At 47.6% G+C, this 115343-nt stretch carries 122 protein-coding genes, 1 tRNA gene and 1 other annotated feature (2 of these 124 only partly in view); of the genes, 15 read left to right on the top strand and 108 right to left on the bottom strand.

The genetic code is table 11. The annotated features are described in order from the left end of the window. A protein-coding gene (locus HP567_RS16385) for a thioredoxin family protein (RefSeq protein ID WP_173609452.1) crosses the window boundary here: on the bottom strand, nucleotides 1-345 show its 5' portion. Its footprint begins 3 nt before the window's first position; the window shows 345 of its 348 coding nt (coding positions 1-345); it begins with the start codon at nucleotides 343-345; its stop codon lies beyond the left edge, outside the window. Nucleotides 346-493: 148 nt separating this feature from the next. On the opposite strand from HP567_RS16385, the gene HP567_RS16380 reads away from it, so the two are divergent. Then, complete coding sequence (locus HP567_RS16380; protein WP_173609453.1) at nucleotides 494-712, top strand: hypothetical protein; 219 nt, start codon at nucleotides 494-496, stop codon at nucleotides 710-712. Nucleotides 713-743: 31 nt separating this feature from the next. Further along, nucleotides 744-1433 carry a class F sortase gene (locus HP567_RS16375; RefSeq protein WP_173609827.1) on the top strand — a complete coding sequence of 230 codons (690 nt, stop codon included), beginning with the start codon at nucleotides 744-746 and terminating at the stop codon, nucleotides 1431-1433. 28 nt (nucleotides 1434-1461) lie between these two features. Here HP567_RS16375 and HP567_RS16370 read toward each other — a convergent pair whose 3' ends face one another. Further along, nucleotides 1462-2349 carry a LysR family transcriptional regulator gene (locus HP567_RS16370; RefSeq protein ID WP_173609454.1) on the bottom strand — a complete coding sequence of 296 codons (888 nt, stop codon included), beginning with the start codon at nucleotides 2347-2349 and terminating at the stop codon, nucleotides 1462-1464. A gap of 114 nt (nucleotides 2350-2463) precedes the next feature. On the opposite strand from HP567_RS16370, the gene leuC reads away from it, so the two are divergent. Next, on the top strand, nucleotides 2464-3894 hold the full coding sequence (gene leuC, locus HP567_RS16365; protein WP_173609828.1) for a 3-isopropylmalate dehydratase large subunit: 1431 nt from the start codon (nucleotides 2464-2466) through the stop codon (nucleotides 3892-3894). Next, a complete protein-coding gene (gene leuD, locus HP567_RS16360) occupies nucleotides 3891-4475 on the top strand; it encodes a 3-isopropylmalate dehydratase small subunit (RefSeq protein ID WP_173609455.1) in 585 nt (194 codons plus the stop codon). The genes leuC and leuD overlap by 4 nt, the downstream gene beginning before the upstream one ends. A 73-nt stretch (nucleotides 4476-4548) precedes the next feature. On the opposite strand, the gene HP567_RS16355 is transcribed toward leuD, so the two are convergent. The 22 genes from HP567_RS16355 to HP567_RS16250 all read right to left on the bottom strand — a co-directional run bounded on the left by HP567_RS16355 (nucleotide 4549) and on the right by HP567_RS16250 (nucleotide 31190). Beyond that, nucleotides 4549-5055 carry a GNAT family N-acetyltransferase gene (locus HP567_RS16355; protein WP_173609456.1) on the bottom strand — a complete coding sequence of 169 codons (507 nt, stop codon included), beginning with the start codon at nucleotides 5053-5055 and terminating at the stop codon, nucleotides 4549-4551. A gap of 115 nt (nucleotides 5056-5170) precedes the next feature. Then, nucleotides 5171-6829, bottom strand: a complete 1659-nt coding sequence (locus HP567_RS16350; protein WP_173609457.1) for an AMP-binding protein — start codon at nucleotides 6827-6829, stop codon at nucleotides 5171-5173. Between the two features lie 140 nt (nucleotides 6830-6969). Further along, nucleotides 6970-7446 carry a hypothetical protein gene (locus HP567_RS16345; RefSeq protein WP_173609458.1) on the bottom strand — a complete coding sequence of 159 codons (477 nt, stop codon included), beginning with the start codon at nucleotides 7444-7446 and terminating at the stop codon, nucleotides 6970-6972. A gap of 126 nt (nucleotides 7447-7572) precedes the next feature. Beyond that, the gene (locus HP567_RS16340; RefSeq protein WP_106653076.1) at nucleotides 7573-8064 is read right to left on the bottom strand and encodes a YajQ family cyclic di-GMP-binding protein; all 492 of its coding nucleotides are present in this window, start codon (nucleotides 8062-8064) and stop codon (nucleotides 7573-7575) included. A 20-nt stretch (nucleotides 8065-8084) separates the two neighbouring features. After that, on the bottom strand, nucleotides 8085-8873 hold the full coding sequence (locus tag HP567_RS16335) for an SDR family oxidoreductase (protein WP_173609459.1): 789 nt from the start codon (nucleotides 8871-8873) through the stop codon (nucleotides 8085-8087). Between the two features lie 124 nt (nucleotides 8874-8997). After that, nucleotides 8998-12093: an efflux RND transporter permease subunit gene (locus HP567_RS16330; RefSeq protein WP_173609460.1), complete on the bottom strand. Its 3096-nt coding sequence runs from the start codon at nucleotides 12091-12093 to the stop codon at nucleotides 8998-9000. Between the two features lie 4 nt (nucleotides 12094-12097). Further along, nucleotides 12098-13321, bottom strand: a complete 1224-nt coding sequence (locus HP567_RS16325; RefSeq protein WP_173609461.1) for an efflux RND transporter periplasmic adaptor subunit — start codon at nucleotides 13319-13321, stop codon at nucleotides 12098-12100. Nucleotides 13322-13569: 248 nt separating this feature from the next. After that, nucleotides 13570-15429 carry an oligoendopeptidase F gene (gene pepF / locus HP567_RS16320; RefSeq protein WP_173609462.1) on the bottom strand — a complete coding sequence of 620 codons (1860 nt, stop codon included), beginning with the start codon at nucleotides 15427-15429 and terminating at the stop codon, nucleotides 13570-13572. Between the two features lie 97 nt (nucleotides 15430-15526). Beyond that, on the bottom strand, nucleotides 15527-16813 hold the full coding sequence (locus tag HP567_RS16315; RefSeq protein ID WP_173609463.1) for a UDP-glucose dehydrogenase family protein: 1287 nt from the start codon (nucleotides 16811-16813) through the stop codon (nucleotides 15527-15529). 12 nt (nucleotides 16814-16825) lie between these two features. Further along, nucleotides 16826-17899, bottom strand: a complete 1074-nt coding sequence (locus HP567_RS16310; RefSeq protein ID WP_173609464.1) for a glycosyltransferase — start codon at nucleotides 17897-17899, stop codon at nucleotides 16826-16828. Between the two features lie 26 nt (nucleotides 17900-17925). Then, a complete protein-coding gene (locus HP567_RS16305; protein WP_173609465.1) occupies nucleotides 17926-18876 on the bottom strand; it encodes an NAD-dependent epimerase/dehydratase family protein in 951 nt (316 codons plus the stop codon). Beyond that, complete coding sequence (locus tag HP567_RS16300; RefSeq protein ID WP_173609466.1) at nucleotides 18873-19676, bottom strand: glycosyltransferase family 2 protein; 804 nt, start codon at nucleotides 19674-19676, stop codon at nucleotides 18873-18875. The genes HP567_RS16305 and HP567_RS16300 overlap by 4 nt, the downstream gene beginning before the upstream one ends. Then, nucleotides 19673-20719 carry a glucose-1-phosphate thymidylyltransferase gene (locus HP567_RS16295; protein ID WP_173609467.1) on the bottom strand — a complete coding sequence of 349 codons (1047 nt, stop codon included), beginning with the start codon at nucleotides 20717-20719 and terminating at the stop codon, nucleotides 19673-19675. The genes HP567_RS16300 and HP567_RS16295 overlap by 4 nt, the downstream gene beginning before the upstream one ends. A gap of 122 nt (nucleotides 20720-20841) precedes the next feature. Then, on the bottom strand, nucleotides 20842-22014 hold the full coding sequence (locus tag HP567_RS16290) for a glycosyltransferase family 4 protein (RefSeq protein WP_173609468.1): 1173 nt from the start codon (nucleotides 22012-22014) through the stop codon (nucleotides 20842-20844). Beyond that, nucleotides 21995-22417 (bottom strand): hypothetical protein, encoded by a 423-nt coding sequence (locus HP567_RS16285; protein WP_173609469.1) that lies wholly within the window; start codon nucleotides 22415-22417, stop codon nucleotides 21995-21997. The genes HP567_RS16290 and HP567_RS16285 overlap by 20 nt, the downstream gene beginning before the upstream one ends. A 105-nt stretch (nucleotides 22418-22522) precedes the next feature. Continuing rightward, nucleotides 22523-23206, bottom strand: a complete 684-nt coding sequence (locus HP567_RS16280; protein ID WP_173609470.1) for a DnaD domain-containing protein — start codon at nucleotides 23204-23206, stop codon at nucleotides 22523-22525. Between the two features lie 120 nt (nucleotides 23207-23326). Further along, nucleotides 23327-24616, bottom strand: coding sequence for an asparagine--tRNA ligase (asnS, locus tag HP567_RS16275; RefSeq protein ID WP_173609471.1), 1290 nt, complete (start codon nucleotides 24614-24616; stop codon nucleotides 23327-23329). Between the two features lie 216 nt (nucleotides 24617-24832). Further along, nucleotides 24833-27619, bottom strand: coding sequence for a WIAG-tail domain (locus HP567_RS16270; protein WP_173609472.1), 2787 nt, complete (start codon nucleotides 27617-27619; stop codon nucleotides 24833-24835). Nucleotides 27620-27796: 177 nt separating this feature from the next. Continuing rightward, nucleotides 27797-29308 carry an AAA family ATPase gene (locus tag HP567_RS16265; RefSeq protein WP_173609473.1) on the bottom strand — a complete coding sequence of 504 codons (1512 nt, stop codon included), beginning with the start codon at nucleotides 29306-29308 and terminating at the stop codon, nucleotides 27797-27799. Beyond that, on the bottom strand, nucleotides 29301-29828 hold the full coding sequence (locus HP567_RS16260) for a hypothetical protein (RefSeq protein WP_173609474.1): 528 nt from the start codon (nucleotides 29826-29828) through the stop codon (nucleotides 29301-29303). The genes HP567_RS16265 and HP567_RS16260 overlap by 8 nt, the downstream gene beginning before the upstream one ends. A 151-nt stretch (nucleotides 29829-29979) precedes the next feature. Continuing rightward, on the bottom strand, nucleotides 29980-30459 hold the full coding sequence (locus HP567_RS16255) for a cell wall elongation regulator TseB-like domain-containing protein (RefSeq protein WP_173609475.1): 480 nt from the start codon (nucleotides 30457-30459) through the stop codon (nucleotides 29980-29982). A 29-nt stretch (nucleotides 30460-30488) separates the two neighbouring features. Further along, the gene (locus HP567_RS16250; RefSeq protein WP_173609476.1) at nucleotides 30489-31190 is read right to left on the bottom strand and encodes a hypothetical protein; all 702 of its coding nucleotides are present in this window, start codon (nucleotides 31188-31190) and stop codon (nucleotides 30489-30491) included. 133 nt (nucleotides 31191-31323) lie between these two features. Here HP567_RS16250 and HP567_RS16245 point away from each other — a divergent pair, with 133 nt between their 5' ends. Then, complete coding sequence (locus HP567_RS16245) at nucleotides 31324-31503, top strand: hypothetical protein (protein WP_133257456.1); 180 nt, start codon at nucleotides 31324-31326, stop codon at nucleotides 31501-31503. Between the two features lie 63 nt (nucleotides 31504-31566). On the opposite strand, the gene HP567_RS16240 is transcribed toward HP567_RS16245, so the two are convergent. From HP567_RS16240 to HP567_RS16170, 15 genes are all read right to left on the bottom strand, one after another. Continuing rightward, the gene (locus HP567_RS16240) at nucleotides 31567-32871 is read right to left on the bottom strand and encodes an amidohydrolase (protein WP_173603902.1); all 1305 of its coding nucleotides are present in this window, start codon (nucleotides 32869-32871) and stop codon (nucleotides 31567-31569) included. Between the two features lie 16 nt (nucleotides 32872-32887). Then, nucleotides 32888-33511: a redox-sensing transcriptional repressor Rex gene (locus HP567_RS16235; protein WP_173609477.1), complete on the bottom strand. Its 624-nt coding sequence runs from the start codon at nucleotides 33509-33511 to the stop codon at nucleotides 32888-32890. A gap of 15 nt (nucleotides 33512-33526) precedes the next feature. Then, a complete protein-coding gene (locus HP567_RS16230; protein WP_173609478.1) occupies nucleotides 33527-34432 on the bottom strand; it encodes a ComEC/Rec2 family competence protein in 906 nt (301 codons plus the stop codon). Nucleotides 34433-34473: 41 nt separating this feature from the next. After that, nucleotides 34474-37377: an ATP-dependent DNA helicase DinG gene (dinG, locus tag HP567_RS16225; protein ID WP_173609479.1), complete on the bottom strand. Its 2904-nt coding sequence runs from the start codon at nucleotides 37375-37377 to the stop codon at nucleotides 34474-34476. 91 nt (nucleotides 37378-37468) lie between these two features. Next, complete coding sequence (locus tag HP567_RS16220; RefSeq protein ID WP_173609480.1) at nucleotides 37469-38923, bottom strand: tetratricopeptide repeat protein; 1455 nt, start codon at nucleotides 38921-38923, stop codon at nucleotides 37469-37471. 82 nt (nucleotides 38924-39005) lie between these two features. Beyond that, nucleotides 39006-39389 (bottom strand): aspartate 1-decarboxylase, encoded by a 384-nt coding sequence (gene panD / locus HP567_RS16215; RefSeq protein WP_007723146.1) that lies wholly within the window; start codon nucleotides 39387-39389, stop codon nucleotides 39006-39008. A 20-nt stretch (nucleotides 39390-39409) separates the two neighbouring features. Beyond that, entirely contained in the window at nucleotides 39410-40276 is an 867-nt protein-coding gene (gene panC / locus HP567_RS16210) for a pantoate--beta-alanine ligase (RefSeq protein WP_217367020.1), read from the bottom strand. Continuing rightward, on the bottom strand, nucleotides 40273-41136 hold the full coding sequence (panB, locus tag HP567_RS16205) for a 3-methyl-2-oxobutanoate hydroxymethyltransferase (RefSeq protein ID WP_173609481.1): 864 nt from the start codon (nucleotides 41134-41136) through the stop codon (nucleotides 40273-40275). Before panB ends, panC begins: the two co-directional genes overlap by 4 nt. 259 nt (nucleotides 41137-41395) lie before the next feature. After that, complete coding sequence (locus HP567_RS16200; protein WP_173609482.1) at nucleotides 41396-42379, bottom strand: biotin--[acetyl-CoA-carboxylase] ligase; 984 nt, start codon at nucleotides 42377-42379, stop codon at nucleotides 41396-41398. Then, on the bottom strand, nucleotides 42369-43592 hold the full coding sequence (locus HP567_RS16195; protein ID WP_173609483.1) for a CCA tRNA nucleotidyltransferase: 1224 nt from the start codon (nucleotides 43590-43592) through the stop codon (nucleotides 42369-42371). The genes HP567_RS16200 and HP567_RS16195 overlap by 11 nt, the downstream gene beginning before the upstream one ends. Nucleotides 43593-43719: 127 nt before the next feature. Further along, nucleotides 43720-44862 (bottom strand): N-acetyl-alpha-D-glucosaminyl L-malate synthase BshA, encoded by a 1143-nt coding sequence (gene bshA / locus HP567_RS16190; RefSeq protein WP_173609484.1) that lies wholly within the window; start codon nucleotides 44860-44862, stop codon nucleotides 43720-43722. Nucleotides 44863-44878: 16 nt separating this feature from the next. After that, nucleotides 44879-45574, bottom strand: a complete 696-nt coding sequence (bshB1, locus tag HP567_RS16185; RefSeq protein ID WP_173609485.1) for a bacillithiol biosynthesis deacetylase BshB1 — start codon at nucleotides 45572-45574, stop codon at nucleotides 44879-44881. After that, nucleotides 45571-45981 (bottom strand): methylglyoxal synthase, encoded by a 411-nt coding sequence (locus HP567_RS16180; RefSeq protein WP_173609486.1) that lies wholly within the window; start codon nucleotides 45979-45981, stop codon nucleotides 45571-45573. Before HP567_RS16180 ends, bshB1 begins: the two co-directional genes overlap by 4 nt. Nucleotides 45982-46031: 50 nt before the next feature. Continuing rightward, nucleotides 46032-46784 carry a 4-hydroxy-tetrahydrodipicolinate reductase gene (dapB, locus tag HP567_RS16175; RefSeq protein WP_173609487.1) on the bottom strand — a complete coding sequence of 251 codons (753 nt, stop codon included), beginning with the start codon at nucleotides 46782-46784 and terminating at the stop codon, nucleotides 46032-46034. Next, nucleotides 46777-47124 carry a nucleotide pyrophosphohydrolase gene (locus HP567_RS16170; RefSeq protein WP_016740047.1) on the bottom strand — a complete coding sequence of 116 codons (348 nt, stop codon included), beginning with the start codon at nucleotides 47122-47124 and terminating at the stop codon, nucleotides 46777-46779. Before HP567_RS16170 ends, dapB begins: the two co-directional genes overlap by 8 nt. A gap of 215 nt (nucleotides 47125-47339) precedes the next feature. On the opposite strand from HP567_RS16170, the gene HP567_RS16165 reads away from it, so the two are divergent. After that, nucleotides 47340-48197 carry a YitT family protein gene (locus HP567_RS16165; protein ID WP_173609488.1) on the top strand — a complete coding sequence of 286 codons (858 nt, stop codon included), beginning with the start codon at nucleotides 47340-47342 and terminating at the stop codon, nucleotides 48195-48197. Between the two features lie 68 nt (nucleotides 48198-48265). Here the strand turns inward: HP567_RS16165 and HP567_RS16160 are convergent, their stop codons facing one another. The 44 genes from HP567_RS16160 to HP567_RS15945 all read right to left on the bottom strand — a co-directional run bounded on the left by HP567_RS16160 (nucleotide 48266) and on the right by HP567_RS15945 (nucleotide 83993). Next, nucleotides 48266-49081 carry a sporulation protein YpjB gene (locus tag HP567_RS16160; protein WP_173609489.1) on the bottom strand — a complete coding sequence of 272 codons (816 nt, stop codon included), beginning with the start codon at nucleotides 49079-49081 and terminating at the stop codon, nucleotides 48266-48268. A gap of 48 nt (nucleotides 49082-49129) precedes the next feature. Next, a complete protein-coding gene (locus HP567_RS16155) occupies nucleotides 49130-49729 on the bottom strand; it encodes a DUF1405 domain-containing protein (protein ID WP_017248137.1) in 600 nt (199 codons plus the stop codon). Between the two features lie 76 nt (nucleotides 49730-49805). Next, nucleotides 49806-50597, bottom strand: coding sequence for a menaquinol-cytochrome c reductase cytochrome b/c subunit (locus HP567_RS16150; protein ID WP_173609490.1), 792 nt, complete (start codon nucleotides 50595-50597; stop codon nucleotides 49806-49808). A gap of 28 nt (nucleotides 50598-50625) precedes the next feature. Next, nucleotides 50626-51297 (bottom strand): menaquinol-cytochrome c reductase cytochrome b subunit, encoded by a 672-nt coding sequence (gene qcrB / locus HP567_RS16145; RefSeq protein WP_007716591.1) that lies wholly within the window; start codon nucleotides 51295-51297, stop codon nucleotides 50626-50628. Between the two features lies 1 nt (nucleotide 51298). Then, the gene (locus tag HP567_RS16140; RefSeq protein ID WP_173609491.1) at nucleotides 51299-51817 is read right to left on the bottom strand and encodes a ubiquinol-cytochrome c reductase iron-sulfur subunit; all 519 of its coding nucleotides are present in this window, start codon (nucleotides 51815-51817) and stop codon (nucleotides 51299-51301) included. A 251-nt stretch (nucleotides 51818-52068) separates the two neighbouring features. Then, nucleotides 52069-52491, bottom strand: coding sequence for a DUF2487 family protein (locus HP567_RS16135; protein WP_173609492.1), 423 nt, complete (start codon nucleotides 52489-52491; stop codon nucleotides 52069-52071). Nucleotides 52492-52579: 88 nt separating this feature from the next. Further along, complete coding sequence (locus tag HP567_RS16130; protein ID WP_173609493.1) at nucleotides 52580-52795, bottom strand: IDEAL domain-containing protein; 216 nt, start codon at nucleotides 52793-52795, stop codon at nucleotides 52580-52582. Nucleotides 52796-52804: 9 nt separating this feature from the next. Beyond that, the gene (locus HP567_RS16125) at nucleotides 52805-53923 is read right to left on the bottom strand and encodes a hypothetical protein (RefSeq protein ID WP_173609494.1); all 1119 of its coding nucleotides are present in this window, start codon (nucleotides 53921-53923) and stop codon (nucleotides 52805-52807) included. Nucleotides 53924-54026: 103 nt separating this feature from the next. After that, a complete protein-coding gene (locus tag HP567_RS16120; protein WP_173609495.1) occupies nucleotides 54027-54974 on the bottom strand; it encodes a tetratricopeptide repeat protein in 948 nt (315 codons plus the stop codon). A 128-nt stretch (nucleotides 54975-55102) separates the two neighbouring features. Beyond that, complete coding sequence (locus HP567_RS16115; protein WP_173609496.1) at nucleotides 55103-55753, bottom strand: zf-HC2 domain-containing protein; 651 nt, start codon at nucleotides 55751-55753, stop codon at nucleotides 55103-55105. Beyond that, the gene (locus HP567_RS16110; protein ID WP_007716581.1) at nucleotides 55750-56340 is read right to left on the bottom strand and encodes an RNA polymerase sigma factor; all 591 of its coding nucleotides are present in this window, start codon (nucleotides 56338-56340) and stop codon (nucleotides 55750-55752) included. The genes HP567_RS16115 and HP567_RS16110 overlap by 4 nt, the downstream gene beginning before the upstream one ends. A gap of 148 nt (nucleotides 56341-56488) precedes the next feature. After that, complete coding sequence (locus HP567_RS16105) at nucleotides 56489-57610, bottom strand: amidohydrolase family protein (protein ID WP_173609497.1); 1122 nt, start codon at nucleotides 57608-57610, stop codon at nucleotides 56489-56491. 323 nt (nucleotides 57611-57933) lie between these two features. Further along, entirely contained in the window at nucleotides 57934-59214 is a 1281-nt protein-coding gene (gene aroA, locus HP567_RS16100; protein WP_173609498.1) for a 3-phosphoshikimate 1-carboxyvinyltransferase, read from the bottom strand. 91 nt (nucleotides 59215-59305) lie between these two features. Further along, entirely contained in the window at nucleotides 59306-60409 is a 1104-nt protein-coding gene (locus HP567_RS16095) for a prephenate dehydrogenase (RefSeq protein ID WP_173609830.1), read from the bottom strand. A 69-nt stretch (nucleotides 60410-60478) separates the two neighbouring features. After that, a complete protein-coding gene (gene hisC, locus HP567_RS16090; protein WP_173609499.1) occupies nucleotides 60479-61573 on the bottom strand; it encodes a histidinol-phosphate transaminase in 1095 nt (364 codons plus the stop codon). Nucleotides 61574-61602: 29 nt separating this feature from the next. After that, entirely contained in the window at nucleotides 61603-62421 is an 819-nt protein-coding gene (gene trpA / locus HP567_RS16085; RefSeq protein WP_173609500.1) for a tryptophan synthase subunit alpha, read from the bottom strand. A 2-nt stretch (nucleotides 62422-62423) separates the two neighbouring features. Next, a complete protein-coding gene (gene trpB / locus HP567_RS16080) occupies nucleotides 62424-63644 on the bottom strand; it encodes a tryptophan synthase subunit beta (protein ID WP_173609501.1) in 1221 nt (406 codons plus the stop codon). Next, entirely contained in the window at nucleotides 63607-64275 is a 669-nt protein-coding gene (locus HP567_RS16075) for a phosphoribosylanthranilate isomerase (RefSeq protein WP_173609502.1), read from the bottom strand. The genes trpB and HP567_RS16075 overlap by 38 nt, the downstream gene beginning before the upstream one ends. Next, a complete protein-coding gene (trpC, locus tag HP567_RS16070) occupies nucleotides 64272-65072 on the bottom strand; it encodes an indole-3-glycerol phosphate synthase TrpC (RefSeq protein ID WP_173609503.1) in 801 nt (266 codons plus the stop codon). Before trpC ends, HP567_RS16075 begins: the two co-directional genes overlap by 4 nt. Continuing rightward, nucleotides 65062-66087 (bottom strand): anthranilate phosphoribosyltransferase, encoded by a 1026-nt coding sequence (gene trpD / locus HP567_RS16065; RefSeq protein ID WP_173609504.1) that lies wholly within the window; start codon nucleotides 66085-66087, stop codon nucleotides 65062-65064. Before trpD ends, trpC begins: the two co-directional genes overlap by 11 nt. Next, nucleotides 66081-67595: an anthranilate synthase component I gene (trpE, locus tag HP567_RS16060; protein WP_173609505.1), complete on the bottom strand. Its 1515-nt coding sequence runs from the start codon at nucleotides 67593-67595 to the stop codon at nucleotides 66081-66083. The genes trpD and trpE overlap by 7 nt, the downstream gene beginning before the upstream one ends. Nucleotides 67596-67883: 288 nt before the next feature. Further along, complete coding sequence (aroH, locus tag HP567_RS16055; RefSeq protein WP_048032642.1) at nucleotides 67884-68261, bottom strand: chorismate mutase; 378 nt, start codon at nucleotides 68259-68261, stop codon at nucleotides 67884-67886. 2 nt (nucleotides 68262-68263) lie between these two features. Then, a complete protein-coding gene (aroB, locus tag HP567_RS16050) occupies nucleotides 68264-69364 on the bottom strand; it encodes a 3-dehydroquinate synthase (protein WP_173609506.1) in 1101 nt (366 codons plus the stop codon). After that, nucleotides 69364-70527 (bottom strand): chorismate synthase, encoded by a 1164-nt coding sequence (aroC, locus tag HP567_RS16045; RefSeq protein ID WP_173609507.1) that lies wholly within the window; start codon nucleotides 70525-70527, stop codon nucleotides 69364-69366. The genes aroB and aroC overlap by 1 nt, the downstream gene beginning before the upstream one ends. A gap of 337 nt (nucleotides 70528-70864) precedes the next feature. Beyond that, the gene (locus tag HP567_RS16040; protein ID WP_173609508.1) at nucleotides 70865-71023 is read right to left on the bottom strand and encodes a hypothetical protein; all 159 of its coding nucleotides are present in this window, start codon (nucleotides 71021-71023) and stop codon (nucleotides 70865-70867) included. Nucleotides 71024-71099: 76 nt separating this feature from the next. Then, on the bottom strand, nucleotides 71100-71873 hold the full coding sequence (locus HP567_RS16035) for a CheR family methyltransferase (protein WP_173609509.1): 774 nt from the start codon (nucleotides 71871-71873) through the stop codon (nucleotides 71100-71102). 128 nt (nucleotides 71874-72001) lie between these two features. Beyond that, the gene (gene ndk, locus HP567_RS16030) at nucleotides 72002-72445 is read right to left on the bottom strand and encodes a nucleoside-diphosphate kinase (protein WP_007716560.1); all 444 of its coding nucleotides are present in this window, start codon (nucleotides 72443-72445) and stop codon (nucleotides 72002-72004) included. Nucleotides 72446-72549: 104 nt separating this feature from the next. Continuing rightward, nucleotides 72550-73515 (bottom strand): polyprenyl synthetase family protein, encoded by a 966-nt coding sequence (locus HP567_RS16025; protein ID WP_173609510.1) that lies wholly within the window; start codon nucleotides 73513-73515, stop codon nucleotides 72550-72552. Between the two features lie 9 nt (nucleotides 73516-73524). After that, nucleotides 73525-74388: a menaquinone biosynthesis protein gene (locus HP567_RS16020; protein WP_173609511.1), complete on the bottom strand. Its 864-nt coding sequence runs from the start codon at nucleotides 74386-74388 to the stop codon at nucleotides 73525-73527. Between the two features lie 4 nt (nucleotides 74389-74392). Next, the gene (locus tag HP567_RS16015) at nucleotides 74393-74989 is read right to left on the bottom strand and encodes a UbiX family flavin prenyltransferase (protein WP_007716550.1); all 597 of its coding nucleotides are present in this window, start codon (nucleotides 74987-74989) and stop codon (nucleotides 74393-74395) included. Then, nucleotides 74986-75855, bottom strand: a complete 870-nt coding sequence (locus HP567_RS16010) for a UbiA-like polyprenyltransferase (RefSeq protein WP_173609512.1) — start codon at nucleotides 75853-75855, stop codon at nucleotides 74986-74988. Before HP567_RS16010 ends, HP567_RS16015 begins: the two co-directional genes overlap by 4 nt. Before the next feature lie 48 nt (nucleotides 75856-75903). Continuing rightward, nucleotides 75904-76623, bottom strand: a complete 720-nt coding sequence (locus tag HP567_RS16005; protein ID WP_304502561.1) for a demethylmenaquinone methyltransferase — start codon at nucleotides 76621-76623, stop codon at nucleotides 75904-75906. A 4-nt stretch (nucleotides 76624-76627) separates the two neighbouring features. Beyond that, the gene (locus tag HP567_RS16000; protein WP_173609513.1) at nucleotides 76628-77464 is read right to left on the bottom strand and encodes a heptaprenyl diphosphate synthase component 1; all 837 of its coding nucleotides are present in this window, start codon (nucleotides 77462-77464) and stop codon (nucleotides 76628-76630) included. A 125-nt stretch (nucleotides 77465-77589) separates the two neighbouring features. Beyond that, entirely contained in the window at nucleotides 77590-78105 is a 516-nt protein-coding gene (locus HP567_RS15995) for a hypothetical protein (RefSeq protein ID WP_088907225.1), read from the bottom strand. 76 nt (nucleotides 78106-78181) lie between these two features. Beyond that, nucleotides 78182-78412: a trp RNA-binding attenuation protein MtrB gene (gene mtrB / locus HP567_RS15990; RefSeq protein ID WP_047068979.1), complete on the bottom strand. Its 231-nt coding sequence runs from the start codon at nucleotides 78410-78412 to the stop codon at nucleotides 78182-78184. A 37-nt stretch (nucleotides 78413-78449) separates the two neighbouring features. Next, the gene (locus tag HP567_RS15985; RefSeq protein WP_173609514.1) at nucleotides 78450-79160 is read right to left on the bottom strand and encodes a lytic transglycosylase domain-containing protein; all 711 of its coding nucleotides are present in this window, start codon (nucleotides 79158-79160) and stop codon (nucleotides 78450-78452) included. A gap of 111 nt (nucleotides 79161-79271) precedes the next feature. Beyond that, nucleotides 79272-79348 (bottom strand) — tRNA-Pro (locus HP567_RS15980). Nucleotides 79349-79417: 69 nt separating this feature from the next. Beyond that, on the bottom strand, nucleotides 79418-79981 hold the full coding sequence (folE, locus tag HP567_RS15975; RefSeq protein WP_173609515.1) for a GTP cyclohydrolase I FolE: 564 nt from the start codon (nucleotides 79979-79981) through the stop codon (nucleotides 79418-79420). Between the two features lie 236 nt (nucleotides 79982-80217). Further along, nucleotides 80218-80490, bottom strand: a complete 273-nt coding sequence (locus HP567_RS15970; RefSeq protein WP_005831316.1) for an HU family DNA-binding protein — start codon at nucleotides 80488-80490, stop codon at nucleotides 80218-80220. Between the two features lie 237 nt (nucleotides 80491-80727). Continuing rightward, on the bottom strand, nucleotides 80728-82206 hold the full coding sequence (gene spoIVA, locus HP567_RS15965; RefSeq protein WP_047069484.1) for a stage IV sporulation protein A: 1479 nt from the start codon (nucleotides 82204-82206) through the stop codon (nucleotides 80728-80730). Nucleotides 82207-82386: 180 nt separating this feature from the next. Beyond that, nucleotides 82387-83115 carry a hypothetical protein gene (locus HP567_RS15960; RefSeq protein ID WP_173609516.1) on the bottom strand — a complete coding sequence of 243 codons (729 nt, stop codon included), beginning with the start codon at nucleotides 83113-83115 and terminating at the stop codon, nucleotides 82387-82389. Nucleotides 83116-83131: 16 nt separating this feature from the next. After that, the gene (locus HP567_RS15955) at nucleotides 83132-83479 is read right to left on the bottom strand and encodes a 2Fe-2S iron-sulfur cluster-binding protein (RefSeq protein WP_173609517.1); all 348 of its coding nucleotides are present in this window, start codon (nucleotides 83477-83479) and stop codon (nucleotides 83132-83134) included. Between the two features lie 16 nt (nucleotides 83480-83495). Then, a complete protein-coding gene (locus HP567_RS15950) occupies nucleotides 83496-83792 on the bottom strand; it encodes a 2Fe-2S iron-sulfur cluster-binding protein (protein WP_173609518.1) in 297 nt (98 codons plus the stop codon). 12 nt (nucleotides 83793-83804) lie between these two features. After that, on the bottom strand, nucleotides 83805-83993 hold the full coding sequence (locus HP567_RS15945; RefSeq protein WP_173609519.1) for a DUF2768 family protein: 189 nt from the start codon (nucleotides 83991-83993) through the stop codon (nucleotides 83805-83807). Nucleotides 83994-84126: 133 nt separating this feature from the next. Between HP567_RS15945 and HP567_RS15940 the strand changes: the two genes are divergently transcribed. Then, complete coding sequence (locus HP567_RS15940) at nucleotides 84127-84612, top strand: hypothetical protein (RefSeq protein ID WP_173609520.1); 486 nt, start codon at nucleotides 84127-84129, stop codon at nucleotides 84610-84612. A gap of 120 nt (nucleotides 84613-84732) precedes the next feature. Here HP567_RS15940 and HP567_RS15935 read toward each other — a convergent pair whose 3' ends face one another. The 17 genes from HP567_RS15935 to prsW form a co-directional block, all read right to left on the bottom strand. Continuing rightward, nucleotides 84733-84999 carry a stage VI sporulation protein F gene (locus HP567_RS15935; protein ID WP_173609521.1) on the bottom strand — a complete coding sequence of 89 codons (267 nt, stop codon included), beginning with the start codon at nucleotides 84997-84999 and terminating at the stop codon, nucleotides 84733-84735. A gap of 72 nt (nucleotides 85000-85071) precedes the next feature. Continuing rightward, nucleotides 85072-86124 carry an NAD(P)H-dependent glycerol-3-phosphate dehydrogenase gene (locus HP567_RS15930; protein WP_217367021.1) on the bottom strand — a complete coding sequence of 351 codons (1053 nt, stop codon included), beginning with the start codon at nucleotides 86122-86124 and terminating at the stop codon, nucleotides 85072-85074. A 13-nt stretch (nucleotides 86125-86137) separates the two neighbouring features. Then, the gene (gene plsY / locus HP567_RS15925) at nucleotides 86138-86740 is read right to left on the bottom strand and encodes a glycerol-3-phosphate 1-O-acyltransferase PlsY (RefSeq protein WP_173609522.1); all 603 of its coding nucleotides are present in this window, start codon (nucleotides 86738-86740) and stop codon (nucleotides 86138-86140) included. Nucleotides 86741-86755: 15 nt separating this feature from the next. Then, nucleotides 86756-88069, bottom strand: coding sequence for a ribosome biogenesis GTPase Der (gene der, locus HP567_RS15920; protein WP_173609833.1), 1314 nt, complete (start codon nucleotides 88067-88069; stop codon nucleotides 86756-86758). 54 nt (nucleotides 88070-88123) lie between these two features. Beyond that, nucleotides 88124-88306: a capping complex subunit for YIEGIA gene (locus HP567_RS15915; RefSeq protein WP_173609523.1), complete on the bottom strand. Its 183-nt coding sequence runs from the start codon at nucleotides 88304-88306 to the stop codon at nucleotides 88124-88126. 3 nt (nucleotides 88307-88309) lie between these two features. Beyond that, nucleotides 88310-89215: a YIEGIA family protein gene (locus tag HP567_RS15910; protein ID WP_173609524.1), complete on the bottom strand. Its 906-nt coding sequence runs from the start codon at nucleotides 89213-89215 to the stop codon at nucleotides 88310-88312. Nucleotides 89216-89222: 7 nt separating this feature from the next. After that, nucleotides 89223-89858, bottom strand: coding sequence for a YphA family membrane protein (locus HP567_RS15905; protein WP_173609525.1), 636 nt, complete (start codon nucleotides 89856-89858; stop codon nucleotides 89223-89225). An 83-nt stretch (nucleotides 89859-89941) separates the two neighbouring features. Continuing rightward, nucleotides 89942-90994: a type 2 isopentenyl-diphosphate Delta-isomerase gene (gene fni, locus HP567_RS15900; RefSeq protein WP_173609526.1), complete on the bottom strand. Its 1053-nt coding sequence runs from the start codon at nucleotides 90992-90994 to the stop codon at nucleotides 89942-89944. Between the two features lie 74 nt (nucleotides 90995-91068). Beyond that, entirely contained in the window at nucleotides 91069-92241 is a 1173-nt protein-coding gene (gene rpsA / locus HP567_RS15895) for a 30S ribosomal protein S1 (protein WP_173609527.1), read from the bottom strand. A gap of 185 nt (nucleotides 92242-92426) precedes the next feature. Further along, nucleotides 92427-93020, bottom strand: coding sequence for a lysophospholipid acyltransferase family protein (locus HP567_RS15890; RefSeq protein WP_173609528.1), 594 nt, complete (start codon nucleotides 93018-93020; stop codon nucleotides 92427-92429). Further along, on the bottom strand, nucleotides 93017-93688 hold the full coding sequence (gene cmk / locus HP567_RS15885; protein WP_173609529.1) for a (d)CMP kinase: 672 nt from the start codon (nucleotides 93686-93688) through the stop codon (nucleotides 93017-93019). Before cmk ends, HP567_RS15890 begins: the two co-directional genes overlap by 4 nt. Before the next feature lie 210 nt (nucleotides 93689-93898). Continuing rightward, nucleotides 93899-94090 carry a hypothetical protein gene (locus HP567_RS15880; protein WP_229088044.1) on the bottom strand — a complete coding sequence of 64 codons (192 nt, stop codon included), beginning with the start codon at nucleotides 94088-94090 and terminating at the stop codon, nucleotides 93899-93901. 16 nt (nucleotides 94091-94106) lie between these two features. Continuing rightward, complete coding sequence (locus HP567_RS15875) at nucleotides 94107-94790, bottom strand: flagellar brake protein (RefSeq protein ID WP_173609530.1); 684 nt, start codon at nucleotides 94788-94790, stop codon at nucleotides 94107-94109. Between the two features lie 113 nt (nucleotides 94791-94903). Next, nucleotides 94904-96271: a germination protein YpeB gene (gene ypeB / locus HP567_RS15870; protein WP_173609531.1), complete on the bottom strand. Its 1368-nt coding sequence runs from the start codon at nucleotides 96269-96271 to the stop codon at nucleotides 94904-94906. 32 nt (nucleotides 96272-96303) lie between these two features. Beyond that, nucleotides 96304-96963, bottom strand: coding sequence for a cell wall hydrolase (locus HP567_RS15865; RefSeq protein ID WP_173609532.1), 660 nt, complete (start codon nucleotides 96961-96963; stop codon nucleotides 96304-96306). Nucleotides 96964-96989: 26 nt separating this feature from the next. After that, nucleotides 96990-97148, bottom strand: coding sequence for a hypothetical protein (locus HP567_RS15860; protein WP_173609533.1), 159 nt, complete (start codon nucleotides 97146-97148; stop codon nucleotides 96990-96992). 20 nt (nucleotides 97149-97168) lie between these two features. Further along, the gene (gene prsW / locus HP567_RS15855) at nucleotides 97169-97843 is read right to left on the bottom strand and encodes a glutamic-type intramembrane protease PrsW (RefSeq protein WP_017248088.1); all 675 of its coding nucleotides are present in this window, start codon (nucleotides 97841-97843) and stop codon (nucleotides 97169-97171) included. An 82-nt stretch (nucleotides 97844-97925) separates the two neighbouring features. On the opposite strand from prsW, the gene HP567_RS15850 reads away from it, so the two are divergent. Further along, nucleotides 97926-98897, top strand: a complete 972-nt coding sequence (locus HP567_RS15850; RefSeq protein ID WP_173609534.1) for an asparaginase — start codon at nucleotides 97926-97928, stop codon at nucleotides 98895-98897. Nucleotides 98898-99536: 639 nt separating this feature from the next. On the opposite strand, the gene HP567_RS15845 is transcribed toward HP567_RS15850, so the two are convergent. Then, on the bottom strand, nucleotides 99537-100826 hold the full coding sequence (locus tag HP567_RS15845) for a Glu/Leu/Phe/Val family dehydrogenase (protein WP_007723992.1): 1290 nt from the start codon (nucleotides 100824-100826) through the stop codon (nucleotides 99537-99539). A gap of 310 nt (nucleotides 100827-101136) precedes the next feature. Here HP567_RS15845 and HP567_RS15840 point away from each other — a divergent pair, with 310 nt between their 5' ends. Further along, a complete protein-coding gene (locus HP567_RS15840) occupies nucleotides 101137-101880 on the top strand; it encodes a PIG-L deacetylase family protein (RefSeq protein ID WP_173609535.1) in 744 nt (247 codons plus the stop codon). A gap of 73 nt (nucleotides 101881-101953) precedes the next feature. Here the strand turns inward: HP567_RS15840 and HP567_RS15835 are convergent, their stop codons facing one another. The 6 genes from HP567_RS15835 to HP567_RS15810 all read right to left on the bottom strand — a co-directional run bounded on the left by HP567_RS15835 (nucleotide 101954) and on the right by HP567_RS15810 (nucleotide 107786). Next, entirely contained in the window at nucleotides 101954-102553 is a 600-nt protein-coding gene (locus tag HP567_RS15835; RefSeq protein WP_007723994.1) for a genetic competence negative regulator, read from the bottom strand. A gap of 375 nt (nucleotides 102554-102928) precedes the next feature. Beyond that, entirely contained in the window at nucleotides 102929-103843 is a 915-nt protein-coding gene (locus HP567_RS15830; protein WP_173609536.1) for an NAD(P)/FAD-dependent oxidoreductase, read from the bottom strand. A gap of 50 nt (nucleotides 103844-103893) precedes the next feature. Further along, on the bottom strand, nucleotides 103894-104571 hold the full coding sequence (locus HP567_RS15825; RefSeq protein WP_173609537.1) for a LysM peptidoglycan-binding domain-containing protein: 678 nt from the start codon (nucleotides 104569-104571) through the stop codon (nucleotides 103894-103896). Then, a complete protein-coding gene (locus HP567_RS15820; RefSeq protein WP_173609538.1) occupies nucleotides 104568-105146 on the bottom strand; it encodes a CPBP family intramembrane glutamic endopeptidase in 579 nt (192 codons plus the stop codon). Before HP567_RS15820 ends, HP567_RS15825 begins: the two co-directional genes overlap by 4 nt. A gap of 16 nt (nucleotides 105147-105162) precedes the next feature. After that, on the bottom strand, nucleotides 105163-106674 hold the full coding sequence (locus HP567_RS15815; RefSeq protein WP_173609539.1) for a RecQ family ATP-dependent DNA helicase: 1512 nt from the start codon (nucleotides 106672-106674) through the stop codon (nucleotides 105163-105165). Continuing rightward, entirely contained in the window at nucleotides 106671-107786 is a 1116-nt protein-coding gene (locus HP567_RS15810) for a helix-turn-helix domain-containing protein (RefSeq protein WP_173609540.1), read from the bottom strand. Before HP567_RS15810 ends, HP567_RS15815 begins: the two co-directional genes overlap by 4 nt. An 80-nt stretch (nucleotides 107787-107866) precedes the next feature. Between HP567_RS15810 and HP567_RS15805 the strand changes: the two genes are divergently transcribed. The 6 genes from HP567_RS15805 (at nucleotide 107867) to HP567_RS15780 (ending at nucleotide 114199) form a co-directional block, all read left to right on the top strand. Beyond that, a complete protein-coding gene (locus tag HP567_RS15805; RefSeq protein ID WP_173609541.1) occupies nucleotides 107867-108778 on the top strand; it encodes a hypothetical protein in 912 nt (303 codons plus the stop codon). Nucleotides 108779-108881: 103 nt separating this feature from the next. Further along, nucleotides 108882-109088, top strand: coding sequence for a ferredoxin (locus tag HP567_RS15800; RefSeq protein WP_047068940.1), 207 nt, complete (start codon nucleotides 108882-108884; stop codon nucleotides 109086-109088). Between the two features lie 369 nt (nucleotides 109089-109457). Next, nucleotides 109458-109706, top strand: a binding site (T-box leader). 70 nt (nucleotides 109707-109776) lie between these two features. Beyond that, nucleotides 109777-110931, top strand: coding sequence for a pyridoxal-phosphate-dependent aminotransferase family protein (locus HP567_RS15795; protein ID WP_173609542.1), 1155 nt, complete (start codon nucleotides 109777-109779; stop codon nucleotides 110929-110931). Next, the gene (serA, locus tag HP567_RS15790) at nucleotides 110924-112507 is read left to right on the top strand and encodes a phosphoglycerate dehydrogenase (RefSeq protein WP_173609543.1); all 1584 of its coding nucleotides are present in this window, start codon (nucleotides 110924-110926) and stop codon (nucleotides 112505-112507) included. The genes HP567_RS15795 and serA overlap by 8 nt, the downstream gene beginning before the upstream one ends. A 119-nt stretch (nucleotides 112508-112626) precedes the next feature. Then, entirely contained in the window at nucleotides 112627-113910 is a 1284-nt protein-coding gene (locus tag HP567_RS15785) for an SLC13 family permease (protein ID WP_173609544.1), read from the top strand. A gap of 13 nt (nucleotides 113911-113923) precedes the next feature. Beyond that, complete coding sequence (locus tag HP567_RS15780) at nucleotides 113924-114199, top strand: hypothetical protein (protein ID WP_229088043.1); 276 nt, start codon at nucleotides 113924-113926, stop codon at nucleotides 114197-114199. A gap of 41 nt (nucleotides 114200-114240) precedes the next feature. Here the strand turns inward: HP567_RS15780 and HP567_RS15775 are convergent, their stop codons facing one another. Beyond that, nucleotides 114241-115343, bottom strand: the 3' portion of a protein-coding gene (locus HP567_RS15775) for an HAD family hydrolase (protein ID WP_173609546.1). It continues 28 nt past the right edge of the window; 1103 of the gene's 1131 nt are visible here — the last part of the coding sequence; its start codon lies beyond the right edge, outside the window; its stop codon occupies nucleotides 114241-114243.

Here is a 115343-nt window from a genome sequence, read left to right as displayed (position 1 = left end):
TGCTTGCTCGAGACCTTTACTGACTTGAATAGCACGGTCCAGGAAATGCTCGATCTCCTCACGACTCTTTCCGAGCTTGCTTACGAAGCGAACCAGTTCTTTTCCATTATGGAACGCAATAAAGCTTGGAATCCCGAAGACATCGTACTTTTCGGACAGGTCCGGGAGAGTATCCCGGTTGACTTCGATCATATCCAGCTGTTCTTTGTATTTTTCCTCCACGGCAGGCATGAATGGATCAATCCGATGACAATCTGGGCACCAATCCGTGAAGAATTTGACGATGACTGGCTTGGTTGCTGCGATTACTTGCTCGAACTCAGCTTCTGTCTTAATTTCTCTCATGTTATCTTCCTCCCAGAATGATTTGGAAATAGTGTACCACAGGTGTGGGCTGTTTGGGACGTTTAGGAGAAACAATTGCCATCACTAACAAACGAGCAAACGGAAATCCTACTGGTTGTAAGCCAATAATTTTTAAGGAAGGTGACTCATGAAGAAATTCGCTGCTTTGTTGATGGTTGCATGCTTGGTAACTACTGCAATTCCTGTATCTGCTGAGACTCATGACGGTCACAAGAAACACCACAAGGTACAAACAAAAGCGCATCATATGAAGACCAAAGCTCACCATATGAAAACCAAGGCACATAAAGGCAAAGTGCATATCAAGGCTATGCCGAAAACCGGTATGGGTGGAGCAAGCAATTAAAGGGGGAGCTTCCCCCTTTTCTTTGCAGCCTATGAAAAAACTGCTCGGGTCCCTACTATTCATTAGTTTGGTTACAATTGGTTGCGGCCATACAACTAAAGAACCTGTCGAAGCTCCAAAAATTGCAAGTACCATACAAAAACCAGCAGGGCCCATTCATATCAAACAAACGGTTACCGTTTATGGTCCCTCGCTGCCCCCTCAACCGACGTTCCTTCCTGCCCCTCCTCTTCCAGACGGAATCATGCCAACCCTTCTACATATTCCAAAACTGAACCTTCAAACTCGTGTAGAACCGGTTGGCGTTTTACCGAATGGGCAAATGGACGTCCCAAAGGCTTTTGATCGCGTCGGTATTTTGGCGCCATGGACAAAGCCCGGGATGAAGGGGAATGCAGTGATCGCCGGCCATTTTGATCATTATACGGGTCCAGCTGTTTTTTACCATCTGAAAAAACTAAAGCCCGGCGACAAAATCAGAGTGCGTGAAGCAAAAGGAAGGACGCTAACCTTCCAGGTTCGCAAAGTAGAAAGCTTCCAGACAGCCGAGGCCCCCATCGATCAGATTTTTGGGAAGGCTGAGAGCTCCCATCTGAATTTGATTACCTGCTCCGGCAAATTTAACAAGAAAACACAGGAACACGCTCAAAGGCTCGTCGTCTTTTCCGAACTTGTTCAAGATACAAAACCGCAAGATGAAAAACCCAGTGTTCGCAAATGACTGCGGCGACTGGGTTTCTTGTTTGCCTTTATATTTTTCCACCCTGCTCAATGAGACATCGTACAAACGCTTCAGCCGGGCGTGACAGCGGTTTGTCCTTACGATACGCCACGACGAGTGTGCGTGAAGGTTTTGTTTTTATCCGAACATAAGTTGGCGGTTCGATCGTTCCGGGTGCGAGTGTAATCATTTTCGGTGCAAACGACAACCCCATGCCTGCTGCAACAAGTGACTGAGCCGTCTGGATGTTTGAGCTCTCAAACACGATTCGCGGTCGGAATCCCGCCTGCTCACAGAGCCGAAGCGAGATCGTGCGGAAGCCTTGCCCCTCTTTTAACAGGATAAAAGGCTGATCGGCTACCTCCGCGAGATCGACTTCTTTTCGTTTCGCGAGCGGATGATTGGCTGGTACCGCCAAAAAGATTTCTTCGTTGATTGCGGGGATGATTTCCAGAGACGGATCACTAATGGGCATGGTTAATAGACTGACGTCAATTTTCCCCCGCACAAGTAGCTGCTCCAAATGACTCGACGTTTCCTCCATCAATTGCAGCTCGACACCTGGAAATTGCTGTGTAAACGTAGGCAACACCCTTGGAAGCACGTACGCCCCTGTGATCGGTAAACTTCCGACTAACAATTTGCCACTTTCACCTACGGCATAAGCGCGCATTTCCCTCTCCAGCCCCTCTGACATGTCGACGAGCGTTTGCGCCACCTGTATGAAGCGTTGGCCCGCATCAGTCAGTTCTACGTGCTGCGGCAAGCGATGGAACAAGCTGACACCGAGTATTTTCTCCAGCTTCGCAATTTGTTGACTCAACGACGGTTGGGCCAAATGTAATCGATTGGCTGCACGGGAGAAACTGCGTTCTTCCGCAACAGCAAGTACATAACGAATTTGTCGTAACTCCATATAGACCTCCCGATAGGCAAAAACTATCCTTCTTATAATTATTATATCTTTGAACTATTCTCTTTGCCATGTTACAACCTTGTTAAGAGTTTTTGAACGAAGGAGGAAAACATGATGACAGCCCGTACGATGTTTGAAAAGATTTGGGACAATCACGTTATTCACGAAGAGGCAGGCAAGCCGAGCCTTTTGTATATCGACCTGCACCTGGTTCACGAGGTGACTTCGCCGCAAGCCTTTGAAGGACTCCGCTTGGCTGGCCGCAAAGTACGCCGTCCAGAGCTTACCTTCGCAACCATGGACCACAACGTACCGACTGCTGACCGTTTTAATGTCAAGGATCCAATTTCTCGTCAACAAATGGAAACCTTGACGGCGAACTGTGCGGAGTTCGGGATTACACTCGCGGATCTGAACAGCCCGGATCAAGGGATCGTCCACGTCATTGGTCCTGAGCTCGGACTCACACATCCAGGCAAAACAATTGTCTGCGGTGATAGCCACACCTCCACTCACGGAGCATTTGGTGCCCTCGCCTTCGGTATTGGTACCAGTGAGGTGGAGCATGTACTCGCAACACAATGCTTGCAGCAATCCAAACCAAAAACGATGGAAGTACGCGTAAACGGCGACCTGCCATTCGGTGTCAGTGCAAAAGATTTAATTTTGGCGATTATCGCAAAATACGGAACTGACTTTGCAACTGGCTACGTCGTAGAATACACAGGTGCTGCGATCCGCAACCTGACCATGGAAGAACGCATGACGGTATGCAACATGACGATTGAAGGTGGCGCTCGTGCTGGCTTAATCGCTCCTGACCAGACTACGTTTGATTACCTGAAAGGCAAGCGTTATGTTCCGCAAGGGGAAGATTTCCTTGCAGCTGTTGAGGCTTGGAAAGAGCTGTGCACGGACGAAGGCGCTGTGTTTGATGCCTGTGTAGAAATCGAGGCAGCTGAGATCGCACCGCAAGTGACATGGGGAACGAGCCCTGGTATGGGGACGAACATTACGAGCACTGTTCCAAGTCCTGAGTCATTCGAGACAGCCGCACAGCGCAAAGCGGCCCAGGATGCTCTGGCGTACATGGACCTTGCCCCTGGCACTCCTATGAGCGAAATCAAAATCGATCGCGTCTTTATCGGCTCCTGTACAAACGGTCGGATCGAAGACTTGCGCAAGGCAGCCGAAGTGGCAAAAGGACGCAAGGTCTCCCCTTCCGTACACGCGATGGTCGTTCCTGGCTCTCAGGCAGTTAAGCAGCTCGCTGAGCAAGAAGGCTTGCACCTCATTTTTCAAGAAGCTGGCTTTGACTGGCGCGAATCTGGTTGCTCCATGTGTCTGGCAATGAACCCGGATATCCTGTCCGAGGGTGAGCGTTGTGCTTCTACCTCAAACCGGAACTTCGAAGGACGTCAAGGACGCGGCGGACGGACACATCTGGTCAGCCCGGAAATGGCGGCAGCAGCAGCTATCGCAGGTCACTTCGTAGATGTTCGTGAATGGAAAAACGAGAACGCTAGCAAGGAGGTCTTCCAATGAATCCATTTGTCATCCACACCGGAGTGGTAGCCCCACTCGATCGTGTAAACGTAGATACGGATGCAATTATCCCTAAGCAGTTCTTGAAGCGCATTGAACGCAGCGGTTTTGGTCAATTCCTGTTCTATGAATGGCGCTTTACTGTCGATGGTGCGCCCATCGATTCGTTCATTCTGAATACGCCTGCATACAAGGAGTCTACTGTCCTTCTTGCCCGCAACAATTTTGGCTGTGGCTCCTCTCGTGAGCATGCGCCATGGGCACTCCTTGATTATGGCTTCCGCTGTGTGATAGCTCCATCCTTTGCGGACATTTTTTACAACAACTGCTTCAAAAACGGCATCCTGCCGATCAAGTTGAGTGAAGAGCAAGTCGATGAGCTGTTCAACCGTGCCGAAAACAAGCCAAACTACCAGCTGACCATCGATCTGCAAGAACAAGTTGTTCGTGACAGTGAAGGTCTCTCCTACCCGTTCGAGGTAGACGCCTATCGTCGTTACTGCCTGCTGAATGGTCTCGACGATATTGGAATTACGTTGCAGTATGAAGATAAGATCGCTGCATACGAGGCAAGCCGATAAGCTTCCATCCATAGCGTAGCGCATAGAAAAAGCGAAGGCATCCGCTAATGTGAGCCTTCGCTTTTTTCATGTTCTATAAAAGAATATACATGTGGCTCTCATCAAAGTATTGATCGCCATTTTTCAGTGCACGCTTTTCTAACCCATATGGAATAAAGCCCATTTTCTCATAAAGACGAATGGCAGCCGGATTGGTCGTAACGACAGCGAGTTGTACCGTATCAATATCTCCCCGCTCCTTTAAGTAGGCAAGTTCTGCCTGCATGAGCGCTTGTGCGACACCTGTCCCGCGATAGACTTCACGAACGTACATCGAGATGATAGAAGCTTTGTGTCTCGCTTTTAGCCCTCGGTGGCGGAAAAAACCGATGATGCCAGCCAGATGTCCTTCCACAAATGCACCAAAATAGCCGCTATCGCCTGAATCCCCTTGAGAAAGTCTTTGCCGCCACTCTTCCATCGATACCTGCATAGCCTCTTCATAGGTAGAGCCGAATGCGTCTGGATCTGTTTGCAGCCCTTCCAGTCTAATCTTTACCAACTCTTCTGCATCTTCTGGTCCCAAAAATCTGATTTCCATGCTTGGCTGCACCTCTCCTATTTTGATTTCCACTTATCTTAGTCAAGAGTTGCTCGAAAGTAAAGAACTATCTAAAAAAGCGCCAGGAGCATCTCCCTAGCGCTTGAACCTCATCCTATGCAGTTCCCGTATGATTTGAATTGCTTTGTCCAAACAGCTGTAACGCTTGCTCCCGCAGCTTGAACTTTTGTATTTTACCGGAAGCGGTCATCGGATATTCGTCTACAAACTGTATGTAACGGGGTATTTTGTAATGAGCAATTTTCCCTTCGCAATAATCCCGCACCTCATCCTCGGACAACGTCTCGTTGGGCTTTACCCGAATGCACGCCAATACCTGCTCTCCGTATTTGGCATCCGGTATACCTACTATCTGGACGTCCAGCACTTTTGGATGTGTATAGAGGAACTCTTCTACTTCACGAGGATAAATATTTTCCCCTCCGCGTATGATCATGTCTTTAAGCCTGCCTGTAATCTGATAGTAGCCTTCTTCATCGACGGTTGCCAAGTCTCCGGTATGTAGCCAGCCTTCGTGATCGATGGCCTTGACTGTCTCCTCTGGCATATTGTAATAGCCCTTCATAACCAAATATCCTCGCGTACACAGTTCGCCTTGTACACCTGGCGGCAAAATATCACCTGTCGCTGGATCGATGATTTTTGCTTCTACTTCTGCATGCAAACGACCGACAGTGGATACTTTTCGCTCGAGGGAATCTTCTGGTACAGTCTGTGTGATGACAGGAGAAGCTTCCGTTTGACCGTACGCTATCGTAATGTCACGGATTCCCATTTGATCGACGACCTTCTTCATGACCTCAATCGGGCATAAAGAACCAGCCATGATGCCTGTACGCAGCGAGCTGAGATCTCGCTCGGCAAACGTCGGATGGTTCAGCTCGGCAATAAACATCGTAGGCACACCGTACAGTGCTGTGCAGCGTTCGGCCTCCACAACCGCAAGTACAACGCCGGGATCAAAGGCGATGACTGGAACCATCGTTGCACCTGTCGCCACACATGCCAAGGTCCCCATCACACAGCCAAAGCAGTGGAAAAACGGAACCGGAATGCACACCTTATCCTCTAACCCGAGCCGCTGACATTCCGCTACTTTGATGGCATTGTTGACGATATTGACGTGCGACAGCATGACTCCCTTTGGAAAACCAGTCGTGCCGGATGTATACTGCATATTGATAACATCATCAGGTGAAAGCGTCGCCTGGCGTGCCATCTGCTCTTCTTCGGTGACCCGTGAAGCACGCTCGAGCAAATCACTCCACGAAAACATTCCAGGTTGTCGCTCATTCCCTAGATAGATGACATTTTTTAAATGCGGAAGCCTTTTGGATTGTAACGCTCCAGGTTCACATGTCTGTAACTCCGGGCAAATCTCCTGAATCATGGCAAGATAATTCGCATCGCGATAGGAATCCATTAAGAGAAGCGTCGTCGACTCTGATTGACGCAGCAAATATTCCAGTTCATGCACCCGGTAACTCGTATTAACCGTTACCAGCACTCCACCCATTTTCGCTGTGGCAAATTGCGAAATCACCCATTCAGGCACATTGGTCGCCCAAATCGCGATATTATCCCCTTTTTGAATGCCAAGAGACATAAATCCCCGCGCTGCCTGATTGCATATCGCTTGAAATTCTCCAAACGTATAGCGAAGCCCTCGTTCGTGATAAACCAGAGCCTCCTTTTCCTGATACTTACTAGCTGTGTCGTCTAACATGTTGCCGATTGTGGTCATATGAATCATACAAGCACCCCCAAACATTCAGACTATTCTGTAGGATTCTTCCTTTCCGCCACAATCCCTTCTTTTTCTCGTGTTCCTTGATAAAATGCGATTTCTCCTCCCAAAAAGAAAAGCGTCCCTTTTGTGGAACGCGATCTGTTTTACTTCACAACGATTTTTTTCGTAGTCTCTATCTTGTATGGCAGATGGTTGCTGTAGTTGAGCTCTACGCGAATTTCATGCTCTCCCTTGGGCAACTTTTTCAGTAAGAACTCTGGTTGATAAATCATCCCTTTTGGTTCGCCATTCAGGTATAAATGTGCGTGTCCCTCTCCAAAAACTGGGGCTTCGGCCAATTCGCCATTATCCTGGACAAACGTGAAGTTCTCCGTTAGCAAGGATACTTCTGCCGTCGTCCCATCCACCTTGACAGCCATATTCAGTGCCGGCTTTTCTGACCCTGCTGGCTGGTTCACGGGAGCCGTCGCTGTAACAGAAGCAGTTGGATCTGACGGTCGATAAGAGTCCGAGACGCTCAGGGGATCTTTGACCAAAAGTACGATTCCCGCCACCAGTGCTACAAGAAAAACAATTCCGCCTAAAATGAGATTGCGCATACTGATAATAAAGACCTTCATGTCTCTACTCTCCCTTTCGCAAGTGCTTGTCACTTATTTGTACATGCATATGCGAGAGTGAAGAGAGTTAGAAGCAAAAACTTTTCTAGTAGTCACTGCTCAAAAAGTTGGCTTTTCAGCAAGTAGTTAGCGATAGTTAATAAATTGTACTTCCAACGGCAGATCAGCCTTGCGAATTGCGTTGATGATTTGCTGCAATTCGTCTTTGCTTTTTCCTGTCACACGAATTTGATCGTCTTGAATCTGTGTTTTCACTTTGAGTCCTGTATCTTTGATGATGCTGTTGATCTTTTTCGCATTGTCTTTGTCGATCCCTTGCACCAGCTTGACACGCTGACGGACAGTGCCGCCCGCTGCCGGTTCCATTTTCCCGTAGTCGAGGTTTTTGATCGGGACATCCCGTTTGACGAGCTTGCCAAGCAAAATATCTTTTACCTGACTGAGCTTGAAGTCATCATCGGAGACGAGGACGAGCTCTTCCTTTTCCAAGGAGATACTGCTCTTGCTTCCTTTGAAGTCAAAGCGATTTTCTATTTCCTTTAATGCGGTCTGAATCGCATTGTTCACTTCGGACAACTCTACTTTGGACACGATATCAAATGAGCTCTCTTTACTCAAATGAATTCTCCTCTCTTTTATTAGATCGCGCGGATCAAACCACCATCGACGAGGAAGGATTGACCTGTCACGTAGCTGTTTGCTGGCGAAGCCAAAAACGTCACCATGCGAGCAAACTCGTCAGGCTGACCGTATCTGCCCAATGGGATTTGCTTCTCCCAATTTTCCCTTGCTTCATCAGCACTGATGCCCTTCGCCTCTGCGGTAAACCCATCCAGTTGTGCCACCCGATCCGTCGCAATTCTGCCAGGTCCAATGGTGTTAATCAGAATCCCATCTGGTCCGAGTTCTGAAGAAAGCGTCTTGGAAAGGCCCAATACCCCTGTACGAAACGTATTGGAAAGAAGTAAATTCTCAATCGGCTGTTTAAAGGACGAGGAAGCGAAGTTGATGATTCTGCCAAATTGGTTCGCTCGCATATGGGGCAAAACAGCACGAATAGCACGTACATAGCTGAGCAAATTTAGCTGGAAGGCTTGCATCCACTGTTCGTCTGTGAGCTGATCGAATCTGCCTGTTGCAGGCCCACCTGAATTGTTAATTAATATATCGACGCTGCCAAAATGCTTGACCGTTTCTTCCACAACTCGCTTGATATCTTCCTCCTTTGTCACATCCACTGTTACGGCAAGAGGTGATTTTCCAGTAGCCTGTTCGATCTCAGCTCGAACGATTTCCAGAGCAGCTTCATCTCTACCGCATATCGTGACATTCGCTCCTTCTTCGGCGAGGCACTGGGCTGTTGCCTTGCCCAAGCCTTTTGACGAGGCGAGTACCAGAGCCGTTTTTCCTTGCAAAAATAGATCCATATGCTTGCTCCTTTCATGGTTCACTCAGGTATGTATCTTGATCTCTTTATTCTACAGAACTTTCAGACGAAGGAAAAGCAAAAGAGAAGGGGTACAGCATATACTCCCCTTCTCTTGCAAATCACTATACCTCTGTCGGAGGTACGTTCTTGTCTTTGTTTTGTTTTGCCTCTCGTTTTGCTTCTCGCTTCGCTTGACGAGCCGCTTTGCGCGCCAGTCTTTTTTCCTTCGCCCCCTCAAACAGGGAGTACAGGACAGGAACGAGCACCAGCGTAACAATGGTATGGAAGATCAAGCCAGCGATTACAGCAGTTGCGAGCGGTGCCTCCAAATCAGAGCCTTCCGCCATCGCAAGTCCCATCGGCAGCATCCCGAGAATCGCCGTCAGCTTCGTCATGATAACAGGACGAATTCGTTCTTTGGTTCCTTGGATAATGGCTTCGGCTGTATCCATTCCACGCTTGCGGAGCAAGTTGATCCGGTCGATCAGAAGAATCGCATTGGAAACGACGATACCAACCAGCATGATAATCCCAATCATCGCCATTTCACCGAAAGTCCGCTGTGTAAGGACGAATCCTAACACGACACCGACCAGTGCCATTGGAATGGTCAGCATGATGATAAACGGCTGGGAAAGACGTCCGAACTGAGCAACCATGACGACATAGATCAAGGCAAGTACACCAACGAATACAAAGATCGCTTGTGTCATATTCGTGCTTTGTTCTTTCAATTTTCCGGCGATCTCTACTTTGTAGCCTGCTGGAATGACTACACCTGGGAGCTTCTCTCCGATCTCACGACCAACTCCGGCCAAATCGCCACCTTGAAGCTCAGCGGAAACGGTGATGATCCGCTCGCCTTTTTTGTGCTGAATCGTAACGGGAGATTTGCTATAGGTCATCTCTACCAAATCAACCAAAGGCACTGCTGCACCATTTTTCGCACTCACCATGACGTTTTTAAGTTGATCCGGGTGCTTCAGCCAGTTATCAGGCATTTTAGCCACTACGTTCACTTCGATTCCGTCCTGCGTGATAGAAGTAATTTGTTGGCTGCCAATCAGCACGCTCAATTGTTGTAACAGCGAACGATGATCTACATTCAGCCTTGCGAGAGCTTCTTCTTTTGGCAATAACGTGACCTTTTCCTTGCCTTCTTTAAAGTCGTTGCGAATGTTGCCGACACCGGAGATGGTAGAAAGCATTCCTTCCAGATCGGTAGCGATCTTGCTCATCTGCTCCATGTCGTCCCCGAAGATTTCCAATTGGATCGGCGCACTGCCACCCTGTTGTCCGTAAGACATAGAGACCGTTTCAATTCCTGGCAAGCCATTCAAAATATTGTTGATATCTTCATTCAAAGCTTCCTTATCCCTTGTTCTTTCTGTTTTCGGAATCAAGGAAATGAATAACTCTGCACTTTCCTTGGAAGCAAAGAAGAATACATCGTTAATTTCGGGGATTTTACGCAGCGCATCTTCCCCGGCTACAGCTGCTTTTTGTGTTTTTTCCAGTGTAGACCCAATCGGCATGTCAATATTGGCAAAAATGATATTTTCATTTGGATTGATCCCTTGGCCAGTTTTCATCATTGGCGTAAGGAATGCTGATCCGACTAGCATCAAAATCGCCAGTAAAATCGTTTTGACGCGATGTCTAATCGCAATTTGCAAAAGTCCGCTGAACGTACGGATGATAAAGTGTTCTTTCCCTTCACCTTCTAGCGAAACGTGCTTATCCTTTTGCAAGAAGCGATTGGAGAATACGGGAACAAAAAAGAATGCGGCGATTGTTGAAGCGATAATGGCGGCAGACACGGTAAACGCGATTGTTCCCAAAATCGGTTTGAGCCAGTCTTCAAAATCTGCAAGGACGAGCGGCAAGAAAACGATAATAATCGTAAGCTGCGAAGTAAACACAGGCGTCAGTACTTCTCTCGTTCCTTTTACAATCGCCTGTTTGAGCTCCTCGCCTTTCTCTCGATAGTGATAAATACTCTCCAGCACCACAATCGCGGCGTCAACAATCAATCCGACGGATAAGCTCAAGGACAACAAGCTGATCATGTCAATGTTGTACCCGCCGATTTTCATCGCGATAAATGTCATCAAAGCAGAGAGTGGCAGCGTCGTTGCAATAACGAGAGTAACCCTCCAGTTACGAAGGAAAACGAACAGGATGATAATCGCAAGCGCTCCACCGATCATCACATCACGACTGAGGTTGGAAACCGCATGCTTAATGAAGGAAGCTCCTTCAAACATGACTTTGATGGTATATTTGCCATTCGCTTCTGCATTTAATTCGCGAACAACCTCTTCTACCTTCGCTTGCGTGGTAATCAAATCATAACCATCCGATCGTGTAACGCTCAAATGAACAAAAACGGAGCTGTTTGTAAGCGCTACTTGATCCTTCACTTTTCCACGCAGGTCTTCAATGTCTGCGAGCTGATCTAGGGAAACCGCCCCCTTCGGCGTATCGATCGACAGAGCTCTCATTTCCTCCGCGTTTTGGTACGAATTGTCGATCATGACTACTGTGTCAAAACCTTTGTTCTCCAGCGTCCCAATCCCTTGTTTCCAGTTCGTATCCTGCAGTTGCGAGATGACTGCTGCAGGATTGGTTTGATATGCATTCAATCGCTCAGGCAACAGAGAAATGGCAATTTTATTTTCGAAGCTTCGGTCAGAAACCGATACTTCCTTGACTCCCTCGATTTCCTCAATGCGGTCCTTGATCGATGTTTTGGCCAGACTCAGCATCGTCTTCGGATCAGCACCTACGAGAGCATAGTCAATCATCTGTTCGCCACCAAAGCTGCTCTGGTTGACTTCTACGGAATCAATGGCTTTCGGGAACCCATTGCGAAGGCGGTTAACGGCATTTTGCACATCTTGCTTGACTTGCTCGCCTTTTCCTTCGTTCGCAGAAATATTGATACTTACGTGCCCAGCACTCGTTGAAGAAGAATATTTTTTAATATCATTAATCGATTTTAGCTCTTGTTCTACTTTTTTCGTTATTTTCTCTTCCATCTCTTCAGGAGGAAGTGACCCACCCGATATCCGAACAAAAATGTCCGGGAAGTTCGTTTTCGGTACCAATTCAATATTAAAGCTGAACAAGGAACCCAGTCCGGCAATGACGAGCAAAAAAGTAAACAAATAGACAATCAGTTGTCTCTTAAGCAAAAAGAGAATCATCTTGTTCATGCAACTATTCTCCCTTCGCCTCTACTTTTTGCCCTTCGACGTAGAATGTAATTCCACTGCTAAGGAGCTGGTCGCCTTCTTTCACTCCAGATACGATTTCGATAGAGTCTCCGACCATTTGACCGGTTTTCACTGGTTTTCTTACAGTCAGGCCATTCTCTACTGCCATCACGTAATGGTCGGTTTGACTCACGCCGACACTTTCCAGTGGCACGAGGAAGCCATTCACTTGGCGCGGTACCTCAATTGTCGCGGCCATTCCTCCACGCCAGTAACCATCTGCATTCGGAATCGTGATCTCGACGCGGTACTTCCCTGTATCCTTGTTCACAACTGGAGATATAAATGCAATGGTTCCTTCACTTTTCTTACCATCGTCCGACAAAGCCTGCACCTTCGTTTTCTCACGGAATTGACCGATCAATTCATTGGAGACATCCAAGGTTACTTTTACGTCAGACAAATCGACAATACGAATAATTTCTTGACCTGGAGAAGCCTGCTCTCCGATTTGCAGCCTTACATCCACAACTGTTCCCGCAAATGGCGCCTGAATTTTCGCATCATCCAAGCTCTTCTTCGCACGGTCTACACCGCCGGCTGCAGCTTTAATCGATGCGTTGGCGACCATGACATCTTCTGGCTCTGCTCCTTTTTGTAGCTCATTTAGAGATAGCTGAGCGTCACGCAGTGTAATCTCTGCTTGCGTAACAGCCCGTTTACTTGCATTTATTTCGTTTTGCGAAATGGCTCCACCGGCAAACAGCTTCTCACTTGTTGCGAGATCCTGCTTTGCTTTATCCAGGCTGTCTTGCGCACTTTTTACTTGCAAACGCTTCTGTTCAAGTGCTTCTGTTGTCGCACCTTTTAACGTCTTGATTTTACGCGCTGCTGCTTCCTCTACCTGCCCCTGTGCCGCTGCAATTTCTTTTTGGTGGTAACGCGTATCCAATGTGGCCAATAACTGACCCTGCGCGATTTTTGCTCCTTTGGTCGCGGAGATCGCTGAGATTGTTCCGCCTGTACCAAACGACAGTACCGCGTCACGCTTGGCTTCCACCATCCCTGTGACTGCGAGCATCACTGGCTTTGTTGCCTTTTGTACCTTTACAACTTCTACTACCTTCGCCTTTGCCTCTGTCTGCTGCGGTGCCTCTGGTGCTGGTGCTGAACAACCAGCAGCGACCAACATGACCGAAGCCAGAATAATGGATGCCCGTTTTTTCACAAGAATTCCTCCAAATTTTCACAATCATTCCTCATGGCGTAATTGTGCCAGTTTTTACCTCTGCTGCAAAACAGTCAGCGGGTGGAAATTCATCTCCGCCCCGAGACGGATAACAGTTCCGAACAGCGCATAAATAGATACGTAAGATAACTGGGAAAGTTACCTTTTATTGGACGATCTCGAAGAAAAATTTACAAAAAAAAGCAGTCAAGTCATAGACCTGAACTGCCTTTAGGATTTGATCCATTTTATTGTTCGACCAGCTGTTCCAGTTCTTCGAGCAATTCCTTGAAGACACTCAATGCTTCTGCAATTGGTGTTGGCGACGTCATATCTACGCCGGCGCCCTTGAGCAGATTGAGCGGATAATCCGAGCTGCCGCCCTTGAGGAACTGTAAATAACGATCCACGGCTGGCTGACCTTCCTCCAAAATCTGCTTCGAAAGAGACGTTGCGGCCGAGAAGCCAGTCGCGTACTTATACACATAGAATCCGCGATAGAAATGAGGTATCCGTGCCCATTCCAAATCAACTTCGCTGTCTACGACCATATCTGGACCGTGATAGGCAACATTGAGCTCACGGTAAATCGTACTGAGAGATTCGGCTGTCAGCGGCTCTCCCTGCTCTTCTTTTGCGTGCACAATTTTCTCAAACTCAGCAAACATGGTTTGACGGAATACGGTGCCACGGAACTGCTCCAGATAGTGATTGATCAGGTACATACGTTGTTTCTTGTCTGTCGTCGTCTCGAGCAAATGATTCATCAGAAGTGCTTCATTCAATGTGGAGGCTACTTCTGCTACGAAAATCTTGTAATCAGCATACGTGTAAGGCTGTGCGTGATTGGAATAGTAGCTATGCAAAGCATGCCCCATCTCATGGGCGAGCGTAAACATGTTGTTGACGTTGTCCTGATAGTTCATGAGGACAAACGGATGCGACGTATAAGCGCCCCATGAGTAAGCTCCGCTTGTCTTCCCTTCGTTTTCATGCACATCGATCCAACCGTTGGAAAAGCCCTCTTCCAAAATGCGACCGTACTCCTCACCCAGTGGATGAAGTGCTTCTTTGATCGTTGAGACAGCTTGGTCATACGGGATTTTCATGTCCGTCTCAGGTACAATCGGCACGTACAAATCGTACATGTGCAATTCATCTACACCCAATAATTTTTTGCGCAAGGCAATGTAACGGTGCATAAGCGGAAGATGCTCGTGGATCGTTGCAATCAGGTTATCGTACACAGGGAGCTCCACATTGTCGGCAAACAAGGCTGCGTACAGGGCAGACGGATATTTTCTCGTCCGCGCGTAGAAAACATCCCCTTTGATGGCAGATGTCAGCGAGGCTGCGATCGTATTGCGGAACTTGCCATACGTACTGTACAACGCTTCGAATGCTTCTTTGCGCACGCGTCGGTCTTTGCTTTCCATGAACTGCGTATAGCGTCCCTTGGTCAGCTCGACTTCCTCGCCGTTTTCATCGGTGATCATCGGAAATTTCATGTCAGCGTTGTTGAGCATCCCAAAAATTTTAGAAGGCGAGGACGCAAGCTCACTCATGTTTGCCAGCAATGCTTCTTCCTCGGCGGACAACGTATGTGGCTTGAAGCGAGTAATCTCTTCCAACAAAATGCGGTAGTGCTCAAGACCCTCTACTTCTTTGATCCACGTTTGCAAGTCTTCCGTCGGAATCGCCAAAATCTCCGGCTGTATGTACGAAATGGAACCGTATACTTGCGTGCTCAGGCTGGTCGCTCTGTCGGTTAGCCCTTGATACTTGCTATTCGCATTGTCTTCGTCACGGCGCATACGTGCATAGACGTACACTTGGTCAAGCGTCTTCAACAATTCATCTTGCAGAGTCAACACGGCCAGCAACTGTTTACCGGAAGTAGCCAGAGAGCCTTTCATTGCTGCGATTTTTTCTGTGAGCTGTTTTACTTTTTGAACGTCCGCTTCCCAATCATTATCCGTGGGATACATGTCCTCAAGACGCCATTTGTATTCAGCGGGGACGTCACTGCGTTTCGGCAGTGTTTTGCTTTTATTCACCGTGATCACTCCCTCGTTATTCATGTAAGATGAAATGGTCAAATCATCCATATGTGTATCCTATCGTATTATGCCTACAGGTTCAAATCAATCAGACGCTTTCATGTTTTCCACAGAAAAAAAGCTGAGCTTTCCCGAAATGGAAAAGTCAGCTTCTTCCTACTCCGATATAATGAAAGCCTGCTTCCTTTACCTCCTGGTTCGGCCAGGCATTTCGACCGTCTACCAAGATCGGCAGCGCCATGCTTTGGTGAACCTGTTTCCAATCCAGCTGGACACACTGTTCCCATTCTGTGACCAATAATGCGGCGTGTGCTCCTTCGCATGCTTCTGTCGCGGATTGCGAATACGTGATCTGTGGAAACTGCTTACTGACACCAGATGCTCCAATCGGATCGAACGCCTTCACGGAAGCACCTTTTTGCAGAAGTGCTTCTATCAATTTGAGCGATGGCGCTTCGCGGATGTCATCCGTATCCGGTTTAAACGTCAACCCCAGAACGGCAATTTGTTTCCCTTTCAGATCAGGGAGTTGCAAGCACAACTGTTCCAAAAACCAGGCAGGCTGCGTATTATTCACCTCTCGCACTTTATCCAAAATGCTTAATTGAATATTGTGCTCAGCTGCTAGCTGCAATAGCGCAATCGTATCCTTCGGAAAACAGGAGCCGCCATAGCCTACTCCGGCCCGTAAAAATTGCGGACCGATTCGGCTGTCCAGTCCCATTCCTCTCGCGATCGTCACGATATCCGTTCCCAGCGCAGTACTTAATCGTGCTAGCTCATTCATGAAGGAGATTCGCGTGGCCAAAAATGCATTTGAAGCGTATTTGATCAGCTCCGCGTTTGCTCTGGTCGTGACTACTCGCGGTGCCTTCACACCGTTGTACAGTTCCTCCATGCGATCCGCTGCCTGTGAATTATCTACGCCAATGACAATTCTCGAAGGCTCCAATGCGTCCAACAATGCACTCCCTTCCCGTAAAAACTCCGGGTTGGATGCAACAGATATCCCTTGGCAGCCAGCCAGCATCCCCGCTACTTTTTCCCCTGTTCCGACTGGTACGGTACTCTTGATTACCACGATGCGTTCTTGCGGTGCGAGCGAATGTACCTTTTCAATGTCAGAAACTGCCCCGAGTAAATAGGTTAAATCGGCTGTGCCGTCTGCTGCTTCAGGTGTCCCTACACAAATGAAAAAAATTTCTGCATCCTTCGCCTCTGTCAGATCCGTATAAAAAGTGAGCGCGCCATCATCCAATACTTTTTTCAATGCCTCATCTAAGCCCGGCTCGTAAATCGGCGAAATCCCTTGGCGCAATTTTTCTACTTTGGATGCAACGAGGTCAATACCAGTCACCTGATGACCGTTCATGGCAAGGGAAACAGCAGTTGTCAAACCTACGTAGCCGGTCCCAATAACGGCAACTTTCATTCCTTCACCTCATCATTTTTTTGACACACGCAAATAGAGCTCTTCTAGCTTCATACGTTGCTTATGGATATCATGGTTTTTTTCTACTTTCAGTCGAGCCTCCGCCGTGATCTGTGCCCACTCGTGACTTTCTGATAGTACTCGGTTTATCATTTTCCCAAGCGCAGTCGGTGATTTCTCCGGCACTAGATACCCCGTCACTTTGTTTTCGACCAGCTCCGGAATCCCCGCGTGATAGGTGGAAATGACAGGGCGTCCGCTAGCCATCGCTTCCATGATGACATTGGGAATCCCCTCTTGATTGCCATTTCTCGCGGTCTTGCATGCGATGATGAACAAATGGCACTTGGCCAGTTCACGCTGGACTTCACGATGTGGCAGAGCTCCTTTGAGCACGACTTGTGTGCCTAACCTGTTTTTCTTGATCAGTCGTTTGAGCTTCTTTTTTTCTTCTCCATCACCGACGATGATCAGCTTTGCCTTGGGATGTTTTTTATGCACGTGAGTAAACGCCTTGATAAGCGTATCCATCCCCTTTTTTTCAGTTAGTCTTCCTACGCTAAGTAAACGGTACTCCCCATTTTCCACGGGCTGAGGCGGCAGCATGGGAAATTTGCGCAAATCAATTCCTGAGCGGATAAGGGTAATTTTGGACGGGGGACAGCCCAGATGAATCAAGCGCTTTCTCATGTGATTGCTGACGACTGTAAACGCCTGGCCCTTTCGAAAGAGACGCATAAGGGACCTTCTGTACACTGGATTTTCTTTTACGCGCTTAGTCGCATCAAAGCCGTGAAAGGAAGTGATCAGGGGGAGCTTGCTTTTTTGTGCATAAGGAAGCAATTCTAATCCAGCAGGACCAAAACGGGCGTGCAGGCATTTAATTTTCTTTTTTCGCAGCCAAGTGGAGAGGCCGGCCATATGCTTGCGCACATAGACCGGCGAATAAGGAAATTGTTTTCGGTTAAAGGCTCGCTGTCGGGTCAACACCACGGGTTTGACCACTTGATGTCCAAGCAATTGCTCGTAAATAAATGTTTCACTCTTGGGAAGAAACTTTCTGCGATAAACGAGGACCCGATGCATGCAACTGGCCTCCTTTATGACGGGTGTTACCCCTTTGATTGCGAACGAATCTCTGCTAATTGATGGCGAAGGCCCTCTTCTAGCGTCACTTTTGGTTTGTATCCCAAGCGTTGTTGGGCAAATTGGATATCCGCACAGGTTCGTAAGGAGTCACCTGCCGGCCCATTTTGATACGTAATGCGAGGAGTCAGATTCATTAACGTGCCCATGATGGACAGCACATCGATGAGCTTGATTTCCCGATCTCCACCCACATTAAAAATGTCACCAGGAACTGCATGCTGTGCAGCGAGCAGGTTCGCCTCTACCGCGTCTGTTACATACGTAAAGTCTCGAGATTGCTGTCCATCACCATAGACGATGACCTGCTCGCCTTTCAGCATTTGACGAAAGAAACGATGAAAAGCCATATCTGGACGCTGTCTGGGACCATATACCGTAAAGTAGCGAAGCATGCTAACCGGGAGTCCATAAGCTTTTACATAAACCGAGCAAATTTGCTCCATCGCTTCCTTGGTCACCCCATAGGGGGAAACTGGGCGAAGAGGTGCATTTTCATTGGTTACTGTCCCTTGCATCGTTCCGTATACCGAAGAGGAGGACGAGACCACGATGACAGGTGGCTTCGGTCTTTGCAAACACGCCTCCAGCAATTCTTGTGTGGCCAAAATATTATGGCTAACATAATCAGCAAAGGATTTTCCCCAGCTGTTTCTCACACCTGGCAAGGCAGCGAGATGGAAAACAGCATCGACGTTCTCGAGCCAAATGTCCCAACGCCCGGTCTGAAGCGTTGTGGAGTGGAAGGTGAAGGCGGGGTGCTTTCCTATTTCGGCCAGATTACGCAGTTTCGCAGCTACATCGTAGTTATCGATGAATCCGTCGATCCCGATGACTGTCACGCCATCGTTCAACAATCGCTGCGTCAAATGAGACCCAATAAAACCTGCACAGCCGGTGACAAGAGCTTTCTTCATCGCCTCCGACGCCTCACTTTCTTGAGCCTTCTAATGACTAAATAACCGTTCTTGTAACCATAAATGGCCTTGTACTTCTTGCCCCACCTTTTCAGATAAAATTTGAATGTTTTTTTTCGCAAATAATTACGGCGAAACTTCATCTTGCTATCCGTGAGCTGACCTTTATGCTTCGTCCGGTTGTAAAGGGTTTGGTTGATGTACCTCACCCGATACTTTTCAATTAATCGCAAAATGATTCGCCGATCCTCCATAATCCTTCCCTCGTATCGATCCGAGGTATCCCAACCACCCACTTGATGTAGGGCTTCAACACGATAGCAACGTGGAGAAACCATCCAGCGATTGTATTTCAGAAACTGGTATTTGTTATGAAATGTCTTGTGCTTCACCTTAATCGACTTGGTATATTTTCCACGCCTAACTTTCCAGATGTTCATGTTTCCGTAGAAGAGAGCTGTGCTTTTCTTGCTTTTGTGAATGTACTTTTTGAGTACGGCCAGCGTTCGTTTCGGTAACCAGTCATCGGAGTCGAGTTGTACGAGATATGGGGTATCCACCATTGACAATGCCTGATTCATGACTTTGCCGATTCCAGAATTTTGTTCCATTCGATGATACATAATGTTTGGGTGGTACATATATTTTTCAATTTTACTTCTGGTGCGATCGGTGGACGCATCGTCAATGATCAGCAGCTTCCAATCTTTTGAGGTCTGATTCAAGACGCTTTTGATGGCTTTGCGAATAAACTTGGCGCGATTGTATGTCGGAATGACTACAGTAAAGGTCGGATTCATACGTCCTCCCTCTTTACAGCCGGAATGCAAATGGACGATTTGTCGCTTACAATGAAGACTCCCGTACTGTTAGAAGATTGACCCGTCATCATCGATGAGCGGCCGAAAACGCTGTTAGTTATTTTCCAGGCAATGTCATGCAACGAGCAGTTTTCCAGCAAGATACTATTTTCGAGATACGAGCAATTTTTCAAGCTTACGCCATTTTGGATCGAGACGTAGGGTCCGATTTGACAATTTTCGATCACACAATCTTCACCGATTAGTACGGGACCCGTAATCTTCGAATTTTTTACAATCGTTCCTTTGCCAATTTGATGTTGATTGCCTAGCTCCCTCGTAAGCATCCACTGGTTGGCCTCAAGCCAACGATCAATAGTTCCCACATCCGAATATTTTCCGTTGGTGACGGAGTGAGCCAATTTGAATCCGCGATTAATCATCGATTGAATCGCATCCGTTATTTCTAGTTCGCCTCGGGGAGATGGCTGTAGGGTAGCAATTGACTCAAAAATAGGTGGCGTAAACAGGTATGCGCCAATCACAGCGAGGTTGCTCTTTGGCTGACGTGGCTTCTCCTCTACAGAGATTAGTCGTCCTTTTTGTACTTCTGCGATCCCATAATCCTGTGGTCTCTCCACTTGACTTAGCATCACGACACCGTCAGATTTCCCCTTCGCAAACGCTTTGGTAAGCCCGTGAAGCGAATCCATCAATAAATTATCACCTAGTAGCAAGATAAACGGTTCGTCTTGCAAAAACGGTTGCGCTAGCTGGACTGCATGGGCAATTCCCAGTCGTACCTCCTGCCTGATAAACGTAATGGTAGCCCCGAATTGACTACCATCACCCACCATGGGAGGAATCTGTGATTGAGAAGGATGTATCACGATGCCAATGTCCTGAATGCCCACTTCACGCAGTTTGCGAATGCAATAGTGTAAGACCGGGTGATTGGCCACAGGGAGGAGGGTTTTCGGTTGCGAATAGGAAAAGGGGTGCAGTCGCGACCCACGTCCAGCACACAAGATTAACCCTTTCACAAGTATCACTCCCCAGTTGTGCTCTGCGATACTTATAAGGTATGCGTTTCTGGATTGCTGGACAGGGCAGACGTCCACAATGACACAAGAAAAGGCAACCACCTATATCATTTCCACTCGAACTATCCTGTTTTTAAAAGCTGTTGTTTCTCTTCACTTCGTGTTGGAACGACTGATTCAAATATGTTCAGATAGCCCTGCGCAGTTGCATACCAAGAGAAAAACTTGGCTCGCTGGAGGGCCTGTTTGCCCATTTCATTCCGGACAGCAGGTGAACTCCACAACAGTTCCCAGACAGCGGGCAATCCTTTTTCCCAATCTTTTGGAGGGATGATAAAGCCACTTTTCTCGTGGGCAACAACTTCACGAATGCCGCCGCGTGGAGTGGAAATGACGGGCTTTCCGGAAGCCATTGCTTCTAAATTGACACGGCAAAACGCTTCTTTCCAAACAGACGGTGTCGCCACGACATCCCCAATTTGGTAGTAAAGCGGCATCTTTGCGGATGGAACGAAATTGACGAAACGCACCTTTTCCCCCAACGGCTTCGCAAGGCGCTTGAGCTCACGAACATACGGATTCAAGCGATTACTGCCGTATCCCGTACCGCCGACAATGACGAGTTTGGCTTTCGGGTCTTGTTTGCTCACCCGGCGAAATGCTTTGATCAGCACATGTACCCCTTTGCCGCGCATGAGTCTTCCGGCATAAAACAAGACGCGATCATCTGGCTTCAACCCGAGTTCTTGACGCATTTTTTTGACTGCTATCTTTGCAACCTGATAAGGCGTGACATCAACCCCGAGGTGAACCGCATGAATTTTATTTGCAGGAATCTTGCACGTCCGAATAAAATGTTGACGTAAAAATTCACTGTTCGTAATAAAGCCTGTTGCCAGTCGAACGGAGCGCCGCATATTTTCCTTGCTGATGGTCGGCTGTGATCCATACACGTGAGAGTGCATATTTACAAAGATTGGGATATTGGGAAAATGGCGTTTTAATGTGAGAACATAGATTGGTCTGTTTTCCACGAGGATGACATCTGGCTTGTTCTTCTTGATATGGTTAATAATCCGGCGCAAATAAGGCTTTGGCCCTTGATACGGGACGCGAATGAACTGCCGGTTTTCTTCCACAGATGAGGTCGGATAGGTTGCACATTGACGAGTGTAGATGGTTACGTTATGCATAGGCTCAATCATCTTTGTGACCTCGTCAATATCGTGCTCGACCGAGCTTCCTTTGACTGGTGGCACTGAAAAGGGGCCCGGACTAATAATTGCGATGTTCATTTCGCTCGATCTCCCACTCCTTTTTCAGTGAAAGAACTACTTGATACAAGTACTGCAATTGTTTGGTATGGTTTTCTTCAAGCTTCTCCCATCTTTCTTCCCACGACGCAAGTGCCTCTTTCAGTTCCATCACTTCTTGCTCAAGCTTGTGAACCTGTTCCACGACAGCCTCGTCTGTCTCTCTCATAATAATTTCAAAGGTAGGCTCCAAGACCAGTTCCTTTGGCTGCTCTGCTGTTGTATTTACGACCAACTCCTGGACGTTTTCCGTTACTTCCTCTTCTTGCTTTTCATTGGCTTTTACAATTGAAATACGTTGAACTGCCTCATCTACGACATAACTCCCTGAAAACACACCTGGTGTCACCCAATGAGACAGATCCCATTTTTTCCGTTTTTCCACAAGTTATCGCCTCCTGAAGCTTGCATCTACGTAATATGTTATGACAGCCAAGGAAAATGGGTACGTGTACGGTGACATAGAAAAAACCGCTTGATTTGGATGAAATCAAAGCGGTTGCCCGTGGTCTCTCATATTTGCTTGTCTACGGAAGTTCAAGCTGTAAAGACGCGCTTGTTCTACGGTTGTTATCTGTTGCTTTTGCCATTCGAGCAAGATCCTGTCGATATAGCGGATGTGGAGCTTACCGACGGTTGCAGCCTCACGCAAAGCGGTCAAAATCAATTCTTCCTGATAGCCGTCCTGTTCGGTCCACATATGGATATTCTCCAATTCAAACGGCGCTAGCGGGCGACCAAATGCCTGCTCGAAACGAGCGTAAATGGCAACAGGTTCGGCATCCAGAGAAACAGCCACTTCCATAAAAGGGTCCATGCTTCTCGGGTCTACTTGCTGCTCCCGCCAGGTGTGGTACAGCTTTTTGTACAACGGGGTCAAATTGTATTGCTCATGACGCATGCCCGTTTGTGGATCGATAAACTCATCTATCGTAATCCAATCTTCTTTTAATAGCTTTTGAAGAGATTGAATCAATCTCCTGCTCGTCATGGACATGCGTTCCTCCAGCTCTGTTAAGGTCGGGAATCGATTCCCTTCCTGCTGAAAGGACAGCAGATGAATCAGTAGCATCATCTCGTCATCAGTCAATGACATACGCTTATACATTTTTAAAAGAAGGTTGGAGACGGATGTTGCTCCTTCTTGCAACAGTTGCAATATATGGGAGTCCATAACGCATATTCACCTCTGGGTTGGAATAACAAGGGAGTGCGTAAAACGCGCTTTCAAACAATAGGAACACCCTGCTGCCCTCGCGCAACAGGGTGTAGATCGTTCATCGATAAAGGAACTCTATGGGTAGAGACGATTCAGCATGCGTGGGAATGGAATGGTTTCACGCACATGATCCAGACCGCAAATCCATGCAACGGTGCGCTCCAGACCCAAACCGAAGCCGGAGTGAGGAACTGTACCATATTTGCGCAGATCCATATACCAGCGATAAGCCTCTTCCGAAAGCTCATGCTCAGCAAAACGTTTCTCCAAGAGTTCTGGATCATCAATCCGCTGGCTACCCCCGATGATTTCACCGTAGCCTTCCGGTGCGATCATATCCGCGCACAGAACCACCTCTGGACGTTCAGGGTGAGGCTTCATGTAGAAAGCCTTGATTTCGGTAGGATAATGGGTGATGAAAACAGGCTTGTCGAAGTGGTCCGCAATCATCGTCTCATCCGGTGCTCCGAAGTCGTCCCCCCATTTGATCTCGCTACCTTTTTCCTGCAAGAGTTTGATCGCATCATCATAAGAGATACGTGGGAACGATCCCGTTACATTTTGCAGTTTTGTTGTATCGCGCTCCAACGTTTTCAGTTCGCGCTCACAGTTTTTCAATACGGATTGTACCACATGAGAAACAAACGCTTCTTGAATACGCAGATTTTCTTCGTGATCCACGAAAGCCATCTCCGGCTCGATCATCCAGAACTCGATCAAGTGACGACGTGTCTTGGATTTTTCGGCGCGGAAAGTTGGACCGAAAGAGTAAACGCGACCTAACGCCATAGCGGCTGCTTCCATATAAAGCTGGCCGGACTGTGAGAGATACGCATCCTCATCAAAATATTTGGTATGGAACAGATTGGTGGTGCCTTCCGCAGAGGTCGGTGTCAAAATTGGTGGATCTACTTTTACGAAACCGTTCTCGTGGAAGAACTCATACATGGCGCGAATCACCTCGGAACGCACAGCCATGACTGCACGCTGACGTGGAGAACGCAGCCACAGGTGGCGATGGTCCATGAGGAAGTCAACACCGTGTTCCTTCAAGGAAATCGGATATTCCTGGGCGATCTGAATAATTTCCACACCTGTTACTGTCAGTTCGTAACCGCTTGGTGCACGGTCATCCGCACGAACTACACCGGTTATGTAAAGTGAGCTTTCTTGTGTGAGCTGCGATGCATTCTCCCACACTTCTTCCCCTACTTCTGCTTTTACTACTACCCCTTGGATGAAGCCAGATCCGTCGCGGAGCTGCAAAAATTGAATCTTGCCGCTGCTGCGTTTATTGTATAACCAGCATCCTAGGCGTACTTCTTGTCCAACATGCTGCCCGATTCGGGCAATCGTCGTCAACATTGAATGATTCCCTCCATTTACCATGCCACGCAAATACAGACTAAGTATACCAAACAATTATACTATTGGGGGCCTGCAAATTCAATGAAAGTATCCCTACATAATGTTAACCATAATTTAATTATGTAAACAAATGTGCATTTGGGAGACCTGATCTCAGCATCGGCCTCCCTGCTCCTGAATCATCCACTCGCCCCATTGTTGTTTCCTGCCGAATTATTTATCGTTCTCGATATCGCTATCGTATTCTTCAGTACTTTCATAATCTTGTTCGAGATCACTTTCATCTGTGCCTTCCTCATCTTCATCCGTGTCGTGATCCTCCATGTCATCCTCGTCCCTGTACTCATCTTCCATGTCTTCCTCATCCGTATCTTCGTCTTCCATATCCTCATCTTCCTCGTCTTCATCGTCTGTATCTTCGTCTTCCATGTCCTCATATTCCACGTCTTCATCATCCGTATCTTGGTCTTCCATGTCTTCATCATCCGTATCTTCATCATTCATGTCTTCCTCTTCAAAGTCGTGATCTTCTTCGACTTCTTCTGCCCCCAGTTGTCCCCTCTCTGTTGACCATTCCAACATTTCGTGTGGAACATCTACTCCCTTTACTCCAATCCCGATCCAGTGAATCACACCTGTCGCTTCCTGCCCCTCTTGATTGCGAAATACGGTGATGATCGCGGAAGTCCTTTTCGTATATTTGAGCGACGTATAAATGCCCGGTTGGTTTGTCATCGCCACCATACAATAATGGGTATCCGCATAAGGCTGTGGCAATCGAACGGTCACATCTGTAGACTTGCTTGCGGCAGAAAGTCTGAAGGGGACAAAACCGTATTGTTGCAAGGTTACTCCTATATGATTATGCGTCTCAATTACCGGAAAGGATAATTTCTCAGCATCAATAGACTGATCCGCAATGTGATGGGTAGTGACAGCTTTGGACGCAATTTTAGAACCGGTCACGGAGTCCTCTGCCAGTTTTTCCTGCGTAATGATCCGGTTTTGCAGATGCTGTTCTGTTATGCTCCTGCTAACAAGATGACTTCCTTTGAGCGTCCCTTCCTTAATATGAGTTCCATCCAAGCTGCCTTTTATGACATGAGCACCATGAACGGAATGGCTATCCAGCTTGCTCGCATCAATGCTCTGATCGGCTATTTTCTCTCGAGTGACACTTCCGTCCTGTATTTTTTCCTTAGAAATGGAGTTACCCTGGAGATGGTCCGCTTGAATGATGTGAGTGTTGAGATGTGTAGATGAAATTGCTTTTTCCGCAATCTTTTCCCCCGTGACGGCTGATCTGCCGAGGTGGCGTGTCTTGATCGCATCTTTCGCTATTTTGGGCGCTGTGATGACGGCATCTCCAAGTTTGCTTGTCGTAATGCTTAGATCTGAAATTTTGTCTGTGGAAACAGATTCTGGTGCCAATTTTGAGGTGGTTACCAAGTGGTCATGCAGATGCTGGGTCTGGATGATGTACTCGCGTAGATGATTGCCCCCAATGATTCTGTCAGTTAAATGCTGTTCTTCTATAGATCTTCTTGCCAGCTTTTCTGAGCGAATGGTCCCGTCAATAAGATGTCGTGAACTCACGCTCTCATCAAGCAAGTGTTGCTCTCCTACACTCCTGTTCGCCAATTTGTCGGTAGTAATAGCCTTATCAGCTATCTTAGCTGTGGTAATCTGCTGATCCCCAATTTTTTTAGCCGTCAGCATCCCATCTTGCAAGTGACTCGATAGGACACTGCCAGCTTGTAAATGTGTGCTGCCGATTGATTCTTTGGCGAGCTTTTCTGCCGTGACACTGTTGTTGTCCAAATGCTCGGTTAATATCGCGTATGGCCCTACCTTATCACTGGTCACCGCTTCTGGATGTAAATGCTGACTATAAATGGCCTGAAATGCAATGTGATGATCCGTGATGCTTCCAGCACTAATATTACTGCCATCTATCAGCTCTTCCGTGAGATGATGATGGTAAATGGAGCCTTCACGAATATGTTGAGACTCAATTGCATCTTCATCTATCTTCGTGGATGTTACTGAACCATCGCGTAATTTATCGCCCGTGACAGCTCCATCCTCAATCTTCACGGTGTTGATCACATAATTGGCGAGATTACTTGTTTGAATGGTCCCCATCTTTATTTTTTCCGAGGTAATCGATTGATCCTGGATCAACTCATTCGTGATCGCTTGCTCCTGAATATGCTTGCTTTGGATCGAGTGGTCGGCAAATTTCATCGAGTCGATGGTTTTATCGGCTAACTTCTCGGACGTAATGCTATGGTTGATCAATTTTTGTGCGGAAATCGAATAATCCTGCAAATGCTCGCCGCTTACGATTCCCTGCCCCAAATGATCCCTCTGTACTGAATGCGGTGCGAGTTTGGTGGAAGTTACGCTCTTGTCCGCGAGTTTGCTGCTATCCACGGCATAATCCTTTAGAATCGAATTATCCACGGCGCCTTGCTTAATCTTGGATGCGTCAATGGCACGGTTCGCAATTTTTTCTGTTGTCACCGATTGATCTGTCAAGTCGTCTGTATAAACAAAAGATTGGACACGATCATCATTTCGGTCTTTGATGACCTTCGAAAAATAGTTCGGATTGACAGTTGAGCTTTGTTTGGAGGATACGCTTTGTTTAGAAGATACGTTTTGTTTGGAAGGTGAATCCTGTCTGGAAGACGAGTCCTGTTTGGAAGTCGAATCCTGCCTGGGAGTTAAATCCTGTTTGGAAAGCGAGTCCTGTTTGGAGGATAGGTCCTGCTTGGGTACTTTGGGAATCGGTTGTTGTTGCTCTTTCGGTGTGGCAGCAGAAATGGGAGGTATTCTGTGACTGCTCTCCAAATTACTTTCAAGCAGATTTAATTCGAGGTCTTCCATCCACTCCCGATCGGGTGATGATGTATATGAGAGCGGTAACTCGTGCATGGTCTGCCTAAAGGTTTTGCTCAGACTTTTGTTTGCTTTTCGCCGGTTCACATTGGCCATAGGGTCTCCTTGCCTCCTGATTTCATTCCCGTATCACTTTTGTAGGATATTCAACCATTTCCCTATTTGGCACCGTGTCTACAAAATTGTTTCATCCTGATTTGCTCAAGTTGCCAGCTAACACAAAAAAACCTGCTTCGCCAACTCTTCCATTGGCTAACAGGTTCTTCATCTTACTTATACAGCAACTTCTTCCTTCGTTTGTGATAATAGCGCCCTGAACTCATCGCCTTGCAGAACTTCCGCTTCCAACAATGTATACAAGCCTGTTTGGAATACGGAGTCATACTGTCTCAAAAGATTGCGGGTTTCTGCGAGCAATCCTTCCAGCAGACGCTCAACCTCGTCATGAATCCGGTTCTTATCCACATATTGCAAATGTACAATCCCCAGATCGGACATACCGCTTTGTACAATTTCCTGTGCCATTCCCAGCGCTTGCTCGAAGTCATTCTTCGATCCAGTGCTGCGCCCACCGTAGTAGATTTCCTCCGCTACGGCTCCTCCAAGGCTAACCATGATTTGCTTCTCCATCGCTTCCTTGGTATACAGATAGCGGTCTTCCATTGGATTTTGTCGGACGTATCCTAATGCTTTGCCTCGTGGACTCAGCGTGACCTGCGAGACAGAGCCTGGTCGCACGCTCTCACTGACAATGGCATGTCCCAATTCATGGAGAGCAACACGCTTCTTCTCTTCCTCTGATGCTTGACGGTCTACCTTCTCCCCGAGCATAACCTTGTCTACGGCATAGGCAAAATGCTTCGCAGTGATTTTTTCCTGACGGTCACGCATGGCATAAATAGCTGCTTCATTGGCTACGCTTTCCAGCTGCGCGCCAGAAAATCCGAATGTCTCCTGTGCCACTTTTTCCAGTGTGACATCCTCGCCTAGCGGTTTATTGGCCGTGTGAATGGTCAAAATCTGCTCGCGTGCTGGCTTGTCTGGAAGATCAACGCTAATATGACGGTCAAAACGACCAGGTCGCAACAGCGCTGCGTCGAGCATGTCCTTCCGGTTCGTAGCAGCCATGACCAAAACCCGCGGCTTGTCGGTCGTAGCCACACCATCCATCTCCGTCAAGAGTTGATTCAAGGTTTGATCGTATTCCCGCTGCTGTTGACCGTCCCTTTTTCCACCGACGACATCGATCTCATCGATAAAAATAATCGCGCTGTCTTGCCCATTTTTCTCTGCTAATGCCTTCGCTTCCTGAAACAATTCACGGACGCGTTGTGCACCGACACCGACATACATCTCTACAAACTGCGAACCTGATGCCGCTACAAAAGCAGAATTTGTATAGTTCGCTGCTGCTTTCGCCATCAGTGTCTTACCCGTACCAGGAGGACCTGTCAAAAGAACACCTTTGATCGGACGAATCCCGTACTGCTCAATTTTGTCCTTATACACGAGAAAATCAAGCGATTCCTTCAGCTCTTTTTTGGCGCGTTCCTGTCCACCGATATCGGCAAACTGCACGTCCGATTTCGGCAGCTCATGCTTGTTTATTTTTCTTTTCCCACCGAGGGCGACATTTCCGCCTTGTCCATTTTGCTGACGGATGACCAGAAAGTAAAGCGCACCCAGTACGACTCCGAACACCAAAAATGGGGTAATGTTTACACCTAGAAAAACAAGAAAAATCAACAGTGCAGGTACGACGCCGATCAGTACTTCCTTACGCACGTGCCTTCACCTCTTTTTCAATGGAACGAGGTATGATGGTGTAAAAATCCTCCGTTCCTTTTTTCAAATAAACATAAATGTTTTCGTCATCCATCGATGCAGATGCTTCGTCGAGTTGATTCCCTTTTTTCCATTGTGCCACGAGGGCTGGAATGCGGCTATACTCATGCAACTCCACTGCTTCGGTAAACACAAATTGACCGCTTTGCCAAATATCGTCCATCGCTGTCGACTGATTGTCGATGTCAATGACCACTTCTTTTTCACCTGCGATCTTTTGTGTTTCCGTTAGCAGATTTCGATATTCTGCTGGAAATGTGTCTGGTTTTGTAACAGTTACATCTATTTGAATTTTATCTTTGCTGATCTCCAAATTGCCCAATGTTGCGGACTGCATTTGGCCAATTTCTGCACGGATTGGCTCCTCAATCTCCATCTTTTGGTACAAGAACCATCCTCCGAACAGGAGTGCCAATGTTGCCACCAAAGATAATCCTATTGCGCTCTTTTTCAACTGCACGGCTACTCCCCCCATAAATATCGTTCTCGTTTTCTCTCTAAGCAACATCCAAAGTATATCATATGAGTATATCAATTTCTTATACAGATGTTGGATGGAATGCCAAACAGGCCTTCTCCCATAAGGAAAAGGCCTGTCGTATGCAAGCGTCTCAGGTTGGAGCGAGCACGTATGAGGTTAACAGAGCGCCCGTGAATAGATCATAGTGAATGTAGTGATAACGACCGTCTTTGTCTTTTACAGTGACTTCCCAAAATTTCTTATCGTTTTCGAGACCAGGAACCAAATGAGTGATCTCCGATTGTGGGAAGGACTTATAAACTGCCTCTTCTACATTCTTTTTTGGAACAGCAAGATCCATTCGATCAAAGCTAACTTTCTGATCGGTCATCCAAGCTACAACTTGTGTCCCCGCCTTATTTTTCCCAATGACGACAGCGTAGCTCTCCTTGCCTCGATATTCATCAATGGATTCAATCTCCGTGATCGTTGTGCGATCCTGGACCCACTGACGAACGGTTTCCTCAAATTGATTGCGTTCCCCTGCTACAGAAGCCGTCAGGTGATAGGCGAACCCAGCTCCCGTAAGTAAAATGACGGCAACGATTGATAGGATAATTCGTACTAACACAGCAAAGTAACTCCTTTACGTGGCTGACATTACAATCGGAATCGAAGCTGGTCTCTCTTCACTCCAACTGCCGTTTGTATTTGCAAATCCAGCTCCAGTTGACGAAGCTGCCCCGTAGTTGACTCGTACCATAGTTGGTAATTGACTTTCATTCCGTTCGTTACATTCGAAGTCAAATCATGAATAGGGAAGGATGGACCTAGCCACATCGATAATAACGAAGAGACTTTCTCAGGTGGAACCGCAATCCGATATCCACTCCATCCTTGCCCCGCAGTATCTTCAAGGCGTTCAGGACGAACGGATTGCATAACTCCCTTGAGCAATACTGCGTGCTCATACGGGGTGAACAGCGCATACGGCAGTGCAGCATGGTCCTGTATCTGGCCATCAATTCGAACCGAAACTGGCTGCCCATCTTTTCTGGCTATTTCAAGCTGGTGGCCACCGATTTCTCCTGCGAGCTGAAATTGCTCATTTTGAAATCGCCCATGTAAGGTCTGATCCTTCATGTAAACCAGAAATGAGCGTTCCTCGTCCTGCGTGATCTGCTCCAAAAGCTCCGCTACCGTCGTCGTCTGCCCCGTTCCTGTTGTTTGTCTGACCGCAGACGCAGGATCCGTGCTGCCTGTATTGGCTGATCGACTTACTGTCCCCAATACAATCCCCAGGAGAAATAGACCGAGTAGGATAGGAATGAGCCACCACAGCAATTTGGGCCGGATGTACATGTCGTCCCCCCTGTCCCATTTTTGTCTTTAGCCTATGCTATACGGGAAGGTTTTAGAACGACACGGAAAAGTTGCTAATCATAGCTTAAGGTCGGGCGGTCATACTACACATACACCCCGAGGAGGTGAGCGCGTGACATCTTCGCAACAAACTACATCTCCTGACATACTTGGGTTTCTGTTACAGGAATACCGCGTCTCCTGGGCAGGATTGTCGTCTCCCTTGCGTCAATGGTCGCACACACCCACTCTTCATTTTCGCCATCATCTCCTGACAAAAGCTGTGGCAAAAATGAACAACGGAACGTCGTAGTATCCAATTCCCCTACCTACACCTGCACTGCCTTACTCCTGTCCCCCACCTGACAGGAGCCTTTTACCGTTTTAACGTTTGGAATACGCGGTTCGCTTCGTAAATCGCGCGCTCCTCATCGATGGTCAACAGCTTATGGTTACGCATCAAGAATTTACCCGCTACAATCGTATCTTTCACATCTCGTCCATTTGCCGCGTACACCACGTGTGAAATCGGTTGGTGCGCCGGGTGGAAATGGGCTTGATGGCTATCCATCACGATCAAGTCAGCTTGCTTGCCTACTTCAATGCTTCCAAGCGTTTCTTCTTGGAATACCCCTTCTGCGCCATAACGGGTAGCCATGCGAAGCGCTTCCTCTGCTGGAACTGCTACTGGATCGTTGTTCACACCTTTGTGCAGAATCGCAGCGAGCTTCAATTCTTCGAACAGATTCAAATTGTTGTTACTTGCAGAGCTGTCTGTACCGAGCGATACGCTTACGCCTTTTGCCAACATTTTCGGAACAGGCGCAACACCGCTTGCCAGCTTCAAGTTGCTGACTACATTATGAGAAACTCTCACGTTGTATTTTGCCAAAATGTCGATTTCTTCATCCGTTAGGTGAACAGCGTGCGCGACGAGTGTTGGGCGATTGAACATACCCAGCTTTTCCAAGTGAGCGACTGGACGCAGTCCGTAGTCCTTCTCGTTTTGACCGACTTCCCAAGCGGTTTCTGACATATGGATATGAAGCGGCAAGGACAACTCATCAGCTTTTTCGATAATTTGGGTAATAAATTCTGGCGAGCAGGTATACGGCGCATGCGGTGCCATCATGACGGTAATACGTCCGTCTGCCTGATTATGCCATTCTTTTGCAAAAAGTGTCGCGTCCTTCAGCTTTGTTTGACGTTCTTCTTCGGAGCACAGACCGATCATTCCTCGGCAAAGGCGGGCACGCATTCCAGCTGCATCGACTTCCTTCGCCACAACATCCATATGGTCATACATATCCACAAACGTGGTAGTTCCGGTACGAATCATCTCAATAAGCGACAGTTGGGTACCCCATTTTACTGTGTCACCCGTGAATTGCGCCTCCAATGGCCACATTTTGTCTTCCAGCCATTGTTGTAGCGGCAAATCATCTGCATAACCACGTAGGAGGGACATACCAGCATGTCCATGCGTGTTGATTAACCCAGGCAGTATGTAGTCTCCTTTTTGATCGATAACTTCATCGTATCCCGCTTCCGACAGGTCCTCAGGAGTTGGGCCCACATACGTAATCTTGTTGCCTTCGAATGCTACGGCACCATCGTAAATGACTTCATTCGTATCGTTAACGGTAATGACTGTTGCGTGAATGAGGATCGTCTTTTTCATAGTATACACTCCATTCTTATGTCAAGTAGTAGGCCAAGCTTTGCAGGTTGGACGTCACGTCCGCATAGTGAATGCGAACATCCTTTCCTGCGCGAATCGTCGTAGGGGCAAAATTCAAGATCCCCCTGATACCCGCTTGAGTCAACTGATCACATACGGATTGCGCTGCAGGGGCCGGTACCGTAATAATCGCCAGCTTGATTTGCTTTTTAACGATTGTCTCTTCCAGCTCTGATAAAGGCTGAATCGGTATACCTGCGACTTTTTTGCCCTGCTTCTCTGGATTATTGTCAAAGATGGCCGCAATCCGCATGTTATCTTTCAAATAAGCGTTGTAGTTACTGATGGCATGGCCCAAATGCCCAGCTCCGACCAAAGCGACACGGATTTCATCCGTTAGCTTCAGGATTTCACGTATTTTTTCCACCAGATAATCGACATCATAGCCGATTCCCTTTTTTCCAAAATCACCAAAAGCTGCAAGATCTTTTCTGATTTGGGCAGGATTCACATCAAGATTCTTGCCCATCTGTTGGGAGGAAACGGTGGTCACCTCAACTTGCTGCAAATAACTGAGGTAACGCAGATAAATCGGCAAACGACGGACGACCGCTTCTGAAATCTTTTCGTGTTTTGCCACGTTCGGTCTTCCCCCCTAATTCTTTTGCTTCAAAATCCGATATTCTTTTCCATTCGATAAAATGGTAATGGAACCGTCGTGGCTGGTAACGTATGTCTCGGCCCATGACTCACCCAAACGCTCTATGACCTCCGTCTGACCGTCTTTCATTTGATCCCGTGATCGGCCTGTCTGAATAATGGCGACCTGAGGATCGACCTGCGTCAGAAACGGTTGTGAAGATCCCTGATTGCTTCCCTGACCGGCTACCTTTAGCACTTCCGCCTTCAGTTTGTCATTTTGCCGTTCCAACAGTCGCTCCTCTGCTTTTTCATTCACGGCACTCATAAACAAAAACCGCAGTTGACCGTGCGTCAATCGAAAAACAAGAGAATTGTTCTGAGGCGATAAAAATAACGGTTCATCCGGAAGCAATACTTCCATGGAGATTTCTTGGTCAAGAGTGAGTACTTGTCCTTGCTCTGCTTCCATCTGCTTTTGGTTGGAGCGAAGCAGCACGACATGCCGAATGGATGGTGCGATCAGCTTTGGCAAAATGACAGCATCGATGAGCACTTGTTGGCTCAATGAAGCGTAGCCTCCCATATGTTCCGGCTGGTCGTTCGTCAACACCACAAAATCGAGCCGTGTAATCTTGAGCTCTGCCAAGCGCGCTGAAAGAACGGGCCAATCTTCTGACGTACCCGTATCAATCAGCATCGTTTTGCCGCCTGGCATTCTCAAAAGCGTACTCTCACCTTGTGGAAGTGCGAAGTAGGTGATTATGAGACCCGAAAATTCCTGTTCTGTCTCGGTTTCAAACGGGTCATCTATCTTCACTGCTGCTTCTTGCAAATACAAATGGCTATCAATCGAGCATGCGCAAAGGAAAAACACACTCAGAACTACTATCCACCAACGCCACTCTTTTTTCCATAACATTTATTTTATCACCTTAATCCCTATGAGACTATTGCTTCATTTTATGAATCTGACAGGGATTGCATACTAAGGAATGGCTCTATGCGCTCTCGCAGAGTTGGCCATGGACCGCTTTCGATTTGAAATGGCGGCAAAGATTGAAGGAATGAGCGTCCATATCTCGACTCAACCACACGCGTGTCGAAAACGATCACGACCCCTCTATCCAAGTGATGGCGAATTAATCGCCCCACCCCTTGCTTAAATTGTAGAACGGCTTGTGGAAGAGACAACGACATAAAGGCGTTTTTTCCTTCTGCCTTCAAAAGCTCTGCCCTTCCTTGATAGACAGGATGATTCGGCGGAGCAAACGGAAGGCGAACAATAACTAAACTGCTCAGCCATTCCCCCTGGATATCGACACCTTCCCAGAAGCTGCTAGTTCCAAGCAGCACACTTCTCTCCATGCTTCGGAACAGTCGCACCAGCTTGCTCCGATTGTTGCTATCAATCCCGTGACCGAATAACGTATACGGTTCTGGAGCATCTGCCAGTCGTTCTTTCATCGCTTGGTAAACAAGTCGAAGCATCGAATGGGAGGTAAACAGGATCAGCGTCCTTCCTTTCGAAGCCAGTACGACGTCCACGCACCCTTGAATGACCGCCTCCAAGTACGTGTGGTCACTCTCTTTGCCTGGTGCGGGGAAATCAGATGGAATCAACAGCAGCCCCTGCTCTTCATAATGAAACGGCGATGGCAGTGACAAGGTACGCACTCGTTCCTCGGGAAGCTGGTCGAGACCAAACTGGCTTTTGATGTAGGAGAAGCTGTTCTTGACCGTCAGAGTGGCTGATGTCAAAATCAGACTCCGCTTTTGTGCGAAAAGCGGTTCTGCCAGTGAGTCGGCAACCTTCAAGAGTGCCGCTGACAAATGAACCTGCTTGCGAGCTGTACGGGACTCTACTTCCATCCAATACACATACTCGGCATCCTGCTCAAGTAAAAAGAAGTGAAGCAGCTCCACGGCGTTCTGCCAGTCTTTGATGAGACCGAATAAATCTGTCAGTAGACTGCGTACGGCAAAAGGAGGCTTTTCCTCTTGCGGAGTCGTTCGCAAAAGCTGTTCGATGCCCGCTGCATATGCAGTCATCCCTTCAATCAGCTTTTTGGTTACTTTGCGTATCTTCTCGTGTTTGCCTACAAACGATTCAATTCGATAACGTACCGTCTCACGCCCAGCGTCCGTCGTCTCCTCCGCACGATCCGATGCCCATGCATACAAGAGCTGTGTCCATTGCTGCGCTTTCTCTCGCAAGGCAGCGGACTGTTTTCTTAGCTCCAAAAGCTTGGCAGCGACATCTTCTTGTACCGCAGGCATCCAGCTTTGCAGCTCTTCTGCGAAGCGGGCTATAGCCCCACCCTCCTCAACCGATGCACGATCTAACAAGAAAAGAAGCTGCGTGGTTGAAAACTGCTTGCCTAAATGCTGTGTCGCTGCATCCTCCAAATGATGGGCCTCATCGACGATAGCAACTTCATACGAAGGGAGGATTCTGTTTTCCGCTTGCAAGTCGCTGATGAATAGGGCGTGATTGACGATGAGGACATCGACATCGCGTGCCCGTTCCTTCGCCTGGAAATAGTAACAGCGACTAAACCACGGACAAGCCCGATTCAAACAGGAACTCGTATCACTTTTTACCTGTTGCCACAGCAGTTGACCACTTGGAGGCATGCTCAGTTCTTCCACGTCACCGGTAACGGTTTGTGTGAGCCACGTCAGCATCTGTCCTTTGACCAAGCGCATTTCTTGGCTGCTTCCTTCTACAGGTTCGTCTACGGCTTGTTCAAATTTACGCAAGCATAAGTAGTTTCCTCTGCCTTTTAGTGTCGAAGCCGTAAACGAAAACGGCAACGACTCCTGCAAGGTAGCGATTTCCTTATGGAATAGCTGTTCCTGCAATTGAATGGTATTGGTACTGACCACCAGCTGTTGCTGATTGTAATGAGCCCAAATGATCCCCGGCAAGAGATAGGCTAATGATTTTCCCGTACCTGTCCCTGCCTCTACCAATAAATGGGCGCCATTCTCCATTGCCTCATAAACGGCATGCATCATTGCTTCCTGAGCATCCCGACGTTGATATCCCGACATTTTTGCCTGCATGTACCCGTTTTCGCCCAAAACCTCCTCGAGCTGGTCGGCAAACGCTTTCGTCACTGTCGCATCGACATGAGGACGCTTTAGAGACGCTGTTAATTTTTCTTCGCGCTTCCGTAGAGCCAACTGGCGATAAATATCCCACATGTCTGAGGAATCCGTTTCGGTTGGGGTTCCATCCAGCTCTGGCAGTTCTATGAGCTTTTCCATCTCGATCTGACGTAAAAGAACCTCGATATCCGAGCGAAACGAAGAAACGAGCATCTGCAGGCGCTGGATCGTCACGAGTGGCAGTCTCTTTAAAATATCCAGCAAGTGGAGAAACAGCTGCGCCGTTGCGAGTGCATCACTATCTGCTTGATGGGGATTATCGTGCTCGATTTCCAGCTCAGACGCCAGTTCTCCGAGTCTGTAGCTATTTTGCATTGGCAAAAGAACACGGGATAGCTCCACTGTATCGAGCACGTAGCCGTCAAACGCATAATAGCCCTGGCTCAGCAGGGCTTCTTGTAAAAATTGGAGATCAAAGCTTGCATTATGTGCTACAAATGCTCGTCCGTCCAATAAACGTAAGAAATCTGGAAACACTTCTTCCAAGGAAGGAGCATCTGCAACCATTTCATTGGTAATCCCTGTTAATTGAGTAATAAACGGTGGAATATCCTGGCCCGGATGAATCAGGGTGGAAAAACTCTCGGTAATCTGCCCGTCATCGATTGCGACAGCACCAATCTGAATGATGCTATCCCCTTGGCGTGGATGGCTTCCCGTCGTCTCAAAATCTACAACTAGTAATCGATTCAAACGTTGTCACCTCGTAACCTGGGCGGAAACATTCAATCCGCACCCATTCACATTCGGCAACGATGGGAAATATTCCTGCTCTCCTGTACATTTAAGGCTGTACGAGCTCGGTTTGCATTTCTGTTTGACCGAGCTTGCTTGCACACAATTGCAGATAGATGGGGATTTCCCATAACTGTTCTGCGAATGGCAATGCCCGTTGAAAATATTGTTCAGCTAGGCGCCAATTTTCTTCCACAACCGCGATTCTCCCCAGATGAAAATACCCTAACGAACGTACATATGGCTCAGCGTCTTCCAGGAAATACTTTGCCAACCGTTTTGCTTCTTGTGTATCCCCCAGCTTTTCGTATGCGGAAATCATCCCGGATTGTCCGAGGCGATTGTCTCGGTTTTTCTCTAGTATGATCCGAAACGCTTTGATCGCTTCGTCTACCCTTCCGTCAAACAACAACATCCAACCATAACTAAAAAGAAAGTCATCATTTTCGGGTGCGAGACTAATCGCTTTTTTAACGAGCGTCAATGCCCTTTTCGTACCCGCAATGAGCCATGTATTCCAGGCCAAGCCATGCCACGTCCAGCCTTCTTTTGGGGAACGCTCCGTCAAAAAGTGATAGCAAATCTGTGCCCGGTGGTAATTGCCCACTGTTTCGTATAAAGAGGCCATTTCCTGAAGAGTATCGCTGTCCAAATCACGTGTCGGCAGTTGCAAGCCTTTCGGTGGGCTCCATTCCACCGTCTGGTCCATCGTATGCAATAACTTGGCAGCACGCAGCCATAGCATCTGCGCTTCCCAATCGTGCTCGTTTTTTTCTAAATACGGTTCCAATTCGTCCAAAGCTTCCTGTGCATCGCCATCTCTTAAATAGCAGAGCGCGAGGTTGTACTTGGCTTCTTCCTGTTCCGGCTTGATCTCGAGAGACGTCTTGAAAGCTTGCGCCGCCTCCAGCCATTGCTCCTCTTCCGCAAGTATGCATCCGATGGCATTAAAACTGATGGCCACAACGGTAGGTGAGCCTGCCGTCCTGCCGAGAAGACGGAATTCCCGAAAGGCTAATTCTGTTTCCTCACACAAAAGGAGACTGTAAGCGTAGTACAAGCGCCCACTTTCCCAGTCTGGCGATTTTTGAACTAGTTCTGCAAAGCACTTTTTTGCGTCTTGAAACATGCGCAGATGATAAAAGCCTTCCCCACGTCGAAAAATCGGCTCGTATGGACCCGCTTCCGGGGAATACTCTTTCTTTTTTCCCTCTGCTGTTTTTTCTGTTTCTACTGCCTTTGGTGATTCTGCATTACCCTTCAACTGATCCGGCTTTTTCTCTTCTGCCGGAAGCTGTCCTTCCATTTCCTTGATGTTACGGATCGCATTCGATAATTTTTCTTCGAATTGCAGCCACAGGTCTACGACTGTATCACTTACTTGGCGCAATTGAAACAATTGTTCCGCGAGCTGAAGACGTTCTTGTTCAGAAGCCCCCTGCCACTTCTCTTCGATCGTCTGCGCTTTGTTCCGAAGCGTATGAAACCAGTCTTCGATTTTCACAAGAAAAGCCACCCCCTATGAGGCATGAGTACTTTCATTGTCTCACAAGGCAGGTGGCTCTATGCAGGAGTCGACAGATCGCTTACAGAATCGTCGCGTGTACTTCTTCTGCAATCAATTCTTTGATCTGATTTTTTTCATCCATGATGGCGACACGTGGCTTGTAGGTTCTCGCCTCTTCATCCGTCATCATCGCATAGGCAATAATAATAACGATATCGCCCTCTTGTACAAGACGTGCAGCTGCTCCGTTCAAGCAAATGACGCCACTGCCTGGAGCACCTTCGATGACGTATGTTTCCAGACGCGCTCCGTTGTTGTTATTGACGATTTGTACTTTTTCATTTGGCAAAATATCCAGCGCATCCAACAAATTTTTGTCGATGGTAATACTGCCGACATAGTTCAAGTTTGCTTCAGTTACTGTTGCGCGATGGATTTTTGCTTTCATCATGGTGCGGAACACTAACAATTCCTCCCTTATCTCTACTTGATTGATGTAATCGTATTGTCGATCAGACGTGTTTTGCCAAAACGAACAGCCAGCGCGATGATGATGGTCTGACCTGCCGTTTCCTGCTCCAATGGAGTAAGCGCTGGATAGCTCAAAATTTCCACATAATCAATATCAGCCAACGGCTTCTCGGAAATCATTTGCGTGATACGATCCTTGATTGTAGAAAGAGCCACACCCTCACTTAGCCATTCTTCTGCTTGCCTCAGGCTCTGTGATAGCACGAGTGCTTGTGCTCGCTCATCTGCTGACAAGTACACGTTCCGAGAGCTCATGGCAAGCCCATCCGCTTCCCGTACTATCGGGCATGGAACGATTTGTACTGGCATCGATAAATCGTGGACCATTTGCGTTACAACGGCTACCTGCTGGGCATCCTTTTGTCCAAAAAAGGCGAGATCGGGCTGGACAATTTGAAACAATTTATTGACGACGGTCGATACGCCATCAAAATGACCTGGACGAGAAGCTCCACACAATGGTGTCGTCACATTTGCTACTGAAATATTGGTCAACATCGGCGTCGGATACATCTCGCTGACTTCCGGGGTAAAAAGAAAGTCCACTCCCGCTTCTTCCGCCATTTTGCTATCCCTTTCGATATCGCGTGGATAACGTTCAAAGTCTTCATTCGGTCCGAATTGCAACGGGTTTACGAAAATGCTCATCACAACCAAGTCACATACTTCACGGGCAGCTTTCACCAAGCTGAGATGTCCTTCATGCAAAAAGCCCATGGTTGGTACCATTCCAATCGTTTTTCCTTGCCTACGCGCTTCTTTTATATGAACACGCATCTCTGCAATCGTGGAGACTTGCTGCATCATGGTTTGCATCATGACTGCTTCACTCCTTCCCCGTACAGTTCCTTGATGGTTTCTTCGGAGGCATGGAAGACATGCTCTTGCGCTGGGAAGCTTCTTGCTTCCACTTCTTTGTTATAAGTCTCCACAGCTTCACGGATTGTTTCGCCAATGTTTGCATAGCGCTTCACGAATTTCGGTGTGATATCCGATGCGTAGCCGACCATATCATGGAACACCAGCACTTGCCCATCACAAGTCGCACCCGCTCCGATTCCAATCACAGCGATGTCCAGCTTGTCTGCAATCATGCCAGCGACCTCTTCCGGAACACATTCCAGCACAATGGCGAATGCACCTGCTTCTTGAATCGCAAGGGCTTCGTCCAGCAATTTTTTGGCTGCCTCCAGATCTCTTCCTTGTACTTTGTAACCGCCTAATTGATGTACCGATTGCGGAGTAAGTCCAATATGTCCAACGACAGGGATGCCCGCTTGTACACAGCGTGTAATGATTGGGGCGAGTTCGCGGCCCCCTTCCATTTTGACGGCCTTGGCCAGCCCTTCTTGCATTAGTCTGCCCGCGTTTTTCACCGCTTCCTCAACTGTTCCGTGATAGCTGAGGAAAGGCAAATCTGCCACGACAAATGCACGCTTGGCCCCTCTCGTTACTGCTTTCGTATGGTGTAGCATGTCCTCCATCGTAACAGGGATGGTGGAGTCATAACCGAGTACGACCATTCCCAACGAATCACCAACCAGAATCATATCAACGCCAGCTTCATCCACTAATTTCGCTGACGGATAGTCATAAGCGGTCACCATGGTAATCGGGGTTCGCATTTCTTTTTTCTTGCGGATACTCGAAGTCGTAATAGGTCTGTCGTTTTGTGCCATTTTTCATTGCTCCTCTTCGCATCAAGCCCGTGGATCGTGTGAGGAATAAAAAAACCTTCTCGCGTCAATCGGGAGAAGGTTGTCCATGTCAAAAAGACATTTTGCGTTAGCGGATTCCTTCTGTCTCGGTCCACACAGGCTCTGAGCAGATTTTTGTCCTTACACGTATTGATTTAAGATTACACGATAGATACAAAAATACTCCGGGAGTACCGTTCACCAAGTGATACAGCCTCCAAATTGGAGTATAGCAAATGATTTAATCATTTGCACGATAATTGACATCAGCCGAATAAACTTTGTGAATCTGTCCAGTCTGATCCTCGACTTTGAGTACGCCTTCTTCATCCAAGCCAACGGCACGACCTTCCAACTGTTGTGAAATCGTCTGGAGGGTCACCCATTTGCCAATGGTGTACGAATGATTCTCCCACTCTTGTTTTACACGCTCGAAGCCAGCCTGCAAATAGTGGTCATACTCTTCTTCAAAAATTCGACAGAGCCGCTGAATAAAAGAAACGCGCTTGAGTGGCTCGCCAGATTCAATTCGAAGTGAAGTGGCAATCTGTGCCAAGTCAGATGGAAAATCCGCCTCGATACTGTTGGCATTGAGCCCGATTCCGATCACTAAATAATTGACCCGATCAGATTCGGCATTGAGTTCCGTCAAAATCCCGCATACTTTTTTGTCACCAATAAAAATATCATTCGGCCATTTGATTTTGACAGGGAGCCCAGTCTCTTCCCGGATCGTTCTCGCTACAGCAACCGCCGTTAGCAACGTCATCTGAGGTGTCTTTGGTAGCGGAATCGCAGGTCGGATGATCAAACTCATCCAGATCCCCGTTCCTTTCGGAGAATGCCAGGGGCGACCGAGTCTTCCTTTCCCACCTGTTTGCAGTTCTGCCAGTACAATCGTACCTTCTACTGCCCCTTTTGCCGCAGCCTCGTGTGCCAGTGGCTGTGTAGATACCACCTCATCGTAAGCGATGACATTTTGACCAATCCGGTTCGTTTCCAATCCAGCCATGATTTCTGCTGCTGACAAGCGATCAGGGGCAACCAACAGGCGATACCCCGATTTTCGCACCGCCTCTACCTCGTAACCATCCCGGCGCAGCTCTTCGATATGTTTCCAAACCGCCGTCCTGGAGCAACCGCATGTTTGGCTCAATTCTTCACCAGAGATGAAACTGCCTGGCTGATCACGGAATGCTTGAAGGATGACTTGCTTAATGTTCATCTTGTGCAACCTCTTTCTTTGCAACTTCGACGAGTGCTTCTGGTGTATTTGGTAAACCATGCAGTGCCGTTTGTCTAAGCAACGATTCCAAGACGCGGACAATCCACTCGCCGGGCTTTTTCTGAACGGCTACTTGCAGGTCAAGCCCCGTAATTGCCAAATCCTTGATGGTTTTGACAGGCATGTTTTCGTATTGATCGAGGAGTGCTTGCTTCGAAAACGAATGCCTCTCCTTCCACCAACACGCTTGCAGTAAAAGGAAAAACTCGTTGCAAGTGTCCCACCCGACTTCAAGCAGCAATGGCCCCCACTCCATCGCTTGGGGGACATCCCATTGCGGCTGCAATCGCGTCAAAAGCTCAACCAAGCAACAAATTGCTTCTGTTTCGCGTTTGGACATTTTGAGGAATTGGCATACTTCACGCGATTGCACAGGCGAATATTTCGCTGCAAACAGTAGCAACGACCATTTTTGCGTCACGGTTTGCAAATGACGGAGCCGCCAAGCATGCTCATTCGAGAAGATGAACAGTTTTTCTACCTCAGGGGCATAAGCCATGAGCCTCGTTTCATTCAACAACTGACAACCAACCTCTGGGGCTTTGCTGTCGAGCGTTTTATTCAGCTCTTCCCGTATGCGTTCCACAGCAATATGAGCTAACAATGGCGCAGTCTGTTTCATGGCGAGCATGGTCTGGTCTTCAATAGCAAAACCTAACTGGGAAGCAAATCGCACACCCCGTAATAGCCGAAGGGCATCCTCCTGAAATCTCTCTAGCGGAATGCCTACAGCCCGAACCAGCCGATGCTCCATATCCTCTTGTCCACGGAAAGGGTCGTGCAATACTTGATGACGATCCATCGCCATTGCGTTCATCGTAAAATCCCGTCGCTCCAGATCGAGCCGAAGTTCCGAAACGAATTGAACCTCAGCGGGTCGACGGTAAACTTCATATTTTCCTTCCGTCCGAAACGTCGTGACTTCGAACAGCTCCCCCTCGACTTTTACAGATACAGTACCGTGTTTCAGACCAGTCGGGACATGATCGGGAAACAATCGGATGACGTCGCCGGGATGGGCATTCGTACATATATCTATATCATGAACAGGTCGTTGTAATAGCCAATCGCGGACGCAACCACCCACGTAGTAAGCTTCAAAACCGTGTTCCTCCAATCTGTCGAGAACACGCTTTGCCAATTCTATCGCCAATCCAATCCCCCCTTTCTGGTTTGCTCCGCCTGATCTACTCAAGGAGGCGTTTATCATGAGAGTTTTGTATGGATTGTTTATTTTTATATCCAAAGTGCATCAGCTAGCTAAAAGCTCCATCTTACGTTCAAAAACTTAGGTTTTCTTCAGTTTTGCTTGCCAGTAAGTTGGCGTACAGTGCTTCATACTGCGAAGCAATCGTTTCGTGACAAAACGTTTTGCAGGATCGCTCAATGCTATTCGCGGAGAATTCGCGGTAGAGCTCTTCGTTTTGCAAGAGACGTATCGTTTCTTTCGCCATGCCTTCCACGTCGCCAATTGGACGCAAGAAGCCGTTCACACCATCCAGTACGACTTCAGGCAAACCACCTGCCACTGTTGCGACGACTGGCACACCGCAAGCCATTGCTTCTAGTGCGACGAGACCGAAGCTTTCCTTTTCTGATGGAAGCAGCATAATGTCTGCCATCGACAATACCTCGGCGACGTCTTCCTGCTTGCCGAGGAAGCAAACATCGTCATTCAGACCGAGCTCGGCAATCATCTTGCGGACCAGCCCCATTTCGGGACCTTCACCAATAAGGATCAGCCTGGAAGGCACTTCTTCACGTACACGCGAAAATATTTCAATCACATCCGGCACTCGTTTGACCGGACGGAAATTAGAAATGTGCATAAGAATTTTTTCACCATTCGGTGCAAATACCTTTTTCAGCTTCGTAACCTCTTTCGGGTAATAACGCCGCTTGTCTACAAAGTTATACACAGGAACAATTTCTTTTTCAGTATGCAGCAGCTCTTTTGTCTGCCTGATCAAATCATTGGACACCGCTGTTACCAAATCGCTTCGCTCAATGCCGAAGCGGATCATATCACTCAAATTCGAGTCATAACCCAGAACAGTAATATCCGTCCCGTGCAGTGTGGTCACAATTTTCAAATGATCCCCTACCATTTGCTTGGCGAGGAACGCACACAATGCATGTGGAACAGCATAATGCACATGTAATAAGTCCAGGCTTTCATTTTTTGCCACTTGCGCCATTCGGTTCGCCAAGGTCAAGTCATAGGGTGGATATTTAAAAACATCATAGTTGTTCACTTCTACTTCATGATAGAAAATGTTCGGGTGAAACGCGCCTAAACGAAATGGCATTCCACCTGTAATGAAATGGACTTGATGTCCTCGCTCAGCCAATAGCTTGCCCAGCTCTGTGGCTACTACGCCCGATCCGCCCAATGACGGATAGCAAGTAATCCCGATCTTCATACAGTGTCACCCCTTCTCACAAGCTCTTTAATACATACGGAGCTGCACTGACAAATCCTTCTGCGTAGGCTACACCAGCCTGCTGACCAAACAGTCGCTCTCGATACTCAACAGACTCCAGATACCCGTTGGTAAGTGGTGTTTGGACACTGCCTTCTTCAAGCTCAAACTGACTGCGGTAGCAACGCAGCGCTTCCATTTTTTGCTCATAAACAGCAGTGATATCCACGACAACCTGTGGCGTGACAGTGGAATTAATAAAATAGTAAAGGAATTGCAATGGGCGATAGGCAGGCAAAGAAGGCTCCGGCAAATACTTGCGGATACCCGCATTAAACACCGCTTCTCGAACGATCCGACTTACGCTTTCGTGATCTGGATGACGATCCGCGTAATAAGGCGCAAGCACAATGGCTGGGCGTGTTTCACGAATGAGCTTTACGACACGTTCAATCGCACTTTCCCTGACTGCTTCCAAGCCGCGATCAGGCAGTCCAAAATTAAAGCGTGCAGCCACTCCCATCACTTGGTCAGCCGCAGCCGCTTCTTGTTGCCTTCTCTCCACCGTTCCATTCGAAGACAATTCTGCGTAGGTCAAGTCGAGAATCCCCACGCGTTTTCCCTCTTTAGCTGCCAATATCAGACTGCCTGCCGCTCCGATCTCGACATCGTCAGGATGAGCGCCGATTGCCAAAATATCGAGTGAACTCATGCTTCATTCTCCTCACGCACCACTTCGCGCCAATCCAGTTGTCCCATTTCCAAGGCCTTCAGCATGATTTCTGCCGAACCGAGATTGGTGGCAAACGGTATCTTGTGCACATCACACAGTCGAAGCAGTGCGATAATATCAGGTTCATGCGGTTGAGAGGTAAGCGGATCACGCAAAAAGATAATCAAATCCATCTCATTGCGGGCGATCATCGCACCGATTTGTTGATCGCCTCCTAATGGCCCTGAAAGAAATCGGGTTAGGGAAAGCGACGTAGCTTCCATGATTCGCGACCCAGTTGTTCCTGTGGCATACAGGTCATGCTTTGCCAAAATGGATTCATAGGCCATCGCTAGTTGCACAATCTGTTCTTTCATTCGATCATGGGCAATCAATGCAATTTTCAAGAAAACCTCTCCCTTTATGGCTGGGTATCGTGTGTATGTTAATCAAACGTTTAATCAATCAGATGTTCCAATCCGTAAATCAATCCGTTCATATTCATTACCGCTTTAATAGCCATATTTACCCCTGGCATGAAAGATTCCCGGTTAATCGAATCATGGCGTATGGACAGTGTTTGGCCTGTTGCCCCAAACAAAACCTCTTGATGGGCGACCATGCCTGGCAGGCGGACACTGTGAATTCGGAATCCTTCGTAATCTGCTCCGCGAGCGCCTGGAATTGTTTCTACCTCTTCAGGATGCCCTTGCTTGAGCTCTTCACGAACGGCTGCAATCATCTCGGCGGTCTTCAATGCCGTTCCGCTTGGCGCATCCAGCTTTCGGTCATGATGCAGCTCGATAATTTCCACATGCGGCATATATTTTGCTGCCATTGCGGAAAACTTCATACATAGAATCGCTCCGATTGCAAAATTCGGAGCAATGATGGCGCCCAGTCCCGCTTCTCTATAGCGCTCCGTCATCTCTTGGAGCTGCTCTGTTGTCAGCCCTGTTGTACCAACCACCGGTCGCACACCACGAGCCAGACAGAGCTCCATATGACGATACACCGTATGCGGTGTCGTAAAGTCTACCAAAACATCCGGCTTCATTTCGTCCAATTGTTGATTGATTCCCTCTTCGCTCACACGCGTATCCAAATTGCCTGTAAAAACGAGCGCGGTATCCTGCGCTAGCATTTTCACTACTTCTTGCCCCATTCGACCATTTGCGCCAGCAACTGCTACACGAATTTGTTTAGTCATGCTGCTCGTTCTCCTCTATTCTTGTCCAGCGATCTTTATCGCGTGTATTAAACTTGTGCATAATACGATCAAACGCTTCCTGCAAATCGATTCCGAGTGAGTTTGCGAAACAAATTACAATGAAGAGTACGTCACCCAGCTCTTCCTCTACTGTTTTTTCGCCTTCGTCCTTTTTCTTCGGTTTTTCTCCATAAAAATGGTTAATCTCTCTGGCTAATTCGCCTACTTCTTCTGTCATTCTAGCCAGCATGGACAGCGGAGAAAAATATCCTTCTTTAAATTGCGATATGTATTGATCAACTTCTTGCTGCATCTCTTGCATAGTCTTTTGCCGTTCCATCCGACCACTCCTTTTTCACATTCTTCTCTCTTTCACCTATCGTACTAAAAAAGGCTTCGTTTGCCAAATCACAATACTTCGTCTTTCCAGCATATGGACAATCAAACGAGCGTTCATTTATAATGGCTTTCGGATAGCCCTCAGGTAACACAAGTATTACCTGCACATCAAGTCCGGGGGGAAGCCTTTTCCTGGTCCGGCGAACAGGAGGAAATATGAAAATTCGTCTTGACAGTATCATTGCCATTATCATCGGTTCTGCCATTATGGGATTTGGTATTAACGCGTTCAACATTCCCAATCATCTAGCTGAGGGCGGTATCACCGGTATCAGTATTTTGATCAAGCTGTTAGTTCCTGTTGTGGATCAGGGAATCGTCTTCTTTGTCCTAAACGTACCGTTATTTTTCTTGGGCTGGAAAATTCTTGGACGAACCTCTTTTTTCTACACGATTTTGGGAACGGTTTCTCTTTCCGTCTTTTTATCCTTATTTGATGGCGTGCTTCCGTTGCCAATGAAAGATCGCTTGCTTGCTTCCCTGTATGCCGGGGTAGCTGTTGGTGTCGGCTTAGGGATTATTTTCCGGTACGGCGGAACGACCGGCGGTGTGGACATCATTGCCAGACTCCTTCAGAAATACATGGGTATCAGTATGGGAAGGACGTTGTTCTTCGGAGACATCTTGGTCATTGGGGCGTCCCTCGTCTATTTGAACCTAGAAAGCGCCATGTACACCCTTGTCGTCGTCTTTATCGCAGCACGTGTCATCGACTTTTTCCAAGATGGCGCTTATGCAGGAAAAGCATTGACAATCATCTCCAACGAAGCAGATAGCATCGCCAAGCACATTCTCGATGTAGGTCGTGGTGTGACACTCTTAGCCGGTAAAGGCGCCTACTCTGGCGAGGAAAAGAAAGTCATCTATGTCGTTGTCAGCCGAAACGAAGTCATGCGTTTTAAAACCATTGTGCAAGAAATTGATCCGCATGCTTTTGTCATCGTCAATGATGTGCATGAAGTTCTCGGAGAAGGCTTCACCCTTGATGAAAACAAGAAACCGCTTCACGACTAACATGAAGCAGCACAGAAAAACCCTTGCCTTTTCATACAGGCAAGGGTTTTTGCACCTTTTTGCACCTATTAGGTCGAACGGATTTCTCCGTTGTATTTCTTCCATGCCACATAAGACAAGGCCATGATCAAAGCTATCATGATAGAAGCGAGAGTAACAATCGGAGAGTCTGGACGCATCATCAAACGAGCAAGCGTACTCTTCTCTTCTCCCACAAAAGCCACTTGAAAGGAGCTGTTCAATTCTCGCAATGCCTCTCGAACAAGCTGCCAATCTACTTGGGTGTTCCGCATCTCTTTGGATATGATATCGTACGCAACCGTAATCGAGGACATTTGCCCCTCTGGAAGCTGAATACTCATCCCCGGCTTGATGGCCAAAAATAACCGGTAGTTCTCATCGAACTGTTCGCGAAACTGACTGAAATTCCGCTCAACAGCGGATAGCTGCAGGTTTTGGACCTGTGTTACGAGAGAAGGATAGTAGCTACGCCACATCGGCTGGTGATCATGGGTAAGGGCGTCTATGGCGATACGGACCCGCGTGGCATGCCACAGCAATTGCTGTTCACTTGCATTTGCGGAAGCAAAGCTTTGCTTGGCTGCCAATATAGACTGGGTCACTGCATTCAGACTCTCAATACGTATCGGATTGGGCAAATGCTGGTTCGGAAATCGGTCTGCTAGCTGGACGATGCGCTGCTCTGCGCCTTCAAGATCTCCCTTTTTTGCATACGTCAGGAACTCATGCGCAATTTGATCCAATGCTGCCAACTGCTTTTGTTCTATCGGTTGATTTAGCTTCGAGTACAAGTTATGAATGGGCCACGACAAGAACAACCCGATCATGAGAAAGAATAATAAAAACCGGATGTTTTTCTTCAACGCAAATAACCTCCTTCCCTAGTACAGACTATGGAAAGGAGGACAAGATTAGACCTTATTTGTCGTATACTTCATGTTTACCCACCAGATCACCGAGATCGAGATCAGACTGAGAAGAACCGTAAACAAACCTACGAAACCCTCATACGGATCCAGCACACTCGGCAGCCACGGATGGATATCCATGACGTAATCGAGAAAATCATTATTCAGTGTCCACAGCGCAGCGATTCCCACCGGCAGAAGACTTAGCTTGTAAAAACGTGCGTACAAAACAGATTCCACAGCCATGCCCGTGTGGGAAATAATCAGCATCACGTCTGTCCAACGCACTTCATTGCCCATCATCCAACCAGCCACGATAATGCAGACGGCCCAGACACCATACTTAAAATTGGTGATGCCAGCCAAAGCTTCCAGTACAGGAATGTGGCGACCCAACAAATAGGTAAGGAGTACAAGCGAAAAAAGTCCGCTACCTGTCGGGCTGTCCGGAACAAAAGGAATCAAATATGCTGGTGTCTCAGCCAATTGGTTACCATACCAGATGAATCCATATATGGTTCCTAAAAAGTTGACGACGAACAGCGTCCAAAGAAACCACCTTTTGCCCAAAGATTGCCGAAACCACTCCCATATCCAGATCATCTATAATCGTCTCCCGCTGTGTACGCCGCTAACGAAAAAGCTGACCGCATTACCAGCCAGCTTTTCCCCTATTAGCTTATTTCAAGCCAGCCAAGTAGTCAGCCAGCTTTGCGATTTCTGCATCATCTTTGATCATACCGCCTGGCATTGCGCCTTTACCGTTCTTGATGATATCAGTAATCTTGGCTGCATCCAAAGTTGCGCCGATTTTTTGGAGGTTTGGACCCATGCCACCCTCCATGTTTTTACCATGGCACCCCATACAGCTTGTTTGCGCTTTCCAAAGCGCATCTGCTTTAAAGCTGGTGTCAGCTGGAGCAGGTGCAGTTGCACTCGATCCCTCTTTGCCACCAGTTCCTTTACCTTTATCTGGGTGAGCCAGATGATATTCATGGTTTGCTGCCCAAGTCAAGTAGAAAATACCAACGAGTGCAGTCAGCATCAATCCTGTAGCAACTGGACGTTTGCTAGGACGACGCTCTTTGCTGGTATCCAGCCAAGGAGCCAGCATCAGTGCACCAAATGCGATACCTGGAATAACAACGATCCCAAGAACGACCCAATCCCCTGCAGCCCATGGATATTTCAGCAATTGATACAGGAACAAGAAGTACCAGTCTGGCAACGGAATGAATGATGTATCATTCGGGTTTGCTTTGTCAGTTAACGGCGACGGGTGTGAAACCGTTAACACAAGGAAACCAACCAAGCAAACGGCTGCCACCATCCACTCTTTCAGCAGGAAGTTTGGCCAAAACGGCTCATTTTTTCCTGGAAAGTCGGAGTAGGATGGAGAAATGTTTGGAATACGCTTCGCCGATACTCGGGAATCTCCGACGAAGGTAGCATCTTTATCTTGTTTTGCCATGCTATTTCCTCCTTTTTTCGAAGACCGATTATAGTGGACCCGAGATACCTTGCGAACGGATCATTACAAAGTGAGCTCCCAACAGACCAAGCAGCGCGCCTGGAAGGAAGAACACGTGAATTGCGAAGAAACGGGTAAGCGTTTGCGCTCCTAGAATGTCTCCGCCTGTAAGCAATGTTTTCACGTATGGACCGATTAAAGGTACAGAGTCAGCGATCTGCACACCTACTTTGGTCGCAAAGTATGCGGTGTTATCCCAAGGTAAGAGGTAACCTGTGAAACCGAGACCCAGCATAACGAAGAAAATCAATACGCCGACTACCCAGTTCAATTCACGAGGCTTTTTGTATGCACCTGTAAAGAATACACGCAGAGTATGTAGGAACATCATCACGATGACCAAGCTGGCACCCCAGTGATGCATACCGCGCACGATTACCCCGAACGCTACTTCGTTCTGCAGGTACTTAACGGATTCGTAAGCATTGATAACGTCTGGTACATAGTACATCGTCAAGAACATACCAGACAAGATTTGAATAACGGTAATAAAGAACGTAAGTCCACCAAAGCAGTAAACAAAAGCGGAAAAATGATGTGCCGGGTTCACGTGCTCAGGTACTTCGTGGTCAGCCAAGTCACGCCACATCGGAGTGATGTTTAAGCGCTCGTCGACCCAATCATACATTTTTTGCATCATTTTAGCCGTTCACCCCCGGACGAGGATTTGCTTTTACTTTACCTAAATACAATTTTCCATCTTTGACTTCTGTCTCATACTCATCGAGAGAGGCCGTGGGTGGCGTTCCCAAAATGTGCTCGCCATTGATCGTATAACGACCCATGTGGCAAGGACAGAAGTACTCATTCGGTTGGCCTGCACCAGTTCCCCAGTCAACCGTACACCCTAAGTGCTTACAGATCGGGGACAGAGCAAGAATCTCACCCTTGTCGTTCTTGGTAACCCATGCAGTAAGTGTTGATTCTGATTCATACCAACCGTCCTTGGTATGGACCTTGAATTCAACGCGTTTTGGCACGGCACTAAACTCATCCGGACTGCCGACAGCTACTTTATCTCCACCTGCATGTCCTTGCAGAAGGGGGTCTACCGCAAAACGAATCATTGGGGTGATCATTCCCGCAGCAAGGAATCCGCCAGTTCCCATAAGGGCGTAGTTCAAAAATGTACGCCTGGAAATTTCGCGTTTGTCTCCCATATCTTTTTCCCTCCTTATCCTGTAAAATAGCGCTACGATGGCATTTTTATACATATACACTAGGTCAATCCCAATCATAGCTAACGCCTATAAAGATGTCAAGAATGTCCAGTGGACATGTCTTTGCACAAACGATGTGTGACAGGATATTGTTGCCAGATTGTCAAATTTAAGACCTTGCCCCACCCATTTTTCTGTAGTATTACCGGAAAACGCTTTCTCTATTGCGTCTCTTATTTTAGTCAAATGGATTATCGCTGCCCAGTTTGCCACAACTTGATGACCTCTTTGTACAGCACATCCACGGTCACTTCGAAGCGCAAAGAAGATTCCAAGTCTTCATCCCCTACCAATAACGTCAACACGCCTTCTTCTGCCCTCTCCATTACTTGAATCTGCTCTCCGCGAAAATGAAGCAGTACTTTATAGGGGAATTCCGCCGGTGTTCGTTGTTCCAGCTGTTCTTCTCCTATTTGATAGCTTAACGGAAACAGCAGCACTCGCCCCTTTAGGCGCTGTTCAATCCCGGCAGCTACATTTAACAAGTAGTTCATCCGAACAACATGCTCTTCTACTTTTCTGTCCGTACTGTACAAATAAAGAGGGAGCAGCGCGGTATCCACAAAGGATCGCAACTCCTCCCAGTTTTCAAAATCGTTCAAGTTCCACTGCATAGAGCCGTCTCCTCATTTCCTTGTTCATTTCTGGAAACAAGCGTACCATGAATGGTTGGAGACTCGCAATAACGCATACGATATGTATTTAGGCTTGCTCGTAAGCCATGATTTCTTTCAATTCGTCTGTTAAGCGCATAAACAGCTCTTTGTTTTTCGATGCAAGTGCCTCATCAATCTCCTGAATCAGCGTGCGCTTGCGGTATTGACGCATCTGCTCGTCGATCACCATTTCAGATAGCAAACCGGAAACCATTTGATTGTTCGTTCCGTACGCGTTGGAATAGAAATTCGGCCACTCCATACCCATCCCTCACTTCAATAAAATAGTCGTTTCGGTAAAACCATTGTATTTTCGAAGCCAAGTCTGGCTCGCATACGTCGCGGTGTATAGCCACTGCTCCTGTTCGTCTTGGCCGACGCGCAACAATCCAAGATGCACCATCATTTTGCATACCCGATTCACCAAGATATCTGTGGGTGAATCGTAGTAAAACTCTTTCATCCAATGGAGTAGCGTGTCCATTAGAGATTGCTGACTTACCCATCCAGCCGACGCGATCAACGGAATGAGCTGAACCAACATCGGCAAGTTGGGGACAGCCCGCTTGTACAGCCTCATCCAGAAGCGAATGACATCATGGTACAATTGATCGGTATACGGTTGCTCCAGTCGTTCTCTTCCCGCTTCCGTTACTGCTACTTTGCCGTCGACTTCGACGATCCATCGGTGATAGTAGCAGAAATCGTAGAGCAAGGAAAAGCGGTCAGGGTATAAATCAAAATGCAGCCCGTACCCAAAACGCCATTTTTGCGGCAATAGCGGCTCTTCTTTTACGTACAAAAATTGAAAAAGCTGCTGCTGATGTCTCTTGTACATGCCACCTTCTGCGGTTAGCGGTACTGGCTCCTGCTGGAGAAATTGTAAAAATTGCATGATATCATCGCATAGTGCTGTTCCTTCATCCCTGTACGCTTGCGGCCCAGGATGAAAAGATGCGTTTGACTCACGCCATTTTGTCAGCCATGCTTGCAAGTACGGCTCGCGGATGTCCAGCGGAATTTGGTACTGCCCTACTGTCTTACTTTTCGCCGGAAAAACCCATCCTCGCTTCATTGCAGCCGCGACAAACTTCCGTCCTTCCTCCTGCTTTTTTTCCTTTTCACACGCCAGTGCCACTCCAGCCTTCGCCAACAAATCCTCAAGCGACATGACCGTACGCTTGTCCAGGAACAATTGCAGCAAAAAATGGGTTTCTACACTACTCAGCTGCTCAACTTCTTGTGAGATTGTCAACCTGTGCCTCAAGCTAGACAACAGTGACGTAATCAATTCGTTTTTGGAATGAGGGTTGCATTCGCATCCGTAATGGTTGGCAATCTGATGGAGCTGCCGGATATCGGTGTAAACCAAGATCTCAGCCAAGTTCATCTGTGCATCCCTTCTTTACGATGGCTTACTTGTCACTCATTCTTGCCAAAATGCGGAAAAATAAACAGGAAGCCACCGAAGTGACTTCCTGTTTGTCGATTTTTTATTGCTCCTCGTCGGATTCATGGTCCCACAAATCGTGAAGCTGTTGGTATTCCTTCGCCTCCTCATAGCGGCCGGCTTGAGTCAAAAGGGCAATCAGCCTGCGAATCTGATCCAAATCGAAACCGGACAAAGACACATATTGTTTCAACGCTTCAATAGCGGCTTCTGTTTTCCCCATCGATAGATTCACATCTGCAGCTAACGGATAAGCAGCCACATACTCCTCGTCAACCGCTTGCAAACTGCTGACCAATTCTGCTGCTTCATCCAGTCGTCCTACGTGGAAAGCCATCAGTGCACAACCGTAGAGTACTTCTGGCGAACGATCCATGACCAGCGCCTGACGGAATACCTGATAAGCCTGTTCGAATTGACCGCTTTGTGCGTACGAGCGCCCCTTCGTCAAAAGCATAGACAGACTTTCATCCCCGGCTTGTTCCAGGAGCTTCATTGCTTTCTCGTCTTCGCCAATGCGGAAATACAAGTTACCCAGCGCTGCCATAATATCTTGGTTGTCTGGCTCCTTGAGTCTTGCTTGCTCCAAATACTTGACCGCCACTTCATCTAAATCTTGAAGTGAATACAGATCCGCTAGCAACAAATCAAGCTGGATGCTTTCAAAGCCAGATTCTTTGCATTCATAAAGAAGATGTTGCGCCGTCTCAAAATCACTGGAATCCAAAGCAATCTCCGCTAGCAGCAGCTGGCATTCTCTGCGCAAAGAAGAATCCATTTGCGGATTTTTGGCCATGACATCTGTCAGCAATTGACTCGCCTCTTCCAAATGACCGAGTCGATACCAGACCTCTGCCAAATACATCATGACATCCGGCAAATCCTTTCCATGCTCCTGAACCTTTTGCAGAGCGGTCAAGCCCAATTCAACTTCATCGTTTTCGATCCGCTTGATCGCTTCGTCTATAACATACAGCCACTTTTTCGGCATTTCTTTCACCTCATATGTATTTTGCGTGGCCTTGTTGCTCTTCGCGCTTGTTGAACAACCACTCTAATAAAATAGCCACAAAAGACCGTCCGAAGACGGTCTTTTCTTTTACTCTTGATCATATACCATTATGCTCGCGTTAGCCAGCTCATTGTAAGAACAGTAATAAGGATTCCAAAAATACTAAGTACAATGCTGTAATTCGGTTTGGCTGAATCAGTAGAAGTCGGCTTCCCATCGAGCGGTACGATCGAAGCAGTAGCATGTTCCAGCGAATCTTCTTGCGTCGTATATGGCTGGGCTTCTACCACGTATGTACCGTCGTCTGTTTGCATGGAAGAAGAAATAACCTGCGCTTTTGGCGAGTTAATCTCCATAACTTCTCCGTTAATCACGAGCGAATTCGCATGCTCCGTGGTGCTTGTATTCACATATAAAGTGAACGAAAAGACCATGAGCAACAAAACAGCTACACTCGCAGCCATGCGTCGCATTCTCGCTGTCACGCTGAAAATTTTTCTGCCAATCGGGATCGCCCACTGCTCTTCCGATAAAATACGGGCCATCACCGCGTCAACAATGGAACGTGATGGAGTTACAGAATGGTATTCTTCTTTATCCATTTCCATCCATTCACCACTGTCCGACCAAATCTCATAGTCGGAACGACAGGCATAGCATGCCGCCATATGGTGATCAACCCGGCGTTGGGTCACCTCAGGCAACAGATTTTCGGCGTATTCAGGCAGAATTTCCTGAACTTCTTCACATCTCATCATCGATTCATCCCTTCAGCTTCATCCAAATGAGGGTCCAGGATGTAGTTTTCCAACTGTCCACGAATACTTTGCCGCGCTCGAAACAGTAGAGACTTCACAGAGCTCACTGTTAAATCCAGAATCGTAGCGATTTCTGTGTAATCCATTTGTTCGTACTCACGTAATATCAGTGCAGAGCGTTGCTTCTCTGGCAAGCTGTTGATCGCCAGTCTTACCATGCTCTCCCGTTCATTCCGGAGCAAAACTTGCTCAGGCAGTGTCTTGGGAGATGCCATAGGTACTTGCAACGTATCATCCAGATACACGTCTGAATTGCGACTCTTGCGCAATTCACTGAGTACGGAGTTGCGTGCAATCGTATAGAGCCAGGTGGAGAATGTAGCTTCTACATCTCGGAAAGAATGAATGCTCTTATACGCCTTGTAAAACGTCTCCTGACATATATCCTCCGCTATATGCTCTAAATGTGCCTGACGCAAAAGATGAGTGACAAATGAGAGGATCTTTTTTTCATATCGACGAATCAGTTCAGCATAGCATTCCAGATTACCTTCTTTAATCTCTCGGATAAGCTGGGAATCGGTCATGATCAGAGATTACCTCCTTGCGATTCCGATCCCTCAGCGGCCTTTTGCATAATTAGACTGCTGGGGATGTAAAAAGTTGCGCGACCTTACGATTCTTTTTCACGTCTGTCTACTGGAAACCATTCTCGAAAAAACCCCCAAACCGGGGTTATATGACATAAGCGTAGGGCTTCGTGTCGAATAAACACTTACCCATACCAATCAAGGGGATAAATCGCATATTTCGATATATCCATTTACCGTTCGACATAACAGATGTTGGAAGATGCATTTCACTAAAATTGAGAATAGTGGAAAGATCATTCTTTGTCAACCAGTTTTCCTTTTTCAGGAAAACGATATCAGCGTCTGCGCCAGTTGTCAAGCTTCCTTTTCGTGGATACAGTCCAACTGCTTTTGCAACATTTGTCGAAGCGAGCCTGACTAGCAAGCATAGCAATTCTTCGGGCGTACACCAGCTCTTCCGTGTATCAATCCGCACATCGTGAATCGGAGATGCTACTTGCCAGCTCCCAAACCATTGGCGATGTAATTGACGAAGACCTTGATCCGTCACTTCAGCCGGCAAACGAAAGATATGCAGGTACGGGTCATTTTCTTCAAAATGAAAGGCCGCTTGAGAATCAGTAATGACAGTACGCAACCGCCAATAACGAGTAGCCTCCAGCCAACTCTTTCGAATGAATTCCCGTTGTTCCTTTTTCAGAAACGGATCATTTTGTACCTGCATGTGCAGGATCGTATGTTTAGACGTATGAAGTTGCAAAAGCGTTTCCCATTTTATTGTGGAAATTTCTTCTGGATTTCGAATCGTGACATGAAACGAAGAATAGCCATGATTCATCCATTCCCCTAAGCGGTCACCATGAAGATCAGCGACATCGATTTCTACGTGCCAAACGTAATCCAACAAGCTGTTGAAATGCTGCGTTTGTTGGAAGTGAATTTGCGGTCTGCTCATCCAACGCTCTGGCCGGAAGACGTCTACCAGGCTTGTACATCCCGTGCTGATGAGATTTCGCATGGCCGCTATATAAACATCTACATCTTTGATTTTATACAACGAATGTGTCAGGAGTGCGACAAAACCGGGCAGAAGATACATACCGGTAGCATCTATTTCTTCAAATAAATCGTTGAAGGGGTTTTTCGTCAAGGTGTCTTTAGCAATTCGTACAATTTTTCCTTGACGGATCCAAATATCTGCTTCTTTCATTCCCCGTGCTGTGACAATCGTTCCCCCGCGTATGACCATCCCTCGCTCCAGCATAGCTCGTCCCCCTCCTACTTCTCTTGCGGACACTACCTTTGTACGAGCATATGCACAGACCGGGGAAAAAGTACTCATTCGAGTCAAACCGCTTTTTAAACAAAAAAAGACCGCCGTTGATGTAAGCGCATTCAAACGACGGTAGCACACACGTGCTTTCTTATATTGGATAGGAGTGGAGAGAAACCATACTGTAGTTTTATAATAAACGGAATGTAAGCGCTTGTCAAATCATTTTTGCTAAAATTCGGAACGCTTTTCCTTCGCACAAAAAAAGAAGCCTACTCCCCTATAAAGGAACAGACTTCTCTTTCATTCTTTCATTACTGGCTGATCTTCACAAGCAAGTCATGGAAGCCAGGGAACGATACATCAATCGCATCATCATTTTCGATTGTCGTCTCCCCATCGGCAACGAGACCTGCGATCGCCATCGCCATGCCAATTCGATGATCCCCCATGCTATCGATGACAGCCCCTGTAAGTCCAGTCTTTCCTTCGATGATCATTCCGTCATCTGTAGGTGTTACCCTCGCACCGAATTTGGACAGTTGGCTCACCACCGTGGCAATACGATCCGTTTCTTTTACTTTCAGCTCTTCGGCATCACGGATAACGGTTTGTCCTTTTGCCTGCGTTGCCATGACTGCAATCACTGGAATTTCGTCAATCAGACGCGGAATAATATCTCCGGCGATTTCAATACCATGTAGCTCCGAATGCGTCACGAGGAGGTCTGCAACCGGCTCTTCATTTACGACTCGCTCATTCAAAAGCTCCAGGCTTCCCCCCATCGCCTTGACAACATCAATGATGCCCGTGCGGCTTGGGTTGATTCCGACGTTTTCAATGAGAAGAGAGCTGCCTGGTACGACCATTACAGCTGCAATCAAAAAGGCAGCGGAAGAAATGTCACCAGGAACAGAAATGGCACGGCCCTTCAGTTTTTGTCCACCCTCTACTGAAACGGTCAAACCATCACGCACAACCTGTACACCAAATGCTTGCAGCATACGCTCTGTATGATCGCGGGATAAATGTGGCTCTGTTACACTCGTCACGCCTTTTGCCTGCAACCCTGCCAGCATAATCGCTGACTTCACTTGTGCACTTGCAACCGGGGATTGATACGCGATCCCTTGAAGCTCCCCACCCCGAATGGATAGCGGTGTGAATTCGCCGTCTTTTCTTCCGTCGATTTTGGCGCCCATTTGACGGAGCGGTCCGATCACGCGGCGCATTGGTCTTTTGGCTATAGACTCATCGCCTTCCATCACCACATGGAAAGGCTGTGTCGCCATGATCCCTGCCATTAAGCGAATGGTCGTACCGGAGTTCCCAACATCCAAATGTTGAGATGGTTCCTGCAAACCATACCAGCCTTTTCCCTGTACGGTTACGGCATCTCCTTGTTGTTCAATCTCGATACCCATCCGACGGAAGCAGCTAATCGTGCTCAAGCAATCGGCACCTGGCAAAAAGCCTTCAATAGTCGTCGTTCCTTCTGCTAGAGCACCAAACATAACTGCACGGTGGGAAATGGATTTATCTCCTGGCACGCGAACGGTACCTTTGATTTGTTTGGCTTGTTGTACGCGAAGCATTACTTCCACTCCTTTTCTCTCTCACGCTCTCCCAGATCACCAGTCGCACTGTGAAGCGTCTTCGTTGTAAAGTGTGTTTGCATAAAAACACTTATGTGCGCTTGTATACATTGTAATCGAAAAAGCGAAGAACTTCCTCTCCCTTTTCCAACTCTTGTTGCGAATGGAACGTAATCCGTAGCACCCCATAAATGTCTTCTCGTGTCTCTCTGATTTGGAGATTCGTGATGTTGATTTGTCTTGCTCCCAACAATGTCGTAATTCGTCCGATTTCACCCGGGTGGTCCGGGATATCGATATACAAATCGTTCAAAGGAGGCAATGCACCCGTTTTACGCTCTGGCAAACTGTCGCGAAATTCTCGGGCCGTTTTGAAGAAATGCTCGATTCCTTTTGGATCTCCCTGTTCTACCAGAGAAACGACATCTTCTAATGCGTTTGCCCAATCTTTTGCGATTTTTAGGATCGGATCACGATTTTGCAGCAAAATGTCACGCCACATCTGAGGGTTGCTCGAAGCAATGCGCGTAATGTCACGGAAGCCACCAGCAGCAAGGGTTGCATGCCAAGCATTTTCTTCGTCGTACCCTGCCACCAGATTGACCAGAGCAGAAGCGAGAATATGCGGGAAATGACTAACTGCACCCACGACCTGATCATGCGAATCCGCGTCCATTTGCACGATTTTTGCGCGAGTCAGTGAAAGTAGTTCAGACAATTGCTTTACTTTTTCTTCAGATGTTCCCGGCGCTGGTGTCAAAACATAATAGGCGTTTTCCATCAGACGATCAGAAGCAGCTTCCACGCCGGATTTGTGCGAGCCGGCCATTGGATGTCCACCTATAAACGTTACATGGTCGGGAATGACATCCCCCGCTTGTCTCACAATACCTGCTTTTGTACTGCCAACATCTGTAATGATCACACCCGGCTGCAGTTCCATTTCCACTAACGAGCGAATGGTTGCAACGATTTGCTCTACAGGTGATGCGAGGAAAATGACATTTGCTTCTCGAACTGCGGTCTGCAAATCAGTTGTGCCTGCATGAATGACACCCAAGGTCAGTGCTTTATCTAAACAATCCTGACGTAAATCGTAACCGACTACCCGAATATTGGGATCGCGTCGCATTGACAGCGCGATGGAGCCGCCGATCAATCCGACGCCGATTACAGTAATAGTGGTTTTTTTCATCTCCACTCTCTATCCTTCCTATATCTCTCTTAGACAAAAATGCCGAGGCATGCCCGGCATCTTCGTCCTTTATTTCAATGCTCCAGTCACGATTTCTTTTAAGACAGAAAGAATCTTGTCATTTTGCTCTTTGGTCCCGATCGTAATACGTTGAAAACCCGGGAAGCCTAGCGCATTACCAGAGCGAACGATAATGCCTTGAGAGAGCAGCTTTTTGAATACCTCATCGGAATCCTTTTTCAAATCAACCAAGATAAAGTTGGTCTGAGATGGATAGTAGGAGAGTCCCCACTCGTCAAATGAATCGGTAAACTGCTTCATGCCTTCTCGGTTACGATCACGGCATGTTTTCACAAATTCCTGGTCTTGTAATGCCGCACGTGCTGCTACCTGTCCAAGTGTGCCTGTATTGAAAGGCTCACGCACATGTTCCAGTGAGGAAATGAGCTCTTCTGACGCGATCCCGTAGCCGATACGAAGGGCAGCCAGACCGTAGATTTTGGAGAACGTACGCAAAATAATCAGGTTCGGATACTCAGCAAGCATCGGTACTGTTTGTGGATATTCTGGGTCCACCACATACTCGTAGTAAGCCTCATCCAACACGACGAGGACATCTTTTGGAGCCTTTTTCATAAAAGCTTCCAACTCGGATGTTGTTACAATCGTACCTGACGGATTGTTCGGGTTACATATCCATACGACCTTTGTTTGTTCGTTGATGGCAGCCGCCATCGCTTCAAGATCGTGAACGCCATCTTTCAACGGCACCTCAATCAAGTCTGCACCTTCAATAATCCCATTTGAGCGATACTGCGAGAACGTTTGCGTCGCCATGACTGCATTTGTTCCTTCGCTCAAAAAAGCACGAGAGATCATCAACAGAATTTCATCAGACCCGTTGCCGAAAAACAATTGGCCTGGTTTGACTCCGAGGAAGTCAGCAAGATCCCAGCGCAGATTAAGGCTTGCACCGTCTGGATAAAGGGCCAAATTGTCCAACTGTTCCGCAATGGCAGCTTTCGCCTTCGGTGAGGAACCAAAAGGATTTTCGTTGGACGCCAGCTTGATGACTTCGGTCAAACCATATTCACGTTTCACGTCATCAATCGGCTTGCCAGGTTGATATACCGGGGCATTGAGTATGCGTTGTTTCGGTTGCATCCACGTTCACTCCAGTCACATTTTTCCCACTATTGTAGCGCACTGGCTAACTGATGTACAAAGGTTTTTATTTTTTCTACAGCTTCTGGCATCTGTTTGGGGTCTTTCAGCTGCTCAGCATACTCCTCGATTTGCTGTACGATGGCACTTCCCACAATGACACCATCCGTATGGGGTGCTACTGCTCGTACCTGATCCGGTGTGGATATGCCGAAGCCTACCGCAGTAGGAACCGATGTGCTGGCTTTTACTCGTTCCAGAAAATCTGCCAAATCCTCGCGCAGATCCGCGCGGGCACCCGTCACACCGAGAGACGATACACAATAAAGGAATCCCGTTGCTTGCGCGCCGATCATGTTCATTCTGGAACTGGAAGTTGGTGCTACGAGTGAAATGACATGAATGCCATGCTGTTTTGCTGCCGTTACTGCTGGACCGTTTTCCTCAATCGGCAAATCCGGAATGACAACTCCGTCCGCACCATAGGCAGCGAGATCGGCAAAAAAGCGCTCGATACCATATTGCAAAACCGGATTGAAGTAGGTGAACAGGACGATGGATGCCTCCATACCTGATTCCCGGAGCCTTTTGACCAATTGCAAAGCTTCCCTGATCGTCACACCATTTTTCAATGCACGCTCTGAAGCCCGTTGTATCGTTGGGCCATCTGCCAAAGGATCAGAGTAAGGGACCCCGAGCTCGATGAGATCTGCTCCGGCTTCGACCATCGCTTTTACGAGATGAAAGGTTGCTTCTATCGAAGGATCGCCTACCGTTAGAAACGGGATGAATCGTTTGCGATCACGATCCGCGAATAATTGATCGATTCTGTTAAGAGCGGTCGTCATGATTACTCTCCCCCTTCTGCTGTCAGCGCTTCTTGAATAGTCAGTACGTCCTTATCGCCTCGACCGGACAAACAGATTACTAATATTTTGTCTGAAGACATCTCTTTTGCACGTTTTATTGCTTCCGCTATCGCATGTGCGCTCTCCAACGCTGGAATGATGCCTTCCGTTTGGCAAAGTACTTGTACCGCCTCGAGTGCTTCCGCATCTGTTACCGATGTATAGGTTACTCTTCCACTGTCTTTGAGATAAGCGTGCTCAGGTCCTACTCCTGGATAATCCAAGCCAGCCGAAATCGAATGCGCTTCTTGCACCTGTCCGCCTTCATCCTGCAACAAGTAAGTTAAGGAACCATGGATGACTCCTGGGCGTCCAAGTGTTAGTGTTGCCGCATGCTTTTCGGTATCGATTCCTTTTCCTGCCGCTTCTACTCCTCTGAGCGCGACCGACTCATCCTGTATGAACGGATAAAACATGCCAATCGCATTGCTGCCTCCACCGACGCAAGCAACGACCTCGTCTGGCAGCCTTCTGAGCATTTGCAGGACTTGACTCCGTGTCTCTTCACCGATAATTTTTTGGAATTCGCGAACCATGTATGGGTATGGATGTGGGCCAACGACAGATCCGATGACGTAGAACATGTCATCTACGTGAGACACCCAATGGCGAATCGCTTCGTTTGTCGCATCCTTAAGTGTACGAGAGCCGGATACCGCAGGGATGACTTCGGCTCCAAGCAGCTTCATCCGAAAAACATTCAAAGACTGGCGACGAATATCTTCCTCCCCCATGAACACCTTGCAAGAGAGTCCGAGCTTTGCCGCGACAGTTGCACTTGCCACTCCGTGCTGACCAGCGCCCGTTTCGGCAATAATTGATTTTTTGCCCATCCGTTTGGCTAACAATGCTTGGCCCAAAGCATTGTTTAATTTATGCGCCCCCGTATGATTGAGATCTTCTCGTTTCAAATAGATTTGGGCGCCGCCGACCGCTTTTGTCAAACGCTCTGCATAGGTGAGCGGGGTTGGGCGTCCAGCATACTCGCTGAGCAGTCCATTTAATTCCTGAACAAATGCCGGGTCACGACGCGCTTCTTCAAAAGCGATCTCGAGCTCTGTCACTGCATTCATCAAGGTCTCTGGAATAAACTTGCCTCCGAAGTCACCAAATCGCCCGTTTTCGTCAGGCACGACTCGCGTAGTTGTTTGAATGTTGTTCATGCGCCTTCACCCTCTCCACCAATGTTTTCATTTTTTCAGCGTCTTTTTCGCCATCCGTCTCTACACCACTGGACACATCGACAATTCCTGCCTGATACTGTCCCGTTAATTCTCCGACATTCCCCGCATGAATCCCGCCAGCGATGATGCAGTCTGCTTCCTCGCATGCTGCTTGCAATGCAGGGATTTGCTCCCACGAAAACTTTTTCCCTGTGCCGCCTGCTTGAGTAGGGTCATACGTATCAAATAAAAAGGCACTGACAATGCCACGATAGGATTGAATTGCTTGCGCAGCATCCGCTTCTCCGCCCACGGCCAACGCCTTCCACACCGGAATAGCGAACCGCTCCCGAACTTGCTGGCAAAATTGCGGCGTCTCCTGTCCATGCAGTTGGATCACGGATAGCGGTGCCTTGCTTAGCACTTCCTCCAGCTCTTCCATCGTCGGATTAACGAACACCCCTACAGCAGGAGGATGGCCTGGAACGGCTGCAAGCAATTGTCCCGCAGTTTGGGCATCAACTTGTCGCTTACTTGGGGCAAAAACAAGGCCAACGTAATCGACTTCCAGTGCCTTTAACAGCGCAAGTGTTTCCGCCCGCTTGATCCCACATATTTTCAAACGAGTCATAGACTCACCCCCGGTGCTGCTTCTCCTACAAGGTCAATTACTGCGCGCTCTACGTCTGTTTGGCGCATAAAATGCTCTCCAACCAGTACAGCCCTGGCACCTGCACTTCGTACATTTTCAATATCCGCTGGTGTCGAAATCCCACTTTCGCTCACGATCGTCAATGACGCAGGCAGTTCTGCAATCAACTCATGTGTAACGGCTAGGTCCGTTTGAAACGTATTCAAGTTTCGATTGTTGATTCCGAGCAATTTCGGTTCCATTGCTTGAAAAACAAGCTCGCATTCGCGTTTGTCATGAACCTCGACCAGTACATCCATACCCAGCTCCTCGGCAGTTTGGTTCAGGTGGCGAAGCGTTTCCCGATCGAGAATGGCAGCAATGAGTAGCACGCAATCAGCACCTGCTGCTCTTGCTTCCACGACTTGAATTTCATCCAGAAGAAAGTCTTTTCTAAGTAACGGACGATCAACTGCCTCGTGAATTTGCCGTAGATAGCTCAAACTCCCCTGAAAAAAAGACTCGTCTGTCAAAACGGACAAACATTCTGCGCGAGCGGCCTGATAAGCCTTCGCGATGGTTACTGCTTGGAAAGCAGGTCGGATCAACCCTTTGGACGGGGATGCTTTTTTCACTTCGGCAATCACGCTTACAGGCCGTACACTCGTCTCCAATGCTTGACGAAATCCGCGTGGACGCTGGACTTCCTTCGTTGCAAAAAGCAATGCTGACACGGTTGTATCTGTATAAAGTCGTGCGATCTCTTCACGTTTCTTTTCCACGATTTTACGAAGCATGAATCATACCTCCTGCGATTTGACGAACGTGCTCGAGCTTGCGCATGACCAGTCCGCCGTCGATCAGTTCCGCTGCACGTATAACCCCTGTTTCAATCGAGCTAACCCGATCTGCCAGGTAGAGGATCGCGCCCGCATTCAGCAAAACGATGTCGCGTGCTGCCCCGCGTGCTCCAGAAAACACGTCGTGAATGATCTTGGCATTCTCATTGGCATCACCGCCGCGCAAAGCATCTTTCTCATGTCTGCGCAGACCGAACTGTTCTGGCTCGATTTCATATGTCAAAATCCGCCCATCCCGCAACTCGGCAATATGGCTCGTTCCCGTAACAGTCAATTCATCCAGTCCATCCGAGCCTGCTACAACGAGCGCTCTTTTCACATCGAGCTCGTGTAAGACTGCGGCCACATTCGGAAGCAACTTGGCATCATAGACGCCCATCAGCTGATGGCTGGCACCTGCTGGATTTGTCAATGGTCCAAGTAAGTTAAACACCGTGCGAATCGCCAATTCTTTTCGCGGGCCAGCCGCATGCTTCATCGCTTGGTGGTAAAGAGGAGCGAACAGGAAGCAGAGATTAGTCGCGCGCAGGCAATCTGCGGTGTCCTTGGGAGATAAATTGACGGGCACTCCCAACGCTTCCAACACATCAGCACTGCCGCTTTTGCTGGAAACCGCACGATTCCCGTGCTTGGCGATGCGCACACCGTCAGCTGCTGCGACAACTGCACTTGCCGTCGAAATGTTAAAGGTATGACTTCCATCTCCGCCTGTTCCGCAGGTGTCTACCAGACCTGGCAGTTCGATGGGAAAACTCATCGCCCGCGCTCTCATGGCTTTGGCAAAACCGATAATCTCTTCCACCTGCTCACCCTTCAAGCGAAGGCTTGCCAAAAATGCACCGATCTGAGCTGGAGTTGCCTTTCCGTCCATAATCTCGCCCATGGCCTCTTCTGCAACCGTCCGTGTTAAATGCTTCCCAAGCAGAATTTGTTCTAGCGCGTATGTTAGCATGACAACTCCACCTTTCTGACAAACAACTGTTCCGCTTTTTCTAGCGCAGAGAGCATCGCTGCTGCTTTGTTCACCGTCTCTTGGTATTCACTCGCAGGGACCGAGTCCGCTACGATGCCTGCACCTGCCTGCACATGTGCGTATCCATCCTGAAAGAACAACGTTCGAATCGTGATGCAGCTATCGAGTGAACCATCAAACGAAATGTAGCCGATTGCTCCCGCATACAAATGGCGTGCGTCAGGCTCGAGCTCTGCAATAATTTCCATCGCCCTCAGCTTCGGAGAACCAGATACTGTACCAGCCGGAAAAGCACTCAGCAATGCATCGAAAGCGTGCAGTCCCTCCCGAAGCTTGCCAGTCACATGCGAAACCATATGCATCACGTGGGAGTAGTTTTCAATCACCAATGCTTCTTCCACTTTCACGCTTCCATAAGCAGAGACCTTTCCAACATCGTTGCGCCCTAGATCCAGCAGCATGTAGTGCTCGGCTCTCTCCTTCTTATCTGCCAAAAGATCAGCCGCCAATGCAGCATCTTCTTGTGGGGTCGCCCCCCTTTTTCGCGTTCCTGCAATCGGACGCATCTCTACTTTTTCATCCTCTACACGCACGAGCAGTTCTGGGGAAGTCCCGACGACTGTCTCTCCCTCGTATTCGAGATAGTACATGTATGGGGAAGGATTCAACGTACGCAGCAATCGATACACTGCAAAAGGATCGACTTCAGTCTTTACGGAAAAACGTTGGGACAACACGACTTGAAAAATGTCGCCGGCTGCGATGTATTCTTTCGCCTGCACGACTAGCTGCTCGTATTGCTCCCGCGTCATATTTGGCTCTACTGTCAATGGCGCTGGTGTATCAGTTGCTACTTGAATGCGTTGATCCATTTCAAGCGGAGCCATGACTTTGGCAGCCAACTCCTCGATTCGTTCGCAGACGTGCTTGTATTTTTCGCCAATAGTTTCCTCAGTGTCTCCTGGTTCCACATGGAGGTTCACAATCAATTGAATTTCCTGCTTCAAATGATCAAAGGCTATCATCTCATCGACGAACAGGAAGCGCATATCCGGGACTCGTACAGCCTCCTTGCGATGTGCTGGTAAATTTTCGAAATAGCGCAACGTATTGTAGCCGAAAAAGCCTACCGCACCACCACTGAGACGAGGCAACCCAGGCAGCTTCGGGCTTTTGTAACGATCGGTTTCTTCACGCAAAAAGGAGACGGGATTTCCTGTGTGAACAAGCTTTTCACCAGTGCGATAGGAAACGCTAATTTCTTCACCCTTTGCTTCCACGATTTGAAAAGGATTCATGCCAATGAACGAAAAACGCGCCCAGCGAGCACCACCTTCTACGCTCTCCAGCAAAAAGGAATCACTTTTGCGAATCTTCTGATACAAACGAATCGGTGTCTCTTGATCCGCCAACAGTTTCATGCTTACAGGGATAAGGGAATACGACGCCGATAGGGTCTTAACCTCGGCAAGGGAAGGGAAATACATGGACTCTCATCTCCTCAATTAGTGGGAGAGAAAAGGGAATGAGACATCCACCTTTTCTACACCCGCTTCTAGAGCGAGAGGTAGGGGGGAGAAATATTTGTATACAAAAAAATCCAGACAAAGAGACCTGGATTGGGTGTCAATATGTACCCAGCCTTCTCTTCTCTCCTCAACCTAACTCATCTCAACTCTGCTCAACTCATTCTCTGCTCTCAGCCGGCTTTTGCTTATTACCGGAAAAACGAGGCGCTCTCGTTTCACTTATGGTAAAAGAGAGCGCCCTAATTGTCAACCGCGATTTGTCAAATCCGGGCGCAGCTTGACTGCTTCGCGCAAAAACACATGATGAATGTCTTTTGCTGTCTTGTCCGTATTCACATGCATCATGACACGAATACAAAGCGGCAAGCCACCTGGCACCGGGATTTCTCTTGCGCACATGAGCGGTACGTATTGCCAAGCTTCTCCTTCAAGCAGACGGGCCGCTTGAGCGGGGAAGGTCGCACAGAGGTCCTCTGTCGTCGTGATAATAATGCTGCCAATGTCTTCGGGGTTTACTTCATTGCGGGCTACCATTTCCTCCAACAACCATTTTGTTGAGGAGACAATCTCTTCGCGCGTATCGGCTTCCACCGTGACCGCGCCTCTGATTCCTCTCATTCCCATCCTTATCCCTCCACTTCTTCTCTCATGACTCCCAGTATGAGTTCTTCTTCTATATTTTTGACGACTTCCACCTGCCCGATAGCCCTAGGCAACACCAATGCCAGCTTTCCGCCTACCGTCTTTTTGTCTCGTTTCATGGCTTCCAGCACAGCTTCTGGCGAGAGATTGCCCGGCCACGCCGTTGGCAGGTGGAACAATTCCAGCATCCGTTTCGTGCGGTTGTATACACCAGTCTCGGCAAAACCAATCCGTTCCGCTACCTTGGCTGCCAAACACATGCCAATTGAGATGGCTTCCCCATGATTTAGAGTGGAGTAAGCAGATAGCGCTTCAAAGGCATGACCAAACGTATGACCCAAATTAAGCAATGCACGTTGCCCTTGTTCTGTCTCGTCTTGGGAAACAATAGCCGCTTTGACTGCACAGCCTTTTTCAATGGCTTTCCCTAATAATTCTGAATCGAGCTGCCATAGCCTTTCAGCGTTGTCTTCCAGCCAATCGACAAAGGCAGCATCGGCGATAAGTCCATGCTTAACAACCTCTGCAAAGCCTGCTGCGACTTCACGCTTCGGTAAACTATGCAAGGCTTTCGTGTCGTAAATGACAACTTTGGGCTGATGGAAAGCACCAATGAGATTTTTTCCGAGCGGATGATTGATCGCTACTTTTCCACCAACCGAGCTATCATGTGCGAGCAAGGTAGTCGGCATTTGAACAAAATCAATGCCGCGCATGTACGTAGCAGCCACAAATCCTGCCAAGTCTCCAACGACTCCACCACCGAGAGCCAATACAGCAGACTTCCTGTCCAGTCCTGCATCAATTGCCTCTGTCATCAATCGTTCGTAGACAGTCAGGCTCTTCGATTGTTCTCCAGCAGCGATGACAGCTGAGTGGGCCTGATACCCATGCTGCCGCAATACATCGAGCAAAGGCTCTAAATAATGAACGGCTACATTCTCATCTGTGACAATCATCAACTTGCTAGTAGAAGCAATGCCTGCCTCTACTAGCAACGCTGCAGCCTGGTGCAAAAGACCATCACCTATCACAATCTCGTAGGAGCGCTCCCCCAGCTCAACAGTCAGCATCTCCACGCTCATTAGAATTTCTCCGTGTACGCACGGTATTGACGTACGTTTTCTTCCATGTCATCAAGAGAATCAGAAGGGAATTTTTCGCACATAGCACTCGCGATCTCCCATGCTACCACTGCCTCCGCAACGACACTTGCGGCAGGAACAGCACAACTGTCAGAACGCTCAATGCTCGCTGAGAATGGCTCTCTCGAGTCGATATCCACACTCATCAACGGTTTGTACAAGGTAGGAATCGGCTTCATGACACCGCGAACAACTACAGGCATTCCTGTCGTCATACCGCCTTCGAGTCCACCTGCACGATTTGTTTTTCGGCTGTAGCCAGTTTCTTCGTTCCAAATAATCTCGTCATGAACTTGTGAGCCTTTCAGACCGGCTGCCTCGAATCCGATACCGATTTCGACACCTTTGAAAGCCTGAATACTCATGATTGCCTGTGCAAGACGTCCATCCAGCTTGCGGTCCCATTGCACGTGGCTACCCAAACCAATTGGCACGCCTTCAACGATCACTTCTACGGTACCACCGAGGGAATCCCCGTCTTCTTTTGCTTTGTCAATCGCTGCCATCATCAGTGGTTCTGCTTCTTTATCCAAACAGCGTACTGGCGATTCTTCGGTGCGGGCAATCAGCTCGTCCAGACTTACTTCTTGTCTCTTCGCCACGATCTCATTGATCTGGAGTACCTGCCCGCCTATACGGATACCAAATTGAGCCAGCAATTGGCGAGCGACTGCACCAACAGCTACGCGGACAGTAGTCTCACGAGCGCTGGAACGTTCCAGAATATTGCGCATATCGCGTTGATGATACTTAATCGCCCCGTTTAAATCAGCATGTCCAGGGCGTGGACGGGAGACACGACGCTTTTCTTCAGTGCCTTCCTCTACAGGCTCAGCGCTCATGATTCCTTGCCAATGCGTCCAATCATTATTTTCAACGACCAGTGTGATAGGAGCTCCGGTTGTATATCCATGACGGACACCAGAAAGAATTTTCACCTGATCCTTTTCAATCTGCATTCTTCTGCCGCGGCCATGGCCTTTCTGACGACGTGCCAACTGCTCATTAATTTCCTCAATGGAAATCGGTAGGTTGCTCGGTACGCCCTCAATGATAGCTGTTAATTGCGGCCCGTGGGATTCCCCTGCTGTCAAGTAACGCATCTCTATCCTTCCTCCATCCTCCAGGCAGCCTGTATCCCCTTCAGGTTCTCTTTTTGGGGTGCTGTCCTTTATCACTTTTAAGCGCTATAATATCATACCTAGTACGCCGTGGAAATACAAAAGTGGGAAACGTCTGCGAAAAACCTTTTCTTCCTACAGGAAAACGCCCCTCCGCATGGGGAGAAGCGCTCTCTTTACGCTATCGCGAATGAATCAGGATTGATATTCCTACAAGTTAAGGAAACCTCTATCGTTGATCGCTCACAGAGGAGCGACTGCGTTTTAGGGGAAAGTTTCCATGCGTTCCGGAATATATAAACGAAGTGTTTATATATTCCTACACGTTGAAAAAAGGATTGGGGCTCAGCGGTTTGCGAGTGTGATCCACGCGTAACAAATCATCTAGTTGTGTCCTCTCCGCCCCTAAAATCTGACCACATTCCTGCAGCGTGATCAGCCCTCGACGGTATGCTTCGATGACCTTGTGTTTATCCATCTGCTGCCTCCTCTTGCAAAGTAGGTATTCCTAGTCTTGGGAAAAAACAGCAGAGATATACCAAGGCCAACAGGAATCAACCCATTTTCCGATAGAAGAACGTATCCTCTGTCTCCAGTTGGTATTGTTGCGGCTGAAAAATTTGTTCCGTGCTACCTACAAAGAGTACTCCACCAGGTTTCAGGGCCCGGCTAAACTTGTGATACAGCTCATGCTTTGCTTCTTCGGTAAAGTAAATCATCACGTTCCGGCAAATAATTAAATCAAATTGAGAATCAAATGAGTCCGCCAATAAATTATGTTTTTTGAACGTCACTTTTCTCTTCACTTCGTCCGTGATGCGATAGCTGAGTGTATCTTTTTCAAAATACTTTGCTACGAGGTCTTTCGGACAATCTTGCAGGGATCGGTCCGTGTACACCCCTTGCTTCGCTTTTGCCAGTGCTCCCTCATCAATATCGGAAGCGAGCACGGTCGCATCCATCTTCATGCGTAGCAAAATCAGTGAGAGTGTATACGGCTCCTCCCCTGTCGAGCATGCCGCACTCCAGCATTTCACCCGCGGCGATTGCTTTGCCAAGCGTGGCAAAATTTTATTCTCGAGAACTTCCCACCGGCCTGGATTCCGGAAAAATTCCGATACGTTGATGGTCATCCTATCGAGGAACTCATAGAAAAGCTCCTTGTCTTTAGCGATGGCATCGAAATACTGGGCAAATGTGTTGTACCCCCGCTTTTGTCTCAACGAGGTTAGACGGCGCTTCATCTGTGCTTCCTTGTAGAGGGCAAGATCAATTCCAGTCATTTTTTTCACACTAGCAATAAATTGGAGAAAGTCCTTATCTTCCATGCTGAATCGTACCCCCTTTGAAAACTCCCTAACTTCATTCGCTATATTTCGCCATTATCCTATCTGTTTTGACAAAGAATTTGACAAAAAAAAGAAAACCCCAACAAATGGGGTCTTCTCGATCCATCTTAGATCCAGCGTTGGATGGTTTTCTCGAAGGAGAGAACTTCTTCTGCGGAGAACCACAGACCGATTTCACGCTCAGCGCTCTCAGGAGAGTCAGAACCGTGGATGATGTTCATGCCAACGGAAGTAGCGAAATCGCCACGGATCGTACCGGAAGCAGCGTCTACCGGGTTTGTTTTGCCCATCATAGCGCGAGCAGTTGTGATTACGTTGTTACCTTGCCATACCATAGCGAATACTGGTCCGGAAGTGATGAAGTCTACCAGTTCACCGAAGAATGGACGCTCTTTGTGCTCTGCATAGTGTTCTTCAGCCAATTCGCGGCTTACTGTCATCAGCTTAGCACCTACGAGTTGGTAGCCTTTTTTCTCAAAACGGGATACGATTTCACCAATCAGGTTACGTTGTACGCCATCTGGTTTTACCATAAGGAATGTTTTTTCCATTGTAAGTATGCCTCCATTAGAGCTATGTATTGGTGAATAGGACACCAACGAAAATTTTATCAAAACTAGAGTGGTCAAGCAACAGGCAGACCGTCAAAATATCATTAAAATTTACGATCAATAATATAATTGGCGATACCTGTCAAAGATGTCTTAGCTTGGTTATTAGGCAAATCAGCGAGAATGGCATGCGCACGGGCGATATAGCGTTCAGCAAGGCGCTGCGAAAAGGCAATGCCCTCATCTTCTCGCACCATACGAACTGCTTCATCTGTATGATCCCAGAACGTATTTTGCGCGATCCATTCCTGGAATTGCGCTCGTGCCTTTCCATGATGAGCAGAATAAAGAGCAGGCAACGTAATGTTACCATGCACCAGGTCGCTTCCAGCCGGCTTTCCTAACTGCTTCTCAGTCCCTGTAAAGTCCAAAATGTCGTCGGTTATTTGAAAAGCCATCCCCACGTTGTAGCCGTACCAGTACATTTTACGAATCATATCATCTGACGCTCCGCTTGCCACTGCTCCTAATTGACAGCTAATCGCAATTAAAAGCGCCGTTTTTCGTTTGATTCTGCGCAAATAGGTACGGAAGTTTTGGTCCCAGTTATTCAAATCCTTTACTTGCTGGATCTCTCCCTTGCAAACCTCGACGATTGCATTCGAGAGAATTTGGTGCAATTGCGGGATCGGGAGCTGGGAGGCAATGGCCAATGCCCGTGCAAAAATATAGTCGCCGGCATACATGGCTACTTTGTTATCCCACTTCATCCGAACAGTATCTTTTCCGCGACGCTTATCCGCATCATCAATTACATCATCATGCACCAGGGATGCCATGTGGATCAGTTCAAGAGGAACAGCCACATGCTTTAGTTTTTTGATGTCGTAATTGCCCCACTTACCGCCCAGCAAAACAAAAACGGGACGAATCCGCTTTCCTCCTGCCTTGAGCAAGTGAGTCGAGGATAGATACAGCTCTCGAACCGGCGTGTCAATTGCTTTCTCCAGTTCATCTTCTATGTATTGGACATCTTTTTTCATCTTGAAGTAAATATCGACTAGATTCATCCGTTCCACCTATCTCGTCAACGTAGTATTGGTCTGTCGGCCGCCAGCTTGCCACAGATCGACGGTTGCAGGTGCCGATAGAAGTCCCAGCTCCGCTGCGCATCGGTAATAGTACTCCAGTCCAATCCGCTGAACGTCACCGAAATCGTGCTGTAATCCTTGGAAATAGTGGATCCATTGCTCTTTCTCTCCACCGAAATGCGTGTGAACGTAGTCAATCAATGGGGCTGTATTCTCCCTGGTCTTCCTTTTACTCTCTAAAAAAGAGGCATGGACGTCCGCGATCAAGTCATGATGATCGGCAATAACTGCTCGACGGAGAGCCCAAATGGCAAAGGTCATGGAATAGCCTGTAAATTGATGCCACAGCTCTCCCAAATCGTAGACATGAAGGTCTTTGGCCGTTCGCTCAGCGGAAATGGCGTCATCCCCGATCAAGAGGGCAGCATCAGCACCCTCCAGCATTTCATGCAAAATAGGTTCCTGTGTAACGTAGGAAATCTCATATTCGTAAAACTTATGGAGAATGATTTTTAAGAGATTCACGGTGGTAGCCGATGTGTTGGTCAAGGCAATTTTGGCGCCGTTTAGTTGTTCAATCGGCTTTTTGCTGAATAAGAAAAGGGAGCCTACTCTCCCCTTGGCACTGACAGACAGATCTGCCAATGCCACGTATTCGGAGGCATGCTCTGCATAGCTAAACGAAGAAATCGGTCCCAAGTCAATCTCGCCATTCGCCATTGCGTTGTTTAACTGGGCAGGAACTTGGCGGATGAATTCGATTCGGTCTTCGAATTTTTCTTGATCAAAATAGAAGTAAACCGGCAATACATTGGTATACAAAATTTGTCCAACACGCAAAGACTTTTGCATGCGTTTATTCCCCCCAACGCCGGAACAGCGAATGTGGTACATCAATTGCATCCAAAGTTTTCCCTACCACAAAATTGATCAGATCATCCATAGTTTGCGGTTTCTGATAGTAGCCTGGCATAGCAGGCAGAATCTTGACGCCCAGACGGCTTAATTTGAGCATGTTCTCGAGCTGAATCGCATTGAGCGGCGTCTCTCTCGGAACGATGACCAAACGCCGCCCTTCCTTAATCATGACATCAGCAACGCGCTCCAGCAAATTCCCTGATGCGCCATGTGCGATGCCAGAAACAGTCCCCATCGAGCACGGTACGACGATCATACCGTCACAGCGATAGGAACCACTGGCTGCGGGACAATTGAAATCTCGCAGTCCCCAATAATGTAGCTCACCAGAAAAGTCTAGTTGCAGCTTCTCCTGCAACAGAGCTTCTCTGTCATCTGTGTGCCAATCCAGTTCATCACGAAATACTTGCCAGCCTGCTTCTGTAATCATCAAGTGAACGATATGTCCAGCACGCAATAACTCCTGGACGACTCGAACACCATAGATAGCACCACTTGCACCCGTTATCCCGACAGCCCACTTTTGCTTGTTCATGCAATCACCAAATCAATCATCGTAAAGGTAAACATCACGACACTCAAGATGCCGTTCATGTTGAAGAATGCCATATCCAGCTTGGACAAGTCTGTTGGCTTCACCAGCGTGTGTTCATAGATCAAAATCGCACCCGAAATGAGCACACCTACCAGGAACCAGATCGACAAGTCTGCAACTACATACAACGACATCAGACCAACGAAAGTAAGAACGTGGCATACGCGGGCGATCAGAAGTGCATTGGCAATTCCGAAGCGGCTCGGCATGGAATAAAGTCCTTCTTTCCGGTCAAAATCGGCGTCCTGGCATGCATAAATGATATCAAATCCTGCTGTCCAGAACATAACCGATGCAAACAATAGAAGGCCGACACCATCTACTTGACCCGTTGTCGCTACCCAGCCCCCTAGCGGGCCGAAGCCGATGGCAACACCGAGTACAAAGTGGCAAAGCCAGGTAAAGCGTTTCGTATAAGAATAAAGCACAAGAACAAACACAGCGAGCGGCAACAATTTCACAGCCAAATCATTTAACTGGAATGCGGCAATGAACAGCACCGCAAAGGACACCACGATAAACAAAATGACTTCCACAATCGAAATGAGGCCAGCAGGAATCGCTCGTGTGACTGTCCGAGGATTTTTCGCATCAATTACCCGGTCGATGACACGGTTTAAGGACATCGCTGCACTGCGAGCGCCCACCATCGCTACCGTCACCCAAAAAATTTCCGACCAAGTAGGCCAAGCATTCTCTACCACAATGCTTCCCAAAACAGCTCCCATAAAGGCAAAGGGCAAGGCAAAAAGGGAGTGCTCGAATTTAATCATTTCCAAGATGATTTTCAATTTACGTAGACCCATTTATGACACTTCCTATCTAGTGAAGAAATACCGGTTTACTCCTCATAATTATGGCTTTGTGCCAATATGCAAGGCTGATACGCCGCCCATAAACAATTTGACCTGAACCGGGTCCAAGCCTGCTTTCTGAAACATGCTTGCCAGCTCGCGACTGTCCGGGAAATTGGTCAGGGATTGGGGCAGCCAAGCATACTCTTCGTATTTGTTGACTGTCAGCTTCGCAATAAACGGCAAGATTTTGTAGAAATATAAGTAAAATAGCTTCCGGTACGGAATGAATGGGGGCTTGGACACTTCCAAAGAAACGACTTTACCGCCCGGCTTTACAACACGTGCCATTTCATTCAAGACCTGCTGAACATCCGGTACATTGCGCAGAGCAAACCCGATTGTTACGAAGTCAAAGGTATGATCCTCGTAAGGCAGATTCATTGCATCTGCGTTCACTAGCTTTACGTTGTTGCCAACACCTGCGTTCGCTACTTTATATGCCCCTACATCCAGCATATTCTGGCTGAAATCAAGGCCAACAACATTGCCTTCTTTTCCGACAGCCTTAGCCAATGCAATCGTCCAGTCTGCTGTACCACAAGCAACATCCAACGCTGTATGCCCTGGCTGGATATTCATCTGCTTCATCGTGTAATTACGCCAAGCAATATGACTGCCAAAGCTGATTACATTATTCATTTTGTCGTAATCGTTTGCAATGCTCTCGAAAACGGAGTGAACGTACTCTGCTTTCTCATTCATCTGTGTCTGGTTCACTTGGCTACATCTCCTCAATTACCTTCTTCAAGCGACTGATCCGATGGGAGTACCGTGCCGTAATGGATGCAAGCATATTCCGCGTCTCTGCCGGATGCAGCGTGCGCACCATTTGCTCGCATAAACCGATTAATTCGAGGGCTTTCCCCTCAACGCCAGACAAAACTTGCGCGAGTGTAGCCCCGGGTTTTTGCAGCAAAAAACGGGCAAAACCAAAAGGGACTTGTTCTTGCCATTTGAGCTGCTCCCACTCACCGATCACACTCTCTACCTTGGCTGTTTGCTTCATCAGATCGCTCCAGAAGCGACGGCGTTCAGTTGAATCGGCATACTCCTCTACAACAGCCACGTATAAGCCTGTATCAATCGTATTTCGCAATTCCCAGTACTCTTCATCTGATAAAGTCTTGCTATCTCGCCCAGCGATGTAAAGTCTCATTTTCGCTTCGTTCACTCGCTGAATGGCTGCCGACAACACTTGAATGGCTTGGATTTCACCGGCTGAAGCCAGAAGGTGATAATAGCGACTGCTGTAATAATCACCCGCAAGTACGGTCAGCTGTCGGTTTCGCTCCGCGCTCTGTGAGGAGTCGTACTCATTTTTTACGAGCTCATGCGTGTCCAGTCCCAATTGGACAAGCCCTGTTGCTGTACATAAAACCGAAGCCTTTTCCTTCGGCATGCCTTGTTCCAGCAAAAAAAGGTACAACAGCTCAAGACGATTTTCCGCCATGGAAGGAACGTCAACATAATGTTCTACATAGGAATGGGTGATTCTCTTGTAGATTTGTTCGATAATGGACCGAACCTCTTCTACATTCGGGGAAAGTTCTTTGCTCATGCGTCCTCCTCCACAAGCTGCACAACCTAAAGATGTCTGCCTGTTCCGTACTGTTCCTTACTCTTCGGTCTTCCTCTGCCGTCCGGTCAAAAGGCCGTCTCTACTATCATACCATACTTCTTCCATCAGGGACTAATTCGCTCATAAAAATACGGCTCGATTCGAATAGGAAATGTACTGCTTACAAAGGTCTGGATATCGGAAGGGTCGGTCAAAGGTTTGTCATGTCCTGCGAGATTTCCAGTTGTCGATTGTATGGCAATCAATAATCTCGATTCTTTTGGTGGATCCGTCTCCTCTAACAAGCGATAGTACACGGGCCCGACATTGTCTGCATAGGTACGCAAGTCGTATGTCAAACGGTAAAAATCCTGATAGACGGTATTTAACTCTACTTTTTCGGCAGGTTTCACCACAAAATCGACATAGATCGATGGGTTTTCCCATTTTATACGCTTAATATTATAATGTGTCGACATCCTTGTAAACAAATCAAGGGCATTTTGCTCACTTAAGTGAATGGCACGAGCTGACTGAAATGTCGGTATATCCGCTTGCATCCACTGGTTTGTGGGGACCAGCGACAGCATCAGAGCCAAGAAAGTGGAAACAGCAATCGCCATCAACAATTGGCGCGGCATAGACATCCCTCCTCTCCTCCATTGTACAAATAAAAAAAGCAGGCTATGCCTGCTTCTTAGCAAAACGACTTGCTCTTTATTCGGTCGTATCCACGACGCCATGCTGCGAGTAAATCACCGCTTTTCCTCGCACCTTAATTGCAGAGGTGTGCTCCGTAAATTGAAAAATCATGACTTCGCCTTTATCGAGCTTCTCTGTATGATGGAAACGCGTATCAGAACCTCTTGTTAATCCGATTACATGAACGCCATTTTCCTTCGCTTTGACTACGAAATAATCCTGATTGAATCCCGATGGTTGTGCCAATGTGTTTCCTCCTGACCAATACGGTATGCGCGTATGTCTAGTATGATGCCCCTTCCGACTCCAGACGGCTCATGATCTTGTCTACATAGCGCTGTGTCTCTTGCGGCAATTGGTCAAACTTCGCTTCTAACTCGTCATCACTGCTGATCCCCAGACGGCTCATCCGACCCGGACCAGCATTGTAAGCAGCAAGTGCTACTTTCACATCTCCATCATAACGATCCAAAAGCGACTTCAAATATTTTGTTCCACCTTCAAGGTTTTCATCAGGGTCGTATACATTGCGGACTTGCATGGCTTTTGCCGTATTATCCATCAGCTGCATCAAGCCCTTCGCCCCTGCACGCGATTCTACATTCGGATTGAAATTGGATTCGGCCCTGACGACCTCTCTCACCAGATCAACGTCCACTCCGATCGTTTTCGCTGTCTGATCAATCTTGTCCAAGATTTCCGGGGTAGGAACAGATGGCCCTTTTGCAAAAGACAGGGACTGCTCATTTTGAATATGGGTAGGAATCTTCCAGCTTCTGGATCCATCTAGTTTGGCCAAAATCTCCTGCGAACTGATTACCCGCTGGCCGGTTGTTGCTAACTGGGACTGCAAGATGTCCGAGAAGAGCCCCTCGTCTCCATACGAAAGCGAAGAGGCATCATAGGTTTGCGGCAATGTTTGCAAATATGGTTGAAGTGATACTGGCACCTTCATAGCATTGAACAACCCTTCCCTAGCTTGTCTACCTATCATTATAAAAAAGAAAGATCAGGAAGCCAATAGCAAAATGGTACTACTTGGGAGAGTATCCATTTCACATAAAAAAGAAGCCTCTGCTCAAGGCTTCTGATCATTATATGCAGATGGTCGGAATGCAGGGATTCGAACCCTGGACCTCACCCACCCCAAGGGTGCGCGCTACCGGGCTGCGCCACATCCCGACTGTACATCCGTACTATACAATATTTTACCTATAAAGTCAATATAATTTCCTTATTTTTGCATTCTGATTAACGCATCAAACTAATGACTTCTGCACGCGCAGCCGCATCTTTTTCAAACATACCGCGAACAGCAGAGGTGATCGTTTTCGAGCCTGGCTTTTTCACGCCACGCATCGTCATGCACATATGCTCTGCTTCTACTACCACAACGACGCCGTGCGGATCAAGCTTGCGCATAATCGCGTCAGCTACTGTTGCTGTAATTCTTTCCTGCAACTGCGGACGTTTTGCCACGGTATCAACCGCACGCGCGAGCTTGCTCAGTCCTACTACGCGGCCTCCACGAGGTACGTAAGCGACATGCGCTTTTCCGAAGAAGGGAACCAAGTGATGCTCACACATAGAGTAAAACGGAATGTCCTTTACTAATACCATTTCCTCATGATCTTCACTAAAGACAGTCTCGAAATACTGCTCTTCGTCTATATGCATGCCCTCAAATACTTCGGCGTACATTTTCGCAACTCGCTTAGGGGTATCCAGCACTCCTTCACGATCAGGATCATCCCCCACTGCCTCTAGGATCATGCGAACAGCTTGCTGTATTTTATCTAAGTCGACGTTCATCATTGTACCTCCTACGTAACGGCATACGCCTTGTTTCTCATCACTAAGGTCTGCCTGCTCCAAATCAGTGCCAGACTTAGTGCCTGCTCGCGATCAAAGCCAATCTTACCATATCGTTTTAAAAAAGACAAAAAGATATCCCAGAATTCTCATAGGCAAACTGTATGTAGATAGAAAAAAACCCACATTTTATCAATGTGGATTTTTTTATGTAAGTGCTTCGTTCTCAAAAGAAACAACTACTTGATGGAGTCTTTGAGTTGTTTACCTGGTTTAAACGCAGGTACTTTGCTGGAAGCGATTTCGATCTCTTCACCAGTTTGTGGGTTACGACCTTTACGAGCCGCACGTTCACGAACTTCGAAGTTACCAAAGCCGATCAGTTGGACTTTATCACCAGTTTTCAATGCATCTGCAATTGCGTCAAGAACTGCATCAACTGCTTTTGTTGCATCTTTCTTGGTGAGTTCTGTGGTTTCAGCCACTTTTGCAATCAGTTCTGTTTTGTTCATTTTATTCACCTCCCCTCAAAGAACACCAAGTCCTAGCTATTATTTTTCTTAACCGAAACGAAGCGTTTTATACACGATTGGTTGTTTTTACCGATCTGACAAGCTTATAGTAATACACCGATTTCTTAAATTCAAGCCCCTCCTGTCGAAATTGAACGAAATACAAGAAAAAAAGGCATCTCGTCATGTCAGATGCCTTCCCTATATTTGTTGTTTATAGGACTTTTGAACTATTTATTAGAGTATGATCGCTATCAGGCCACCCGATCCCTCGTTGATGATTCGACCCAAAGTCTCCTGTAATTTGTATCTGGCGTTGTCTGGCATCATGGTAATTTTTGCCTGAATCCCCTCTCTTACGATGGAATGGAGCGAGCGTCCAAAGATATCGGAGTTCCAGATGGATAGCGGGTCTTTGTCAAAATCTTGCATCAGATAGCGGACAAGTTCCTCACTCTGCTTCTCTGTTCCGATAATCGGAGCGAATTCAGACTCAACATCCACCCGGATCATGTGAATAGAGGGCGCTGTTGCTTTGAGTCTGACTCCAAAGCGCGGGCCCTGGCGGATTAGTTCAGGTTCGTCCAAGGTCATTTCATGCAACGACGGGGCTGCTATTCCGTAGCCCGTACTTCGGACCATGTGCAACGCTTCCGCTACCTGATCAAACTCGCGCTTGGCATGTGCGAATTCCTGCATGATTTTCAGCAAGTGATCTTTGCCATTTATTTCTACACCGACGATTTCCATCAAGATGCGGTCATACAGTTCATCTGGCGCGTAGAGGTCAATCTCAGCGATCCCTTGCCCCATGTGCATACCAGCAAGAGAGGCTCTCTCTACGAAGTCATAGTCATTGAAGAAGCCGACGACACGGTCCACATCGCGTAACCGGCGGATGTCCTGCACGGTCTCACGTACAGCTTCCTCGTAGTTCTGACGGAGCCAGTGCCCGTTTTCCAGCACCATAACCCAGCTTGGCAGATTGACATTTACTTCATGAACTGGGAATTCAAACAGGACTTCTCTCATAAGGAGCAAGATTTCCTGCTCTGTCATATGATCAACCGACAAGGCCACGACTGGTACATCGTATTTTTCCTGAAGCTGGACACGAAGGTTTTGTGCTTCGTCGGAGCGCGGACGCGTCGAGTTGACAACGATCACGAACGGTTTTCCGACTTCCTTCAGCTCGTTTACAACCCGCTCCTCTGCATCGATGTATCCTACACGCGGGATTTCCGCGATGCTGCCATCCGTTGTCACAACGATCCCGATGGTTGAGTGTTCTTGGATAACCTTGCGTGTTCCGACTTCGGCCGCTTCCTCAAATGGTACAGGCTCTTCATACCACGGTGTATTTACCATTCTTGGACCATTGTCGTCTTCGAAGCCCTTTGCCCCTTGCACCGTATAGCCAACGCAGTCAACGAGGCGGACATTGATGCTGAGTCCTTCTGTCACATGTACGTTAACTGCCTGATTCGGAACAAATTTGGGTTCGGTTGTCATGATTGTTCGTCCTGAAGCGCTCTGCGGCAACTCGTCTGTCGCTCGAATCCGCTCCGCTTCAGAGTTGATATTCGGGATGACAACTTGCTCCATAAACCGTTTGATAAAGGTCGACTTTCCCGTACGAACAGGGCCTACCACTCCGAGGTAGATGTCTCCGCCCGTCCGCTCGGCAATGTCTTTAAAGATGTCGACTCGTTCCACCATCGATGACCTCCTTCTATTTGTCTATTTTTACACTATGACCGATTTTCCGAATTATCCCTGACCGCCAGTATTTTCGTAGGGAATCTCGTACTAGTTTTGTGGACAGTACAAATATATGTATTTTTGCGTTAACTAGAACAAAAAAAACGACCCTGATGAGAGTCGTTTTTCACGAAGTTAATTTAGTTTGAGAAGCTGTGGTTCACCATTGACCATTTCATATGGGAACGATTTTGCGGGCACGAACATGGAATTGCGCGCCAGCACGTATCTCGGGTCTGTTTTTTCCGGCACGGTTACTTTTGTATCCCGAAGTAATTGCGCGATATCCGAAGCATAATCAATCCCGACTTGTCCTTCAGCGTTCATGACCAGCGGCAACAAGTAAGTCCCCATCGTGGACGGCACCTGCCACGCTTTTAAGCCGAGCCGCTCGTGATCGATGGAATAGTATCCATTCCCCAAGTCTGCGAGTACAGGCAGCTTTTCGAAATGTCCCTTGTAACGGTCTACTTCGCTCTGTACATCCGCTACAGTACTGACAGCTGTCAAATGAATGAGCTTCACTGTTGGCTTAGTTTCCACATCAATCAGTACGTACTTGTACACGCCACCTTTTTCAAATGCGTTCCCAGGTACATCCGGCATGTATTTTGGGATCATCTTGCGGAAATCAATCTCGTATTTTTCAAAAATAGGAGTATCGAGCGATTTGGTTACGATTGGCAACACTGCTGTGTCTTTTTGAAATTGCTCAATCGCTTTTTGTGTTGCTTCTACAAAAAAGGTACTCGGAATTTGATTCTCTGCTCTGCGCTCATCCGGATACAAGCATCCAGATAAAAGGGAAGACAGAATCGTCAAACTGATCACAAGCTTGAACGATTTTCGCCACGATTGCCACATCTTATGTACACACCTCTTATATCCCATCTTCATTTTCTTTGCGTTGTCGCTCGAGTGCAGCCGCTACCACTGATTTCAGCTTACTTTCTGGAATCCTGACCGTACAATCCTTTTCTGTCGTTTTTGCCTGACAGGCCAAACGAATCCCTTTCGCCAGATCCTTTTCAGGCAGCTTGCGCTTTTCCAGCGCTGTTGGCGGGCACAGCAGGCCATTCTCAACGACCACGCGGCACATTAGACAAGATGCGTGTCCACCGCATCTCTGCGGGATTACGACGCGAGCTGACGAAGCTACACCGACCAAGGTTTGCCCTGTCCGCGCCTTCACACTTTTCTTGCTCGGGAGAAAGGTTACTTTCCCCATTTCGTCACTTCCTTTACTAGTACGGCCGATGAGCTACCTTGACTGTTCCTGATGAAACAACCTTCGTCTGGCAGCCTAATCTGTAGCCTTCTGCGCGTTCAGCTTTTCTCAATCTCAGTTTTTCTTCTGGTGTCACTTCGTTTAAGTGCTCCGCACCTTCTAAAACATGTGTACGGCATTGTGCACATACCCCTCTTTGGCATGCATGGCCCCACACGATGTTGTTCTTTTTTGCAAGAGCAACAATCGATTGATTCAACTCGATCAAGACTTCATGACTGCCTGCACGAGTAAGTAGTGTGATTGTTGACATTTTTCATCCTCCCTAGACAAAAATCACAATCAAAATCATGACAAGCACGACGAGTAATAGTAAGAATGCGATGGTCTTCACAAGGAACCGCAAAAACCCATTACTTATTTTTCTGGCAAAGATCATAAGTAAATTGCAGACGAACATGAGCCCAATGGCGATTAAGGAAATGTTCATCTTTGTCATAGGATCAATATACATCGGGACTGCAGCATCCTTTGCATTTTTGCTTTATTATACCATAATTCCCCCTCATCGTCTGACGCTTGCGAACCTAATACTAGACATTCGCATAGACTATCGTGATGAATTCGCCCATTGGAGGGATGAAACGTTGAGTAATAAAGTAAGTAATCGAAAATGGCGGAATCCATATGCGCCTATACCCAGCAAAAAATTAAGCGACCAAGTCGAGAATGTCTCCCTTTCCATTTCACCGAAAAGAATCCTGCCCGCCGTTGATTTGCGCACCTCTGTTACGAAAATGCGCCATAACATCAAAGGGATCGGGAGCACGATTCGGCAGGTAGAAGACACGATGGATTCGTTGTACGGGGCGATGGAGATGATTGAGAACCTCGGAAAACGCACGCCTGAGCCAGAGGTCGTTGCCGAAAAGCCTGCTGCTGCTGGCAAACGCAAAGCTGCTCCAGAGCCACAAAAGGCTGCAGAAACAACAACACCGCCGGAATCAGGCTTAGGCAACCTATTGGCCAATATAGATATCGGGCAATTACTGGGGCTCCTGCAATCCCCCTTGGTCCAGAACCTGATTACACAGGTAAGCAGCAACTCCAAAGAACGAAAAAAAGAGGGATAAGATCCCTCTTTTTTTCTTGCAATCTGTAGGTCAGCCATGTCCCTGTAGAGCCATGATTGTTCCTAGTCTTACTGTATGACGGTTTTTGTTGCAGGTAACGGGCATAATCGCCCATTTCTCTTATTTGAGCAGCTTGGTCAAGGTGGACATGTCATTGAGGTTGATTTCCTGATTGCGAAACATTTCAATGACCTTATCCTCCTTTTCAGGAGTTAATTGCTTGCCACTAAGGGTAGCGAGCGTGCGAATGATTTGCCGCAGCTTGGTCTCGTCTTCAAAGTCACTACGCTTGACCTGACCAGCAAGTGAGCGAAGCTTTTCTTCATCAACATTTTCCGTTGCTTTTCCTTGCAAACGCTCAAAAAGTCGTTTCGACATATTATTCATATGAAATCTCCTCCTGCACATGGGCTTTCACCCTATCGTATGTGCAGAAGCCTAAATCGGTGATACATGATTTTATTCCGCATCGGGATTGAGGAACGCCATTTCAAAGGTTTTTCCGCGCCCCATCAATTCTTCCACGCCTTGACGAGCTTCTTTTCCTTCAAACAGCATGCCATATAGAACCGAGGTGATTGGCATTTCAACTTGCTCGCGTTGCGATAAGGAAAAGGCTGCATTTGTCGTGCGAACGCCTTCGACGACCATACCCATCTGTGCCAGTACGTCATCGAGTTTTTTTCCTTGTCCGAGCATATAGCCTGCGCGCCAGTTTCGGCTGTGTTTACTCGTGCATGTGGCAATCAAATCGCCAACACCAGCAAGGCCCGAAAACGTTAGCGGCTTAGCGCCGAGCTTGATACCAAGACGGCTTATTTCTGCCAAGCCTCGGGTCAACAGGGCTGCCTTAGCGTTGTCCCCATACCCTAAACCATCAGACATCCCTGCACCAAGTGCAATGATGTTCTTCAACGCTCCGGCGATCTCAGCGCCAATCAAGTCCGGATTGGTATACACACGAAAATTCGTATTCATCAGCAGATCCTGAGAGCGCAGCATGCTTTCTTCGGATTCAGACGCCATCACAACTGTCGTTGGTTGCCGTTTGACTACTTCCTCAGCATGGCTCGGTCCTGACAGCACAGCCAATCTGGACGCAATCTCTTTCGGTACCTCTTCCGCAATGACTTCTGACATTCGCTTCAGGCTTTCCAGTTCAAAGCCTTTTGTCGCATGAATCAAAAGTACATCCGGTTCCAGGTACGGAGCTACTTGCTGACAGATTTGGCGCATGGCATGGGAAGGAACAACGAGAAGAACAATGCGCTTGCCAACGACAGCCTCTTGAATATTGGTGGTTGCAACAATGTTGGCCGAAAGCTTTTCTCCCGGCAGGTACTTCTCATTCACATGCTTGCTGTTTATTTCTTCTGCCAGCTTTTTATCCCGTACCCAAAGCGTAACCTGATGCCCATTGTCCGCCAAGACTGTAGCAAGTGCCGTTCCCCAGCTTCCAGCACCAATCACCGTAACATTTTGAATCAATACGTCCCCCTCCACTTTTCTCATGTCCGTTCGTACATTATCCCAGCTTCCGGTTGGACTTGTCTCCTAGTTTCCGTTCGTTTCCTGCAAGAAGATTGCGGATATTATTATAATGACGAATGTAAGCAAAGATTGCGATCGCCAAGCTCGCCCAAACAAAGGAGATAGGTTTGTCCAACAAGTAAAGGGTGAATGGAATAACCGTTACGATCACCAATGATCCTAATGAAACAAAGCGAGTGATCGCAATGACTACGACAGCCAACACGGCAGCGATCAAAAATGCCAAGGGAGAAAACCCTAACACGACACCTAGCGTGGTCGCAATGCCTTTCCCTCCACGGAATCCAAAAAAGATCGGCCAATTGTGACCCGCGATAACAAACAGGCCTGCCACCGCGTATGCTGCCGGGTCCCCCGTCATCAGGTGAGTCAGTCCCATCGCAGCTATTCCTTTTAGTGCATCAAGAAGGAGAACGGCAATGCCGGGGCCTTTACCTAACACCCTGAGGGTATTGGTTGCACCGGCATTTCCGCTGCCATGAGAACGAATGTCAATTCCTGCGACTTTTTTGGCGATAAGATAGCTAAAGCTAATAGAACCGATTAAATAGCTAAGCACCCAGGATAATAACACCATGGCGTTTTTCTCTCCCTACGTTTTTTTCCGTGTCCAGATTCTAACTGGTGTGCCTTCAAATACAAAGGCTTCACGGATCTTGTTCTCTATGTAACGTTCATAGGAAAAGTGCATGAGTTCCGGATCGTTCACAAACAGAATGAACGTCGGTGGTTTCACTGTTGCTTGTGTCGCATAGTTGATCTTCAAGCGTTTGCCGCGATCAGATGGTGGAGGTGTACGAATCGTCGCATCGGTTACCAAGTCATTGAGAACCGCGGTAGGAATGCGCATCGCATGTGCTTGAGCTACTTCATTGACCTTCGGTAGAATCGTATGGACACGTTGCTTCGATTTTGCAGACACATACAAAATCGGAGCATAATCCAGGTATTTAAACTCTTCGCGGATCAATTCTGTGAAGCGTTGCATCGTTTTGTCGTCTTTTTCAATCGCATCCCATTTGTTCACGATAATAATGACACCACGGCCAGCCTCATGTGCATAACCCGCGATTTTCTTGTCTTGCTCGATAATGCCTTCTTCCCCGTTAATGACAACAAGAACGACATCGGAATCTTCAATGGAACGCATGGCACGCATCACACTGTATTTTTCCGTTGTTTCATACACTTTTCCACGCTTGCGCATACCTGCCGTGTCTACGAGAATGTAGCTTTGGTCATCACGCTCAAATGGCGTGTCGATCGCATCACGGGTCGTTCCGGCAACATCACTGACAATGACTCGCTCTTCACCTAGAATCGCATTCGTCAAGGAAGACTTCCCGACGTTTGGACGACCGATGATGGATACACGAATGACATCATCTCTTTTCTCTTCGTCATCCTCTGCTGGGAAATGCTGAACCACTTCTTCCAGCATATCGCCCAAGCCAAGACCATGGCTACCCGAGACAGGGAATGGCTCGCCCAAGCCCAGGGAATAAAAATCGTAAATATCCGCACGCATTTCCGGATTATCCGCTTTGTTCACCGCGAGTACGACAGGTTTTCCTGTCCGATTCAGCATTCGTGCCAGTTCAACGTCCGCATCTGTCACACCTGTACGGCTATCTGCAATCATAATGATGACATCTGCTTCGTCAATCGCAAGCTCTGCCTGGTAACGCATCTGTGTAAGAATCTCGTCGGTCTCGCCAAACTCAATTCCACCGGTATCAATCACATGGAAAGTATGAGTTAACCATTCACCTTTCCCGTACAGGCGGTCACGGGTTACTCCCGGCATATCCTCCACGATCGCGACTCGTTCGCCAATCAATCTGTTAAAAATCGTGGATTTCCCCACGTTGGGTCTCCCCACAATGGCTACCACTGGTAATCCCATAATCAACAACACTCTCTCTCATTTTACGTTTTGACTAGCTAATCATACCATACACTACTTATGCCGAACAATGATAAGGGTATCGGCGCTTACTTCATGCACCATCCCGTCTAGTATCTTTTCCAGCGTGAAGGCTGTTTGTTGCATCTTCTCGGTAGTAGACTCGATAAAAATCGGCACACCACCCGCTATCCTGTCTTTGTTCGTGGTAATCACCGCCAAGATTACTCCTGTCATGGCCTACAGCTCCTTTTTCACGATTCTAGTCTTCGTTGGCATTCGGAAGACGCTTTCGAGAATCGGGACTGCACGAATGACGGACGTTGCACGTTCCACATCTTTTTCTTGCGGCAATAAAAATACACCCAGTCTCCCTGACTTTATATCACGTTTTACCAAAGGTGTTAGCGATGGCTCTCCCGTATCTGTATATACGCCGAGTTGCGTCGCAACATCGTGCAAAATTGCTTGCCGCTGACCTGGATGGGCAATCGTGACCTTGGCATTGGCATCCCTCGGTGTCAGAACAAAGCCCACGCCTTGCTCGCGTATGATCTCTTGGGCATTTGCCAACCCGACGTTCATGATGTAAATGTCGTTCACATACAAGTCTCTTCCTTCCATTCTCACTTCTCCCGGCTCGATCTCTGCAATCAGCGATAATGTTTTTCCAGAGCGCAGCTTGCGAGAAATCAATAAGGCGATGACACCTGCAATGACACCCCCCCACCAATGAAAGAGAATGGTCGCCGTCGTTGTCACCAATGAGGTAAACATGACCATGTAATTGCGTCCTTCAAACACCATGGCAATCCCTTCGATATAGGGGCCTCCACGGGGAACCAGCTCCTGTTTATCGATCTCGTTGAGCGTAGTGCGTTCCATGTTCCTGACATCACGGAATTGTTGAGCAGCCAACGTCAAAAATGTGACTGCCGTGTAATTCTCCTTGAGCAGCGCAGGCATCGCTAACGCTCCGAGCGCGGATGCGATCACCCCTAGTGAAACGTGAATAATTTTTCCGTGCGGATAAGTTGGATATTGTCGATAATCCGTGCGCAAAAGATGAATCCGGCACATAATGCCGAATAGGAAACCGAGAACTAACGGAAAAACATAATCATAAGCTAGCAATCCCTTCAACACCCTAGCGTCACCTACCCGTATCGGAATGAGAAGACTCTGTTTCAGTTCTACCAAGGATACGACGAATCGCAGACCAGACTATGCTGACGAGAGCCCATAGAGATAGGCTACTCCACATCAAATCTTGCGCATACTCCGATCCCCAATGACAGGAACCCGACAATTTCCAAAAATATAGCGAATGTATCGCATCTGCGAGAGGCATTGCGAGCATAAGCTGAAACAGCTGTCCCAGATTTGTTCTGCTCATCAAAAAAATCGTACTGACTCCAACAGCGGGTACGATGATCCTCTCATCCCAAAACAGCAAGATCGGATCGGTAAAAAACAGCCAGCGCAGCCAAAATAGCAAAAGAGCCGTTGCCAGCGCACTCAGCACGTACAATCTGCGTATTTTGGACGTGAGCTTGGTGTAAAGGAAAATGCTTGCGATCAGTGGCAATATCGTTCCACTCAGACTAACTTGAATGGGGGCAAAGTAGATTTCCCAGCTAACAAACGTACAAATTAAAAATGCGCTGATCACTGCGAGCACTCGTCTGCGTTCCATCTTCATGTTTCGTAGCTGAAAGTCAAAGCTTCCCATCCATACAAGACACAGCAAAGACCACTGAATAAGGATCGCAACGGTTCCCTCGTTCATGTTCATCTCCTCAAAATGATGGTTGTCTCCCCAAAGTATGCCTCAACCAAGGAAATTTCATGAATCGAATGCTCGTCCACTACTTAACGTTGCGCCAGTTCCTCTAATTGCATGTGACGAAGCTTAGCTCTCTCTGCTGTTTTACCCGTGATCATTACAGGAGTACAAACGGCCTCAGCCAGACCTTTCATTCCTAGTGCGGTCATCGCCACACGAATTTGATGATGCCATCTGTCGACGGTAGACAAGCACTCTTCCAGAGATTCGCGTTGAACCAGACGCAGCATTGCCCCTGCCATTCCAACAGCGGACGCACCTAAAGAAGCTGCTTTGACAACATCGAGTCCATGACGAACACCACCAGTTGCTATGTACGACATTCCTGAATGACCGATAGCATTCGCTTCCAGTAAGCTCTCCACCGTCGTAAATCCCCAATCCTCGAACATGACCTGAGGTTGATCACTTCGCATATTTTCGACCTGAGCAAAATTTGTTCCGCCTCTTCCACCCACATCGATTGTTCTGATTCCGATTCCTATGAGCTTCTCGATTGATTCCTTCGCCATTCCAAAACCGACTTCTTTGACAATAACCGGCACATCCAGACTCTCCCTGATTGCTTGTATCCGCTCAAGATAGCCGCGAAAATCCCGGTCCCCCTCAGGCATCAGCAGCTCTTGCATGACATTCAGATGGATTTGCAGTCCGTTCGCTTCAATCATCTCCACAGCTGCTATTGCCTGCTCCACTGTTGCCTCTGCCCCTACATTTGCAAACAAGATCCCCTGTGGATGTTCCCTTCTGACAATCCGATAGCTATCCATAACATCTGGATCACGCAGAGCGGCCATTTGTGAGCCAACAGCCATAGCCAGATTTCGTTCTCTCGCAATGATCGCCAGTTTTTGATTGATCTGCGTAGTCCCACCAGCTCCACCCGTCATCGCATTAATTATTATCGGTGAGGAGAGTCGCAAAGATGCGATCTCGGTGTCCAGTGAGGTTTCAGCATACGCTGCATTCGGCAAGCTGTTCGGAACAAAGCTAACATCATCAAAGCTATTCGCACTATCTTCCCCGGTGACAAGAGCGTTTCGAATATGGTCCAGTTTTCTAATCGAACGACGATCCATTGTACCCCTCCTAGCTTTCACTCCCAGAAAAAAGGGATACGCCAGAGCGTATCCCCATGAATCCTACTTTTATCTTACTTAAACTTGTCTTTCAGATCACCGAACAACTCGCCCAATGTCACTCCCATTGGTTGGTTGTTTTCCTGCGTGAATTGTTGCTGTTCACGCTTGCTCGCGCGTTCTGCCTGCTCCACACGGTCTTCTTCGACTGCACGGATACTCAGGCTAATACGCTGTTCTTGTGGAACAACATCCAAAACCTTCACCTGTACTTCTTGGCCCTCTTTCAGCACCTCACTCGGTGTATTCACCCGGCGATTTGCAATCTGGGAGATGTGTACGAGGCCTTCGATTCCAGGAGCCAGCTCAATAAATGCACCGAAGGACACCAAACGTTTTACCGTTCCATTCAAAATAGAGCCCGCTTTGAAATCTTCTGCAACGCTCGCCCATGGACCTGCTTGCGTTTCCTTAATGCTAAGGCCAATGCGCTCGTTTTCGCGGTCAATTTTGAGGACCTTCACTTGTACTTTGTCGCCTTCCTTCACAACATCGGACGGCTTATCTACACGGTTCCAAGCAAGTTCAGATACGTGAACCAATCCATCAACACCACCGATATCCACGAATACGCCGAAATCGGTCATGCGCTGAACCGTTCCCTCCAATACTTGACCCACTTGGATTTTATCCATAATGGATTGCTTTTGCACTTTTGCTTCGTCTTCCAAAACCGCTTTGTGGGACAGGATGACTTTATTCTTTTCCTTATCCATTTCTACTACTTTCAAAGCCAATGTTTTGCCTTTGTAATCAGAGAAATCTTCAACGAAATGACGCTCTACCATGGAAGCCGGAATGAAGCCGCGAACGCCTACATCAACAACAAGGCCGCCCTTCACTACTTCTTTCACGGTCGCTTCAATGATTTCACCCGCTTGCATTTTTTGCTCAAGATCAGACCACGAGGATTCCATCGCTACTGCTTTCTTGGAAACAACGAGCTCTTCTTTCTCATCGTTTAGCTTGATGACTTTCACTTCGAAAGTATCACCAACCGCTACTACATCAGATACCTTTTCAACATGCAGTGGAGACAGTTCGCTGATAGGAATCAGACCATCGTACTTGTAGCCTAGATCTACAAGCGCTTGTTTGTCCTCAACTTTTGTTACGGTTGCTTTTACGACATCTCCTACAGAAATGGTTGTTGCATCCGTCAAGCTTACGTTCGTTTCTTCCATCATTCAAAAGACCTCCTTAATACCATCCAGTCCCAAACATCTATGTACAGGTTGTGTACAACCTCACTACACGAAGCGGGAGCATGTATATTTTTAACTGTCGCCTGATGGCTGGCAGTTAGTACTGATGAAGCCAGTAAGTTCCAGCAGATTTAGTATTCGTCCCTTTAGCAATTCTATACCGTTTGCTAAGAGAGATGCTGGTTTCGTAATTGCTTGATGTGCTCCATAATCAGATCGCTCGTTTCCTTCAACGTATCAGCGCTTGCTTTGGCCTCGCGCAGTTGAGTCAGATCGATCGGTTTACCGTAAACGATCTTAATGGAACGAAACGGTCGATATGGCCCGATAATGGCAACCGGAATGACCGCAGCTTCTGATTTGAGCGCGAACATTGCCACACCCGGCATCGCTTCCCCTGGTTCCCCTGTTTTGCTGCGGGTTCCCTCAGGAAAGATTCCAAAGATTTTTCCATCTTCAAGCAATTTGAGAGTCGTACGAATGGCCGCACGATCTCCTGCACCCCGTTTGACCGGAAATGCACCGAATTTGGTAATGAGAAAGGATAAGACCGGAATTTTGAACAGCTCTTCTTTGGCCATGAAATGAACCTGACGCTCGATGCCACCCCCGAGAAGAGGTGGATCCCACAAAGAAATGTGGTTAGCACAAAGGATCACTGGGCCTTCCTTAGGTATATGTTCACGCCCGATCACTTGCCAACGAAAGACAAGCGAAAAAATGATGCGAAAAAAACCTCTGAATAGACGATAGTAACTCAATGGGTTGACTCTCCCGTTCGCTCGCAGATTTGCAAGATGCGATCGACCACCTGATCAATGGTCATTCCTGTTGTGTCTACCAAAACGGCATCTTCCGCCTGACGCAACGGTGCGACTTCTCTCTGCATGTCCCGTCGATCTCGCTCTTCGATTTCTTTTTCCAGCTCAGCCAAGTCTGTCTGGGTACCTTTTGCGAGTAGTTCCTTCCAGCGGCGTTCTGCACGCTCTTGGATGGAGGCCGTCAGAAATATCTTCACATCAGCATCAGGCAAAACATGGGTACCGATATCTCTGCCGTCCATGACGACATTGCCTTGGGTTGCCAAGCGTCGCTGGAGCACAAGCATTTGTTCACGGACGGAACCGTAGCTCGCTACAATGGAGGCGTACTGGCTCACTTCTGTGGAACGGATCCAGCTCGTGACATCGATTTCATTCCAGTATACATGTTGCTGTCCGTTTTCCCGAATCAGTTGAATCTTGTTTTTTTGCAAAAGTTCGGAAACTGCAGACTCGTCGCTGATAGGGAGCTGATGGTGGTGGACTGCCCAAGCAAGGGCACGATACATGGCACCCGTGTCAATGTACACGTATTCCAGTTGTCCCGCTACTTTTTGGGCGACAGTACTTTTGCCTGCTCCCGCTGGTCCATCAATGGCAATGTTCATTACTTCTCACCTGCTATGTACGTTAGTTCGGATGGGAATAAAACAAGAAAAGCTTCTGTCGAAGCCCTTTCCCATTCTTTGTGTGATGAAAAACGATATTGCGTTTTTCGAATTTGGCTGTGACCACTAGCGGTCTACAAAAAAAACGATCCAAGACCGTTTTCTATGTTATCTATAATAGTACCATAGTATGGAAGCATGCGCAAACCTTTAGGGCTCTCTGGACACGCCTTCCAAGCGCTCTGTTTCGATTAATACTAGTCTAGCGGGTACGTACTGAATGAGGACCTCGCCTATGGTCAGTACAATCGCACATACGACAATTCCAATCATGATGCCTTTTTCTACCCGTTTGGAAAAGCTCCGAAAACGATCGTTGTACTGACTGGTCAATAGGGTCACTTCCTCTGATGAAGCGTCAATCTACAACGCCTTTTTTGCGAAGCTCTAGCTGTCTCTCGTAACACGCTCTAACCACTTTTGCCCGATCTTGCTCGCTGATTTGGGTGAACTTACCCGAAATCCATTGGTGCAAACCTTTTTCTTCCGCCGGTTTTTGTCTGACGATTTCCATCTCAACAAAAGCATGTTGAACCTGTCCATTTTTACTTGGAAGGGAAATCCAGACGTGCAAGTTGTCTTTTTCCTTCAAATGATAGCTTTCCTCACAGCTAAAAGACAGCCCACCACCACTGATATCTAACGTTCGTGCTAGAAAATGATAGCGTCGAATCGGATCATCCAGTTTGACTGCGATGTCTAACGTAGTGTCAATTCTCAAGTAGTTTCGTCGCTGTGTGCGCACAATCTCCTCTTTAGCCGGCAGTTGCAGAAGCAGTACAGGAATGTGATTGTTTTCCCTGCCGATAATTGCAGAGCGAAATTCATAGCGTGAGCCATCCTCGCCAACATACCAAACCAAGCATGGTGTCCCTGGTTGAAATACCCCAGTCCGTCCAGTGTTTTCGCTGGTTGGCAGCTCGATGGAAGCTACATCATCCTTCAAATCGGCCACACGGCTTTTGAAAGTTTGCAGCTCCGTTTCTTCTGAGGAACTCGTGAAGTTTAGTCTTATTGTTTGTCCTATTCGTGGAAGCATCATAAAGTAACTGTTCCTCCCCTTCCTATCACCCTTTCCATTATATACCCTTTTGTTTCGAATCAGCAAATAGGGAAAGCCGCTAAAAAACTAGCTTTCCCCCTATTTTTTTAACACTATTGTCCCTCGTTCTGTCCCGATCCCGTTTCCATTTTCACAACTTCTTCTTCTTCTCCGTTCATGGCATTGATGTAGACCATGTACGAATTTCCTTCAAAGCTCCCTGTCATTTCCCACGTCAGTACTTCTTTTCCATCGTTTTTCCCTTCGATAAGAGCAAGTCGCTGATCCGTCACTTTTACGCTCGGATTGACTTTTTTCCTTGCTTCTTCTTTGGAGAGGCGCGGCTCGGAGAGAATTCTCTTTTTGTGATTAAACAGATACTCCGTCGAATTATAGGCAGTAACCTCTCCGTTGTCCAACGCGATTTCGACGACCACCCCGTCCGGATAAATTCTGACGCCATCCTGAACTGGCACAAACGTAAAGAGCGCGTTGCGGTCGTAGCTGTCAATCTCAGAGACCTGCATATTGTCAAATCCATGGTTGCGCAAGAACACGCGACCTTTTTCTTCGGCCTGCTTCATGTCCAACTTCTCCTCGCCAACTCCACGCTCGTTCATCATCCAAACAACTTTTCCACCGCGTTTGGTGACATCGAGGTTAATGGCCGTCTTGTGCCCGTTTGGCGTGACACGTACGCTATACGCTGAGTATTCCTGCCCCTTGCCGTTATCGTTTACTTCTACTTTCGCATCTCCTGGCTTCAACCCGAGAAACGCCAGTGCATTCTTCTCTGCTTCCTCTTTGGTGGCTGGTTTGCCATCGATCCCTTTGATTCGCTGCTGCTTTTTCTTGTCGAGACTCTGTATCCCGACACCCCAGTCTAAATCAGGGTATTCCTGCACTTTTTTCTCAATGGTTTGGAATCCGTCGATGATGGTATTGTCCTCTTTGTTTTTATTGGAGGCTAATGCCGTCTCGACATCCATCCATCTCAATTGTTTGTCCATCGCGACGGTTTGTACCTTGCGCAGCTCATTCTGGATATCCTGTGCTTGTGTGTGTAGGCTCTTCAATGTCTTGTATTCACTCTGACTCAACGGCTGCTTGTCCAGGTCACGCACAGCGACACGATAGGAAAAATCTGCAACCCTCGACAGCATTTCTTCTGTTTTGTTAAATGCCATCAGGGTCAATGGCAGTTGTCCGACATCCGCTTGTGCCGCATAGGAAAGGCGCCAGACATTCGTCAAGATGGGAGTCATTTGTCTGCGAGAGTTGACCACCAGTGATTTGCCAAGCTCATCATGCAGCTTGTCCACATGATAAGTGAGATCGTGGAAAGCCCTTTGGTATGAGTTTTCCGCTTTGATCAAGACCGAGTTCTTCTCATTGTGCTCCTGATATCCCCACACGCCAGCGCCTATTAAGGCGACCAGGGCAACGGGAAATAACACGCGTGCTGTTGCTCCATATACCATCCCTTGCCACTCCTCCTTTGATTACGCATCCATTATCTACAAAAGATGTGTTTCCCGATCTTTTTAACCTGCGGTCTGGTCCAAATCCAACCGGACGTTGCTGTATCTGGATTGAAATAGTACGTGCAGCCTCCCGACGGGTCCCAGCCGTTTAGTGCGTTCTTCACTGCTTTCATCGCACTTTCATTAGGTGTAAGCCATATTTGACCATCAGCAACTGCTGTAAAAGCGCGTGGTTCGAATATCACAGCCGAGGGCGTATCAGGAAACGAAGGGCTCTTGACGCGGTTTAAAATAACGGCTGCGACAGCTACTTGCCCTTCAAACGGCTCTCCTCTTGCCTCTCCGTAAACAGCATTTGCCATGATTTTCAAATCATTGTCAGAGACCCTTGAAGGATGAAAGCTGGCTTTGGTTTTGGCCGTCTGATTCTTTGCAGCAGGTGCAGCCATCTGTTCTTCGTATACAGCAGCTGCATTCTTTTCCTTCCAGACAACCTTGTATCCATTCAAGCCCGCTGCTACCAACATCACCAACACACCTGCGATCCAGATTGTACGCACGGCTGAATCCTCCTTGGCATGTATTGAAATCTTTGCATAGTGTTGGTGGAGGAAGAATGGATTATGCATGAAAATCTGGATATAGAAAAAGACCGATGCTATTTGCATCGGCCCACATAGATTGGTCACGCTTTTTCAGTTGGGAATGGAAAAGATCAGGACTCGTCAATTCGAAAATGCTTGTCGTTGTCACACAGGCACTGCTTGAACCCTGTTTCTATTTGTCCTCCAGGTTCTCGCTGGCCACGTAGTGTAAACTTTTCTCCACATACATTGCATTGAATGGTCACTTTTGCTCGATCAGTTTTTAGCACGTACGACTCCTCCTTACCGTCTATTGTGGACGTGAAGAGAGATTTTTAGAACCGAAATCGTGTGCTCTTTGTACCTTTTTTAAGCCCTGCCACCACAAAACAAGCATGAATGGCACAATCACTACCAACCAGTTTTGCACCGCCAAAAAAATCACGTTGTACAGGGCATGCAAGCCGATCGGCAAGGTAATCGACATCCATAAAAAAAGCCGCTCATGTTTGGCGTCCTTGGAAAACTTGGCCCGTCCGAGATAATATCCCATCCACACCGCAAACAACGCATGGCTGGATACCGGCAAAAAGGCACGCCAGATGGCGATATTCGTTCCATTTATAATAAGGTAGAACAAATTCTCCAACGTAGCAAAACCAAGTGACACCGCAACTGCATAAACAATTCCATCGTATGGCTCATCAAATTCCAAATGTTTATAAACCGTAAAATAGATGACCATCCATTTAAAAAATTCTTCCACGACAGCGGATTGGAAAACTTCCGCGACAATGCCATCCCGCCAGTTCCATTCATTCTGCATGATGTACTGAAGTACCATAATGGGTACGACCAGCAACATACCAAAGATAAACGACCGGATTACCATCGAAATCGGCTCCGGTTCGAGACTGTCACGCAGGTAAAAGTAACTTAAGATGGCGATACCGGGGGCAACTGCCGCGCCGATCAAAGCAATCATCTTTTATTACTCCTTTACACAAGGCTATTGTTCATCGTACCATGAATACTGGTTGATGAAAACCCGCTACAGGAGAGAGATCATGTCAAAAAAAATTTTGGTAGTGAACACAGGCGGTACGATTGCCATGTCTGTCGATGACTCAGAAGGCGTAAAGCCATTGGATGATCAAGCTGTCAACAAAATCCTTCCTTTTTTAGAAAAACACGCGGATGTCACCATGAAAAATGTACTCAACCTACCTAGCCCTCATATGACTCCTGCGATCATGAATCAACTGCGACTCTATATTGAGGAAGCCTTTCAACAAGATCATTATGATGGCATTGTTATTACCCACGGGACTGATACGTTGGAGGAGACCGCATACTTCCTCGATCTGACTTTGTCGGTCAACGTCCCGATTGTCGTGACTGGAGCCATGCGCAGCAGCAATGAGCTTGGTGCTGACGGTCCCGTCAATCTCATTTCTTCCGTTCGTGCAGCCGCAGACCCCGACAGTTTGAACAAAGGTGTTATCGTTGTTTTTAATGACGAAATTCACGCGGCACGTCACGTAACGAAAACACACACGAGCAATGTCGCTACCTTCCAGTCGCCACAATACGGACCGATTGGAACCATTGCGAAAAAAAGTGTGCAATACCACCATGCTCCGTTGGATCGAGAGCATTATGCCATCACGCAAGCTGATGCGAATGTGCCGCTGATCAAAGCAGTTGCTGGCATGGAGCCTGCTTGGCTACAGTTTTTATTGGAGCAGCACATTGATGGACTCGTCGTAGAGGCGTTTGGATTAGGAAATCTTCCATCCGCTATCATCCCTACCCTGCAGCAACTTCTCGACAAAGGCGTACCGATCGTGCTCGTCTCCCGCTGCTACAATGGACAGGTGCAGGATATCTATGACTATGAAGGTGGAGGCCGCAAACTAAAAGAGATGGGCATCATCTTCTCCAATGGCTTGAACGGGCAAAAGGCTCGTCTCAAACTAATTGTAACGCTGCAAAAAACACGGACTTTCAAAGAACTGCAGCAGTTGTTCGACCACTAAATAATAGGACTACAGCCTCCTGATTCTTCAGGAGGTTTTTTTCCTTAAAAACAGAACTTGAACGGTGCTGTAGTGGTGGGGAGGAAACAGGAGAAAACGCTCAGATTCTAGGGCCACCACCTGGGGGATTGACTGCACGATTCCATGCAAAAAGCGAAACCGCGTCCAAAGTTGTCCCTTCAGGATGTATTTCAGAGGTGGACGCTTAAGAGCGTGTTTCGCTTTTTGCATTGCGTCTCGGTCGGTGTCCCTAAGATCTTCGTTTTTTTCTCCTGTTTCCTCTACGAGCTTTCCATGTTTAACCGAGTTTTAAATGCCTTAAAAGATTGAAGAATGTGATCAGTTACTACAGAGAAGAATATTTCCAGGCGTAGCGACTTGTGGAGTCCTACCAAGCGGAGAAGGGATTCGCGAGCAAAAGAAACGCACGTGCCTGCGCTACGAAGCAGCTACCACTTTTGCGTTTCCCCGCGAATCCCTTCGGAGCGGACAGTCTCAGCCCCCAGCAGGACGGAGCCTGGAGCCTAGCATGGAAATATTCTTCTCTCCACCACAGCCACATCACACGTCGCCAATAAAAAAGGCCCCGCCAAAAGGCGGAGCCATGTTTTCTCAATATATGGAGGGTTGTTTGAAAAATTATACCCAACCGCGGAAGCGAGAAGCCTCAGCCATTTTGCGGGCACCAACCATGTAAGCAGACAGACGCATATCAATGCGACGAGTTTGGGACATGGAGTATACATTTTCAAACGAACGAACCATTACTTTTTCCAACTTCTCTTCTACTTCTTCCTCAGACCAGTAGTAGCCTTGGTTGTTTTGTACCCACTCGAAGTAGGAAACAGTCACACCACCAGCACTAGCAAGTACGTCTGGAACCAGAAGAATTCCACGCTCAGTCAAAATTTTAGTCGCTTCCAGTGTAGTTGGGCCATTTGCCGCTTCTACTACGATTGACGCCTTGATGTTGTGAGCGTTTGCAGCTGTGATTTGGTTTTCGATCGCTGCCGGAACCAAAATGTCGCATTCCAGTTCAAGAAGCTCTTTGTTGGTAATCGTGTTGTTGAACAGTTTTGTAACTGTACCAAAGGAATCACGACGATCCAACAAGTAGTCGATATCCAAACCGTTTGGATCATGCAGCGCGCCGTATGCATCAGAGATACCTACAACTTTAGCGCCTGCATCATGCATGAATTTTGCCAAGTAACTACCAGCGTTACCAAAGCCTTGTACAACTACGCGAGCACCTTTTACATCGATGTTGCGACGCTTCGCTGCTTCACGGATGCAAATGGTTACACCTTTTGCAGTTGCTGTTTCGCGGCCATGGGAACCACCCAGCGCAATTGGTTTACCCGTAATGAAACCAGGCGAGTCAAATTCACGGATACGGCTATATTCGTCCATCATCCATGCCATGATTTGTGAGTTCGTAAAGACGTCCGGAGCTGGAATATCTTTAGTAGGGCCCACTAGCTGGCTGATTGCGCGAACGTAACCGCGGCTCAGTCTTTCCAATTCGCGGAAGGACATTTCACGCGGGTCGCAAATGATACCGCCTTTACCACCGCCATATGGCAGATCGACGATACCTGCTTTGAGGCTCATCCAGATAGAAAGTGCTTTAACTTCATCCTCAGTAACTTCCGGGTGGAAACGAATGCCCCCCTTGGTCGGACCTACTGCATCGTTGTGCTGTGCACGATAGCCCGTAAATACCTTTACTTCGCCATTATCCATGCGAACCGGAATACGTACAGTCAAAACGCGTAGCGGTTCCTTCAAGAGTTCAAACATCGATTCTTGGTAACCTAGTTTCTCCAGTGCTTCCTTGATCACCGTTTGAGTTGAATGGAGCAAGTTCAATGATTCTTGCTTTTCTTTCCCTTCGGTGCTTTCGGTTACCACGTCTTGATTACCCATTACTTACCACCTCAAAAATGTTTTCGGTCAATGCCGCCTTTAGTATACACGCTTGTATCATTTATGAGAAGCTTAAAAATGTTTTTTTTCCATTTCGAAAACGTTTTCGTGCCTTGTTTTGCATAATCATTCAATTATTTCCCATCCATTTTGAAATCGCTTTTACAGACTACATTTTGTACAAATTGCTTCAAATGCACGTCCAGCCATGCTTGTATTGTCCCCAAACTTGTTTCTTTCATTACAGGATTAGTGAATTTATGCCATAATGGATAACGTAATGTGGAAGTTTATTCATGGAGGTGTTTTTATGAAAAAAAAGTCTATCTTGTTTATTTTTGCCCATCCCGATGATGAAACGTTTGCTTGTGGGATTTCCATTTCCAAATATAGTGAGACCAAAATGGCCAGCACTCATCTCTTGTGTGCAACAAAAGGGCAAGCAGGAAAAGCTGGTGACCCCCCGTTATGCACACCAGAAGAACTCCCCCGATTTCGTGAGCAAGAGCTTCGCGACGCTTGTGCCATTCTTGGGTTCGATCAAGTAGACGTCTGGGAATATCAGGATAAGTTCCTAAACACAGTGCCCGTAGATGAGCTCGTTACTCGTATCCATCAGGCTATTCACCAGATCCAACCGGAAATTGTCGTCACGTTTGCACCGCATGGCATCTCCGGACATCCTGACCATTTGGCGATTAGTCATGCAACCACCCAGGCTGTCCTTTCTTTAGGCCCAGATACGAGCGTACGAAAGCTTTATTATGCGACTCGTTCATCCGACGAAGGATTTGGTACGATGAAGCCTCCCTTTACGGATCCAATCGAGAGCATTACGACGATCATTCACGCACCTGAATATATGCAAAAAGTAGCAGATGCCTTGCGGGCACATAGGACACAACACCTCTCAGTAGAACGCGTTTTCCCAGGTGTAACAAAAGGCGAGCACCATTCTGTTCCGCCAAACAACCATTACATCCTGGCTTGGCACAGCCTTCCGAACTATACCCTTCAAGGTAAAGAAGCTGACTTTTTTGAAGGCCTAGCATAATCTGTACAGACAGCAACAGCACCTAGTTGGTTGACTAGGTGCTGTTTTATATTCCCAGACATTTCTTTTTTGATTACGTGAAATGCCTGCATATTTCTTTTACAGCATCGTCGGCAACGATCACTTTCCCGTATTCCTCCAACACATAAATCGTTATCGGCGTCGCTTCTCCGTACTCAGAGAGGATCGCAATTAGTTTGTGATAACGCTCCTGATCCAAGTCGACTTCCTCCAGCACCAGATGATATTTCCCCTGGTAGAAGTAGGCAGCTCCGCCATTGGTCAAAAGAGCGTTAATGCGGTGGGCGGCTTCAACCATATGCTCAAAGTCCCGGAAGGCATACATGATTAAATCGCTTTCTTCCAACGTGACCTCTAGCTCGTATACATCCTCGTCTTCGAATTCTTCCTCTTTCCCGTCCTTTGAGCCCGTCTTGCCACGCGTTACGATTACGACCATTCCCTGAGCTGGCAAGGCGAACACTTCAACTGCAACAGGCCCTGATACCTCAAACCCTAATTCGTGATAAGCCTGTTCCATCATGTCGTTGAACAGTTCATGAACTTTAGGAATGTCACGCCACATGTCTTCTTTTTCTATCCCGCGCTCTGAGAGGTCGTCAAAAGTTAAAAAGATTCGTATTTTATCTTGACCAAGGCGTTCAACACGCATGACTGTCCCTCCTCGCCATCCAGTCGTACTACAAAATATGATGGTAAGCCTGTAAGAGTTCTCCACATTCTCCGGCGAATACCTGTTGGCATTCATCCATTTTTTGATGGACTGGAAAATACGGGGTAGTCCTATCATATCACATTTATTTACGGGAACAAAGCTACCATGACACCTACACAGCATTCGCTTATCGATGTCGAATCAACTCATGAAAAAAGAAACTTTGTTGTTGCCTGTCATTTCCTGCGCTTTCCCAGGAAAAGTTCCCCCTCATTGTTCTTTTTCTGTATTTATATTTGGCTCTGCTAGTTCGGGTTCCTTCTCGTTCATAAAGGTTTGTACATGAAAAAACGCCCAGAATCAGGCGTTTTTCTACGTCTCATATTCACGCAGCCGCTTTTGAATCCAAATAGCAGCCTGTGTTCCATCTCCCATGGCAATCGACACTTGTTGAGAATGCTCATTGATATCGCCAACCGCCCAGATGTTGGGATGATCCGTTTCTTTTGTTCGCGGATTCGTATGGATGTGGCCCTTTTCGAGGATTTGCACGGAAAAACCACGCAAAAGCTCTGTCAATGCATGAGCACCAGGAAAAGCAAGAAATGCTCTTTCCACAGACAACCGTTCACCCGAAGAGAGCTCGATTTCCTGCAATTGACCCGCCGTATGATGAAGGGTACATACTTTTTCTTTTCGATACATTATCCCTCGCTTGCTAAGTCCAGAGAGAGCCTGCGTATCCACCTGCACTTCTGCATGGTTTATGACTGTTAACCTGCTTGTATAGTAAATAAGTTCGTCCGCCATCGAAACAGCCTGAGGACCCGCTCCTATGATTGCCGTATCTTTCTCGACTGTTTCATAGCCGTCACAGTCGGGACACAAGAAAATCGATACCCCTACACACTCGGAAAAGCCAGGGATCGCTGGGAACGGATCACGAATGCCGGTTGCCAAAACCAGCGTTCGCGAAGTAAGCGTATGTATGCCACTTTTCGTACCTATCGAAAATAAACCGCTTGGGTCCGTAGAAAGCTGGGTTACCTCATCTGTTATCAAGGTTGCGCCGTATTTTTGTGCTTGCTCCCTGCCCGCTTGACGCAAAAAATCGCCACTAACCCCCTCCGAAAATCCGAGAATGTTTCGGTAGGCTTTGGCGATTGTTGATCGACCAGCTGGCATGTCAATGACTGCAACGCGCCGAAGGCATCTTGCAAGTTGAATCGCAGTTTGAAGCCCTGCAATCCCGCCGCCGACGATGACCGTATCATACTCCACTTGCATCCACCTGCTTATCCTTTTCCCGATAGCATTGCCAGTGAAGCACGATCTCATTACTGAACGAGGGGAACCAAAACAATTTTCCCTTCGACGAGCCCTGCTTCTGAATGAAGCCCGTTGTATGTTGCAATTCGTCTTACGTTCGAATTATTTCCGTAGTACTTTCGTGACAGCATAAACAACGTTTCACCCTTCTTCACCACATGCTTGACGACCTTTGACTTTGTTGTAGACGGTGTTGAAGCTTGCTTTCCCGGTGTAGCTACTTTAGTAGCAGAAGGACTCGCGATCTGGTTTGGCTTGTTTACTGGTGTACCAGTCGTAGTTTGGGCTGGGACTGGGCTCACTGCAGGTGTCTGTACGCTTGGGGTCGCCTTCACTACAGGCTCAACTGGTTTTGATTCGGTCGTTTTTGCTTTGGCAGGTGGGGTGTTCGCGCTTGCATTGGGATCAGGAGCAGAAGGAAGAACGACGGATGCTGGCTCCTTTTCCCCTGCCTTGCTCCCTTGCGAAGCGGTAATCGCTTTGCTAACATCCTTCACTTCAACACTACCAGTAGCTGCTGACTCGTGTGGGATATTGGCCCTGTACAACTCAAGACCAATCAACCCGAAAAAGACGAATCCAAACAAGTACAATCCAGGTTGAATCCACTTTTTAAACGAGAACGACGCTTTAGGGCGAGTATGACGGGAGCGTCGGGGTGGTAATGGATTATGCTCAAGATTCACTCTTCCTCCCCCTTTTTCTTGATCGTTTTTTGTAAATGAAAGGCTAGCATGATGTCAATAAGGATATGAGCCACAATCGAGGGCCATAGGGACTGATAGTAGGAAAACAAGACTCCCAAGATCCAGCTTGTACCAAATACACTTATGATCATGAGTGGTTTTTTCAAATAACGTACGTGGATCAGAGTAAAAATAAGACTGCTCCAAAAATTCCCGGTAAGCGTTTGAATGACTCCACGAAATAGCCATTCCTCTCCCACCCCTACTACCATACAGACGAGAATTGTGGTAGATGGTAACATGGCGCCAAAAACTTTTTCATTGATACTGCCATCATCTTGCCATCGCTTAGGCAAGGAACGATCCATCGCAATGCTCGCGATGATAATACCTGCGGCTACAACCACGGCCCACAGGACGGCATTCCAGCCTGGCAAAATAAACAAGGACAGAGTAGCATCCCAGCCCAGCACTAATAAGCTACCGGCAGCAGCCACTCCCATTACGATTCCTTGTGTCAACCATAGATTCAGCCGAAGAGTGGCTTCATCCACCTCTAGCCGATCTTCCCTCACTCGATGTTTCTCTCCTTTATTTGTTCGGCAAAAGAGTATCTAACGCCTGCCGCAAATTCCATTTGATTTGTTCATTCTTTGTGATTGCATGGTCATTCGTTTGGAAATACGCTTCCGTATTTAAGCCGCATTTCTTACAGCAGTACAGATCAAACTGATGATCATTTTCTTTGAAATACGTATTGATGCTCGCACGCAAACAGTTTTCTCCTCTAACGAAAGACACCATTTCTGCCAGCTTTTTTTGCTTAAAGCTTTTCCTTTTTTCCGTTTCCTGCCAAATCATTTGAGTCTTTGGATACGACTCTCCCGCAGCGGCAGCTTCGCATGAGGCCAGCACTCTTTCCGAATAAAAGCAAAGGAGTGCGCCCATTTCTTCGGATATGTCCATCATCGCCAAGGCCTCATTCGTCAAGGGTACTCCGGTATTGCACAACTGCTCGTATTTTTGAACTTGCACTTGTGTCGGGTACTCCTTCTCCAGCATGTGTTGGTGAATCTGCCAATCGTCCCACGAAAATAAAAGCAGCGCATAACCAGGCTTGCCATCACGGCCGATCCGCCCGATTTCTTGTGCGTATGCCTCCAAACTGGCTGGCATTTGATAATGGATGACGTAGCGAATATCTGGCTTGTCGATTCCCATACCAAATGCATTGGTTGCAATAATAACATCGAGCTCTCCTGCGAGGAATTGGGACTGGATCAGCATTCTCTCCATGCTATTCATGCCCCCGTGGTAACCGTGTACGCGTTTTTTTCCATCGAGTTGATAAGAGGCAGCCAACACATCTACCGCTTGTCGCGTGCTGCAGTAAACGATTCCTGGACCCTGCAGACGATTCATCTGATCAAATACATAGGAGCGCCTGTCTGTTTCCTCCACAACTTCAACCAGATCATAAGCGATATTCGCCCGATTAAGGGACTGCAACACAACATCTTCCTTTTCAATGGAAAATAAGTTGCAAATCTCCTCACGAACAGATTCCGTCGCAGTCGCTGTCACAGCCAGAACAGGAGGTGCTCCCAATTGTTTCACGACTTCAGGCAATCGCAGGTAATCTGTACGAAAATCATGTCCCCATTGCGAGATACAATGCGCTTCATCAATCGCGATCAGAGACACCCTCGCCCGCTTTAACACTTGTTGAACATAGGTCTGTTGAAGCTTTTCTGGAGAAATATACAACAGCTTGTAAGCACCTTCCGAGAGCCCTTTTAAGATTTCGCGGGACTCTGTCTGATCCTGCATGCTGTTCAAATAAGTAGCCGGAATTTTTTTTCGCGCTCGGAGCTGCTGCACCTGATCAACCATCAAGGAGATCAACGGGGAAACAACGACGGTCAGACCCGGCAAAAGCATTGCTGGCAGCTGATACGTCACTGATTTCCCGCCACCTGTTGCTAACAGCCCGAGAACACTTCGTCCATGCAGTAGACGTTCAATAATAGACTCCTGACCGGGGCGGAATGAGTCGTATCCAAAATGCAGCTTTAATCTGTCGTACATGAACTGTTTATTCATTTTGCCCCCCTTGTCGCTCGTGCCAGTGCCAATCGGATCTGCAAATACGATACTGTTGCCTCCAATTGATCCTTGATGAGCCGGAGTCTGCTTGTATCGAGTCGCTCACTGGTCTCCACGATCTTTTTTGCCAGCTCATTCGGCAAATACGTTGTCATATCCCATTCCGGACAGCGCAGGGCAATCTCTACCAAATGATCTTCTATTGTGCTTTCTTTCATTTGTCGTCTTTTCGCTATTTCTGTTTTGTCACAGCCAGTCTGAAGCAGTGCGTACGTTCGAGCAGCACTTTCGGTCAGGCGAGCATCAAGCTTGTGCGACTCTGTAACAAGTTTTGATAAAAGAGGATAATGATTGCTCTCTGCAAGCAGCGTCTGAATTGACGCGGCCAGTCCGTATCGAAATTGCAGCATGAGATAGCTGCGACTCGTTTGGCGAATCTCTGCTACTTGTCCCATGGTCTTGCCAACTTGTCCTGCTCCTGACAGTTGGCAAAATAAAAGCTCCTGCACACCTTCATCCAGAGGCTCCCACAATCGATATAACTCGTCAGACAATTGCTGTTTCCAAGTATTTCGCATTGCCCCATCAGCCAATTGGTTTTTTACCCAACGCTGTGCCGTCTTGTCCGAAACGACCGGAATGAAGCCGAGATCACCATGATGCATTTGCGAGATCGTCTGCACCATAAGATGAAGTCTGCTCCAAAACGGTTCGATTCGCTCCGCCAAGTCGGATTGGGTGAAAGGTGCGAACCACACATCAAACCGATATTTTTGGTACGTGTGTTTGGCATGCTGCAATCCACTATCAGAAAAGGTAAAGGTCGGCTTCCCGTTCGTTCCAACTGCATTAACAGGTAAAATCCAGCCCGCCTGAAATAAAGTTGAAACTATTTTCTCCCAATCCTCTCTTGGAAAACGAGAAAACATCCGATAATACGGATAAAGGGTATACAAATGCACATCTTGCAGTGTCTGATTGGCTTTTCTGCCACGCAGTATGTAGTAGGCTGATTGCAGCGTTCGTTCATTGGCCAGAGGTAACATGGCATTCAAGGCGACCGCACATAGAAGGTCCTGCTCCTCTGCCGCACTGTTCCGACTGTTCATTGGTACTCCTTACATCATTCTATATTTTTCAAAGCTCAAAGTAAGCGAAGTAAACTGCATCATTGTATTTGGAGGATAGTATGACAAAACGATTGAAAAGAACTGAATTTATGATGGCGTACATGATCATCATAACACTTGCATGCACGGTTGGTGGATTTTTTTTCGGGGCCCATTATATGAAGACACAACTGGAGTCGGAACAAGCCGCCGTACTCGAAGCTGAGAAAAAGGAAGCCGAAAAAGAAAAACTGCTGCGTGAGCAAAAGCTGTACAACGAACAGGACTTTATCCGATTTTATTATGCCGTTTATGCACCGCTGCTTGAATTGAAGCAAGCACATTTTGATACGATGGATAAATGGAATCAAATGAACGAAAGTGAACGGACCGAAGGCTTGAAGCAGCTCAGTAAAATAGCTGACCAGACGAGGAAAGAGCTGGAGAAAAACGTTCCCTTGCCGACGTCACCCATGCTGAGACAAGCTCATGCCACCTTTACAAACAGTGTACGGGCGTATTTGGATAGTATGGAGCAGATTCGTTCCGATCAAAATAAGGCTACGCCTGCTTCCATTGGAGCTAGCCTGACACTTTTCCAAAATAACTGGCTAACTGCACAGGAAATGGTTTATCACTCCATCGCGTCATGGGAATCGGCTTATGTGGTGAAGCAAGCTATGCCGAAGCAATTACCTGGAACCGTTAACACCGCACAGTGGAAGCAATATCCGTTCCATTACCGCACCTATCTTGCAGCTGTTGCTATGTCAGCAAGCACTCAATGGAGCAGCTATAATCCGGAGGACCTGACTGCAAGACTTGATTTGCTCATCGCATCTAATGAAGTTCAGGCACTAGGAATCAAGGATTTAGCCGCTGCCGTGAAGATTTTGAACGCGACAGATGCAGTATCTGCGGGAGATTTTAAACGCTTGAATACACAGCTCTACTCCGTGCTGAAGGCACCTGAAATCCCTCTTTATAAGTAGTCGTACATTTTTAGACTGATTCAATCTTGAAATCTTGTCACCAAGAGCATACAATGGTCTATGATAGTGGACGTACCACTTCGGTATGGGAGGTGAAACCACGATGACTACATGGGTAGATAAAGATACTTGTATTGCTTGCGGTGCTTGTGGCGCCACGGCTCCTGACGTCTTTGATTACGACGATGAGGGCCTTGCGTTCAACAAGTTGGATGACAACTCTAACAGTGTTGAAATCCCGGATATCCTGCATGACGATGTTCGTGATGCTGCTGAAGGATGCCCGACCGACTCTATTAAAGTGGAATAGTATTCCATCTACTAATGGAAGAGACCTCTTACGTACTTCGGTATGTAAGAGGTTTTTCATTATGCCCTCCTTTCCTTTGCTGAACGATTGATCGGCAATTTCCCGTTCTTTCTTTTGAGATTTTTCGGTAAGATAAAAGCAACAGCAAAAACCGAACATTAAAATGCGTTTTTTCCATTTTTTGTGATGTCAATATCTTAATGTTCGTGTTTTGGTCGTTTTTGATATGTATCAAGCGTTAAACTGAGTATTATTCACGAACGATAATCAATTTAAAATAAATAATGTTCATTTTTTCTCGTTTTTATTCTTGACGGTGTTATTTTGACGTGATATTGTAAGTACAAATCTTACGAAACACCTTATAAAACAACGGCGTTGACGAAGAAACGCTGTGATCGAGAAATCCCCAGAGAGCCGATGGTTGCTGCGAATCGGCGGTTTCTCCCACGGTTAAGCACTTCTGAGCTGCTGCGTTGAAAGGAAGGTTCACCTTCCCAGTAGACGCAAACGGTAGATCCGTTATCTCTTTTAGGTCATGTACCTACCAAGGCTCTTTTTTGAGAAAAAAGGAGCGAATGAGGGTGGCACCGCGAAGCAAAGCCTCTCGTCCCTCACTGTTCTGTAATAGGAGCAGTGTGAGAACGGGAGGTTTTTTTGATATGCACATATTTAGGAGGAGAGAACCATGTTCGCAGACAAAATGATCTTGAGAATCCCTGGCCCTACCCCTATTCCACCACGTGTCCAAACGGCGATGAGCCAACCGATGATTGGACACCGCAGCGGCAAATTTTCTGCCCTTTTCGCCCGTACTGCTGAAAGACTGAAGCCTTACTTTGGCACCAAGCAGGATGTATACATCTTGGCAGGTAGCGGAACGAGCGCACTGGAGATGGGCGTCGTAAATACGCTTCAACCAGGCGATGAAGCTGCCGTCCTCGTCAGCGGTGCATTTGGTGAGCGCTTTGCAAAAATTTGCGAGCGTTACGGTATCATCGCCCATCGCGTGGAAGTTCCTTGGGGCAAAGCTGTTACACCTGATTTGGTTGAAACATTCTTGCAAAAAAAGCCACAGGTAAAAGCCGTTTTCGCAACCTACTGTGAAACATCCACTGGGGTTGAAAATCCGATTGCTGACTTGGCGAAAACCATTCGCACACATTCGGACGCCCTCTTCATTGTGGATGCAGTAAGCAACCTCGGTGCAGTTCCATGCGAAATGGACGCGTGGGGTGTCGATATCGTGGTAACTGGCTCGCAAAAAGCTTTCATGCTGCCAACAGGTCTTGCTTTCCTCGCTGCGAGTGAACGTGCATGGCAAGTGATTGAGCAAAACAAATCGCTCGCCTTCTATTTGGACTTAAAAGCATACCGTAAGAGCTTGGCAGAGCAAACAACTCCGTATACGCCTGCTGTATCCCTCATTTTCGGTCTCGCCGAGGTATTGGATATGTTGGAGGAAGAAGGCTTGCCAGCTATCGTAAAGCGCCATGAACTGATGAGAGACATGACTCGTGCAGCGATGAGGGCATTAAACATAAAACTGATGGCCGAAGATCAGTACGCATCGACGACCGTTACTTCTTGTGATCCTGCTGGTGTCTTTCATGCAGAAGCTCTCCGCAAAATGTTAACGCAGCAATTCAACATTACGATTGCTGGCGGTCAGCAGCACCTGAAAGGCAAGATCTTCCGTATCGGGCACATGGGTTATTGCGAGCCATTGGATGTTCTGCAAGTTATCTCTGCCATCGAATTGTCGCTTCACCAAATCGGTGCTCCAGTTGAGCTGGGTGCTGGTGTAAAAGCTGCTCAGGAGGTGCTCATTGCACATGTATAAAGTACTCATTACCGATCCACTTAGCGAATTTGGAATTCAACAGCTCTTGGACGCTTCTGATGTAGAAGTTGTTCGTCAAACAAACCTCTCCCCTGCCGAACTGATCAGTGTGATTGGCGACTACGATGCACTCCTCGTACGCAGCCAAACCCAAGTAACAGCAGAAGTCCTCACTGCCGGCAAAAAGCTGAAGGCAGTCGGTCGCGCGGGTGTCGGTGTCGATAATATTGATATCAACGCTGCCACCCAAGCAGGTATTCCAGTTATCAACGCTCCAGACGGCAACACCATCTCTACTGCAGAGCATTCGTTTGCTATGCTGATGGCTGTCGCTCGTAACATCCCTCAAGCTCACAAGAAGCTGGTAGACGGTACATGGGATCGCAAAAGCTTCCAAGGGGTTGAGTTGAATAACAAAGTATTGGGAGTCATCGGTATGGGGCGTATCGGTTCTGAGGTTGCGAAGCGTGCGAAAGCATTTGGCATGACCGTTATGGGCTTCGATCCTTTCATGACCGAGGAACGTGCGGAAAAGATGGGTGTAACCAACGCAACTGTGGATGAAATTTGCCGCAAAGCAGATTTCATTACCGTCCATACTCCGCTGACGAAAGAAACCCGCCACATCATCAGCACGCGTGAATTCGCGAAAATGAAAGATGGCGTTCGCTTGATCAACTGCGCTCGCGGAGGAATCATTGACGAGAAGGCTCTCTACGAGGCGATAACTGCAGGAAAAGTTGCTGGGGCAGCTCTGGACGTTTTCGAAGAAGAACCACCTGTAGACAACCCTCTTGTAGGTCTGCCACAAGTGGTAACGACTCCACATCTGGGAGCTTCGACCATTGAAGCACAGGAAAACGTGGCTGTAGACGTATCGGAAGAAATCCTGAAGGTTCTTCGTGACGAGCCATTCAAAAACGCCGTGAATTTGCCTTCGATCCCTGCACATGTGATGGAAAAAGTCCAACCGTACTTCACGTTGGGTGAAAAGCTGGGCCATTTCCTTGCCCAAGTGACAGTAGGTTCCATTTCGGAGATTTCGATTAAATATAGCGGTGAATTGACAGAGGTAGACACATCCCCGCTGACTCGCACAGTCCTCAAAGGAGTACTATCCTTCCGTCTAGGCGAGGAAGTCAACTATGTGAACGCCCCGATTCTCGCAAAAGTGCGCGACATCACCGTAACGGAGCAAAAGGCAGCGCAAAACAAAGGCTTTACGAACTTACTGACCGTTAGCTTGAAAACGACGCAAGAGACACGCACAGTGGCTGGAACGCGACTTAATGGTTACGGTGCGCGTATTGTGAAAATTGACGACTTTGCGATTGACGTAGCGCCTGAGGGCTACCTGCTCTACATTCACCACAATGACCGTCCAGGTGTGATCGGACGTGTCGGCTCCATCTTGGGTGAAAACAGCGTGAACATCGCAACGATGCAGGTAGGACGCCGTGATATCGGTGGAGACGCGATCATGATGCTCTCTGTCGACAAACCATTGACGCCAGAGCTTCTCGATACGATGGGCGAGCTGGCGGAAGTGAAAAGCGTTACACAAATCGAGCTGTAAGGTTATCCCTTTCACCTGAGAATAGACCTGGCCATATGCCGGGTCTTTTTCTTTACCCTGATTTTGGTTAGAGCTATAATGGGACAAGATAATTCTGCACACCAAGGAAGGAGCTTCTTATGACGAATCAGGCATTATTCGCTATTGGTATCTTTTTAGTTACCTATGCATTTATTATTAGCGAAAAGTTACATCGAACCATCGTCGCCATGTCTGGCGGAATTCTCATGGTCTTGTTCGGGATCATTACACAGGAACAAGCGATTCACCATATCGACTTTAACACGCTTGGCTTACTTATCGGAATGATGATCTTGGTTGCCATTACGGCGCAGACCGGCGTATTCAAGTATGTGGCTATCCGTGCGGCAAAGGTCGCAAAAGGCAAACCGATTCGCATCCTCGTCTATCTGAGCTTGATCACGGCCATTGCCTCCGCCTTTTTGGACAACGTTACTACTGTACTTCTCATCGTACCTGTGACGTTTAGCATCGCCCGCCAGCTCGAGCTTAATCCGATTCCTTTTTTAATCAGTGAAATCATCGCCTCCAATGCCGGAGGAACAGCTACGTTGATCGGTGACCCACCGAATATCATGATTGGCAGTTCAGTACCGGAGCTTGATTTTATGAAATTTCTCGTGAATTTGAGCCCCGTTATCATCGTGATTATGGCTGTAACTGTTGTTTGTTTGGTCCTGATTTACCGCAAGCAGTTAGCAACATCACCTGAGTTGAGTGCAAAAATCATGCAGTTAAATGAGCGTGATGAGATTACCGACAGCCGTTTATTGAAAAAGTCTTTGACGGTGATGGGTTTGACCATTATTGGTTTCATGCTTCATGGTGCCCTTCATTTGGAGTCGGCAACGATCGCTTTAACTGGAGCATTTCTTTTGCTCCTCCTTACCGGAGAGCATTATTTAGAAGACGCGATCAGCAAAGTCGAGTGGAATACGATTTTCTTCTTCATCGGTCTGTTTGTTCTCGTCTCTGGTTTAGTGGAAACAGGCGTGATCAAAAAGCTCGCAACGGAAGCAATGAATCTCACCGGTGGAGATTCACTCAAGACCTCCCTGTTAATTCTCTGGTTGAGCGCCATCGCCTCTGCCTTTGTTGACAATATCCCGTTCGTTGCCACCATGATTCCAATGATCAAGGAAATGGGAGCCCTCGGGATCACCAATTTAGAGCCGCTTTGGTGGAGTCTTGCACTCGGAGCGTGTTTAGGTGGGAACGGTACTTTGATTGGAGCTAGTGCCAATGTGATTGTTGCTGGCTTGGCTGCAAAGGAAGGACATCATATCGGTTTTTTCAGCTTTATGAAGGTCGCCTTCCCGTTAATGATCCTGTCTATCTTGATTGCTCATGTCTATGTTTACTTGCGCTATTTTATTTGGTGAGGAGGAACCCCTAATGTTCCATTATACCTTTAATGAAAAAGAAATTGAGATCAAGGAACAAATTTCACAACAGGATGCTACCTACCACATTGTCGTTAAATCCGAGTCCATGCGAGGTCGTGTCAAAGAGGTACGGCGTTATTTTGAGGGGAACAAAGACTACACGGATGTCCTGTTTTTTTCACGAGAGGATGGATCTTTCGAAGTAATCGTACGTCTCAACATGATCGAATCCTTTTTGATCCACGCCTTTCGCTTCAAATGTCTGCAATCGATTAGTTGGGAATAAAAGAAACTCCGCCGTTTCTACATACGGCGGAGTTTTTTTATCTACAGAATGGAAAGGATATCGCGGACATCATCGAGAATAAAATCTGCTTTTTCCTCTTCAAACTTGCTGCGAGCGTCTTGACCGGACAGTCCAGTCAATGTCGCTGCAAACTTGCAACCGATTGAGCGAGCCGCTAGAAAATCTGCGAGTGAATCGCCGACGATCAGCACCTCATCCCCATTTTCGATTGGCAATGCAAAATGGACAGCATCGCTAATCGGTGTATCGAGTCCAAGCAACCCTTTGATATAGGAATAAGGGTGTGGCTTGGACATCGGCGCAAAGCTAGGAAACGCTTCTTCCGCATCGAGTACGTGAGAGGCAGTTACGACGCGGTTCGGGTCGAACCATTCCAGTATGTTCATCTCACTGAGAGGAACATGCGTTTCGATGGTAGGGCGCCCTGTTCCAATTCCCAGTGTGTAGCCTTTTTCTTTCAATGTACGGAACAACTCGACCATTTCAGCAGGTGGTACAATGGGAATCTCGTCTGACAAGAATCCTTTCTTACCTGGCTGCATGGTTTCACGCCCAATCGATGCTGCCACACGCTCATCACCGAGATACCATTCTTGAAACGTCTTTTGAATCAACTGCCATAGATCACTATTGCGTGAGAACATTTCTGTTGCAATACCGCAACGCTCTTTTGCAATTTGATTCAAGTAGAGCAGCATTTCTGCTTTTTGTGCAGAACCTTTGGCAAAATCAGCGGTGAACGCTGCGTAGTCTACTTGGAAATCAGGAGCATAAGTGGCAGCCCACTCTTTCACTTTTGCCAATTGCGGTCGATCAATTTGTTCGACAAGAAGGCTCGTTGCTTCTGGAACTTGCGTTTTAACCGCTTCAATCAAACGAATCAACTGATAGGAAAACGCGAGGAAAACCATGTCCCAGTTGGAGTTGATTCCACGTGACTTGATGAAGTTCAGCACTTCATCATGAGCGAAAACTTGCTCGCGCACTCGTCTGATTTGTGCTTCTTCCGGAGAAGGTGTGAATTCCTCGCCTGCAAGCCCTACATACTGCGGGCTGTACAAAAATTCCCATACGGTCAATGCAGAAGCATCAAAGTAACGCTCTTCACTCAACATAACCCCAT

The sequence above is a fragment of the Brevibacillus sp. M2.1A genome (genome assembly GCF_013284355.2).
Lineage (GTDB): Bacteria > Bacillota > Bacilli > Brevibacillales > Brevibacillaceae > Brevibacillus.
Note: the sequence above shows the minus strand (reverse complement) of the source record. Positions and strands in the feature narration are given on the sequence as shown.

Bases quoted from the DNA above. Each gene is read 5' to 3' on its own strand.
- HP567_RS16000 (WP_173609513.1), bottom strand. From the start codon at position 77,464: ATGAGCAAAGAACTTTCCCCGAATGTAGAAGAGGTTCGGTCCATTATC.
- aroA (WP_173609498.1), bottom strand. From the start codon at position 59,214: ATGCTTCGCGTACAACAAGCCAAACAAATCAAAGGTACCGTTCGCGTG.
- HP567_RS16135 (WP_173609492.1), bottom strand. From the start codon at position 52,491: ATGCAGTGGAACTTGAACGATTTTGAAAACTGGGAGGAGTTGCGATCC.
- trpE (WP_173609505.1), bottom strand. From the start codon at position 67,595: ATGTATTTCCCTTCCCTTGCCGAGGTTAAGACCCTATCGGCGTCGTAT.
- dapB (WP_173609487.1), bottom strand. From the start codon at position 46,784: ATGACTAAACAAATTCGTGTAGCAGTTGCTGGCGCAAATGGTCGAATG.
- HP567_RS16330 (WP_173609460.1), bottom strand. From the start codon at position 12,093: ATGAACAAGATGATTCTCTTTTTGCTTAAGAGACAACTGATTGTCTAT.
- HP567_RS16315 (WP_173609463.1), bottom strand. From the start codon at position 16,813: ATGAAAGTTGCCGTTATTGGGACCGGCTACGTAGGTTTGACAACTGCT.
- HP567_RS16350 (WP_173609457.1), bottom strand. From the start codon at position 6,829: ATGATTCATATGACCACAATCGGCAACATGTTAGACGACACAGCTAGT.
- HP567_RS16115 (WP_173609496.1), bottom strand. From the start codon at position 55,753: ATGATGAGATGTGAAGAAGTTCAGGAAATTCTGCCTGAATACGCCGAA.
- trpA (WP_173609500.1), bottom strand. From the start codon at position 62,421: ATGACGACCGCTCTTAACAGAATCGATCAATTATTCGCGGATCGTGAT.
- rpsA (WP_173609527.1), bottom strand. From the start codon at position 92,241: ATGATGGAAGAAACGAACGTAAGCTTGACGGATGCAACAACCATTTCT.
- qcrB (WP_007716591.1), bottom strand. From the start codon at position 51,297: ATGATGCAAAAAATGTATGATTGGGTCGACGAGCGCTTAAACATCACT.
- HP567_RS15875 (WP_173609530.1), bottom strand. From the start codon at position 94,790: ATGATGCTTCCACGAATAGGACAAACAATAAGACTAAACTTCACGAGT.
- HP567_RS15835 (WP_007723994.1), bottom strand. From the start codon at position 102,553: ATGCGTGTTGAACGCCTTGGTCAAGATAAAATACGAATCTTTTTAACT.
- panC (WP_217367020.1), bottom strand. From the start codon at position 40,276: ATGATGCAAACCATGATGCAGCAAGTCTCCACGATTGCAGAGATGCGT.
- HP567_RS15955 (WP_173609517.1), bottom strand. From the start codon at position 83,479: ATGGGGAAAGTAACCTTTCTCCCGAGCAAGAAAAGTGTGAAGGCGCGG.
- HP567_RS16290 (WP_173609468.1), bottom strand. From the start codon at position 22,014: ATGAACATCGCAATTATTAGTCCGGGCCCCTTTTCAGTGCCACCAGTC.
- HP567_RS16280 (WP_173609470.1), bottom strand. From the start codon at position 23,206: ATGGACTCCCATATATTGCAACTGTTGCAAGAAGGAGCAACATCCGTC.
- HP567_RS16375 (WP_173609827.1), top strand. From the start codon at position 744: ATGAAAAAACTGCTCGGGTCCCTACTATTCATTAGTTTGGTTACAATT.
- HP567_RS16270 (WP_173609472.1), bottom strand. From the start codon at position 27,619: ATGGCCAATGTGAACCGGCGAAAAGCAAACAAAAGTCTGAGCAAAACC.
- HP567_RS16035 (WP_173609509.1), bottom strand. From the start codon at position 71,873: ATGGAAGATAAGGACTTTCTCCAATTTATTGCTAGTGTGAAAAAAATG.
- HP567_RS16200 (WP_173609482.1), bottom strand. From the start codon at position 42,379: ATGAACATTAAGCAAGTCATCCTTCAAGCATTCCGTGATCAGCCAGGC.
- HP567_RS15810 (WP_173609540.1), bottom strand. From the start codon at position 107,786: ATGAACAGTCGGAACAGTGCGGCAGAGGAGCAGGACCTTCTATGTGCG.
- prsW (WP_017248088.1), bottom strand. From the start codon at position 97,843: ATGATTGCTTTGATCGGCGCGGCAGTTGCCCCCGGTATCGCCATCTTA.
- HP567_RS16095 (WP_173609830.1), bottom strand. From the start codon at position 60,409: ATGAAAAAAACCACTATTACTGTAATCGGCGTCGGATTGATCGGCGGC.
- HP567_RS16345 (WP_173609458.1), bottom strand. From the start codon at position 7,446: ATGAAGGTCTTTATTATCAGTATGCGCAATCTCATTTTAGGCGGAATT.
- HP567_RS16170 (WP_016740047.1), bottom strand. From the start codon at position 47,124: ATGGAACGGCAAAAGACTATGCAAGAGATGCAGCAAGAAGTTGATCAA.
- HP567_RS15970 (WP_005831316.1), bottom strand. From the start codon at position 80,490: ATGAACAAAACAGAACTGATTGCAAAAGTGGCTGAAACCACAGAACTC.
- HP567_RS15815 (WP_173609539.1), bottom strand. From the start codon at position 106,674: ATGAATAAACAGTTCATGTACGACAGATTAAAGCTGCATTTTGGATAC.
- HP567_RS16120 (WP_173609495.1), bottom strand. From the start codon at position 54,974: ATGCCGAAAAAGTGGCTGTATGTTATAGACGAAGCGATCAAGCGGATC.
- HP567_RS16355 (WP_173609456.1), bottom strand. From the start codon at position 5,055: ATGGAAATCAGATTTTTGGGACCAGAAGATGCAGAAGAGTTGGTAAAG.
- serA (WP_173609543.1), top strand. From the start codon at position 110,924: ATGTATAAAGTACTCATTACCGATCCACTTAGCGAATTTGGAATTCAA.
- HP567_RS15905 (WP_173609525.1), bottom strand. From the start codon at position 89,858: ATGAACGAGGGAACCGTTGCGATCCTTATTCAGTGGTCTTTGCTGTGT.
- HP567_RS15840 (WP_173609535.1), top strand. From the start codon at position 101,137: ATGAAAAAAAAGTCTATCTTGTTTATTTTTGCCCATCCCGATGATGAA.
- HP567_RS15805 (WP_173609541.1), top strand. From the start codon at position 107,867: ATGACAAAACGATTGAAAAGAACTGAATTTATGATGGCGTACATGATC.
- HP567_RS15945 (WP_173609519.1), bottom strand. From the start codon at position 83,993: ATGTATATTGATCCTATGACAAAGATGAACATTTCCTTAATCGCCATT.
- HP567_RS16240 (WP_173603902.1), bottom strand. From the start codon at position 32,871: ATGAAAAAGACGATCCTCATTCACGCAACAGTCATTACCGTTAACGAT.
- HP567_RS16020 (WP_173609511.1), bottom strand. From the start codon at position 74,388: ATGCAAAAGTCTTTGCGTGTTGGACAAATTTTGTATACCAATGTATTG.
- trpC (WP_173609503.1), bottom strand. From the start codon at position 65,072: ATGCTTCGTAAAATCGTGGAAAAGAAACGTGAAGAGATCGCACGACTT.
- HP567_RS15915 (WP_173609523.1), bottom strand. From the start codon at position 88,306: ATGACAGGAGTAATCTTGGCGGTGATTACCACGAACAAAGACAGGATA.
- bshA (WP_173609484.1), bottom strand. From the start codon at position 44,862: ATGAAGATCGGGATTACTTGCTATCCGTCATTGGGCGGATCGGGCGTA.
- HP567_RS15960 (WP_173609516.1), bottom strand. From the start codon at position 83,115: ATGTGGCAATCGTGGCGAAAATCGTTCAAGCTTGTGATCAGTTTGACG.
- HP567_RS15830 (WP_173609536.1), bottom strand. From the start codon at position 103,843: ATGCAAGTGGAGTATGATACGGTCATCGTCGGCGGCGGGATTGCAGGG.
- folE (WP_173609515.1), bottom strand. From the start codon at position 79,981: ATGATGAACGTCGACTTAGATAAAATACAGCAAGCTGTTCGCATGATC.
- HP567_RS16155 (WP_017248137.1), bottom strand. From the start codon at position 49,729: ATGATCTGGATATGGGAGTGGTTTCGGCAATCTTTGGGCAAAAGGTGG.
- aroB (WP_173609506.1), bottom strand. From the start codon at position 69,364: ATGAGCGTGGAGATGCTGACTGTTGAGCTGGGGGAGCGCTCCTACGAG.
- der (WP_173609833.1), bottom strand. From the start codon at position 88,069: ATGGGATTACCAGTGGTAGCCATTGTGGGGAGACCCAACGTGGGGAAA.
- HP567_RS16140 (WP_173609491.1), bottom strand. From the start codon at position 51,817: ATGGGAGACAAACGCGAAATTTCCAGGCGTACATTTTTGAACTACGCC.
- HP567_RS16150 (WP_173609490.1), bottom strand. From the start codon at position 50,597: ATGGCAAAACAAGATAAAGATGCTACCTTCGTCGGAGATTCCCGAGTA.
- HP567_RS15795 (WP_173609542.1), top strand. From the start codon at position 109,777: ATGTTCGCAGACAAAATGATCTTGAGAATCCCTGGCCCTACCCCTATT.
- HP567_RS16165 (WP_173609488.1), top strand. From the start codon at position 47,340: ATGAAAATTCGTCTTGACAGTATCATTGCCATTATCATCGGTTCTGCC.
- HP567_RS16125 (WP_173609494.1), bottom strand. From the start codon at position 53,923: ATGAACTTGGCTGAGATCTTGGTTTACACCGATATCCGGCAGCTCCAT.
- HP567_RS16015 (WP_007716550.1), bottom strand. From the start codon at position 74,989: ATGAACAAGCAAAAGTGGGCTGTCGGGATAACGGGTGCAAGTGGTGCT.
- HP567_RS16075 (WP_173609502.1), bottom strand. From the start codon at position 64,275: ATGACTCGTTTGAAAATATGTGGGATCAAGCGGGCGGAAACACTTGCG.
- trpB (WP_173609501.1), bottom strand. From the start codon at position 63,644: ATGAACAACATTCAAACAACTACGCGAGTCGTGCCTGACGAAAACGGG.
- pepF (WP_173609462.1), bottom strand. From the start codon at position 15,429: ATGGATGATTTGACCATTTCATCTTACATGAATAACGAGGGAGTGATC.
- bshB1 (WP_173609485.1), bottom strand. From the start codon at position 45,574: ATGAGTTCACTCGATATTTTGGCAATCGGCGCTCATCCTGACGATGTC.
- ndk (WP_007716560.1), bottom strand. From the start codon at position 72,445: ATGGAAAAAACATTCCTTATGGTAAAACCAGATGGCGTACAACGTAAC.
- fni (WP_173609526.1), bottom strand. From the start codon at position 90,994: ATGGATCGTCGTTCGATTAGAAAACTGGACCATATTCGAAACGCTCTT.
- HP567_RS15995 (WP_088907225.1), bottom strand. From the start codon at position 78,105: ATGCCGCGCCAATTGTTGATGGCGATTGCTGTTTCCACTTTCTTGGCT.
- HP567_RS16380 (WP_173609453.1), top strand. From the start codon at position 494: ATGAAGAAATTCGCTGCTTTGTTGATGGTTGCATGCTTGGTAACTACT.
- HP567_RS16300 (WP_173609466.1), bottom strand. From the start codon at position 19,676: ATGAATCCGACCTTTACTGTAGTCATTCCGACATACAATCGCGCCAAG.
- HP567_RS15935 (WP_173609521.1), bottom strand. From the start codon at position 84,999: ATGAATAATATGTCGAAACGACTTTTTGAGCGTTTGCAAGGAAAAGCA.
- HP567_RS16010 (WP_173609512.1), bottom strand. From the start codon at position 75,855: ATGGGTCTACGTAAATTGAAAATCATCTTGGAAATGATTAAATTCGAG.
- HP567_RS15800 (WP_047068940.1), top strand. From the start codon at position 108,882: ATGACTACATGGGTAGATAAAGATACTTGTATTGCTTGCGGTGCTTGT.
- cmk (WP_173609529.1), bottom strand. From the start codon at position 93,688: ATGAACATTGCCATTGATGGACCAGCGGGAGCAGGCAAAAGTACTGTC.
- aroH (WP_048032642.1), bottom strand. From the start codon at position 68,261: ATGGGAATGAGAGGAATCAGAGGCGCGGTCACGGTGGAAGCCGATACG.
- HP567_RS15780 (WP_229088043.1), top strand. From the start codon at position 113,924: ATGTTCCATTATACCTTTAATGAAAAAGAAATTGAGATCAAGGAACAA.
- aroC (WP_173609507.1), bottom strand. From the start codon at position 70,527: ATGCGTTACTTGACAGCAGGGGAATCCCACGGGCCGCAATTAACAGCT.
- leuC (WP_173609828.1), top strand. From the start codon at position 2,464: ATGACAGCCCGTACGATGTTTGAAAAGATTTGGGACAATCACGTTATT.
- HP567_RS16310 (WP_173609464.1), bottom strand. From the start codon at position 17,899: ATGCATCGGGTCCTCGTTTATCGCAGAAAGTTTCTTCCCAAGAGTGAA.
- HP567_RS16130 (WP_173609493.1), bottom strand. From the start codon at position 52,795: ATGGAGTGGCCGAATTTCTATTCCAACGCGTACGGAACGAACAATCAA.
- HP567_RS15785 (WP_173609544.1), top strand. From the start codon at position 112,627: ATGACGAATCAGGCATTATTCGCTATTGGTATCTTTTTAGTTACCTAT.
- HP567_RS15950 (WP_173609518.1), bottom strand. From the start codon at position 83,792: ATGTCAACAATCACACTACTTACTCGTGCAGGCAGTCATGAAGTCTTG.
- HP567_RS16110 (WP_007716581.1), bottom strand. From the start codon at position 56,340: ATGACCGATTCCCAGCTTATCCGAGAGATTAAAGAAGGTAATCTGGAA.
- asnS (WP_173609471.1), bottom strand. From the start codon at position 24,616: ATGTTGACGACGATTGCCCGAATCGGGCAGCATGTTGGACAAGAAGTA.
- HP567_RS16105 (WP_173609497.1), bottom strand. From the start codon at position 57,610: ATGCTGGAGCGAGGGATGGTCATACGCGGGGGAACGATTGTCACAGCA.
- plsY (WP_173609522.1), bottom strand. From the start codon at position 86,740: ATGGTGTTATTATCCTGGGTGCTTAGCTATTTAATCGGTTCTATTAGC.
- HP567_RS16040 (WP_173609508.1), bottom strand. From the start codon at position 71,023: ATGGATAAACACAAGGTCATCGAAGCATACCGTCGAGGGCTGATCACG.
- HP567_RS16025 (WP_173609510.1), bottom strand. From the start codon at position 73,515: ATGAATCTAGTCGATATTTACTTCAAGATGAAAAAAGATGTCCAATAC.
- trpD (WP_173609504.1), bottom strand. From the start codon at position 66,087: ATGCTAACATACGCGCTAGAACAAATTCTGCTTGGGAAGCATTTAACA.
- panB (WP_173609481.1), bottom strand. From the start codon at position 41,136: ATGGCACAAAACGACAGACCTATTACGACTTCGAGTATCCGCAAGAAA.
- hisC (WP_173609499.1), bottom strand. From the start codon at position 61,573: ATGCAACCGAAACAACGCATACTCAATGCCCCGGTATATCAACCTGGC.
- HP567_RS15850 (WP_173609534.1), top strand. From the start codon at position 97,926: ATGTCAAAAAAAATTTTGGTAGTGAACACAGGCGGTACGATTGCCATG.
- HP567_RS16335 (WP_173609459.1), bottom strand. From the start codon at position 8,873: ATGGATCTATTTTTGCAAGGAAAAACGGCTCTGGTACTCGCCTCGTCA.
- HP567_RS16250 (WP_173609476.1), bottom strand. From the start codon at position 31,190: ATGTACATCCGGCCCAAATTGCTGTGGTGGCTCATTCCTATCCTACTC.
- leuD (WP_173609455.1), top strand. From the start codon at position 3,891: ATGAATCCATTTGTCATCCACACCGGAGTGGTAGCCCCACTCGATCGT.
- ypeB (WP_173609531.1), bottom strand. From the start codon at position 96,271: ATGGTATATGGAGCAACAGCACGCGTGTTATTTCCCGTTGCCCTGGTC.
- HP567_RS16305 (WP_173609465.1), bottom strand. From the start codon at position 18,876: ATGAAGAAAGCTCTTGTCACCGGCTGTGCAGGTTTTATTGGGTCTCAT.
- HP567_RS15845 (WP_007723992.1), bottom strand. From the start codon at position 100,826: ATGGGTAATCAAGACGTGGTAACCGAAAGCACCGAAGGGAAAGAAAAG.
- HP567_RS15985 (WP_173609514.1), bottom strand. From the start codon at position 79,160: ATGATAGGTAGACAAGCTAGGGAAGGGTTGTTCAATGCTATGAAGGTG.
- HP567_RS15930 (WP_217367021.1), bottom strand. From the start codon at position 86,124: ATGAGAAAAGTGGAGGGGGACGTATTGATTCAAAATGTTACGGTGATT.
- HP567_RS16370 (WP_173609454.1), bottom strand. From the start codon at position 2,349: ATGGAGTTACGACAAATTCGTTATGTACTTGCTGTTGCGGAAGAACGC.
- HP567_RS16230 (WP_173609478.1), bottom strand. From the start codon at position 34,432: ATGTTATGGAAAAAAGAGTGGCGTTGGTGGATAGTAGTTCTGAGTGTG.